Origin of the sequence: Mycoplana sp. MJR14, assembly GCF_029210525.1 — a bacterium.
Classification (GTDB): Bacteria; Pseudomonadota; Alphaproteobacteria; order Rhizobiales; family Rhizobiaceae; genus Mycoplana.
In genome coordinates, this window is record NZ_JARGEO010000009.1 from 1 (window position 1) to 115343 (window position 115343).

The 115343-nt window shown below is 66.3% G+C and carries 106 protein-coding genes (1 of these 106 running past the window's edge); 54 read left to right on the forward strand and 52 right to left on the reverse strand.

Annotation, left to right across the window (positions count from 1 at the left end):
* Positions 1-367 precede the first annotated feature (367 nt).
* Entirely contained in the window at positions 368-1123 is a 756-nt protein-coding gene (locus P0086_RS18855; protein WP_275788326.1) for an SDR family oxidoreductase, read from the forward strand.
* A 75-nt stretch (positions 1124-1198) separates the two neighbouring features.
* On the opposite strand, the gene P0086_RS18860 is transcribed toward P0086_RS18855, so the two are convergent.
* The 4 genes from P0086_RS18860 to P0086_RS18875 form a co-directional block, all read right to left on the reverse strand.
* Positions 1199-1423 carry a hypothetical protein gene (locus P0086_RS18860; RefSeq protein ID WP_275788329.1) on the reverse strand — a complete coding sequence of 75 codons (225 nt, stop codon included), beginning with the start codon at positions 1421-1423 and terminating at the stop codon, positions 1199-1201.
* A 58-nt stretch (positions 1424-1481) separates the two neighbouring features.
* Positions 1482-3650 carry an adenylate/guanylate cyclase domain-containing protein gene (locus P0086_RS18865; protein ID WP_275788332.1) on the reverse strand — a complete coding sequence of 723 codons (2169 nt, stop codon included), beginning with the start codon at positions 3648-3650 and terminating at the stop codon, positions 1482-1484.
* A gap of 237 nt (positions 3651-3887) precedes the next feature.
* Positions 3888-4463 (reverse strand): hypothetical protein, encoded by a 576-nt coding sequence (locus P0086_RS18870; RefSeq protein WP_112594298.1) that lies wholly within the window; start codon positions 4461-4463, stop codon positions 3888-3890.
* A gap of 110 nt (positions 4464-4573) precedes the next feature.
* Entirely contained in the window at positions 4574-6235 is a 1662-nt protein-coding gene (locus tag P0086_RS18875) for an alpha/beta-hydrolase family protein (RefSeq protein ID WP_275788337.1), read from the reverse strand.
* A gap of 466 nt (positions 6236-6701) precedes the next feature.
* Here P0086_RS18875 and P0086_RS18880 point away from each other — a divergent pair, with 466 nt between their 5' ends.
* Positions 6702-7808 (forward strand): branched-chain amino acid ABC transporter substrate-binding protein, encoded by a 1107-nt coding sequence (locus P0086_RS18880; RefSeq protein ID WP_275788340.1) that lies wholly within the window; start codon positions 6702-6704, stop codon positions 7806-7808.
* 254 nt (positions 7809-8062) lie between these two features.
* Entirely contained in the window at positions 8063-9889 is a 1827-nt protein-coding gene (locus P0086_RS18885; RefSeq protein WP_275788343.1) for a methyl-accepting chemotaxis protein, read from the forward strand.
* A gap of 79 nt (positions 9890-9968) precedes the next feature.
* Here P0086_RS18885 and P0086_RS18890 read toward each other — a convergent pair whose 3' ends face one another.
* From P0086_RS18890 to rpoD, 5 genes are all read right to left on the reverse strand, one after another.
* Positions 9969-10262: a GYD domain-containing protein gene (locus P0086_RS18890; protein ID WP_112594306.1), complete on the reverse strand. Its 294-nt coding sequence runs from the start codon at positions 10260-10262 to the stop codon at positions 9969-9971.
* 122 nt (positions 10263-10384) lie between these two features.
* The gene (locus P0086_RS18895) at positions 10385-11515 is read right to left on the reverse strand and encodes a DUF930 domain-containing protein (RefSeq protein WP_275788346.1); all 1131 of its coding nucleotides are present in this window, start codon (positions 11513-11515) and stop codon (positions 10385-10387) included.
* A gap of 116 nt (positions 11516-11631) precedes the next feature.
* On the reverse strand, positions 11632-13029 hold the full coding sequence (locus P0086_RS18900; RefSeq protein WP_275788349.1) for a family 16 glycosylhydrolase: 1398 nt from the start codon (positions 13027-13029) through the stop codon (positions 11632-11634).
* A gap of 216 nt (positions 13030-13245) precedes the next feature.
* Complete coding sequence (locus P0086_RS18905) at positions 13246-14679, reverse strand: DUF1254 domain-containing protein (protein WP_275788351.1); 1434 nt, start codon at positions 14677-14679, stop codon at positions 13246-13248.
* A 259-nt stretch (positions 14680-14938) separates the two neighbouring features.
* A complete protein-coding gene (gene rpoD / locus P0086_RS18910; protein WP_112594312.1) occupies positions 14939-16987 on the reverse strand; it encodes an RNA polymerase sigma factor RpoD in 2049 nt (682 codons plus the stop codon).
* Between the two features lie 483 nt (positions 16988-17470).
* On the opposite strand from rpoD, the gene P0086_RS18915 reads away from it, so the two are divergent.
* Positions 17471-17827: a hypothetical protein gene (locus tag P0086_RS18915; RefSeq protein WP_275788354.1), complete on the forward strand. Its 357-nt coding sequence runs from the start codon at positions 17471-17473 to the stop codon at positions 17825-17827.
* 40 nt (positions 17828-17867) lie between these two features.
* Here P0086_RS18915 and tdh read toward each other — a convergent pair whose 3' ends face one another.
* The 6 genes from tdh to dnaG all read right to left on the reverse strand — a co-directional run bounded on the left by tdh (position 17868) and on the right by dnaG (position 26440).
* Complete coding sequence (tdh, locus tag P0086_RS18920; protein WP_148152003.1) at positions 17868-18902, reverse strand: L-threonine 3-dehydrogenase; 1035 nt, start codon at positions 18900-18902, stop codon at positions 17868-17870.
* Positions 18903-19091: 189 nt separating this feature from the next.
* On the reverse strand, positions 19092-20279 hold the full coding sequence (locus tag P0086_RS18925; protein WP_275788357.1) for a glycine C-acetyltransferase: 1188 nt from the start codon (positions 20277-20279) through the stop codon (positions 19092-19094).
* Positions 20280-20360: 81 nt separating this feature from the next.
* Positions 20361-21644 (reverse strand): EAL domain-containing protein, encoded by a 1284-nt coding sequence (locus tag P0086_RS18930; RefSeq protein ID WP_275788360.1) that lies wholly within the window; start codon positions 21642-21644, stop codon positions 20361-20363.
* Between the two features lie 271 nt (positions 21645-21915).
* Positions 21916-22365 carry a GFA family protein gene (locus P0086_RS18935; protein WP_112611111.1) on the reverse strand — a complete coding sequence of 150 codons (450 nt, stop codon included), beginning with the start codon at positions 22363-22365 and terminating at the stop codon, positions 21916-21918.
* A gap of 58 nt (positions 22366-22423) precedes the next feature.
* The gene (recQ, locus tag P0086_RS18940; protein WP_275788363.1) at positions 22424-24298 is read right to left on the reverse strand and encodes a DNA helicase RecQ; all 1875 of its coding nucleotides are present in this window, start codon (positions 24296-24298) and stop codon (positions 22424-22426) included.
* 141 nt (positions 24299-24439) lie between these two features.
* Positions 24440-26440 (reverse strand): DNA primase, encoded by a 2001-nt coding sequence (gene dnaG, locus P0086_RS18945; protein WP_275788366.1) that lies wholly within the window; start codon positions 26438-26440, stop codon positions 24440-24442.
* A 201-nt stretch (positions 26441-26641) separates the two neighbouring features.
* Between dnaG and P0086_RS18950 the strand changes: the two genes are divergently transcribed.
* Positions 26642-27526, forward strand: a complete 885-nt coding sequence (locus P0086_RS18950; protein WP_275788369.1) for a hypothetical protein — start codon at positions 26642-26644, stop codon at positions 27524-27526.
* An 87-nt stretch (positions 27527-27613) separates the two neighbouring features.
* On the opposite strand, the gene P0086_RS18955 is transcribed toward P0086_RS18950, so the two are convergent.
* Positions 27614-28063 (reverse strand): GatB/YqeY domain-containing protein, encoded by a 450-nt coding sequence (locus tag P0086_RS18955; protein ID WP_112594328.1) that lies wholly within the window; start codon positions 28061-28063, stop codon positions 27614-27616.
* 338 nt (positions 28064-28401) lie between these two features.
* Between P0086_RS18955 and carA the strand changes: the two genes are divergently transcribed.
* Together carA and P0086_RS18965 are read left to right on the forward strand one after the other, a co-directional pair.
* Positions 28402-29619, forward strand: coding sequence for a glutamine-hydrolyzing carbamoyl-phosphate synthase small subunit (carA, locus tag P0086_RS18960; RefSeq protein ID WP_345799318.1), 1218 nt, complete (start codon positions 28402-28404; stop codon positions 29617-29619).
* A 7-nt stretch (positions 29620-29626) separates the two neighbouring features.
* Complete coding sequence (locus tag P0086_RS18965) at positions 29627-30175, forward strand: GNAT family N-acetyltransferase (RefSeq protein ID WP_148652630.1); 549 nt, start codon at positions 29627-29629, stop codon at positions 30173-30175.
* Here P0086_RS18965 and P0086_RS18970 read toward each other — a convergent pair.
* Both P0086_RS18970 and P0086_RS18975 read right to left on the reverse strand, forming a co-directional pair.
* A complete protein-coding gene (locus P0086_RS18970; protein WP_275788374.1) occupies positions 30172-31572 on the reverse strand; it encodes an MATE family efflux transporter in 1401 nt (466 codons plus the stop codon). The two genes, P0086_RS18965 and P0086_RS18970, sit on opposite strands and share 4 nt — an antisense overlap.
* A gap of 304 nt (positions 31573-31876) precedes the next feature.
* On the reverse strand, positions 31877-32782 hold the full coding sequence (locus tag P0086_RS18975) for a LysR family transcriptional regulator (RefSeq protein WP_275788377.1): 906 nt from the start codon (positions 32780-32782) through the stop codon (positions 31877-31879).
* A 124-nt stretch (positions 32783-32906) separates the two neighbouring features.
* On the opposite strand from P0086_RS18975, the gene P0086_RS18980 reads away from it, so the two are divergent.
* Positions 32907-33902 carry an aldo/keto reductase gene (locus P0086_RS18980; protein WP_275788379.1) on the forward strand — a complete coding sequence of 332 codons (996 nt, stop codon included), beginning with the start codon at positions 32907-32909 and terminating at the stop codon, positions 33900-33902.
* A 236-nt stretch (positions 33903-34138) separates the two neighbouring features.
* Positions 34139-34618 (forward strand): DUF2938 domain-containing protein, encoded by a 480-nt coding sequence (locus P0086_RS18985; protein ID WP_148189367.1) that lies wholly within the window; start codon positions 34139-34141, stop codon positions 34616-34618.
* Positions 34619-34636: 18 nt separating this feature from the next.
* Here the strand turns inward: P0086_RS18985 and P0086_RS18990 are convergent, their stop codons facing one another.
* The 3 genes from P0086_RS18990 to P0086_RS19000 all read right to left on the reverse strand — a co-directional run bounded on the left by P0086_RS18990 (position 34637) and on the right by P0086_RS19000 (position 36924).
* A complete protein-coding gene (locus P0086_RS18990; RefSeq protein WP_112616793.1) occupies positions 34637-35566 on the reverse strand; it encodes a neutral zinc metallopeptidase in 930 nt (309 codons plus the stop codon).
* A gap of 183 nt (positions 35567-35749) precedes the next feature.
* On the reverse strand, positions 35750-36388 hold the full coding sequence (locus P0086_RS18995; RefSeq protein WP_275788383.1) for an NrsF family protein: 639 nt from the start codon (positions 36386-36388) through the stop codon (positions 35750-35752).
* Positions 36389-36390: 2 nt separating this feature from the next.
* Complete coding sequence (locus P0086_RS19000; RefSeq protein WP_148189369.1) at positions 36391-36924, reverse strand: sigma-70 family RNA polymerase sigma factor; 534 nt, start codon at positions 36922-36924, stop codon at positions 36391-36393.
* A 188-nt stretch (positions 36925-37112) separates the two neighbouring features.
* On the opposite strand from P0086_RS19000, the gene P0086_RS19005 reads away from it, so the two are divergent.
* The 5 genes from P0086_RS19005 (at position 37113) to carB (ending at position 43422) form a co-directional block, all read left to right on the forward strand.
* Positions 37113-37436, forward strand: a complete 324-nt coding sequence (locus P0086_RS19005; protein ID WP_112594347.1) for a DUF2282 domain-containing protein — start codon at positions 37113-37115, stop codon at positions 37434-37436.
* A 33-nt stretch (positions 37437-37469) separates the two neighbouring features.
* Positions 37470-38387, forward strand: coding sequence for a DUF692 domain-containing protein (locus P0086_RS19010; RefSeq protein ID WP_275788700.1), 918 nt, complete (start codon positions 37470-37472; stop codon positions 38385-38387).
* Entirely contained in the window at positions 38374-39189 is an 816-nt protein-coding gene (locus P0086_RS19015) for a DNA-binding domain-containing protein (protein ID WP_275788388.1), read from the forward strand. The genes P0086_RS19010 and P0086_RS19015 overlap by 14 nt, the downstream gene beginning before the upstream one ends.
* 61 nt (positions 39190-39250) lie before the next feature.
* Complete coding sequence (locus P0086_RS19020) at positions 39251-39697, forward strand: DoxX family protein (protein WP_275788702.1); 447 nt, start codon at positions 39251-39253, stop codon at positions 39695-39697.
* A 239-nt stretch (positions 39698-39936) separates the two neighbouring features.
* Entirely contained in the window at positions 39937-43422 is a 3486-nt protein-coding gene (gene carB, locus P0086_RS19025) for a carbamoyl-phosphate synthase large subunit (RefSeq protein ID WP_275788391.1), read from the forward strand.
* A gap of 107 nt (positions 43423-43529) precedes the next feature.
* Here carB and P0086_RS19030 read toward each other — a convergent pair whose 3' ends face one another.
* Positions 43530-44717 carry a cellulase family glycosylhydrolase gene (locus P0086_RS19030; protein WP_275788393.1) on the reverse strand — a complete coding sequence of 396 codons (1188 nt, stop codon included), beginning with the start codon at positions 44715-44717 and terminating at the stop codon, positions 43530-43532.
* 274 nt (positions 44718-44991) lie between these two features.
* Here P0086_RS19030 and P0086_RS19035 point away from each other — a divergent pair, with 274 nt between their 5' ends.
* Positions 44992-46584, forward strand: coding sequence for an MFS transporter (locus P0086_RS19035; protein ID WP_275788396.1), 1593 nt, complete (start codon positions 44992-44994; stop codon positions 46582-46584).
* A gap of 81 nt (positions 46585-46665) precedes the next feature.
* On the opposite strand, the gene P0086_RS19040 is transcribed toward P0086_RS19035, so the two are convergent.
* From P0086_RS19040 to P0086_RS19050, 3 genes are all read right to left on the reverse strand, one after another.
* Entirely contained in the window at positions 46666-47691 is a 1026-nt protein-coding gene (locus tag P0086_RS19040) for a hypothetical protein (RefSeq protein WP_275788399.1), read from the reverse strand.
* A gap of 336 nt (positions 47692-48027) precedes the next feature.
* A complete protein-coding gene (locus P0086_RS19045; protein WP_345799319.1) occupies positions 48028-49377 on the reverse strand; it encodes a UdgX family uracil-DNA binding protein in 1350 nt (449 codons plus the stop codon).
* A 257-nt stretch (positions 49378-49634) separates the two neighbouring features.
* A complete protein-coding gene (locus P0086_RS19050) occupies positions 49635-50867 on the reverse strand; it encodes a putative DNA modification/repair radical SAM protein (protein ID WP_275788402.1) in 1233 nt (410 codons plus the stop codon).
* Between the two features lie 246 nt (positions 50868-51113).
* On the opposite strand from P0086_RS19050, the gene greA reads away from it, so the two are divergent.
* Together greA and P0086_RS19060 are read left to right on the forward strand one after the other, a co-directional pair.
* Positions 51114-51590, forward strand: coding sequence for a transcription elongation factor GreA (gene greA, locus P0086_RS19055; RefSeq protein ID WP_112594358.1), 477 nt, complete (start codon positions 51114-51116; stop codon positions 51588-51590).
* A gap of 10 nt (positions 51591-51600) precedes the next feature.
* Positions 51601-52686, forward strand: a complete 1086-nt coding sequence (locus tag P0086_RS19060) for a glycosyltransferase family 4 protein (RefSeq protein ID WP_275788404.1) — start codon at positions 51601-51603, stop codon at positions 52684-52686.
* 10 nt (positions 52687-52696) lie between these two features.
* On the opposite strand, the gene P0086_RS19065 is transcribed toward P0086_RS19060, so the two are convergent.
* Both P0086_RS19065 and P0086_RS19070 read right to left on the reverse strand, forming a co-directional pair.
* The gene (locus P0086_RS19065) at positions 52697-53590 is read right to left on the reverse strand and encodes a glycosyl transferase (protein WP_275788407.1); all 894 of its coding nucleotides are present in this window, start codon (positions 53588-53590) and stop codon (positions 52697-52699) included.
* Positions 53591-53594: 4 nt separating this feature from the next.
* The gene (locus P0086_RS19070; RefSeq protein ID WP_112594364.1) at positions 53595-54062 is read right to left on the reverse strand and encodes an Lrp/AsnC family transcriptional regulator; all 468 of its coding nucleotides are present in this window, start codon (positions 54060-54062) and stop codon (positions 53595-53597) included.
* A 235-nt stretch (positions 54063-54297) separates the two neighbouring features.
* On the opposite strand from P0086_RS19070, the gene trxB reads away from it, so the two are divergent.
* The 6 genes from trxB to P0086_RS19100 all read left to right on the forward strand — a co-directional run bounded on the left by trxB (position 54298) and on the right by P0086_RS19100 (position 61012).
* Complete coding sequence (gene trxB / locus P0086_RS19075) at positions 54298-55272, forward strand: thioredoxin-disulfide reductase (protein WP_112611071.1); 975 nt, start codon at positions 54298-54300, stop codon at positions 55270-55272.
* 115 nt (positions 55273-55387) lie between these two features.
* Positions 55388-56284 carry a LysR family transcriptional regulator VtlR gene (locus tag P0086_RS19080; RefSeq protein WP_112594368.1) on the forward strand — a complete coding sequence of 299 codons (897 nt, stop codon included), beginning with the start codon at positions 55388-55390 and terminating at the stop codon, positions 56282-56284.
* A gap of 611 nt (positions 56285-56895) precedes the next feature.
* Complete coding sequence (locus P0086_RS19085; protein ID WP_275788412.1) at positions 56896-57189, forward strand: metalloregulator ArsR/SmtB family transcription factor; 294 nt, start codon at positions 56896-56898, stop codon at positions 57187-57189.
* Positions 57190-57256: 67 nt separating this feature from the next.
* Positions 57257-58375, forward strand: coding sequence for an alkene reductase (locus P0086_RS19090; RefSeq protein WP_275788415.1), 1119 nt, complete (start codon positions 57257-57259; stop codon positions 58373-58375).
* A gap of 442 nt (positions 58376-58817) precedes the next feature.
* The gene (locus tag P0086_RS19095) at positions 58818-59777 is read left to right on the forward strand and encodes a lytic transglycosylase domain-containing protein (RefSeq protein ID WP_275788418.1); all 960 of its coding nucleotides are present in this window, start codon (positions 58818-58820) and stop codon (positions 59775-59777) included.
* Between the two features lie 137 nt (positions 59778-59914).
* Entirely contained in the window at positions 59915-61012 is a 1098-nt protein-coding gene (locus P0086_RS19100; protein ID WP_275788421.1) for a calcium:proton antiporter, read from the forward strand.
* 79 nt (positions 61013-61091) lie between these two features.
* Here P0086_RS19100 and P0086_RS19105 read toward each other — a convergent pair whose 3' ends face one another.
* From P0086_RS19105 to P0086_RS19115, 3 genes are all read right to left on the reverse strand, one after another.
* On the reverse strand, positions 61092-61484 hold the full coding sequence (locus tag P0086_RS19105; protein WP_275788424.1) for a type II toxin-antitoxin system VapC family toxin: 393 nt from the start codon (positions 61482-61484) through the stop codon (positions 61092-61094).
* On the reverse strand, positions 61481-61741 hold the full coding sequence (locus P0086_RS19110) for a type II toxin-antitoxin system prevent-host-death family antitoxin (protein ID WP_275788707.1): 261 nt from the start codon (positions 61739-61741) through the stop codon (positions 61481-61483). The genes P0086_RS19105 and P0086_RS19110 overlap by 4 nt, the downstream gene beginning before the upstream one ends.
* 96 nt (positions 61742-61837) lie before the next feature.
* Complete coding sequence (locus P0086_RS19115; protein WP_112593547.1) at positions 61838-63040, reverse strand: pyridoxal phosphate-dependent aminotransferase; 1203 nt, start codon at positions 63038-63040, stop codon at positions 61838-61840.
* A gap of 339 nt (positions 63041-63379) precedes the next feature.
* On the opposite strand from P0086_RS19115, the gene P0086_RS19120 reads away from it, so the two are divergent.
* From P0086_RS19120 to P0086_RS19140, 5 genes are all read left to right on the forward strand, one after another.
* Positions 63380-64261 carry an EAL domain-containing protein gene (locus P0086_RS19120; protein ID WP_275788427.1) on the forward strand — a complete coding sequence of 294 codons (882 nt, stop codon included), beginning with the start codon at positions 63380-63382 and terminating at the stop codon, positions 64259-64261.
* A gap of 231 nt (positions 64262-64492) precedes the next feature.
* Complete coding sequence (locus P0086_RS19125; RefSeq protein WP_275788430.1) at positions 64493-64933, forward strand: hypothetical protein; 441 nt, start codon at positions 64493-64495, stop codon at positions 64931-64933.
* Between the two features lie 198 nt (positions 64934-65131).
* Positions 65132-66031 carry a DMT family transporter gene (locus P0086_RS19130; RefSeq protein WP_275788433.1) on the forward strand — a complete coding sequence of 300 codons (900 nt, stop codon included), beginning with the start codon at positions 65132-65134 and terminating at the stop codon, positions 66029-66031.
* Positions 66032-66482: 451 nt separating this feature from the next.
* On the forward strand, positions 66483-66698 hold the full coding sequence (locus tag P0086_RS19135; protein ID WP_097142268.1) for a cold-shock protein: 216 nt from the start codon (positions 66483-66485) through the stop codon (positions 66696-66698).
* A gap of 148 nt (positions 66699-66846) precedes the next feature.
* Positions 66847-67269 (forward strand): BA14K family protein, encoded by a 423-nt coding sequence (locus P0086_RS19140; RefSeq protein ID WP_275788438.1) that lies wholly within the window; start codon positions 66847-66849, stop codon positions 67267-67269.
* Between the two features lie 72 nt (positions 67270-67341).
* Here the strand turns inward: P0086_RS19140 and P0086_RS19145 are convergent, their stop codons facing one another.
* The 3 genes from P0086_RS19145 to P0086_RS19155 form a co-directional block, all read right to left on the reverse strand.
* A complete protein-coding gene (locus tag P0086_RS19145) occupies positions 67342-67983 on the reverse strand; it encodes an MBL fold metallo-hydrolase (RefSeq protein ID WP_275788710.1) in 642 nt (213 codons plus the stop codon).
* Between the two features lie 79 nt (positions 67984-68062).
* A complete protein-coding gene (locus P0086_RS19150) occupies positions 68063-68239 on the reverse strand; it encodes a hypothetical protein (protein WP_162714998.1) in 177 nt (58 codons plus the stop codon).
* Positions 68240-68359: 120 nt separating this feature from the next.
* A complete protein-coding gene (locus P0086_RS19155) occupies positions 68360-68821 on the reverse strand; it encodes an Lrp/AsnC family transcriptional regulator (protein WP_275788713.1) in 462 nt (153 codons plus the stop codon).
* Between the two features lie 131 nt (positions 68822-68952).
* Between P0086_RS19155 and hppD the strand changes: the two genes are divergently transcribed.
* Positions 68953-70062: a 4-hydroxyphenylpyruvate dioxygenase gene (hppD, locus tag P0086_RS19160; RefSeq protein ID WP_112611876.1), complete on the forward strand. Its 1110-nt coding sequence runs from the start codon at positions 68953-68955 to the stop codon at positions 70060-70062.
* Between the two features lie 265 nt (positions 70063-70327).
* The gene (locus tag P0086_RS19165) at positions 70328-70597 is read left to right on the forward strand and encodes a hypothetical protein (protein WP_112593542.1); all 270 of its coding nucleotides are present in this window, start codon (positions 70328-70330) and stop codon (positions 70595-70597) included.
* Between the two features lie 70 nt (positions 70598-70667).
* Here the strand turns inward: P0086_RS19165 and P0086_RS19170 are convergent, their stop codons facing one another.
* Entirely contained in the window at positions 70668-71558 is an 891-nt protein-coding gene (locus tag P0086_RS19170; protein WP_275788716.1) for a branched-chain amino acid aminotransferase, read from the reverse strand.
* A gap of 313 nt (positions 71559-71871) precedes the next feature.
* Here P0086_RS19170 and P0086_RS19175 point away from each other — a divergent pair, with 313 nt between their 5' ends.
* From P0086_RS19175 to P0086_RS19185, 3 genes are read left to right on the forward strand one after another with little or no spacing between them, the layout of a single operon-like run.
* Positions 71872-72306, forward strand: a complete 435-nt coding sequence (locus P0086_RS19175; RefSeq protein ID WP_275788719.1) for a MarR family transcriptional regulator — start codon at positions 71872-71874, stop codon at positions 72304-72306.
* Positions 72307-72338: 32 nt separating this feature from the next.
* A complete protein-coding gene (locus P0086_RS19180; RefSeq protein ID WP_112593540.1) occupies positions 72339-73040 on the forward strand; it encodes a response regulator transcription factor in 702 nt (233 codons plus the stop codon).
* Between the two features lie 40 nt (positions 73041-73080).
* Positions 73081-74466 carry an ATP-binding protein gene (locus P0086_RS19185; protein ID WP_112593539.1) on the forward strand — a complete coding sequence of 462 codons (1386 nt, stop codon included), beginning with the start codon at positions 73081-73083 and terminating at the stop codon, positions 74464-74466.
* 15 nt (positions 74467-74481) lie between these two features.
* On the opposite strand, the gene P0086_RS19190 is transcribed toward P0086_RS19185, so the two are convergent.
* The 4 genes from P0086_RS19190 to P0086_RS19205 all read right to left on the reverse strand — a co-directional run bounded on the left by P0086_RS19190 (position 74482) and on the right by P0086_RS19205 (position 76926).
* Complete coding sequence (locus P0086_RS19190) at positions 74482-74823, reverse strand: tRNA-binding protein (RefSeq protein ID WP_112611874.1); 342 nt, start codon at positions 74821-74823, stop codon at positions 74482-74484.
* 131 nt (positions 74824-74954) lie between these two features.
* A complete protein-coding gene (proC, locus tag P0086_RS19195) occupies positions 74955-75773 on the reverse strand; it encodes a pyrroline-5-carboxylate reductase (protein WP_112593535.1) in 819 nt (272 codons plus the stop codon).
* 3 nt (positions 75774-75776) lie between these two features.
* Positions 75777-76277, reverse strand: coding sequence for a YbjN domain-containing protein (locus P0086_RS19200; protein WP_112593534.1), 501 nt, complete (start codon positions 76275-76277; stop codon positions 75777-75779).
* A gap of 388 nt (positions 76278-76665) precedes the next feature.
* The gene (locus P0086_RS19205; protein WP_112593533.1) at positions 76666-76926 is read right to left on the reverse strand and encodes an accessory factor UbiK family protein; all 261 of its coding nucleotides are present in this window, start codon (positions 76924-76926) and stop codon (positions 76666-76668) included.
* A gap of 206 nt (positions 76927-77132) precedes the next feature.
* Here P0086_RS19205 and lgt point away from each other — a divergent pair, with 206 nt between their 5' ends.
* The 5 genes from lgt to P0086_RS19230 all read left to right on the forward strand — a co-directional run bounded on the left by lgt (position 77133) and on the right by P0086_RS19230 (position 82094).
* Entirely contained in the window at positions 77133-77969 is an 837-nt protein-coding gene (gene lgt, locus P0086_RS19210) for a prolipoprotein diacylglyceryl transferase (protein WP_275788449.1), read from the forward strand.
* Positions 77970-77985: 16 nt separating this feature from the next.
* Positions 77986-79086, forward strand: a complete 1101-nt coding sequence (locus P0086_RS19215) for a class I SAM-dependent methyltransferase (RefSeq protein ID WP_275788452.1) — start codon at positions 77986-77988, stop codon at positions 79084-79086.
* Positions 79087-79191: 105 nt separating this feature from the next.
* The gene (pgeF, locus tag P0086_RS19220; RefSeq protein WP_275788455.1) at positions 79192-79983 is read left to right on the forward strand and encodes a peptidoglycan editing factor PgeF; all 792 of its coding nucleotides are present in this window, start codon (positions 79192-79194) and stop codon (positions 79981-79983) included.
* Positions 79984-80015: 32 nt separating this feature from the next.
* Positions 80016-81167: a Xaa-Pro peptidase family protein gene (locus P0086_RS19225; protein WP_275788458.1), complete on the forward strand. Its 1152-nt coding sequence runs from the start codon at positions 80016-80018 to the stop codon at positions 81165-81167.
* A 120-nt stretch (positions 81168-81287) separates the two neighbouring features.
* Positions 81288-82094: a hypothetical protein gene (locus tag P0086_RS19230; protein WP_275788722.1), complete on the forward strand. Its 807-nt coding sequence runs from the start codon at positions 81288-81290 to the stop codon at positions 82092-82094.
* A gap of 121 nt (positions 82095-82215) precedes the next feature.
* Here the strand turns inward: P0086_RS19230 and P0086_RS19235 are convergent, their stop codons facing one another.
* A complete protein-coding gene (locus P0086_RS19235) occupies positions 82216-83769 on the reverse strand; it encodes a calcium-binding protein (protein ID WP_275788460.1) in 1554 nt (517 codons plus the stop codon).
* A 528-nt stretch (positions 83770-84297) separates the two neighbouring features.
* Between P0086_RS19235 and P0086_RS19240 the strand changes: the two genes are divergently transcribed.
* Complete coding sequence (locus P0086_RS19240) at positions 84298-85230, forward strand: ribose-phosphate pyrophosphokinase (protein WP_112593526.1); 933 nt, start codon at positions 84298-84300, stop codon at positions 85228-85230.
* A gap of 305 nt (positions 85231-85535) precedes the next feature.
* The gene (locus tag P0086_RS19245; RefSeq protein ID WP_275788464.1) at positions 85536-88682 is read left to right on the forward strand and encodes an Ig-like domain-containing protein; all 3147 of its coding nucleotides are present in this window, start codon (positions 85536-85538) and stop codon (positions 88680-88682) included.
* A 66-nt stretch (positions 88683-88748) separates the two neighbouring features.
* On the opposite strand, the gene P0086_RS19250 is transcribed toward P0086_RS19245, so the two are convergent.
* On the reverse strand, positions 88749-89468 hold the full coding sequence (locus P0086_RS19250) for a sulfotransferase (protein ID WP_275788725.1): 720 nt from the start codon (positions 89466-89468) through the stop codon (positions 88749-88751).
* A gap of 77 nt (positions 89469-89545) precedes the next feature.
* On the opposite strand from P0086_RS19250, the gene P0086_RS19255 reads away from it, so the two are divergent.
* The 6 genes from P0086_RS19255 to pth all read left to right on the forward strand — a co-directional run bounded on the left by P0086_RS19255 (position 89546) and on the right by pth (position 96342).
* A complete protein-coding gene (locus P0086_RS19255; RefSeq protein WP_275788467.1) occupies positions 89546-90013 on the forward strand; it encodes a Kazal-type serine protease inhibitor domain-containing protein in 468 nt (155 codons plus the stop codon).
* A 132-nt stretch (positions 90014-90145) separates the two neighbouring features.
* Positions 90146-91339, forward strand: a complete 1194-nt coding sequence (locus P0086_RS19260; protein ID WP_148151116.1) for a benzoate/H(+) symporter BenE family transporter — start codon at positions 90146-90148, stop codon at positions 91337-91339.
* A gap of 183 nt (positions 91340-91522) precedes the next feature.
* Entirely contained in the window at positions 91523-92134 is a 612-nt protein-coding gene (locus P0086_RS19265; RefSeq protein WP_112593522.1) for a 50S ribosomal protein L25/general stress protein Ctc, read from the forward strand.
* Positions 92135-92316: 182 nt separating this feature from the next.
* A complete protein-coding gene (locus tag P0086_RS19270; RefSeq protein WP_275788471.1) occupies positions 92317-94707 on the forward strand; it encodes an EAL domain-containing protein in 2391 nt (796 codons plus the stop codon).
* 19 nt (positions 94708-94726) lie between these two features.
* Positions 94727-95473: a transporter substrate-binding domain-containing protein gene (locus P0086_RS19275; protein ID WP_275788474.1), complete on the forward strand. Its 747-nt coding sequence runs from the start codon at positions 94727-94729 to the stop codon at positions 95471-95473.
* Positions 95474-95625: 152 nt separating this feature from the next.
* The gene (pth, locus tag P0086_RS19280) at positions 95626-96342 is read left to right on the forward strand and encodes an aminoacyl-tRNA hydrolase (protein ID WP_275788477.1); all 717 of its coding nucleotides are present in this window, start codon (positions 95626-95628) and stop codon (positions 96340-96342) included.
* Between the two features lie 95 nt (positions 96343-96437).
* On the opposite strand, the gene clpS is transcribed toward pth, so the two are convergent.
* A complete protein-coding gene (gene clpS / locus P0086_RS19285) occupies positions 96438-96749 on the reverse strand; it encodes an ATP-dependent Clp protease adapter ClpS (protein ID WP_112611855.1) in 312 nt (103 codons plus the stop codon).
* Between the two features lie 164 nt (positions 96750-96913).
* Entirely contained in the window at positions 96914-97294 is a 381-nt protein-coding gene (locus P0086_RS19290) for a DUF983 domain-containing protein (protein ID WP_112593518.1), read from the reverse strand.
* A 385-nt stretch (positions 97295-97679) separates the two neighbouring features.
* On the opposite strand from P0086_RS19290, the gene ychF reads away from it, so the two are divergent.
* A complete protein-coding gene (gene ychF, locus P0086_RS19295; protein ID WP_112593517.1) occupies positions 97680-98783 on the forward strand; it encodes a redox-regulated ATPase YchF in 1104 nt (367 codons plus the stop codon).
* Positions 98784-98838: 55 nt separating this feature from the next.
* Here the strand turns inward: ychF and P0086_RS19300 are convergent, their stop codons facing one another.
* Positions 98839-99939, reverse strand: coding sequence for a hypothetical protein (locus tag P0086_RS19300; RefSeq protein WP_275788484.1), 1101 nt, complete (start codon positions 99937-99939; stop codon positions 98839-98841).
* A gap of 110 nt (positions 99940-100049) precedes the next feature.
* On the opposite strand from P0086_RS19300, the gene P0086_RS19305 reads away from it, so the two are divergent.
* Both P0086_RS19305 and P0086_RS19310 read left to right on the forward strand, forming a co-directional pair.
* The gene (locus P0086_RS19305; protein WP_112593515.1) at positions 100050-100517 is read left to right on the forward strand and encodes a MaoC family dehydratase; all 468 of its coding nucleotides are present in this window, start codon (positions 100050-100052) and stop codon (positions 100515-100517) included.
* The gene (locus P0086_RS19310) at positions 100504-100971 is read left to right on the forward strand and encodes a MaoC family dehydratase (RefSeq protein ID WP_275788488.1); all 468 of its coding nucleotides are present in this window, start codon (positions 100504-100506) and stop codon (positions 100969-100971) included. The genes P0086_RS19305 and P0086_RS19310 overlap by 14 nt, the downstream gene beginning before the upstream one ends.
* Before the next feature lie 52 nt (positions 100972-101023).
* Here the strand turns inward: P0086_RS19310 and P0086_RS19315 are convergent, their stop codons facing one another.
* The 4 genes from P0086_RS19315 to petA form a co-directional block, all read right to left on the reverse strand.
* Entirely contained in the window at positions 101024-101566 is a 543-nt protein-coding gene (locus tag P0086_RS19315; protein WP_275788490.1) for an adenine phosphoribosyltransferase, read from the reverse strand.
* A 127-nt stretch (positions 101567-101693) separates the two neighbouring features.
* Positions 101694-102569, reverse strand: coding sequence for a cytochrome c1 (locus P0086_RS19320; protein WP_112593512.1), 876 nt, complete (start codon positions 102567-102569; stop codon positions 101694-101696).
* A gap of 28 nt (positions 102570-102597) precedes the next feature.
* The gene (locus tag P0086_RS19325; RefSeq protein ID WP_112593511.1) at positions 102598-103872 is read right to left on the reverse strand and encodes a cytochrome b N-terminal domain-containing protein; all 1275 of its coding nucleotides are present in this window, start codon (positions 103870-103872) and stop codon (positions 102598-102600) included.
* Positions 103873-103886: 14 nt separating this feature from the next.
* On the reverse strand, positions 103887-104465 hold the full coding sequence (gene petA, locus P0086_RS19330) for a ubiquinol-cytochrome c reductase iron-sulfur subunit (RefSeq protein ID WP_112593510.1): 579 nt from the start codon (positions 104463-104465) through the stop codon (positions 103887-103889).
* A gap of 274 nt (positions 104466-104739) precedes the next feature.
* Here petA and P0086_RS19335 point away from each other — a divergent pair, with 274 nt between their 5' ends.
* A complete protein-coding gene (locus P0086_RS19335) occupies positions 104740-105036 on the forward strand; it encodes a nucleotidyltransferase domain-containing protein (RefSeq protein ID WP_275788495.1) in 297 nt (98 codons plus the stop codon).
* Positions 105036-105383, forward strand: a complete 348-nt coding sequence (locus P0086_RS19340) for a HepT-like ribonuclease domain-containing protein (RefSeq protein ID WP_148151108.1) — start codon at positions 105036-105038, stop codon at positions 105381-105383. Before P0086_RS19335 ends, P0086_RS19340 begins: the two co-directional genes overlap by 1 nt.
* A gap of 17 nt (positions 105384-105400) precedes the next feature.
* Here the strand turns inward: P0086_RS19340 and P0086_RS19345 are convergent, their stop codons facing one another.
* Positions 105401-107269 carry an ABC transporter ATP-binding protein gene (locus P0086_RS19345; RefSeq protein ID WP_275788498.1) on the reverse strand — a complete coding sequence of 623 codons (1869 nt, stop codon included), beginning with the start codon at positions 107267-107269 and terminating at the stop codon, positions 105401-105403.
* A gap of 387 nt (positions 107270-107656) precedes the next feature.
* Between P0086_RS19345 and P0086_RS19350 the strand changes: the two genes are divergently transcribed.
* Entirely contained in the window at positions 107657-108928 is a 1272-nt protein-coding gene (locus P0086_RS19350) for a sugar MFS transporter (protein WP_275788727.1), read from the forward strand.
* A 92-nt stretch (positions 108929-109020) separates the two neighbouring features.
* On the opposite strand, the gene P0086_RS19355 is transcribed toward P0086_RS19350, so the two are convergent.
* Positions 109021-110874 (reverse strand): ABC transporter ATP-binding protein, encoded by a 1854-nt coding sequence (locus P0086_RS19355; RefSeq protein WP_148151106.1) that lies wholly within the window; start codon positions 110872-110874, stop codon positions 109021-109023.
* Between the two features lie 407 nt (positions 110875-111281).
* On the opposite strand from P0086_RS19355, the gene P0086_RS19360 reads away from it, so the two are divergent.
* Entirely contained in the window at positions 111282-111743 is a 462-nt protein-coding gene (locus tag P0086_RS19360; RefSeq protein WP_275788501.1) for a tRNA (cytidine(34)-2'-O)-methyltransferase, read from the forward strand.
* Between the two features lie 16 nt (positions 111744-111759).
* On the opposite strand, the gene P0086_RS19365 is transcribed toward P0086_RS19360, so the two are convergent.
* Entirely contained in the window at positions 111760-112332 is a 573-nt protein-coding gene (locus tag P0086_RS19365) for an NAD(P)H-dependent oxidoreductase (protein WP_275788504.1), read from the reverse strand.
* Positions 112333-112406: 74 nt separating this feature from the next.
* Here P0086_RS19365 and soxR point away from each other — a divergent pair, with 74 nt between their 5' ends.
* The gene (gene soxR / locus P0086_RS19370; RefSeq protein ID WP_148151103.1) at positions 112407-112865 is read left to right on the forward strand and encodes a redox-sensitive transcriptional activator SoxR; all 459 of its coding nucleotides are present in this window, start codon (positions 112407-112409) and stop codon (positions 112863-112865) included.
* Positions 112866-112932: 67 nt separating this feature from the next.
* Here soxR and P0086_RS19375 read toward each other — a convergent pair whose 3' ends face one another.
* The gene (locus P0086_RS19375; RefSeq protein ID WP_275788509.1) at positions 112933-114213 is read right to left on the reverse strand and encodes a hemolysin family protein; all 1281 of its coding nucleotides are present in this window, start codon (positions 114211-114213) and stop codon (positions 112933-112935) included.
* Positions 114214-114276: 63 nt separating this feature from the next.
* Positions 114277-115343 carry the 3' portion of an MFS transporter gene (locus tag P0086_RS19380; protein WP_275788512.1) on the reverse strand. The gene runs 136 nt beyond the window's last position, so the window shows 1067 of its 1203 coding nt (coding positions 137-1203); its start codon lies beyond the right edge, outside the window; the stop codon is at positions 114277-114279.

Here is a 115343-nt window from a genome sequence, read left to right on the forward strand (position 1 = left end):
GGTAACTCCAGTCTCCTCGATCTGCTCCGAATGGACAACCTGCTGAAAGCTCACACCTAGAGCGTGCTGTTGTGATTTGGAACCATTCTGCCGGAGCAGCTTTTCGGGTTGGTTGAAGCGAACCGACTGATGTGCCGGCCGGCTTGGCCGTATGCATTGGCTACGACGCGCGCCGGCCGGCACATCAGACGGCGCCGCTTGAACCAACAGAATTGTTTCCAAATCACAACAGCACGCTCTAGATGAGATTGAGCAGGGCCGCGCATCCCATTTTTGGAGGATCAGGCAAGGAACGTCGAGGTTCCGGCACGACGCTGCCGCCCCGCGCCGGCTATGTCTTGGTCATCCGAAAACAAGGAGATCCAGCATGACCAAGATCGCAATCGTCACCGGTGCCAGCCGCGGCCTCGGCCGAAACGCCGCCCTCAGCATCGCCCGCCGCGGCGGGGATGTCGTTGTCACCTACCAGAGCCGGGCCGAAGAGGCGCAGGCCGTCGTCGACGAGATCAGGGCCATGGGCCGCAGGGCGGCGGCACTGCAGCTCGACACCGGCGCAGTCGCAGGCTTTGCCGCCTTCGCCGGCCGCCTGCGGACCCTGCTCGGCGAGACCTGGCAGCGCAGGACCTTCGACCATCTCGTCAACAATGCCGGTCACGGGGACTACGCGCTGATCGAGCAGACGAGCGAGGCCCAGTTCGACCGGCTGGTCGACGTCCACTTCAAGGGCGTCCTCTTCCTCACCCAGGCGCTGCTGCCGCTGATCGAGGACGGCGGCCGCATCGTCAATCTCTCTTCCGGCCTGACGCGTGTCTCCGCGCCGGGATGGGGCGCCTATGCCGCCGTGAAGGGGGCGGTCGAGGTGCTGAGCGTCTACATGGCCAAGGAACTCGGCGCCCGCGGCATCGCGGTCAACACCGTGGCTCCGGGCGCGATCGAGACCGATTTCTTCGGCGGCGCCGTCCGCGACACGCCGGAGTTCAACAAGCTGTTTGCGGACATGACGGCGCTCGGCCGCGTCGGCCAGCCGGACGACATCGGCCCGATGATCGCAAGCCTCCTGTCCGAGGACAACCGCTGGATCAACGCCCAGCGGATCGAGGTCTCCGGCGGCCAGGGCATCTGACCGGACGGCGCACGGCAGATCGGAGGCGGTCGGGGTCCTGGCCCCGGCCGCCTTGCAGTCTCGGGCAAGCAGTCGTCATTTCACCTGGGCGGCCTTGCCCTTGGCCTTGGGCGCCGGCTCGACATGCTGCAGCGCCATCTCCTGGTCGCGTGCCAGCCGCAGGTCGGCGAACGCGCCCTGGATGGCGGCCAGCGCTTCCAGCGCGGCGGCGTCGTTTCCGATCTGTCGAACGACGCTCCGCCGCGCTTCGACCAGTCGAAGCACCGCGGCGTCGATATCATCCACGAATTGCGAAGTCATGAGTCGCCTCCCTCTATGCGTGCATCATCACACAAGGTTCGCCTGCAGGCAACAGAGGCTATTTCGCGGCGACGTCCGGCGGGTTCTCCAGCTCGCGCTGGAAATGCTCTCCACGGCGGGCCAGCCGGCGGTAGAACTCCGGCAGCGCCGCGTCGATCGCCGCAGCCTTCTGCCGGGCGGTGCGGACGAGATCGCGGGCCGTACCGGACCGGTTGCGCAGCGCCTCGACGACGCGCGCGTGGATCGCGGCCAGCTCGGCAAAGGCGCCGGACGCCGCCATCGGCTCGTCGCCGACCACCGCAAAGATCCGCGTGCGCGACCGCCGGCCGCGCAGTGACAGGGCGCCGGCCTCCAGGAGCGCCATGCCGGGCACGGTCGCAGCCGTGCTGTCCGAGATCAGAACGTCGTAGCTCACGTCCTTGCAGGCGGCTTCGATCCGGGCGGCGATGTTGACCGTGTCGCCCACGGCCGAATAGTTGAAATGCACCTCCGCCCCCATGTTGCCGACGCAGGCAAGCCCGGTGTGGATGCCGATGCCGATCGCGACCTTCTGCCCGCCGAAGCCGAACGCATCCTCCGCATTGAGCCGCGCCAGCGTCCCGCGCATCGCGAGCGCCGCCCGCACCGCCTTTGCGCCGTGATCGGCGACATCGACGGGCGCGTTCCAGAAGGCCATGATGGAATCGCCGATGAACTTGTCGAGCATGCCCTCGTGCGCGATGACGTCGCGGCTCAGCGCGTCGAGCAGCATGTTCAGAAAGGCCACCACCTCCTTGGGCGCACGGTGCTCGCTGATGGCGGTGAAATCGCGCACGTCGACGAACATCACCGTCAGCTGGCGCTCGTCGCCGCCGAGCTGCAGCGCGTCGCGGGTGTGCTCGATCCGATAGAGGAGCTCCGGCGACAGATACTTGCCGAACGCGCGGCGCACCTCCCGCCGCTCCCGGTCGATGACCAGGATGCGGAAGGCGGTGGCGGCAAAATGGGTGATCGTGCCGCAGACGATCGGCGCCAGCGGGTCGAGCAGCAGCCCGCCGTAGAGAAAGGCAATCCACGAGGCCGCGAGCGCCACAGCCGTCACCAGCAGGCCGAAGGCCAACGCGATGGCCGGGCTGAAGGCCATCGTCAGCTCCACGACCAGGATCCCCGCCAGCGCGATCGAAAGGATCTCCAGCCCGTCGGCCCAGTCGGGCCGCGACAGAAACCGGCCCGACAGCACCTGCTCGGCCGCCTGGGCATGGATCGAGACGCCCGGGACGTGCTGCCCGAGCGCCGTCGTGCGGATGTCCTGCAGGCCCGCGGCCGAGGTGCCGACGAAGACGATCGCGCCCTGCAGCGCGGCGCGCACCTCCTCCGGAGGGCCCCCATCGGCGAGCACCTTCGCCGCCGACACGTAGCGCTCGGCCCGGTCGGGCGTGACGTACAGCCACATCTCGCCCGCGGCCGTGACCGGGATGATGAACTCGCCGGCCTTGATCATCATGATCGTATCGGCCTTTCGCGGTGCGTCCGCCAGAATGTAGGTCGAGGCGCCCTGCGCCACCCGCAGCGCCTCCAGCACCAGGTTCGGGTAGAGCTGCTGGCCGTCGCTGAGGAGCAGCGGCATCGTGCGCACCACCGAGGACGGGTTGCCGGGATCGAGGCTGATGTGGCCGATGCCGGCGGCGCGCTGCTCGAACTCCGGCAGTAGCGGCGTCGCCGCCCGGATCTGCGGCGGCGCCCCGAACGGCGGCTCGCCGGTGAAGGCGAAGCCGGCCTTGACCTGCGGCAGGAAGGCGCCGTCGCTGGAGATGCCGAAGCCGAGCACGACCGGCCGGTCCTCGAAGGAACGCGCGAAGGTCGCGTCGTTGTCCGGCAGCCGGCCGAGGAGCTCCGGCGACACTCCCTCGACGTCGCGCACCACCGCGTGCGGCGACAGCCGGTCGGGCTCGGAAAACAGGATGTCGAAGGCGATCGCGGCCACCCCGATCGCGGAAAGCCGGTCGACCAGCCTGGCCAGCCGGTCCCGCGGCCATGGCCATTGTCCCAGCGCCTTCAGCGATGCCTCGTCGATGTCGACCACCCGGACGGGCACATCCTCGAACGGCCGCGGGGCGAGCCGCTGGTACTCGTCGAACACCGCTTCCCGTGCCAGCCGGAAGAACAGCGGATCGCCGGCCCGCAGCAGCGTCAGCGCTGTGACGATGACAAGCCCGACGATGACGCCGACCTGCTGCACGCGTGTCATGATGGCCTGCTCGCCCTCCCCTTGCCGGCATGCGACCGAGGCGTCCGACCGGGTCTGTCGGCGGGGGCATGCCGGTGCGGCGGGACGTCGCCGGCGTGTCGGTCGCCGATGCCGGTCAGCCCCCGGACGATGTCCGGATGGCCGACGCCGGGTGGCGCAAGCATACAATGGATTGCGCCGGTGGCCAGCGGGTCGCGGACGGCCCCGGGCAAAATGCGCCTTCGCCGGCGGTCCGCCTTACCAGGCGCTGCAGTTGCGCAGTTGCTTGGAGTAACGCGCAGCCATCTTCGAGGCGCGGTTCGCGCCCGCCTTGGCCGGCCCGCTCCAGTTGCCGCGGGCATAGCCTCCATGGCCCTCGTGGTAGGCGATGTAGAGACGGTAGGCGTCGTTGAGCGCGATGCCGTTCTTCAGGTGGCTCTGGTGGTGGTACCAGCCGATGAAGCGGATGGCGTCGCCGAAATCGTTGCGCTTCGCCATCCAGCGCCCGGTCTGCTTCTTGTAGCTCGCCCAGGTGCCGTCGAGCGCCTGCGAATAGCCGTAGGCCGAGGAGACACGCTTCCAGGGAATGAAGCCGAACAGCTTGCGGCGCGGCGGCTTGGCATTGTGGCGATAGCCGGATTCGGCATAGACCGTGGCCATCAGCACCGCGACGGGCACGCCGTATTCGCGCTCGACGCGGCGGGCGTCGCGCTCCCAGTTCTCGAACAGCCCGTCGCGCTGCTCGAAAACGGCACAGGCATTGTCGGTCTGGCGCGGAACGGTTCCGCAGGCAACAAGCATCATCGTGAGGACGACGACAAAAACGCAACGCATCGCTCGATCTCTCAATTTCCGAGAGATTGATAAATCGTAAAGCTTAAAGTTTGGTTTTTACGCGATTGCGAACTGTCCTGTGCACCTGCGAGCGGCCGCTCGCGATCGCCTCATGGCTGCGGCCGGTCCGCCCGGAATTTCTCCTTCAGCTTTCCGATCGCATCCGGGCTCCACTGCCCCTCCAGGCCGAGCACGGCGATCCAGGGATCGACATGATGCTCGCCGGCATAGACATGGCCGTAGCCCATCGGCGTCGTCGTCGCCATCGCCATGTCGAGCCCGAGCTGCAGGAAGGTCACGAACGGATACCAGCGCAGATCCTCCGAGACGTCCGGGCCGCGCGGACCGACCATCCAGGCCGGCGGCCGGCGATAGGCGCCCTCGTCGAAGAAGGTCACCGGGTCGCTGGCATACTGCAGGTAGACGATCCGCATCGGCCCCCAGGGCGCGGTCGCCTCGCCGAGCGCATCCTTCTGGCTGGTGAAGCGGACGTAGGAGCCGTCGCCGAACCGGGGCAGCCAGGCGGGCGTTCCCTCGTTGCGGCCGGCGGTGAAGCGGCGCCAGATCCGGCTTTCGAAGGGCGGGCCGACCCAGAGCGCGCCCTGGTAGGGATCGCCGATCACCTCGAACAGCTCCGTCGATTGCTCCGAGCTCAGCGCTCCGAGGCTGAGACCGTAAAGATAGAGCTTCGGCCGGGCGTCCCGCGGCAGCTTCGTCCAGTGGCCGTAGACTTCGCGGAACAGCGCGCGCGCGGCATCGGAGCCGTAGCTCGGCTCCACCAGCAGCGACAGCCAGCTCGACAGGTAGGAATACTGGATCGCCACCGACGCGACGTCGCCGTCGGTCAGGTATTCGAGCGGCCCCATCGCCTCCGGGTCGATCCACCCCGTCCCCGTCGGAACGATGACGACGAGGTACTTGCGCGAGAACCCGTCCGTGCGGATCAGCTCCTGCAGGGCGAGCCGCGCCCGTTCGTCCGCATCCTCCCCCGAACTCAGGCCGGCATAGACCCGCACCGGCTCCTTCGCCGGCCGGCCGGTCAGGGCCGAAATCTCCTCCGGGCGCATGCCGGAGGCGACGAACTCGCGCCCGCGCCGGCCGAGATCGGCCCACGAGACCAGCGACGCGGCGCTGCCGGTCCTCTGCGGATCGCTCGGCTGCGGCGTGTCCGGCTCCATCAGTTCGTCCAGCGCGCGCAGCGACGAATCCGCCGCATGCAGCGCCGAGCGGAAGAGCACGCCCTCCACCGCGGTCCAGAAGACCACCAGCGCGATCAGCCCGCCGACGAGGCTCGCGACGCGCCTCGGGGCGACACGCAGCAGGGCCCGCGAGATCAGCCGCCAGGCGAGCATGAACAGCCGGGCGACGACGATTGCGACGATGAACGTGGCAAGCGCGATCAGCCCGACCTTGAAGGGATGGCCGGTCTCCACCGGCGGCAGCTCCATCAGCGTGCGGATGGAATTCTGCCATTCGGCGGCCCGCCACAGGAACATCAGGACGACGACGATACAGGCGGCCGCGGCGGCAAGCTTCACGCCGCGCCAGAAGCGGCCGGCCGGCATCGGCAGCTCGAGATAGGCCCAGACGAGGGCGAAGAGACTGCCGATCCCGTAGCCGAGCGCGAAGCAGACCCCCGACAGGACGCCCTGCGTCAGGAAGGTGCGCGGCAGCAGGCTCGGCGTCAGCGAGCCTGCGAAGAACAGCGCCCCCAGCAGCAGGCCGAGAACCGAGAGCGACGCCCAGAACCTGAAAAACATCCGATGCGACATGAACCATCCCCCATTGTCGCCAGGTCAGGGCAGATTGGCATGCCCGGTGTTACGAGGCAATGCACGGTTGCGCGTCTCTCCTTGCCGCCGGAGCAGGCTTCAAACTGCTTGAACTGGATGAATCACTTTCGCCGCCATTGCCGCTATCGTGATGAAATCAAAGACTGATCCGGAAAATCAGGTGCCACGCCTCGCAGGCCGTCGCCCGGTCAGGGGCGGAAAAGCGCTCGATCCGCGCAGCCGATGTAAGGGACGTCGCCGCCATCCGCGGCGATGGTGTATAATCGGCTTGCCGCTGCGTATTTTTGTTGCGCGAGGCAGGCGCATTTCCTACTTAACATGCTCAATTAATCGCCATTTCGATCAAAAATATCGCAAATGGAGTTGAGCCTTCCCTGCAGCCTTGCCGCACCGGCAGGCGACAGGGCCACCGGGATCCGTTTGATCCAGCCAAGGGAGATGAACCATGAAACTCAAGAAGTTCGCCGGCGCCACGCTTGCAGCGACGCTCCTCCTGTCCAGCGCGGCCTATGCCGACATCACCATCGGCCTGATGGCGCCGCTCACCGGCCCGGTCGCCGCCTATGGCGACCAGGTGAAGAAGGGCGCCGAAGCGGCCGTCGCCGAGATCAACAAGAACGGCGGCATCCTCGGCGAAAACGTCGTGCTGAAGCTCGCAGACGACGCCGGTGAGCCGAAGCAGGGCGTCTCCGCGGCCAACCAGCTGGTCGGCGAAGGCATCCGCTTCGTGGTCGGCCCGGTCACCTCGGGCGTCGCGATCCCGGCCTCCGACGTCTTTGCCGAGAACGGCGTGCTGATGGTGACGCCGACCGCGACCGCCCCCGACCTCACCGCGCGCGGCCTGCCGAACGTGCTGCGCACCTGCGGCCGCGACGACCAGCAGGCATCGGTCGCAGCCGAGTTCGTGCTCGCCAATCTCAAGGACAAGAAGATCGCCATCGTCCATGACAAGGCGGCCTACGGCAAGGGCCTGGCCGACGCCTTCAAGGCGGGCCTGAACGCCGGCGGCGTCAACGAGGTGCTCTACGAGAGCGTGACCCCGGGCGAGAAGGACTTCAGCGCCCTCGTCACCCGCCTCAAGGCGGAAGGCGCCGAGATCATCTACTTCGGCGGCTACCACCCGGAGGCCGGCCTGCTCGCGCGGCAGCTGCACGACATGTCGGTGAACGCCACGATCATCGGCGGCGACGGGCTTTCCAACAGCGAGCTCTGGGCCATCGGCAACGAGGCCGTCGCCGGCACGATCTTCACCAACGCGATCGACGCCCTGAAGAGCCCGGATTCGGCCAAGGCGGTCGAGGTGCTGAAGGCCGCCGGCATCCCGCCCGAGGCCTTCACGCTCAATGCCTATGCCGCCGTCGAAGTGCTGAAGGCCGGCATCGAGAAGGCCGGAAGCGCCGACGACGCCACGGCGGTTGCCACGGCACTGAAGTCCGGCGAGCCCGTGCAGACGGCGATCGGCAAGCTGACCTACGGCGAAACCGGCGACCTGACCTCGCCGAGCTTCTCGCTGTTCAAGTGGGAAGGCGGCAAGATCGTCCCGGCCATGTAAGCCGCCCATCGTGAAAATGCCGGTGCCGGCTCCCCGGCGCCGGCCCCTTCCCGGCCGTGAGGTGTGTCGATTTGCCCCGCCGGAACGCCCCTCCCCCGAAGACGGATACAACCAGCCTTAGCGCTTGGTTAAGCTCTGGCCGCTAGGTTTACCGGCGGACAACCTTCGGAGCATGAGGCGCCGATCTCCCCCACATTTTCTCGGTTCTGGCAGCGGTTCCATGACGGCCCGCTCCGCGATTTCGGCGTCCTCAGATGAAGAATCTTCGAATACCCACCCAGCTCTTCCTGCTGATCGGCGTGCTGATGCTCGCCTTCTCCGTCGCCACCTTCCTGCAGCTGCGCTCGACCACGCAGATGATCTACCAGCAGCGCTACGAGATGCTGCGCACCGAGGTCGAGACGGCGCTTTCCCTGTTCAAGACCTATCACGACAAGGAACTCGCAGGCGAACTGACCCGGGAGGAAGCGCAGAAGCAGGCCTTCGCCGCCGTCAGCGCGCTGGCCTTTGCGCCGGACGGCTACTTCTTCGCCTATGACGAAAACGTCACGATGGTGCTGCATCCGGATCCGAAGCGGGTCGGGCAGAACTTCAAGGGCAAGCCCGACAGCCATGGCCACGACTACCGCGACGACCTGCTGAAGCTCGCCCAGGCCGGCGGCGGCCGGACCGACTTCTACGGGCCGAAGCCCGGCGAGGAAGGCGACAGCTTCCGCAAGACGGCCTATGCGCAGGAATTCAAGCCCTGGAAGGTCGCCGTCGCCACCGGCCTGTACATGGACGACCTGGACGCCGAGGTCTACTACACCATCGCCAAGGCGCTCGCGATCGGCATGGTCGGCACGCTCATCGCCCTCATCCTCGCCTATGTCGTCGTCCGCGGCATCTCCCGTCCGCTGACCGCCATCCACGGCGCGCTCGAGGCCGTCGCCGACGAGGACGTCGCCATCGCAATCCCGCACACGGACCTGAACAACGAGATCGGCCTGATGGCCAAGGCCACCCGGTCGCTGCAGGAAAAGGTCCGCGAACGCCATGCGATGGCCCAGCGCCAGGAGCAGCAGCAGCGCGAACTGGAGAGCGAACGCCAGCACCATGCCTCCGAGCAGCAGGCCGAGGCGCGCCAGCAGGCCCATGTCGTCTCCACCATCGGTGCCGCGCTGGAGCGGCTGGCCGAAGGCGACCTCACCGTCCGCTGCGGCGATCTCGGCCCGCACTACGCCGGCCTGCGGGAAAACTTCAACGAGGCGCTGGCCCGTCTCGAGCAGGCGGTCGGCCGCGTCAGCCTCAAGGGCATCGACATCGGCGTCAGCAAGGACGAGATCCGGCGCGCCTCCAACGAACTGGCAAAGCGCACCGAGCGCCAGGCCGCCAACCTGGAGGAAACCTCCGCCGCCCTGGATGAGCTGACGGTCGCCGTGCGCCAGACCGCCGAGGGCGCCCGCGAGGCCGCAAGCCGGGTCGGCGCGGTCAGTGCCGAGGCGCAGGAGAGCGACGCCGTCGTCGCCCGCGCCATCGAGGCGATGAGCGGCATCGAGCAGTCCTCCGCCGAAATCTCCAAGATCATCGGCATGATCGACGACATCGCCTTCCAGACGAACCTCCTGGCGCTGAACGCCGGCGTCGAGGCCGCCCGTGCCGGCGAAAGCGGCAAGGGCTTTGCCGTCGTCGCCCAGGAAGTGCGCGAGCTCGCCCAGCGCTCGGCCGCGGCCGCCAAGGAGATCAAGGACCAGATCGCCCGCTCCTCGACCCAGGTCGATCAGGGTGTGCAGCTCGTCGGCCAGGCCGGCGAGGCGCTGAAGCGCATCTCGCAGCAGATCGGCGGCGCGAACGAGATCGTCTCGAAGATCTCCCACAGCGCCCAGGAGCAGGACACGACGCTGCGCTCGATCTCGTCCTCGCTCAACCAGCTCGACGCCGCCACCCAGCAGAACGCCGCCATGGCGGAGCAGACGACCGCCTCTGCCGAAGTGCTCGCCAACGACACCGGCGATCTTCTGCAACTGATTGGCGGCTTCAAGACCGCCGGATCGCAGCCACAGAGCCAAGCGCAGCCGGCCCCGCTGCGCAGAGCGAGCTGACCGCCGCGACCACGGTGACGCGACAGGGCCGCCGGCATCCTCCGGCGGCCTTTGCGTATTCAGGCCACGTTGTTCCTGGTCATCCGAGCGTGGCGATCAGTTCCCGGTACGCCTTTTCGGGGAAGGCCTTGAGCGTCTTGGTGCGGACATTGCCGGCCTGGCCGAGCGTCAGGCAGAAGCGGGCGATGACGGCGTCGTCCGGCGCCTCGCAGACGGCGACCATGTCGTGTTCGCCCATCGTCAGATAGAAATCCTTGAACGAGCCCCCCATGTCGCCAAGCACCTTCTTGGCGGTGTCGAGCCGCTTCGGCGATTCCCGCACGTTCTTCACGCCCTGCTCTGTCCAGTTGATAAGCATGATGTACATGGTCATGGCAGACCTCCCCTGCGCGCGTCGGCGACGCGGCAAACCTGCCCTCAGCCCATCCAGATTATACGCCTGCGCCGAAGCCCCAACAAGGAATACGGGCGTGCCCCGCCCCGTCCCGCGGCGCCTCAAAGCGACGGAAAGCCCCGGCTCCGCCACTCGCTCCGCGGGACCTCCGAACCGATGTCGAAGGCGAAGGAGACGACGCGCTTGGCCTCCGGGTCGACTTCGCAGCGGAAGCTCAGATTGTACCAGCGCGTGTTGGCGCGAAACGCCGCGCGGCGGATGTCGAGCACGGTACCCTGCTGCAGCCGGTAGGAGGGCAGGAGCTCGGGATTGTAGGACGGCGAGCCGTTCCTCAGTTGCGCCAGAAGCTCGGTGCTGCACAATTGCTCGATGCGCGCACTGCGCGGCAGGTCGCCCATCGCCGTCCGCGCGATCGTGTCGCCGGTATCGTTGTCGGAATAGATGCGGCTGGCCTCGGTCAGCGGCTTCGGCGCCGCCTCCTCCTGCGTCGCGGCCGTTTCACTGTCGGCGGTCGCCGCCTCGTCCTTGGGTGCGGCTGCCTCCTCGCCGTCCGACGCCTCGCCCTCCGCAAGCGCCGTCGGGGCGCCGGCCTCCGCGTCGGTCTCCGGCGGGGCCTCTTCCATCGGATCGGGTGTGGCGGACGCGTCGGCGGGCTCGCCCTGCTCGGCGGCCGCCGCGGTCTCGGGCTCCGCCGCCTCGCCTTCGGCCGGCTGTTGCGGATCGACCCCGCCACGCCTCAGTTCGTCCACGTCGACCTTGGGCCCGGTGGTCTCCTCGCCGAACTCCAGCACCGGGCGCAACACGGGCAGCGGTCCACGGTCGGGCAGCCCCGCGTCGGCCTGTTGCTGATCCTGCTGCGGCTCGCCCGGCGGCGGTTCCGGCTGCTCCTCAGCCTGCTGCTCTTCCTCTGCCGGTGGCGGTGGCGGCGGAGGTGGCGGCTCAGCGGCCTGCGCCTCGGCAGGCTGCTGCTCTTCCGGCGGCGGGGGCGGGGGTGGCGGCGGTTCTTCCTCCGGCGGTGGCGGCTCCGCCTCGGCCTGTTCCTCCGGCTGCGGCGTCTCTTCCGGCGGGGGGACGAGCTCGACGGTGACGCTGTCCTCCTCCTCGGGCGCCTGCGGCTCGGCTGCCGGCAGGTGGAGGAGGAGCGCGACCGCCACGGCCGCATGCAGCAGCACCGAGACGATGGCGCCCCAGCTCCGCTCCTTCACCCGCTTCTGTTCGTCCTGCCTTGCCACCTGGAACTTCAGCCTTCACTGCGGCCACCGGTCCGGAGATACCCGAACCGGCGGCGCACCCTAACCACACCCGGTCAGTTTGGCTGTCCCTGACGCGATTTCAAGGCAAGGCGATGTCACAGGCTCCAGTCTTCATCAAGCGAATAGGCCCGCACATAGTCGATTTTCATCTGCGCCCCGTCGTCCAAGTCGCTGGACGGCGTGCCCGCGGTGCCGCCCACGGCGAGGTTGAGCACCATGTACATCGGATCGTGCATGTCGTCCGGCGTCTCCGCGCGGGCGATCTCGACGCCGTCGAAGGTCCAGACGAGTTCGTCCTCCGTCCACAGGAGACCGTAGTTGTGGAAGCCGTCGGTGCTCGGCACCGAGGTCGCCGTGCTCTCGGTGGTGCGCGAGCCGGTCTCCATCGAATGGACGGTCGTGTGGATCGTGTTCGGATCCTGCCCGCGCATCTCGACCACGTCCAGTTCCGGCGGCCAGGCGCCGTCCTCCGGCAAGAGCCAGAAGGCCGGCCAGGCGCCGCGGTCGTCCGGCATGTCGGCGCGGACCTCGAAATAGCCGTAGGTCTGCGCGAACGAGGCGTGCGTCGTCAGGATGCCGGAAGTGTAGTCATAGCCGGAGACGGCGCCTTTCATGTCCTCCGGCGTCCGCTCGGCGGAGATCGTCAGGACGCCGTTCTGCACGGAAAAGGGATTGAGCGACTTGGTCGGCCCGTAGGCCGGGTTGACGTACCATTGCAGTTCGCCGTTGGTGTGCAGCGTCCCGCCGCTCTCCGGCGCCCAGGGGAACTTTCCCTCCCATATCCCGCTCGTGCCGTTGTGAAGCCAGAGCGAGTTGAAGTTGTCGAAGAAGCTCTGGGTCATGTTCGACTTGTCGATCGCAAGCTCGAACTGGTCGGCGCCCAGCTCGGCCGCGGTCGTGTTGGCGAGCACGAGTTTTTCGCCGCCGCCGAGGTCGAGATGCAGGTTATCGCCCTTCTGCGTCAGGCGCGACTGGACCTGCGCGAACGAGGTGATCCCGTAGCCTTTCAGCCGGATCGTGTCGTCGGCGCCGAAATCCGCGATCAGCTCGCTGCCGGTGCCCTTCTCCAGGAGAAAGATGTCCGCGCCGCCGCCGCCGATCAGCACGTCGTTGCCGCGCCCGCCATGGAGCGTCTGCGAGCCGGTGCCGCCGGTGATGATGTTGTCGGCCGAATTGCCGAAGCCATAGCGCCCGTCGCCGGTGACCTCCAGGTTCTCGAAATTCGTCGGGAGCGTGTAGCTCATCCAGGTGGAGATGGTGTCCGTCCCCTCGCCCGCCATCTCCGAGGCGACGTTCCGCGTAGAATAGAGATAGTAGACATCGTCGCCGGTGCCGCCGGCCATCGTCACCGTCGCGCCCGAGCTTCCCCAGAGGGAATCTTTGCCGGCCGTGCCGTTCAGGACCGGCCCCGAGCCGACCGCGGAAAACCAGGCGGTCGAGGCGCCGCTGTAGTAGAGCGGCTTGCCGAGGGCGTTGAGGATGCTTGAACTCATCGGGCTTCTCCGTTTGATGGCGGCCCCGCCCCCGGCGACGGCAAAGGGGCGTGGAGACGCGGGCCCGTCTGCTGCATCGCAACAAATGTACGTTAACGTACAGAAATGGAGAAGGCAACCGGCGGCGGTGACGAAGCCGACAGGGGCTCGTCACGGCTGCGGCCCGTCAGGGCCGCACGGTCGGTTGCGCGAGGCGGTCCGAAGAGGCCTGCGCGGTCAGGCCTCGCGCACCGCAGGGATGACCCAGGAGCCGTCGAGGATCGACGGCGGGCTGTCGTCCGGCCAGTAAAGCCGCATCATCAGGATGAACTTTCCAGCCGGCGCCGGCAGCCAGTTGGACTCCTTCTCGGCCCCCGGGGACTGGTGCTGGATGTAGATCTCGGTGGAGCCGTCCGGCATGGTCTTCAGGTCCTGCCGCGCACTGATCGAGTAGCGGTTGATCGGGTTTTCGACGAAGAAATACTTGTCGTTGTACATGGTGATCGACCAGAAGCCGCGGACCGGCGGCAGCTGGCCCTTGGGGAAGGTCAGCACATACTTGTTCGCCCCGTCATAGGCGCGGCCGAACAGGCCCTCCTTCCGCTTCGTCGAGGTCGGATAGATGGCATCCTGCGGCCGGTTGGCGCCGAGCCCGATCGCCGTGATCAGCGCCCGCTGCAGGTACTCCGTGCCGTAGACGCCCGTCTTCGTGGTGAAGCCCCAGCCGTTGATGTCCTTCACGTCGCCGTCCGAGAATTTGAAGTGCAGCATGATGCGGCCGAAGGCGATCTCGGGGATATGCCGCACGAAACGCGTATCGAGCTTGCTCTTGTCGAAATCCTTGCCCGGCACGATGCCGATCCGGGCCATCTTTTCCACCATCTCCGCATCCGCGGCCGTCGGCGGATTGGTCTTCATCAGCTCGCTCAGAAGCGTGAAGTACTCCACCGCATCCATGCGGTTGACCTGGTCGCGCACGGCGGTCTTCATGTCGATGCCGGGATCGACCTTGCCGGCCGGCGGCGTATAGGGCTTGCCGTAGGCGCTGAGGGGGCAGAGCGTGCATTCGTCCTGGATGGCATGCACGGCCTTGTAGTCCTCCGGCGTGCCCGTGCAGTAGATCCGCCCGAGGATCCAGACGAGGCTGGTCGCCGACTTGTATTCGACGACGCCGTCGGGAAGCTGGCCCTCCCATCCCGGACCGGTGATGGCGAAGGTGTGCCCCTCCTGCCCGGTCGTGCGCGATCCCGGCACCTGGAACACCGTCGTCCAGCCGTCCAGCATCGGAAACAGGAAGTAGCGATCCTTCATCGCCGGATAGGAGAACACCCACGGCTCCTTGCCGACGTCGACGAAGGCGGTCGTATAGAGCGTATCGGCATTCGGCGCGGTGACGTCGGTGAACGAGGCGTTCGGATATTCGCGCAGCTTGATGATATGCCCCATCGGCCCCTTGCTGCCCTCCGGGCTTGCGACGTTCGTCACCACCCGCCGCGTCATTTCCATGGTCACGAGCGGGTAGCCGTAGACATAGGCCTCGACGGCCGTCCAGAAGTCGCTCTCCCCCTCGAAGGGATCGACGATCGGCAGGTCGAAGGCGCGGGCTGGCAAGGCGCTTGCGGCAAGCAGGCCCATTCCGCTGAGCGAGACGGCACGGCGCGAAATCTTCATGAAAACCTCCCAAAGAAAGTCGTGACGCCGTGCGACTTCGGCCCGCCACGATCAGAGCGTGCATTCCCCAATGCCCGCGGCCATCCTACCATGGACGACGGCGTGGCGAAGACGGCGCAGCATGGCCATCCGGCGTAGAGGGTCTACATCCTCTGGTGTAGGCGGTGGCGTTCGGTTGCAGAGGTGCGGGGTGGGAACCCAAAAAGAAAGGCCGGACACCTGGTCCGGCCTTCTCTCATGTTTTCGGGCACCTGCCCGGTCAGCTGTCCAGGAAGCTCCTGAGCTTCCGCGACCGGCTCGGATGCTTCAGCTTCCTGAGCGCCTTCGCCTCGATCTGGCGGATACGTTCGCGGGTGACCGAGAACTGCTGGCCGACTTCTTCCAGCGTATGGTCCGTGTTCATGCCGATGCCGAAGCGCATGCGCAGGACGCGTTCCTCGCGCGGCGTCAGCGAGGCGAGCACCCGGGTCGTCGTCTCGCGCAGGTTCGCCTGGATGGCGGCGTCGATCGGCAGAAGCGCATTCTTGTCCTCGATGAAATCACCGAGATGCGAATCCTCCTCGTCACCCACCGGGGTTTCGAGCGAGATCGGCTCCTTGGCGATCTTCAGGACCTTGCGCACCTTTTCGAGCGGCATGGCGAGCTTTTCGGCCAGTTCTTCCGGCGTCGGCTCGCGGCCGATCTCGTGCAGCATCTGGCGCGAGGTGCGGACGATCTTGTTGATCGTCTCGATCATGTGCACCGGGATGCGGATCGTGCGGGCCTGGTCGGCGATCGAGCGGGTGATCGCCTGCCGGATCCACCAGGTCGCATAGGTCGAGAACTTGTAGCCGCGGCGATACTCGAACTTGTCGACCGCCTTCATCAGGCCGATGTTGCCTTCCTGGATCAGGTCGAGGAACTGCAGGCCGCGGTTGGTGTACTTCTTGGCGATCGAGATGACGAGGCGAAGGTTCGCTTCCACCATCTCCTTCTTGGCGATGCGCGCCTCGCGCTCGCCCTTCTGCACCATCGAGACGATCCGCCGGAACTCGGCGATCGAGATGCCGGTCTCCGTGGCGAGGTTCTGGATCTCCTGGCGGATGTCGCGGATCGTCGCGTTCTCGGCCTTGGCGAATTCCTTCCAGCCTTTGGCGGCAAGGTTGCCGATCGACTTCATCCAGTTCGGGTCGAGCTCGGCCCCGGAATACTGCTCCAGGAACGAATCGCGCTTGACGCCGTAGCTCTCGGCGAGCCGCAGCAGCCGCCCCTCGTTCTGCATCAGCCGCTTGGAGATGTCGTAGAGCTGCTCCACCAGGCTGTCGACGCGGTTCTGGTTGAGCGACAGCGACTTCACCGCGGTGATCAGCTCGTCCTTCAGCTCCTTGTAGCGGCGCTCCTGGGCGGGCGACAGCGTGCCGGTCGCCTGCAGGCGGGCTTCCACCTGCTGGTCCTGCAGCTTGCGCAGCTTCTTGTAGGTCTCGGCGATCGTGTCGAGCGTCTCCATGACCTGCGGACGCAGCTCCGCCTCCATGGCGGCGAGCGAGAGGTTGGACTCGTCGTCGTCCTCTTCCTCTTCCTCGGGCGGAGGCATGTCGCCGCCGACATTGGTGATGTCGTCGTCGTTGGCGGGCGTACGCGCCTTCTTCGCCTTTTCCTTCTCCTCGGCCGCCTTGCGGTCGGCCTCGATCTTTTCCGGGCTCTGGAACTGCGGGGCCGCCTTCGCCTCGGGACCCGAATAGGTCGTCTCGAGGTCGATGATCTCGCGCAGCAGCGTCTGGCCTTCGTTCAACTCGTCGCGCCAGATGATGATCGCCTGGAACGTCAGCGGGCTCTCACAGAGGCCCGCGATCATCGTCTCGCGGCCGGCCTCGATGCGCTTGGCGATCGCGATTTCGCCCTCGCGCGACAGAAGCTCCACCGAGCCCATCTCGCGCAGGTACATGCGGACCGGATCGTCGGTGCGATCGGTCGGCTCCTTCTTCTTGGCGGTCGCAAGCGCGGTGCCACCGGAAGAGGTCAGCTCGCCGCCCTCGCTCTCGCTGTCGTCGTCGCCGTCGTCGTCGCTCTGGGCTTCCTCGGCTTCCTCGTCCTCGATGACGTTGATGCCCATGTCGGAGAGCATGGACATGGTGTCCTCGATCTGCTCGGAGGTCACTTCCTCCGAGGGCAGCACCGAATTCAGCTCGTCCATCGTGACATAGCCGCGCTTCTTGGCGGCCTTGATCATCTTCTTGACGGCGTCGTCGGAAAGATCCAGAAGCGGGCCGTCCGGTGCACCTTCGCGTTCGGTTTCGGCTTCTTCGTTCTCTTTGACCTTTGTTGCCATTTAGTCTTCGCTTTCCTGGGGTATCCAGTTTCAGTGCCGCCGGGATCCATGCGAGCGCCCGCTTCACGCCCCGGCGCCGTGCCAACCCGTTTCACTGACCTAACGGAATGAAACTTAAATCCTGATTAACCACGCCTCGCCTCCGGAGGCCGTGGACATGCTGCCGCGGCAACATGATTGACATGACTTCCCGGTCCGCCGTACCCATCTCGCCTTTTGCCAGAAATGGTGATTCCCAGATTTTTCGGCTCCGTCAAGCTTTTCCGCCAAAAAACCCGGAAAACCCTTTGATTCGGGTCTTCAAGGCCTGGGGCGCCGGTTGCGGGTGTTGGCCAAGATGTAGGAGCAGTCGCGGAAAAGACAAGGGGGGCGTGTCTTGGGGAGACAATCGATTCGCGGCACCTACTTAAAATTGCACACGGTCGGTTTTCGAACAACCGTCAAGATGCGATAGTCGAAGGCGGCGGTTGAAGGAGAACCGGAATGGGGCAGCGATCAGTGGATTTCCTCATCTCTAGGCTGCGGTCAAATCCAGAGTACACCGAGCAACTCAAGGAGGATCCCATTCCCACATTGGAAAAGCTTGCGCGAGAAATCAAACAAGCGAACCCGCCCCTTCCCGCGAGCCATGACAAATTCACCTACAGACTCGCTGTCAGCGCGCTTGCAATCGTAGTGCTCGTGGTGGTCGGATGCGTATCGATGGTGTTCGTCTCTTCCATGTTGTACGACAAGCCTGTACTTGCCAGCTTAACGTTCCCTGACATTCTGGTCGCAATAGGTTCCACCGCTCTGGGCGCACTCGCGAGCCTTCTGACGCCCTTCGGACCGCATCAGTAAGGATGAATGCACACGGGCCGGGACCGCGGACCTTCCTTGCTCACCAGTCCATCACGACCTTGCCGGAATTGCCGGACCGCATCGCCTCGAAACCGTCCCGGAACTGGTCGATGCCGATGCGGTGGGTGATGATCGGCGAAAGGTCGAGCCCGCCCTGCACGAAGGCGATCATCTTGTACCAGGTCTCGAACATCTCGCGGCCGTAGATGCCCTTCAGGGTCAGCATCTTGAAGATGACCTTGTTCCAGTCGATGCCGAAGCCGTCGGGCGCAATCCCGAGGATCGCGATCTTGCCGCCATTGTTCATCGCGTCGATCATCGAGCGGAAGGCGGGCGGCGCACCGGACATCTCGAGCCCCACGTCGAAGCCCTCGGTCATGCCGATCTTGGCCATCACCGCGTTCAGGTCTTCGCTCGAGGCATCCACCACGTGGTCGATGCCGACCTTGCGGGCAAGCTCGAGCCGCACCGGATTGATGTCGGTGATCACCACCTTGCGGGCGCCGGAGCGCTTGGCCACCATCGCCCCCATGATGCCGATCGGGCCGGCACCGGTGACGAGCACGTCCTCGCCCACGAGGTCGAAGGACAGCGCGGTGTGCACCGCATTGCCGAATGGATCGAAGATCGCCGCGACCTCGTCCGGCACGTCGTCGGGGATCGGCACGACGTTGTGCTCGGGAATGCAGACGAACTCGCCGAACGAGCCCGGCCGGTTGACGCCGACGCCTTGCGTGTAGTGACAGAGATGGCCGCGCCCGGCCCGGCAGTTGCGGCACTTGCCGCAAACGATGTGCCCCTCGCCGGACACCCGTTCGCCGACCTTGTACTTGGTGACGGCCGATCCGATCTCGGCGATCTCGCCGACGAACTCATGGCCGACCACCATCGGCACCGGAATGGTCTTCTGCGCCCAGTGGTCCCAGTTCCAGATGTGCACGTCGGTGCCGCAGATCGCCGACTTCTTCACCCGGATCAGCACGTCGTTCGGCCCGACCTCGGGGACCGGGACGTTTTCCATCCACAGACCGACCTCGGGCTTCGATTTGACCAGCGCGCGCATCATGTTCGACATGGCTTGTTCCTCATTCTTCCTTCAAAGGGGCCCCTCATCCGCCTGCCGGCACCTTCTCCCCGCGGGCGCGGAAAAGGGACCAAGCTGCAGCCTCTTCTTCCACACCGACGGCCTTTCGAGGCACGTCCCCTCTCCCCGCCTGCGGGGAGAGGGTGAGGGTGAGGGGCAAAGCGGCAAGGCTAGCCCCTTTCAGATCACACCCAGTTCCCGCCCGACGTCCGCAAACACGGCGATCGTCTTTTCGACGTCCGCCCGCGAATGCGCCGCCGACATCTGCGTGCGGATGCGGGCCTGCCCCCTCGGCACGACGGGGAAGGAGAAGCCGATCACGTAGACGCCCTTCTCCAGCATTTTCGCCGCCATCGCCTGCGCCAGCGCCGCGTCGCCGAGCATGACCGGGATGATCGGATGCCCCTCGCCCGCGAGCGTGAAGCCGAGCTTCGTCATTTCGGTCCGGAACAGATCGGCGTTGTCGGAAAGGCGCTTGCGGAGTGCATCGCCGTTCTCGATCAGGTCGAACACCTTGAGCGAGGCGGCGGCGATGACCGGGGCGAGCGTGTTGGAGAAGAGATAGGGGCGCGAGCGCTGGCGCAGCCAGTCGACCACCTCGGCCTTCGCCGACGTATAGCCGCCCGATGCGCCGCCGAGCGCCTTGCCGAGCGTGCCGGTGATGATGTCCACCCGCCCCTCGACGCCACAATGCTCGGCCGAGCCGCGGCCGTGCCGGCCGACGAAGCCGACCGCATGGCTGTCGTCGACCATGACCATCGCGCCGTACTTCTCGGCGAGGTCGCACACACCGCCGAGATTGGCGATGATGCCGTCCATCGAAAAGACGCCATCGGTGGCGATCAGCTTGAAGCGGCTGCCCTCGGCCTTCTTCAGCTCCTCCTCCAGTGCCGCCATGTCGTTGTTGGCGTAGCGGAAACGCTTGGCCTTGGAGAGCCGCACGCCGTCGATGATCGAGGCATGGTTGAGTGCGTCCGAGATAATGGCGTCGTCTTCGGAAAGCAGCGTCTCGAACAGGCCGCCATTGGCATCGAAGCAGGAGGAATAGAGGATCGTGTCCTCCATGCCGAGGAAGGACGAGATCCGCGCCTCCAGTTGCTTGTGCTCTTCTTGCGTGCCGCAGATGAAGCGCACCGAGGCCATGCCGTAGCCGTAGCGGTCGAGCGCGGCCTTCGCCGCCGCCGCCAGTTCCTCGCTGTCGGCGAGCCCCAGATAGTTGTTGGCGCAGAAGTTCAGCACGCGCGAACCCGAGGCGACCTCGATCGTGCCCGCCTGCTTGGAGGTGATCACGCGCTCGGCCTTGTAGAGGCCGGCGGTCTTCAAAGCCTCCAGTTCGTTGCGCAGATGGGAAAGGAATTCGGTGCTCATTGGGGTGCTCCGGTCATCGGGATGGCGGGGTTCTAGCACGTCCGCTTCCGCCATGCAGCCACCATCATGGCGATCGCCCCCTTACCCCACAAGCGCCTGCGTCGGCGTGGCAATGCGCTCCTCCAGCGCCGCCAGCGGCACCGGCCGCCCGAAATAGTAGCCCTGGAATTTCCGGCAGCCGCAGGACAGCATGAACTGGAACTGCTCCTCGGTCTCGATGCCCTCGGCCAGTATCTCCAGGCTCAGGTCGTGGCCCATCTTGGCGATGTTGCGAGCCAGCGAGGCGCCGCGGCCGCTCTCGGTGACCGCACGGACGAAGCTGCGGTCGATCTTGAGCTGCTGCAGCGGAAGCTGGCGGAGGTGGCTGAGCGAGGAATAGCCGGTGCCGAAATCGTCGAGCGCGATGGCGATGCCGGCGCGCTCCAGCGCCTTCATCGTCTTCACCAGATCCTCGATGTCGGCGACGAAGATGCTTTCGGTGAGTTCCAGCTTCAGCATGGCCGGCTCGATGCCGTAGGCCTCCAGCGTCCCCGTCACCAGCGCCACGAAATCCGCCATCCTGAACTGGTCGGCGCTGACATTGATCGACAGGACGAGCGTGCTGGTCGCGGCGTTGGCCCTCCAGCCCGAGAGCGTCTGCGCCGCCTCCTTCAGCACCCAGCTCCCGAGCCGCGGCATCAGGCCGGCCCGCTCCGCCGCCGGCACGAACTCGTCGGGCGAGACATAGCCCCGCTTCGGATGCTTCCAGCGCAGGAGCGCTTCCGCACCGACGACCGCGCCCGCCTGGTCCACCTGCGGCTGATAGAAGAGCTCGAACTGCTCGTCGTCCAATGCCGCGCGCAGCTCCCGCACCATGTTGCCGTCCAGCGTGAACTCGCGCTGAAGCAGCACGATGCCGCCGCCGAGCAGGACGACGACGGAGACGACGTTGATCCAGGCGGTGACGCCGCGGACCGTGTCCGGCAAGGGCGTCGCGAAGGCAAAGGTCATGGGCGAACTGGAAAACACGACGAATCCGGCGACGCAGAGCACGATCATTGCGAGCTGCAGCCTGCCGCGGTCCCGCCCGTAATTGGCATAGCCGGCAAGGGCGATGACGAGGAAATAGAAGTGGCACACGCGCGGCACCGCATCGCTCGGCACGTCGAAGAGCAGCGAGAACAGCACGACGAACAGAGCGCAGACGAACTGGGCGGCGAGATAGCCGGTCGAGAAGTTCCCACGGCTTGCCGCCTCCCAGCAGGCGGTGATCACCAGCATCAGGAAGCCGTCGAGAAGAACGAGGTGCCAGTTGCCGACGATGGCGAAGATCGGAAGCCACAGGGCGGTGAAGACGATGCCGACCGGCAGTGCCGCCTGGCACACGAGCAGGAGATGCTGCGAATGACGCGCGGCCGGATCGGTCGAAAGGCGATTTCGGATATTTTTGAATATGTTAATGGTCATTGGAAAAGAAACTGATTTGAGGGCCGCTCGATATCACAGCCGCTCGCATCAGTGTCCGGCACATCCAACGATCGTTAACGGACGGTTGCGCCTCAGGGAATTCAGCCGGAGTCGCAGGCCGCCGGCGCGATCGCCGCCCGCTTGCAGCGACGATCTCCAGGCGCGGCCGGCTCCGGCGAATGGCGCGCGCTCAGCGCGCGGCGAATTCGCCGACCAAGCCCTCATAGGCCTCGAACGGCGGAAACCTCTCGAAGCTGTGGACCGCCGGCGTTGCCGCCCAGGACAGCTTCTCGCTCGTATAGGTTTCGATGAAGGGAACGAACCAGCTCGTATCCTCCAGCATCGTCGGCCGGACATTGACGAAGAAATCGATCCCCTTCGGCCGGGTGAACATCCAGGTCATGCAGTGCGGGCAGAAATGGTGCCCGGCCTCGGCATTCGCGCCGGCGACGACCGGCTCGCCCTCGACCACGGCAAACCCTTCCGTCGGAATGGCGGCGCTGAGCGAATAGGCGCTTCCCGACATGCGCTGGCAGCCGGTGCAGTGGCATGCCATCGTCAGGAGCGGCGGCGCGCTGATCTTCAGCTTGACGCGTCCGCAGCGGCAGGCCCCATGCCAGGGCAGTTTCCATTCGCTCATCGCTCTTCTCCCTTTCCTGGCGACCGCTGTCGCCCCTTTCCCGGTTCGTCCCCGGTCCTCATGCACCCTCGACGTAATCCTCGATCACCGCCAGGAACTGCTTGCCGAACCGCTCGCGCTTGCTCTGGCCGATGCCGGGAATGTCGAGCAGTTCGTCCCAGTCGCCCGGCCGCTCCTTGGCGAGCGCGATCAGCGTGGCGTCGGGAAAGACCACATAGGGCGGCACGTCCAGCTCCTTGGCGATCGACAGGCGTTCGGCGCGCAGCCTTTCGAACAGCTCGCGGTCGGAGCCGGCCAGCTCGGCGCGTTCGCGCCCCGATGCCGACTTCTGTCCCCTTCCCGCCCGCGCCGGCGCCGGCCGGTCCTTGCGGAAGCGCACCTCCCGCTCGCGGCGGAACACCGCCCGCGCCTCCGGCTCCAGCTTCATCGCCCCGAAGGCGGCGTGGTCGATGCGGATCAGCCCGGCGGCGAGAAGCTGGCGGAACACCGACTGCCAGGTGCGCCCCGGAATATCCTTGCCCGCCCCGAACACCGGCATGCCGGTGTGGCCGAAGCGCTCGGTCTTCTCGTTCACGACGCCCATCAGCACGTCGATGACATGGCCGGTGCCGAAGCGTTCGCCGGTGCGGTAGACGGCGGCGAGCGCCGTGATCGCAGCCTCCGTCCCGTCCCAGGTCTCGACCGGGTTGCGGCAGGTGTCGCAGTTGCCGCAGCCGCCGGGATGGGCCTCGCCGAAATGGGCGAGGATCGCCTGCCTCCGGCAGGAGACCGTCTCGCAGATGGCGAGCAGCGCGTTCAGCTTGGCGCGCTCCACCCGCTTGACGTCTTCCCCCGCGTCGCCTTCGTCGATCATCCGTCGCCGCTGCATCACGTCGGCCATGCCGTAGGCCATCCAGACCTCGGAAGGCAGCCCGTCGCGCCCCGCCCGGCCCGTCTCCTGGTAGTAGGCCTCGACGGAACCGGGCAGGTCGAGATGGGCGACGTAGCGCACGTCCGGCTTGTCGATGCCCATGCCGAAGGCGACGGTCGCGACGAGGCAGAGGTTCTCCTCCTTCAGGAACGCATCCTGGTTGGCGTCGCGCACCGCCCTGTCCAGTCCGGCATGGTAGGGCAGCGCCCGGATCCCCTGGGCGTCGAGCCAGGCGGCCGTATCCTCCACCTTGGCGCGCGACAGGCAGTAGACGATGCCGCTCGCGTCCTTGTGGCGCGACAGGAAACGCAGGAGCTGCTGGCGCGGCTGGTCGCGCTCGACGATGTCATAGGCGATGTTCGGCCGGTCGAAGGAGGTGGTGAACACCTTCGCCGCGCCGAGCGACAGCCGCTCGATGATGTCGTCGCGGGTATGCGGGTCGGCGGTCGCCGTCAGCGCGATCCGCGGCACGCCCGGATAGCGCTCGGCGAGCCGGTCCAGCGCCCGGTACTCCGGGCGGAAGTCGTGGCCCCACTGGGAGACGCAATGCGCCTCGTCGATCGCAAACAGCGCGATGCGGGCCTTGCCGATCAGCTCCGCAAAGCCGTCGGTGACGATCCGCTCGGGCGTGACGTAGAGCAGGTCGAGCTCGCCGGCCCGCACCGCCCGCATGACCGCGCCCGCCTCCTCGCGCGACAGCGCCGAATTCAGGGCCGCCGCGCGCACGCCGAGCTGCTTCAGCGCCTCCACCTGGTCGCGCATCAGGGCGATCAGCGGCGAGACGACGATGCCCACGCCGTCGCGGCAGAGCGCCGGGATCTGGAAGCAGAGCGATTTTCCGGCGCCGGTCGGAAACAGCACCACCGCATCGCCGCCCGCCGTCACATGCTCGACCACCGCCTGCTGCTTGCCGCGGAAGGCATCATAGCCGTAGACGCGCTTGAGCACGTCGAGCGGGCGCGCGCCGGCGGAGAACAGCCGGTCGGTCGAAAAGGGCGGGTCTTGTCTGTCGGTACGGTGCATCGGGCCTCTTTCGGGAATCGTCGGGGCATCATCACCAGGCGGCCGGTCGATGCAAGGGCGGCGGGATGCGAAACCGGATCGCATGGGGCTCGTCCGATCCGGCCTGCCCCCGAGCGAGAAAACGGAGACCGCCGACCGTCCCTACCCCTTGGCCGGCCCCTTCACCCGGCCGGACATGACGCCGAAGCCGTCGATGATCGCTTCCTGGTTTTCCATCCGCTTCGTCTCCATCTGCACTTCCTGCAGCGCCCGCAGGATCTGCGGAACGCGCTCGCCGTCGCCCTCCTCGGTCGCCTCCGCCAGCTCGCGCTCGAGCTCGCGCCGCTGCCAGAGGAGCGCGCGTGTGCGCTTGTGCAGCGCCATCGCCTGCAGGTAGCCCTCGCGGGCGTCGCTGGGCGCGGCCTCCTCCGTCGCCGTCCACAGGCGCGAGTTGCGGATCTGCTGGTCGAGCGCCTTCAGCATCGGCTCGAAGCCGGATGCCTCCAGGTCCTCCACCAGCCGCTCGCGCGTCAGCCGTTCGCCCATGCCGGCGGCGATGCCGAGCACGGCCGACCAGAAGCGCTGCAGGTCGCGATTTTCGAATTCGATCGCCGAGACCTCGTCATATTCCTCGAACAGAAGCTGCGGCTGGTTGACGATCGTCAGCGCCAGCACGCTCTCGCGCAGGGCCGGAAGTTCCTGGGCGCCGCGCACCAGCGTCGAGCGGGCGAGCCGGTCGGAGATCGTGGCCGGCGTGGACGAAGGCCCGCCGGCAGGCGCGCGCCCGCCGCCCTGGCGTCCCTGCCGCCCGCCGAAGCCGCGCCGTTCGCCGCCCTGGCGCGACGCCGGCTGGAAGAAGGCGTTCAGCCGGTCGCGCATGTCCTGCTGGTAGTGCCGGCGGACGTTCTCGTCGGCGATGACCGATACGAGCTGGCGCAGCCGCGCCTCCAGTTCCGCCCGGCTCTCCGGCGTCTCGTAGCTGCCGCCGCCGGCCTCCCGGGTCCAGATCATCTCGGCGAGCGGCCGGGCGCCGGCCAGCACCTTGTCGAACGGCGCGCGCCCCTCGTGGCGGACGAGGTCGTCCGGATCCTTGCCGTCGGGCAGAAGCGCGAAGCGGACGGTGCGGCCCGGCCGGATGTGCGGCAGCGCCAGTTCGGCGGCGCGATGGGCGGCACGGATGCCGGCGCCGTCGCCGTCGAAGCAGAGGATCGGCTGCGGCGTCATCTTCCAGAGCAGGTCCAGCTGGTTCTCCGTCAGCGCCGTGCCGAGCGGGGCGACGGCGTTCTCGATGCCCGCCTGGTGCAGGGCGATGACGTCCATGTAGCCCTCGACCGCGATGATCGTCCCGCCCGCGCCCTTCTCGTCGGACGCGCCTCCGCGGCCGGCACCCTGCGCCGCCTTGCGGGCGCGGGCGAAGTTGTAGAGCACGCTGCCCTTGTGGAAGAGTTCGGTCTCGTTCGAGTTCAGGTACTTCGCCGGCGCATCCGGCGACATGGCGCGGCCGCCGAAGGCGATCACCTTCTCGCGCGAGGACAGGATCGGGAACATGATGCGGTCGCGGAAGCGGTCATAGGAGACCGGCACGTTCTCGTGCACGACCAGCCCGCAGGCCTCGATCTGCTCCTTCAGCACGCCCCTGGCCGCCAGGTGCTCCTTCAGGCCGTTGCGGCTCTCCGGGGCATAGCCCAGCCGGAACGTCTCGATCGTCCGTCCCGTCAGGCCGCGGTCGCGCAGGTAGGCCCGTGCCCTGGCACCGGCTGCCGACTGCAACTGGTCCTGGAAATAGGCGGTCGCCATCTCCATGACGTCGAGCAGCGAGGTCCGTTCCTTCTCGCGCCGCTCGGCCTGCGCGTCGGGCTGGGGCATCGGGACGCCCGCCATGTCGGCGATCTGCTGGACCGCTTCGGGGAAATTCAGCCCGTCGAGCTCGGTGAGGAAGCGGAAATGGTCGCCCGACACGCCGCAGCCGAAGCAATGGTAGCGGCCCTTGCGATCCTCGCAGTGGAAGCTCGGCGACTTCTCGCCGTGGAAGGGGCAGCAGGCCCAGTAGTCGCCGCGCGAGACGTTGGTCTTCTTCTTGTCCCAGCTCACGCGGCGACCGACCACGGCCGAAATCGGCACGCGGTCGCGAATCTCGTCGAGAAACGAAGGGGAAAAGCGCATCTTTGAACGTGGTCTCCGTCGCCGCCGTCCGGGCGACCCAGCCCTTATAATGATTGGCGCGGACGCGCGCCACAAGAGTCGGGCTTTCAACAGGCAATCGGAACCGGGCGCATATGCGGACAAATTAGCTAAAGGTCGAAATTGACAGTTGCGCCGCTTGGTGGCGAAGAGGAAGGCAATGCCAATTTCGGAAGGAACGACATGCCGATCGCCGCCGCGGCCCTGGAAACACACCCCCGCTTCTTCTTCGCCTTCCGCCAGGGTGCGCGGCTGCTCCTGGAAATCTACGACGCCGATCCGCTGCTGGCCGGCCTGTTCTCGTCGCAACAGCGCTGGCTGATGAGCCATGCCGCCTTCGCGCTCGCCTGCTCGCGGGATCCCGAGGACCCGTCGAGCGGCCTCTATGCGGCGCGCTTCATCAGCCTGGTCGTCGAAAAGCAGGTGGCGAGCAAGAACACCGCCGCCGATTTCATCCAGGAGATACTGGCCAACGGCTTCGTGCGGGTCGTCGCCGGCCACGAGGACCGCCGCAGGAAGCCGCTGCAGGCGACCGAACTTCCAGACCGGGCGATGTCGCAATGGCTCGAACTGCACCTGGCCGGCCTCGACGGGATCGACGGGGGAACGCGCGTGGAGACCTACCGCTCCGACCCCGGGCTGCAATACCGCCTGCAGCCGAAGATCGCCGAGCGCATCCTGGTCGAACGATCGGTCCGCACCCAGGGCCCCGCCTTCGACCTCTTCACCTGGGCGAATTTCGGCGGGCTCATCCTCGACCTGCTGATCGCCGAGGTGAACCCCGGCATCGAGGGCGCGGGGTTTGCGAACGATAGGCTGCCCGCCGGCAGGCTGTCGCTGACCGAGACGGCCCGTCGCTTCACGATTTCGCGCACCCATGTCGTCCGCTTGTTCGGCAAGGCGGCGGAACTCGGCGACATCGGCTGGAGCGGCAGGCGCGGCGAGAGCGACATCTGGATCTCCCGCAGGCTCCTGCAGCAGTACTGGCGCTACCAGGCGGCCAAGCATGCGCTGGTGGACGAAGCCTTCGAGGCGGTGGTGAACGGCGGGTCCGCGCGCACGGCCTGAGGCCTGTCACACCCTGCAGACGGCAGAACGCCGCGGACCTGCCGCGGCGTCTCGCTTGCCGATGACCGGGAAGACCCCGCCGTCAGCCTATTTCAGGAGGTCCTTCACCACGCCCGAGGCCTTGGCGAAGTCCATCTGCCCGGGATAGCGCTCCTTCAGGGCATTCATGCACTTGCCCATGTCGCGCAGGCCATGGGCGCCCGTGTCCCGGATCACATCGGCACACAGGGCCTTCACCTTGTCCTCCGACAGCTGCTCGGGCAGGAATCCGTTGATGACGGCGATCTCCTCGCGCTCGTGCTGGGCGAGCTCGGGGCGGCCGTTCTCCGCATAGATGCGGGCCGATTCCTCGCGCTGCTTGATCATCTTGGCCAGAATCTGGCGGATGCCGTCGTCATCGACGGGATCCTTGCCCGCGCCGCGATTGGCGATGTCCCGATCCTTGATCGCAGCCTGGATCAACCGTACGGTCGAGGTCCGGCGCGTATCCTTGCTCTTCAGAGCGTCCTTGAGGCATTCTGCGAGTTGCTCGCGCATTGTTTTTCTCCGCTGGACCGCCTGCCGTTGTCGGGCGCGGCGGGTCCGCATTTTGTCGACTGTTGTCCGTCTGTTCGTGCGCTCTCATAGACCAGCAAGGCCGTCGCAATCAAATTGATTGCTTAAGCCATTGATTTTGAACAGCGAAAATTCGATGCAATCCACAGCCGGCAGGTTGACCCGGCTGCGTGCTTTGTCTATTTTCCGGCACCTGCACGAAATTTGCATGTGGTGGCCTTGCCGCGGATTTTCCGCGTGCCCACGTCTGCGACATTAAATGGCGCCGGAACCCCCGCCTTTCAAGGCGGGCCGCTCCGCGCGCCGGAAAAGGGATGACCATGACCTCGACTGCCCCTTCGACCGCCCCGTGGACCTCCGAAAAGCCGACCGCGCTGCTCGTTCTTGCCGACGGAACGGTGATCGAGGGCAAGGGCATCGGCGCGACCGGCAAGGTCCAGGCCGAAGTCTGCTTCAACACCGCGCTGACCGGCTACGAGGAAATCCTCACCGACCCCTCCTATCTCGGCCAGATCGTCACCTTCACCTTCCCCCACATCGGCAATGTCGGCACCAACGACGAGGACATCGAGGACCTGACGCCGGCCGCCCGCCACGGCGCCGTCGGGGTGATCTTCAAGGCCGACATCACCGACCCGTCGAACTACCGCGCCGCCAGGCACCTCGACCAGTGGCTGAAGGCCCGCGGCATCATCGGCCTGTGCGGCATCGACACGCGCGCGCTGACCGCCTGGATCCGCGAGCACGGCGCCCCGAACGCGGTGATCGCCCATGATCCGGCCGGCGTCTTCGACCTCGAGACGCTCAAGGCGGAAGCAAAGGCCTGGAGCGGGCTGGAGGGCCTCGACCTCGCCAAGGTCGCCTCCTCCGGCCAGTCCTCCCGCTGGAGCCAGGAGCCCTGGGTCTGGAACGAGGGCTTCGAGGATCTTTCCGAGGCGGATGCGAAGTACAACATCGTCGCCCTCGATTTCGGCGTGAAGCGCAACATCCTGCGTCTCTTCGCCGGTCTCGGCTGCAAGGTCACCGTCATGCCCGCGACCTCCAGCACCGAAGAGGTGCTGGCGCAGAAGCCGGATGGCATCTTCCTGTCCAACGGCCCGGGCGATCCGGCAGCGACCGGCGAATATGCCGTTCCGGTGATCCGCGACCTGATCCGGACGGACATCCCGATGTTCGGCATCTGCCTCGGCCACCAGATGCTGGGCCTCGCCGTCGGCGCCAGGACCGAGAAGATGCACCAGGGCCACCACGGCGCCAACCATCCGGTCAAGGACCACACCACCGGCAAGGTCGAGATCGTGTCGATGAACCACGGCTTCGCCGTCTCCTCCGAAAGCCTGCCGGCAGGCGTCGAGGAGACCCACGTGTCGCTGTTCGACGGCTCCAACTGCGGCCTGCGCCTCACCGGCAAGCCGGTCTTCTCGGTGCAGCACCACCCGGAAGCCTCGCCCGGCCCGCAGGACAGCCACTACCTCTTCCGTCGCTTCATCAACCTGGTGCGACAGAAGAAGGGCGAAGAGGCGCTCGCCGAGCGCTGAGCCCGGCATGCGTCCCGCCTTCGACCTTGCGCCCGAACTGACCGGCGAGACGCTGCATCTGCGTCCGCTCCGGCAGGACGATTTCGAGGCCCTGCATGCCGCCGCGAGCGACCCGGCCACCTGGGCCGGGCATCCCGCGAGGAACCGGCATGAACGGGACGTCTTCCGCGGCTATTTCGATTTCCTCCTTGCAAGCGGCGGCACCCTCGCCATCATCGACCGCAGCCGCGGCCGGATCATCGGCTGCTCGCGCTACTACGCGCCACCCGACCGGCCGGACGAGATCGCCATCGGCTTCACCTTCATCGACAACGCCTACTGGGGCGGAGCGACGAATTTCGAATTGAAGCGGCTGATGCTCGGCCACGCTTTTTCGAGCTTCGACACGGTCTGGTTCCACATCGATCCGACCAATCTGCGCTCGCAGAAAGCCACCGGAAAGCTCGGCGCGGTTCACGCCTATGATGCGACGCTCGACCTCTCGGGGACGCCGGTGGCATGGATGTGCTTCCGGCTCGACCGGGATGCGTGGGAAACCCGCGCCGGCGGTCGCTAGAACGCGCCGACGGCGGCGGCGTCCAGTTGCCGGCTGCGTGCCTCGAGCCGGTAGAACCGCCAGCACAGCATGACCGCCGCTGCCGTCAGCCCGCAGAGGAAGCCGAGCCAGACGCCGATGCCGCCCAGGCCGAGCGGGAAGGCGAAGGCCCAGGCGCACCCGAAGCCGATCGGCCAATAGGACAGGATGGCGAGCAGCATCGGCACCCGCGTGTCCTTCAGGCCGCGCAAGAGACCGGCGGCGATCGCCTGCAGGCCGTCGACGAGCTGGAAGATGCCGGCGATGACGATCAGCGGCCCGGCATAGGCCAGCACCGCCGCGGCCTCCGGGGACTGGCGGTCGAGGAAGATGCCGGCAAGCTGCCTCGGGATCGCCGCAAACAGCGTAGTGCCCGCGATCGCGATGCCCGTCGCCACGATCATGCAGGCGATCGCCGCCCGGATCACGCCCTGATGATCCCCGCGCCCATGGGCCACGCCGACCCGGACGGTGGCGGCCTGCGCCAGCCCGTAGGGGAACATGAAGGCGATCGAGGCGAACTGCAGCGCAATCCCGTGCGCGGCGAGCTCGATCGTGCCGATCGAGCCCATCAGCAGCGAAGCGGCCGTGAACAGGCTGACCTCGGCGATGATGGTGAAGCTGATCGGCAGGCCGAGATGGAGCACCTCCCGGAATGCCGGCCAGTCGGGCCGCCAGAAGCGGACGAAGAGCTCGTAGCGGTGCATCTCCGGGCGGCTCTGCACATAGGCGACCATCAGCACGAACGACAGCAGGTTGACGCCGAAGGAGACGTAGGCCGCCCCCTGGATCCCGAGCGCAGGCAGGCCGAAATGGCCGAGCACGAGCCCGTAGGCGAAGATGGCGTTGAGGACGAGGATCGTGATCGTGATCCTGAGGATGACGCCGGCCTTGCCGACCGCACTCGCAAGGCCGCGCAGCGTCATGAACAGCAGCGCCGGCGGCATGCCCCAATGGGCGATCGCCAGATAGTCCCGGGCGAGCGCGGCCACCTCGGGCTTCTGGCCGGCAAAGAGCAGGATCTGCTCGGCATAGGAGAAGATCGGCGCCGTCAGCAGCGAATAGAGCAGCACCACCCACATCCCCATGCGCACGGAACGGCGCACCGAGACGACGTCGCCCCGGCCATAGGCCTGCGCCACCATCGGGATCACGGCGGTGGCAAAGCCGGAGCCGAAGATGAAGATGGTGAAGTAGAACTGGCTCGCCAGCACGATCGCCGCCAGATGCGCCGCCCCGAGCCGGCCGAGGATGACGACGTCGGTCGTGTGGATGCCGAGCTGGGCGAGCTGCGCCCCGATCAGCGGAATGCCGAGCGTGAACGTCGCCCGGAAATGCGCCGCCCAGCTGTTGTCCTGCCGCTTCACGATCATGTCCATGATGTCTTCCGCCTTTCGACCGCTTCCGAACACATCGGCGCGCGGCGATCAATCCAATAGAATTGATCCATCCATCAAAAGTGCCTGATGGCTGCGAAAATCGCCCGGAATCTGCGTTTGCGATCGACAATTGGACGGAAAAACGGGCGCATTCTCCCGAATTTCGACCGAGATCGGGAAAAATGCGAACATCTCCGGCCGGGCGCCGCAGGACGCTGCACATCCCCCGGCAACCGCGAGGACAAGGGTGAAGGCGCCGAAAGGCGCCCCCGTCCAAAGGGGCCGGCGCCGGGGCGGGGCGGCATCAGCCGGCGCTCTTCCGCTCGTCCTTGATGAAGTCCACGAAGGCGCGCAGCGGACCCGGCATGTGGGTGCGGCTGGCATAGTAGAGGAACGGCCCCGGGAACTCCGTCACCCAGTCGCCGAGGACAGGCAGGAGCGTGCGCGCCGCGATCGCCGGCGCCAACAGTTCCTCGAAGGAGCAGATGATGCCGAGGCCGGCAATCGCGGCTGCGAGTTCCACCTCGATCGAGTTGGCCACCAGCGGGCCGGTCGGCGACAGCATCACCGTCTTGCCGTCGCGCTCGAACTCCCATGGCAGCGCGTGGCCGCTGGCGAAACGGTGGCGGATGCAGCGGTGTTCGAGCAGGTCCTCCGGCCGCACCGGGGTGCCGTGCCGTGCCAGATAGGCGGGGGCGGCGGCCGCGACGTAGCGCTGGCGCCGCGGCCCGATCGGGATCGCGATCATGTCGCGCTCCAGCCGCTCGCCATAACGCACGCCCGCATCGAAGCCGGCGGCGAGCACGTCGATGAAGCTGTCCTCGGCGACGATCTCCAGCGTGATCTTCGGATGGGCTTCGAGGAAGCGGGCGGCGATGTCGGGCAGCATCAGGCGGGCCGCGATGGTCGGCACGTTCAGCCGCAGCGTCCCCGCCGGGCTCGCGCGCGAGCTCTCGACCTGGTCCAGCGCCACGGCGATCTCGCCGAGCGCCGGCGCGAGCCGGTCGAGAAGACGCAGGCCCGCCTCGGTCGGCGTCACGCTGCGGGTGGTGCGGTTGAGCAGCCGCACCCCGAGCCGCTGCTCCAGCCGCCTCAGCGCCGCACTCAGCGACGAGGCCGAGACGCCGCGCCTTCGGGCCGCCCCGCGAAAACTGCGCGCCCGCGCCACCGCGGTGAACGCATCCAGTTCGCCAAGCGGCAGGTCATCCATGCGGCAACCTCTTCATTGTGCAATTTTCCGTACAGGCCGTTCGTCACCGGCCTGATTATCGCACAAGGCGGGATGGATTAGAAAGCCCCCGAACGCCTCGCGGCACACCTCAAGGAGACGCAAGATGAAGATGCACAGATTGGGCGACACTGGCCCCGAAGTTTCCGCCATCGGGCTCGGCTGCATGGGCATGTCCGGCATGTACGGTCCCTCCGACCGGGTCGAGAGCATCGCCACCATCCACGCCGCCCTCGACGCCGGCATCAACCTCCTCGACACCGGCGACTTCTACGGCATGGGCCACAACGAGATGCTGATCGGCGAGGCGCTGCGCGGTCGCCGGCGCGAGGACGCCGTCATCAGCGTCAAGTTCGGCGCCCTGCGCGGGCCCGACGGCGCGTGGGCCGGCTACGACAGCCGCCCCGCGGCCATCCGCAACTTCCTCGCCTACACGCTGACGCGCCTCGGCGTCGACTATATCGACATCTACCGCCCTGCCCGCCTCGACCCGAACGTGCCGATCGAGGAGACGATCGGCGCGATGGCCGACCTCGTCAAGGAAGGCTATATCCGCCACATCGGCCTTTCCGAGGTCGGCGCCGAGACGATCCGAAGAGCCGCCAAGGTCGCGCCGATCTGCGACCTGCAGATCGAGTATTCGCTGATCTCGCGCGGGATCGAGGAGAAGATCCTGCCTACCTGCCGCGAATTCGGCATCGCCATCACCGCCTATGGCGTGCTCTCGCGCGGGCTGATCAGCGGCCACTGGCAGAAGGGGCAGGGAAAGAGCACAGGCGACTTCCGCGCCTATAGTCCCAGGTTCCAGGAAGGCAATATCGAGCGCAATCTCGAACTGGTGGAGGCCCTGCGCGCCGTGTCGGAGGCGAAGGGCGTGACGGTCGCTCAGGTGGCGATCGCCTGGGTGGCCGCGCAGGGCGCCGACATCCTCCCCCTCGTCGGCGCCCGCAGGCGCGACCGGCTGACCGAGGCGCTCGGCGCCCTCGATGTCGCGCTCTCCGCCGAAGACCTCGCCGCGATCGAGGCCGCCGTGCCGAGGGACGCCGCCGCCGGCGGCCGCTATGCCGAAGCGATGCTCGCCCATATGGACAGCGAAAAATAGTCCGCCCTCGCCCGTCCCGCCCCGTCTCTCCGCCGACGCCCGGCGGGGAGAGCTCAGGCCAGCCCGGCGGTCCGGGCGGCCGGGCCGAATGCGCTTCGTGCCGGTTTCCGGCGCAGTCTGCCGCCCGCCTTCTCCGGCCCGTCCGGATGCTGTATCGCTTCCGGCAGCATCGCCGAGGACGATTCGGCGAATTCCGCGCGGAACATGCGGCTACGGGGATCGAGGGGGCGCAGGCAATGACCGAACTTTTCTGGCGCGGCACGCTGATCGGGATCGGCGCGACCGTCACGATGGACCTCTGGGCCATCCTGCTGCACCTCGCCTTCGGGCAGGCGAAGCCGAACTGGGCCCCTGCCGGGCGCTGGTTCCGCCACCTCGCCAACGGCCAGGTGTTCCATGAAGCGATCGCAGCGGCGGAGCCCTATGCCCACGAGAATGCGCTCGGCTGGGCCGGCCACTACGCCGTCGGCATTCTCTATGGCATCGTCTTCGCGCTGATCGTCGGGATCGGCTGGTTCTCAGCCCCGAGCTTCCTGCCCGCCTGGATCTTCAGCATCCTCACCATCGCCGCCGGCTGGTTTTTGATGCAGCCCGGCATGGGCCTCGGCTGGGCGGCATCGAAGACGCCGAACCCCAACAAGGTGCGCCTGCTCGGCCTGCTCGCCCACACCGCCTTCGCACTCGGCCTCTACGCCACCGCCCTCCTCATGCGCTGACGGGCGCACGCCGCCCGTTCACACGTCGTTCGAGAACGTGTCGCAGTCCTGCACCCGGCCGCTGTCGAAGCCGCGCTTGAACCAGCGCATGCGCTGCTCGGAGGTGCCGTGGTTGAAGCTCTCCGGCACGACATAGCCCTGCATCCGCTTCTGGATCGTGTCGTCGCCGATCTGCACCGCCGCGTTCAGCGCCTCCTGGAGGTCGCCGGTCTCCAGCAGACCCTTCTGCTCGGTGTACTTGCCCCAGATGCCGGCGTAGCAGTCCGCCTGCAGCTCGACGCGGATCGACATCTGGTTGGCCTCCGCCTCGCTCATCCGCTCGCGTGCCTGGTTGAACTTCGGCAGCACGCCGGTGAGGTTCTGGACGTGATGGCCGACCTCGTGGGCGACGACATAGGCCTGGGCGAAATCGCCGGCGGCATCGAACTTCTGCGCCAGTTCGTCGAAGAAGCCCATGTCGAGATAGACCTTGTGGTCACCCGGGCAATAGAATGGACCGGACGCGGCCGACGCGAAGCCGCAGGCCGACTGGATCGAATTGGAGAAGAGCACCAGCTTCGGCTCCTCGTACTGCACGCCGTTCGCCTGGAAGATGCCGTTCCAGACGTCCTCCGTCTCGGCGAGCACCGTCGCCATGAACTGCTTGGTCTCCTCCTGCTCCGGCGAATTGGCGCGCGTGGCGCTCTCGGTCTGCTCGAAGCCCGGCAGGTTCATCTGGCCGCCGCCGCCCTGGCCGAGCACCTGCAGCAGGTCGATGCCCATCATCTTCAGCAAGAAATAGATCACGACGAGGAAGATGATGGTGCCGAGGCTCAGGCCGCCGCCGGCCCGGCGCGGCCCGCCGCCCATCGGAATGCGGAAGCCGCCGCCGCGGCCGAAGCCGCCCGGCCCGCCCGCACCGCGCTGATCCTCGATATTGCTGGACTGCCGGCGGCCCTTCCATTCCATGATCGTACCCTCGGTTGCGCGGACAAAACCGCTGAGCGGCGGTTTCGTTCCTGACATTCAGTTATAGGGCGGAGAGCCGGCGTTGCAAACCGATCGCACGCCAAGTTTTGCGCGGCCCGGCCACGGTCGGCGGCCCGGCCGTCTGTTGCCCGCCCTGTCCGCGATGTCAGCCGCCGCGGCCGTTCACCACCGCAGGGAGAACCGTCCCGCCAGCGCGCCGAGGCCGGTCAGGATGGCGATCGCCAGCGGATACCAGACGGCGACGAACAGGGGCGAATCGTCCGGGCAATGGGCGGCATAGAAGGTGGCGGCGATGCCGCCCGCCAGAAGCCCCGACACCGCGCCGGCCGCCGTCGCGTGGGCCGGTGCGCCGTGCCGCATGGCCAGCAGCAGCGCGCCCAGCGGCAGGAGCCCGATCAGGGGGACGAAGGTCAGGCACACCATGCTGTTGGTCCCGACCAGCCGGACGAGCCAGCTCGCCTGCGGCACTGCGGCGAGCTCCAGAAGGACGGACAGGAGGAGGAGCACCGGCGCCACCAGCATTGAGGGAAGCGCTGCGCGCCAGTTGCCGCCCGGCCGCGAGAGGGCGATGGCGAGCCTCAAGGCGGCCACCGCCAGCGCGATCGTGAACAGGAACTTGAAGACGAAGCGCACGGTGGAAAGGGCCGCACCGGCGTCCGGACGCGGCCCGAGCAGCACGAAGAACACGCAGGCGGCCAAGAGCACCGCAGCAACGAGCGCCATCACCCAGGCCTGCCCCAGCGGCGCCCCCGAGCGTCGCGTATCCGCGGCAAGCGCCTTGATCAGTTCGTTCGTCTCCATGCTCATGTCCTTCCGAAGCGCCGGGCGATCGCCGAAAGCCCGCGGTGCAGCGCGACCCGCACGGCCGTCTCGTTCATCCCCAGGTCCCGCGCCGTCTCCTGGATCGAACTGCCCTCGATCGACACCGCCGTCACCACCGAGCGCTGCCCGGGCGTCAGCACCTGCAGCGCCCGGTCGATCTCCCAGCCCTGCAGCACTTCCGGCTCCGCCGCCTCGACCGCTTCCAGGGCCGGGCTGTCGGCGAGCGGCAGGCGGCCGTGGCGGCGGAAGGCGTCGATCAGCTTGTGGTTGGCGATGGCGAAGATCCAGGGCCTGACCGGCTCCGTGCTGCGCCAGGTATGCCGTTTCAGGTGGATGGCGAGCAGGGTTTCCTGCACGACGTCTTCCACGTCCAGGCTGCCATGCGTCACCTTCCGCCTGAGCCACGTCCGCACCAGCTTCGCCACCGCCTCGAGGAATGCGAAGTAGGCCCGCTCGTCGCCCTCGATCGCTGAAACGAGCAGTTGCTCGAGACTGCGCTCCTCCGCCTTGTCCAAGCTGCTTCTCCTGTCTGTTCGGCCGGCAGGTTCCATTCGTTACAGGGGGCGCACGGTATTTCGCTTTGCCGCCGCCGACAATCACGAAGTCGTGTTCGCCGCAAGTGTAACGCAAGGCCGCCTCCGACGAAAAAGCCGATGTGCGCCGGGTGGCGCATCGAGAGGCAAAACGTTCTGGAGAATGGAACATGACCACACGTTCAGCAGTAAGCACCGCGGTTCTGGCAGGCGCCGTCGCATCGGCCCTTTCGTCGCTGGCCTTCGCGAGCCCCCTGTCGGAAGCCGACGTCAAGGCTGCGATGGATGCCGGCAAGGAGAAGTGCTTCGGCGTCGCGCTGAAGGGGCAGAACGACTGCGCCGCCGGCCCGGGCACCACCTGCCAGGGCACCTCGACCGTCGACTACCAGGGTAACGCCTGGAAGTTCGTCGACGGCGGCACCTGCGCGACCATGCAGCTGCCCGATGGCCGCAAAGGTTCGATGGAGCCCCTCGACCGCGACATTCCGGCCTGATCGAAAGGCGCGTGGAAAGCGGAGGGAACGATGATGGAACCGAACGGCATTGCGACCGGGCATCGCGCCCTTCGCTTTCCCCGCCACCGGCTCGACGGCATGGCGGGAACGAGCTTCAAGCACGAGCATCTTTCGGCGATCCTTCAGCAGGATCACCGAAAGGGCTTCTTCGAGGTCCATGCGGAAAACTACATGGGCGACGGCGGCCCGCCGCATCGCGCCCTGTCGCGCATCCGCCAGGACTACCCCGTCTCCATCCATGGCGTCTGCATGTCGATCGGCGGTCCGCAACCGCTCGACGAGTTGCACCTTTCCCGCTTCAAGGCGCTGATCGAGCGCTACGAGCCCGCGCTCGTCTCCGAGCACCTGGCCTGGTCGACGCACGAGACCACCTATTTCAACGACCTTCTGCCCTTGCCCTATACCGCCGGCACGCTGCAGCACGTGGCCGACCATATCGACCAGGTGCAGGAGACGATCGGCCGGCAGATCCTTTTGGAAAACCCGTCCAGCTACCTGACCTTCACCGAATCGACGATGACCGAGACCGCGTTCATCCGTGAACTCGCGCGGCGCACCGGCTGCGGTCTCTTGCTCGACGTCAACAACGTCTTCGTCTCCGCCACCAATCTTTCGACCTCGGCCCTCGCCTATCTCGCCGACTACCCGCTCGATGTCGTCCAGGAGATCCACCTCGCCGGGCACGCGGTCCAGAGCGACGAGAACGGCGCGCCTCTCTTGATCGACAGCCACGACGGCCCGGTCTGCGATGCGGTCTGGGCGCTCTACGAGACGGTTCTGGGCAGGACCGGCCCGATCGCCACGCTCGTCGAGTGGGACAGCGCGATCCCGGACTGGCCGACGCTGACGCGAGAGGCCGAAGCCGCACAGGCGATCCTGGACCGCTGCACGGTCACGAACGACGGGAGGGTGCGCCGTGCGGCCGTCTGACCCGGCGATCGCCGTGGAATGCGAGGCGGCAGCCTACGCCGCCCATTTCGCCCGGCGGCTGCTCGACCCCGCGAGACCGGCCCCGCCGGGCGTCGCCGCCCCCGGCGGCGGGGCGGCGGAGCGGCGGTTCGGCATCTATCGCAACAACGTCACCGTCAGCCTGATCGAGGCGCTGGCCGCCGTCTTTCCGGCGACCCTGCGGATCACCGGGCCGGACTTCTTCCGGGCCATGGCCCGCTTCCATGTCCGCGCGACGCCGCCGACCTCGCCGCTGCTCTTCGAGTACGGCCGCGACTTCCCGGCCTTCATCGAGACGTATCGGCACGCCCGCCCCATGCCCTGGCTTGCCGATGTCGCCCGCATCGAGCGGGCCTGGCTCGACGCCTATCACGCGGCCGACGAAGCCGTTCTGGCGCGCGAAACGTTGGCCGCCGTGCCGCCGGACGCATTGGCTGCGACCCGGTTCATCGCCCATCCCGCGACCCGGCTGCTCGCTTCCGACTACCCGGCGTTCAGCATCTTTTCCGCCAACCGGCAGGAGACACCCGTCGGGCGGATCACGGCCACGGAGCCGGAATGGACGCTTCTGACCCGCCCACACCTCGAGGTGGAGGTCCGCAAGATCGCGCCTGACGCTGCGATGATGATCGCAGCCCTGATGCACGGCGTTCCGCTCGGGTCGGCCGCCGGCGACACGCTGGCAGCCTTTCCCGATTTCGACCTTTCGGCCGCGATCGCCGGCTTCATCGAGGCCGGCGCCTTCCGCGGCATTTCAAAGAACGGAGCAGACGATGAAACATGAACCGACGCCACGGCAATTCTCACCGACGGGTCTCTCGGCAACCATCGGGCAGGCTTATGCGATGATCGCCGCTCTCGCCCCACCATCACTCACGCAGTTCGCCCTCCGCTTCGCGCTGGCGGTGCCGTTCTGGCGGTCGGGCATCAACAAGTGGGATGGCTTCCTGCACTTGAACGACGTGGCGATCCTGCTCTTTACGTCGGAGTTCCGGCTGCACCTGCCGGGCGGCCCCTACCCCTATCCGTTTCCCTCCGCCGTCGCCTTCGCCTCCGGCACGGCGGAAATCGTCCTGCCGGTCCTGCTCGTGATCGGTCTTGCCTCCCGCGCCGCGGCCCTTTCGCTGCTGGCCATGACGCTTGTCATCCAGCTGACCGTGCCGGAAGGATGGCCCGTCCATGTGACCTGGGCCGCGATGGCGCTCGCGATCATGGCGTGGGGACCCGGGCGATGGTCGCTCGACCATCTCACCGGCCTCGACCGTCTCGCCTGTGGGCCGCATCCGCGCTGATGTCGTGCCCGGAAAGCGGCCGGCGCCAGGCTGCGGCGGCACGAGGGGTGCGGCGGCGCGATGCCGGCGCACCATTGGCCCCAGGATTTCTGTTTGATCAGCCATTTTCGGGGTTTCGCTTGGCCCGGCATTTGCCTATAAGCCGCTTCTAGCCTTTAAAGACGATGCCTCTAGCGCCCCGGCCGGTGAACTTCCCACCCTGGCCGGTTTTTCGCGCAGGCAAAAGAACGGATAGAGCCATGCCCAAGCGCCAAGACATCAAATCGATCCTCATCATCGGCGCGGGGCCGATCGTCATCGGGCAGGCCTGCGAATTCGACTATTCCGGCACCCAGGCCTGCAAGGCGCTGAAGGAGGAAGGCTACCGGGTGATCCTGGTCAACTCCAACCCGGCGACGATCATGACCGATCCGGGCCTGGCGGACGCCACCTACATCGAGCCGATCACGCCCGAGGTCGTCGCCAAGATCATCGCCAAGGAACGTCCGGACGCGCTTTTGCCGACCATGGGCGGCCAGACGGCGCTGAACACCGCGCTCTCCCTGAAGCGCATGGGCGTGCTGGAGCGCTACAACGTCGAGATGATCGGCGCCAAGCCGGAGGCGATCGACAAGGCCGAGGACCGCGCGCTGTTCCGCGAGGCGATGGCCAAGATCGGGCTGGAGACGCCGCGCTCGCTGCTCGCCAACGCCACCGAGATCAAGGACGCCGACCGCAAGAAGCACGAGGCCGAGCGCACCAAGCTCAAGTCCGAGCTTTCCGGCGACGCGCTCGACAAGGCGCTGGACGCGCTGGAAAACCAGTGGAACCTCGGCGAGACCGACCGCAAGCAGCGCTACATGAGCCATGCCATGGCGATCGCCGCCACGGCACTCGACGAGATCGGCCTGCCGGCCATCATCCGCCCCTCCTTCACCCTCGGCGGCACCGGCGGCGGCATCGCCTACAACCGCTCGGAATTCTTCGACATCGTCTCCGGCGGCCTCGACGCCTCGCCGACGACCGAAGTGCTGATCGAGGAATCGGTCCTCGGCTGGAAGGAATACGAGATGGAGGTCGTCCGCGACACGGCGGACAACTGCATCATCATCTGCTCGATCGAGAACATCGACCCGATGGGCGTCCACACCGGCGATTCGATCACTGTCGCCCCGGCGCTGACGCTGACGGACAAGGAATACCAGATCATGCGCAACGCCTCGATCGCGGTGCTGCGCGAGATCGGGGTCGAGACCGGCGGCTCCAACGTCCAGTTCGCCGTCAATCCGAAGAACGGCCGCCTCGTCGTCATCGAGATGAACCCGCGCGTCTCGCGCTCGTCCGCGCTCGCCTCCAAGGCCACCGGCTTCCCGATCGCCAAGATCGCCGCCAAGCTCGCGATCGGCTATACGCTGGACGAGCTGGAGAACGACATCACCGGCGGCGCGACGCCGGCCTCCTTCGAGCCGTCGATCGACTACGTCGTGACGAAGATCCCGCGGTTCGCCTTCGAGAAATTCCCCGGCGCCGAGCCGACGCTGACGACGGCGATGAAGTCGGTCGGCGAGGTCATGGCGATCGGCCGCACCTTCGCCGAATCGCTGCAGAAGGCGCTGCGCGGCCTGGAGACCGGGCTCACCGGTCTCGACGAGATCGAGATCCCCGGCTACGAGAACGGCGACGGCAGGAACGCGGTGCGTGCGGCGATCTCGACGCCGACGCCGGACCGGCTGCGCATGGTCGCCCAGGCGCTGCGCATGGGCTTCACGCCGGAAGAGGTGCACGAGGGCTCCAGGATCGATCCCTGGTTCATCGCCCAGTTCAAGGCGATCGTCGACATGGAGGCCCGCATCCGCGAGCACGGCCTGCCCGCGGACGCCCAGAACCTGCGCATGCTGAAGGCGATGGGCTTCTCCGACGCAAGGCTTGCCACGCTCTCCGGCAAGCGGCCGAAGGAAGTCGCCGAGCTGCGCAACAGCCTCGACGTCCGCCCCGTCTTCAAGCGGATCGACACCTGCGCTGCCGAATTCGCCTCGCCGACCGCCTACATGTACTCGACCTACGAGCAGCCGTTTGCCGGCCAGACCCGCTCGGAGGCCGGCATCTCCGACAGGAAGAAGGTCGTCATCCTCGGCGGCGGCCCGAACCGCATCGGCCAGGGCATCGAGTTCGACTACTGCTGCTGCCATGCCGCGTTCGCGCTGAAGGACGCCGGCTACGAGGCGATCATGGTCAACTGCAACCCGGAGACCGTCTCCACCGACTACGACACCTCCGACCGCCTCTACTTCGAGCCGCTGACGGCCGAGGACGTGATCGAGATCCTGAAGGCCGAGCAGACCAACGGCACCCTCGTCGGCGTCATCGTCCAGTTCGGCGGCCAAACGCCGCTGAAGCTCGCCGAAGCGCTCGAGAAGAACGGCATCCCGATCCTCGGCACCGCGCCCGACGCGATCGACCTGGCCGAGGACCGCGACCGCTTCCAGAAGCTCCTGCAGAAGCTCGATCTCACCCAGCCGAACAACGGCATCGCCTATTCCGTCGAGCAGGCCCGCCTCGTCGCGGCCGAGATCGGCTTCCCGCTGGTCGTGCGCCCGTCCTACGTGCTCGGCGGCCGCGCCATGCAGATCATCCATTCCGAATCGATGCTGCAGACCTACCTGCTCGACACCGTTCCGGGCCTCGTGCCGGAAGACATCAAGCAGCGCTACCCGAACGACAAGACCGGCCAGATCAACACCCTGCTCGGCAAGAATCCGCTGCTGTTCGACAGCTATCTGACCAATGCCGTCGAAGTCGACGTCGATGCGCTCTGCGACGGCGAAAGCGTCTTCGTCTCCGGCATCATGGAACACATCGAGGAAGCCGGCATCCATTCGGGCGACAGCGCCTGCTCGCTGCCGGTGCGCACGCTGTCGCCTGAGATCGTCGACGAGCTGGAGCGCCAGACCAGGGCGCTGGCGAAGGCGCTGAACGTCGGCGGCCTGATGAACGTCCAGTACGCCATCAAGGACGGCACGATCTACGTGCTGGAGGTCAACCCGCGCGCCTCGCGCACCGTCCCCTTCGTCGCCAAGACGATCGGCGCGCCGATCGCCAAGATCGCCGCCCGCGTCATGGCCGGCGAGAAGCTGGACGCAGCGATTTCGGCCTACGGCGCAAAGCCCGATCCGCGCAACCTGAAGCACATCGCCGTCAAGGAAGCCGTCTTCCCGTTTGCCCGCTTCCCCGGCGTCGACACGCTGCTCGGCCCGGAGATGCGCTCGACCGGCGAGGTCATGGGGCTCGACCGCAATTTCGCGGTCGCCTTCGCCAAGTCGCAGCTCGGCGCCAATGTCGACCTGCCGCGTGACGGCACCGTCTTCGTCTCGGTGCGCGACGAGGACAAGGACCGCGTGCTGCCGGCCGTCCGCACCCTGGTCGGGATCGGCTTCAAGGTCATGGCCACCTCCGGCACCGCCCGCTTCCTCGGCGAGAACGGCATCGAGGCGACCAAGATCAACAAGGTGCAGGAAGGCCGCCCGCACATCGAGGACGCCATCCGCAACCGTCAGGTCCAGCTCGTCATCAACACCACCGACGGCACCAAGGCGATCTCGGATTCAAAGTCGCTCCGCCGCGCCGCCCTGATGCAGAAGGTGCCCTACTACACGACGATGGCCGGTGCTGCGGCAGCCGCCGAGGCGATCAAGGCGCTGAAGGAAGGCCAGCTCGAGGTCTACCCGCTGCAGAGCTATTTCGCGTAAGGCTCGGGAGCGGGCGCTCCGGCGCCCAGCTCCTGACGCGAATGTGGATCAATTCTTGAGAGTGCCCCGCTCGCGACGCGACGGTTGCGGGCAGCACTTGTCTCGACCTACCGCCGCAGGTGCGCCCGCAGCAGATCCATGAGTTCGCCGTCGCGCGGCAGCTTGTCGGCCTTTCCCTGTTCGGTCAGCCAGTAGAACCGGCCGGGGGCGAGCTTGGCTGGCAGCTCGTAGTCCATGCCGTCCCATTTGTCCTCGCGGAAGGCGTAGAACGCCCAGTGGCCGCCGCGCGCCTCGACGGCATCCATCACGTCGGTCAGGTAGGTGCCGCAGTCGGCCCAGCGCCGCATGCAGCCGAATTCCGCGGCGACGACCCGGGTCGCTGGAAGGCCCTGCGCCTTGGCCCAGTCGAAGGCGGTGTCGACATGAGCCCGCACCGCCGCGCGGTCCCAGGCCTGGTCGTGTCCCGCATATTCGGTGGTCACGCCGGGATAGCGCAGCGGCTTCTCCCGCTTCATGTTCGGCGAACTGGTCGCGGCATAGGGCTCATACATGTGAAAGGCGTAGAGGACCTTGTCGTCGGCAAGCGGCCTCGGCCAGGCGGCCAGCGAGCGGGGATTGGCGAACCAGCCGCCATCGACCATCACGGGGGTCACGGGATCGACGGTCCTGATCTGCGCAATCACCCTTGAATAGAACGCCTCCAGGTCGCGCGGTCCGCCCGCATGCGCCGCCTGCCAGTCGCGGAGCTGCGCCTCGGTGCCGTTTTCGACGCCGCCGGCGTTCTTCTCGGGCGCGGGCTCGTTCAGGATGTTGTAGCCCGCAACCGCCGGATGATCCTTCAGTGCGGCGGCCAGGTCGGTCCAGAAGCGCACCGCCTGGTCCTGATAGGCGGCATCCGACCAGAGACGGTCGTCATATTTGTTGCCGTTCTGCTGCGACCAGCGCCCGCCCGGCAGGCTCAGCGGCGTGACCACCACCTTGAGACCGGCGGCGTCCGCGGCATCCAGCACCTTGCGCAGGGTGGCGAGATCCTCCGGCACGAGGCCGGTATAGCGATCGGCGTCGCCGATGAGAAAATCGCGGCCCTTGCCCTGCCATTTGCTGAAGGAGAGCCGCACCCATGTCGCGCCGGTCGAGGAGAGGGCCCGGAAGTAGGCCTCGTCCTGCGGGGCGGCGTTGAAACCGTTGGCGCCCTTTTCAGGCGTATCCCAGAAGGTCATCAGGTCGGCGGCGTTAGCCGGTTGCGACAGGGCGGCGACAAGTGCCGCCGTGCGAAGAAAGGAAATGAAGGACACGCTTGCGGCTCATGTTCGGGTTGCATGACGCTCCTACGCTGCGAAAGCGGCATCGGCAAGCCGGGACACAGGCGCGGCCGTGCCGTTCTCCTGCCGCCGCCGGCTTCTGCAACCTCAGGGAGGGAAACCTTGAATTCTGCGACCGGGTTCTGCTAAGGCGAAAGATCCGCAATTCGGTTGGGGACCGACGTTACGGATGCCGGTTTCGGCGCGCGGCCGGTTGCAGTTTCCCGGCAGTGCCTTACATCGCCTGTCGCAGACCGGGAGAACCATCATGAAAGCGCCATCGCAAGACACCGGCCTCGCCGGCCGCCGGGAATGGATCGGCCTCTGCGTGCTGTCGATCGCCTGCCTGATCTACTCGATGGACCTGTCCATCCTGTTTCTCGCCACCCCCGCCATCGTCGCCGATCTCGACCCGTCGGCATCGGAACTCTTGTGGATCAATGACATCTACGGCTTCATGGTCGCAGGCTTCCTCGTCACCATGGGCACGCTCGGCGACCGGATCGGCCGCCGGCGGGTGCTCCTGATCGGCGCCTTCGCCTTCGGCGTGGCCTCGGCGCTCGCCGCCTTCTCCGCCACGGCGGAGCAACTGATCGCAGCGCGCGCGCTGCTCGGCATCGCGGGCGCCACCATCGCGCCGTCGACGCTGTCCCTGATCGTCAACCTGTTCAAGAACGAGGCCGAGCGCAACCGCGCCATCGGCGTCTGGGGAACGGCCTTCTCGGTCGGCGGCCTCATCGGGCCGCTGCTCGGCGGCTTCCTGCTGCAGTATTTCCACTGGGGCGCGGTGTTCCTGATCAACATCCCCGCCATGCTCGTCCTGCTCGTGGTCGCGCCGATCCTGCTGCCGGAATACAAGAGCCCGGACGGCACCCGGCTCGACCTTGCGAGCGTGCTTTTGTCGCTCGCGACCGTCCTGCCGGTCATCTACGGCCTGAAGCACATGGCCGCGGACGGTTTCCAGTTGAAGCACCTGCTGCCGATCGCAGCCGGGCTTGCGGTCGGGTGGCTGTTCATCCGCCGCCAGGAGACCCTGTCCCATCCGCTGATCGACCTGAAGCTGTTCAGGATACCGGCCTTCACCGCCTCGCTGCTGGTCAATCTCGCCGGCATGTTCTTCGTCTTCGGCGTCTTCCTCTACCAGAACCTGTTTCTCCAGTTCGTGCTCGGGCTTTCGCCGCTCGCCGCCGCCCTCTGGTCGGTGCCGTCGTCGCTGGTCTTCACGGTCATGTCGCTCCAGGCCTACCGCTTCACCAACCGCTTCGGCCCGGTCCGGACGGTCCTTCTGGGGCTGGTGGTCAATGCGGTGGGAACGCTGGCCATGGCGATCGCCGCCTACTACGAGAACATCTACGGCGTGCTCGGCGCCAACATGATCATCGCGCTCGGCTTCGTGCCGGTGGTGCTGACGACGACCGGCCTGATCGTCGGCACCGCGCCGCCGGAACGCTCCGGCTCGGCCTCGGCGATCTCCGAGACCAGCGCCGAATTCGGCGGCGCGCTCGGCGTCGCCCTGCTCGGCAGCCTCGGCACGCTGATCTACCGCTGGCTGATGGCCGGCGCCAATGTCGCAGGCCTCGACCCCGCCCAGGCCGCCGCGGTCAGGACGACGATCGGCGGCGCCATCGAGACCGCCACGGCCCTCGGTGCGACGACGCTGGCGGACAAGGCCATGGCCGAGACTGCGCTGGGCGCAGCCGCGGCCCCCGCCTGGCTGGAGGCCGCCCGCCAGTCCTTCTCCACCGGCTTCGCCGTCTGCTGCCTTCTCGCCGCCGTCACCCTCCTCGCGCTCGCCGCGGTCGCCCGCGAAATCTACGCCCGCGCCCATCTCGACGAGAAGGCGCTCGCCCCCGGGCATTGAGGGGGATCAGCGAGCAGATGCGCCGTGACTCCGTTTCGGCCCCCCAGGCGGGCAGCACGACCAGGGAGCCCGCGAAACGCCTCATTCAAGGAGCGGGGTGAAGCCCAAGTTGGAAGGGGCCATCAGCTCGGCGGGCGGGAACAGCTCCTCGAGCTCGACCGCACGGCGGACAAGGCTGACGACGGTGAGATCTGCTCTGCCGACCCATGACGTACGGTATTCCCGCAAGGGGATGCCATCGGCCGTCAGGCACTGCTCTTTCCCCGCGTCGGCCATGTTGGGCGTCATGTCGAACCACCTGCACGGTTCCCCCAGATATTCGTCGCCCCGCTCCAGGTCGACCTGGCCGGTTGCAATGTCGAAAGAGTTCCAGAAACGGCCGGGCTTTCGCGGCGAACGGGAGGCACGAAACCAATGGGAATCTCCCGAAAAGACGACGAAGATGCCCTGGTCGTCGAGTTCGTTCCAGACCCTGAACCGGACGGTTCCGTCTTCATCCCGCTGCTCCTCAGCCCGCCAGGGGTAGTGCCTCAACATTCTGAATGCCGCGTTCCCGCTCACCATTCTGACTTCGAAATCGGCAGCCGTTGCAGGTTTCTCGGGATACGCCCGCAGCGGCGTCAACCAGAAGTCGGGCCGAAAGAGCCTCGCAGGAGGCCGCACTTCTGCCTCCGCGACCGGTCCGCGCGTCAGCTTCACCAGTTGCGTCTCCGACATCGGTCGATTGTCGGCGGACAACAACGTCTTTGTCGCGATCTCTATCCCGTCAGCCGATTGGCAGCTGAACCAGAACGGCCCATATTGCCCGTTTCCGGGCCCGCGACGAAAGAGCTGCCACCACTTGCAGTGCTCTCCAGCATAGTTTCCGTCGTCAGCGCCTTCCCTTGCCGAACCGATGCCCTCGTAGTCGCGCGAAGGTACCGCCCTTTTCACCATCACGCTGGAGAAGTCGTCCCCATCCGCTTTCGTTGCGCTCAGCCACGCATTGGCGTGAAAATTCCCGTAGCCGATATGAATGATGCCGTCTCGAACCTCCTCGACGCGCGCCCATCCCGTGTGATGCGCAACGGTGCGGGAATACGTCCTTGACCCGTCCTGTCCTGTCATGGTGGCAGAGTAGTCCGGAGCGCTTCTCGTGGAGGAAAATGGCACCTCGGATGCCGATGCTGCGTTCACAACGACAAGGAGCCCAAGTAGCGCAAGACTGTATTTCAACAATGCCTCCAGCCGCTCGCAAACTGGCCATCAGGGCTGCCGCGATATCAGGGCCATCTTGACGTTCAACGCACAACCTGAAAGGGCATCGGCAAAAAATGGTTGACGCAAGGTTATCATCTGGCGACAGGGGCCGGCCTGATTTCGCCCGGACGCGGACTTGACCATCCCGTCCAGCTCCCGGACGACGGCAGCCCAATCCGCACACCGCCCCCGATCCGGCCGTCCTCACATCGCCGCAGCCAGCCGTCCCGCCACGCTGATGTCTTCGTGAAACCGCGCCACCGCCTCCGCCCTCTTTCCCGCGTCCGGAATGCGCAGCAGATAGGAGGGGTGGACGGTGACGAAGAGGGCTCGCCCGTCCGCCATCGCCATCGGCGTGCCGCGCATCGCCTCCAGCTTCGAGCGCATGCCGGTCAGCGCGAACAGCGCCGTCGCGCCCATTGCCACCACCAGTTTCGGCCGCACCAGCTCGACCTCGCGGGCCAGCCAGAAGCGGCAGTGCTGCACCTCGTCGGCGTTCGGCCGCTGGTGGATGCGGCGCTTGCCGCGCGGCTCGTACTTGAAGTGCTTGACCGCATTGGTGAGGTAGAGCCCCGCCCGGTCGATGCCGGCGGCGGCGAGCGCTTCGTCGAAGACCTGCCCGGCCGGGCCGACGAAGGGGCGGCCGGCAAGGTCCTCGCGGTCGCCGGGCTGCTCGCCGACCACCATGAGGTCCGCGCGATCCGGCCCCTCGCCGCAGACCGTCTGCGTCGCCCGCTGGTGCAGCGGGCAGCGGGTGCAGGCGCTTGCCTCCTGCCGCAGCGCCGCAAGCGTGCCGGCCGGCGGCGGCTCCGGTCGGGGCAGCCGTGCGGCCCTCTCCTGGATGCGGCGGTGATAGGGCAAGGGCTCGCTCGCACCTCTCACCGCCATCGCCTGCAGGCTGGGCTCGGCCCGGGCGATCAGGCCGGGGATCAGCGTCGCCTCCGGCAGGTTGCGCCAGTATTTCTTCGGCATTTCCGCCTGCATCGCCTTCACCTTCAGCCGCGCCGGGTTGAAGATGCTGGCATAGTAGGTCCGCCACAGCTCGTCGGCGTCGTCGGCCAGATCGGGCTTGCGGCACGGCGTGCCGTCGAGGGTCAGCGTCCGCCCGTCCCAGGCGGCCGATCCCTTCGGCGTCGCGATCAGCCAGTCCATGTCGGTGAAGCGGCGCTGGAAGAACGGCGCCACGCGGGCGACGATGTGATGATCCGGCTCGAACCAGGCGACGAAGCGCCGCCGGCCGCCCGCCGGCCCGCCCTTCAACTCCTTGAAGCGCACGAAGGCCGTCATCTTGTGCGCATCGCGGCGCACGCTCTTCGCCATCAGGTTCGCCCGCACCACGTCGGCGTCGGAGGCGACCTCGAGCAGCCGCCGGTCCGCCTGCAGCCGCCACAGGAGCCGGTAGAGCAGCAGGAACCGGGCGGGATCGGAATGGCAGACGACGGCCGCAGCCAGCGCCGGGAAGGCGGCCGGCACCCGCGGCGGCCCCGAGGCCCCGCTTCCGGCGGCGGAGCCGTTCCCGACGGTCGCATCGTCGAGCGCCAGTTCTTCAGCCACCGCTCTTTCAGGCGCCAGTCTTTCGGGTGCCAATCTCTCGGGTGCCAGTCCTTCGGGTGCCAGTTCTCCGGGCCCCGATCTCCCGGCGCCGCCAACTGCCGATTCCCCGAACGCCAGTTCCTCGAACGCAAGCCCCGGCGAAGCGTCGCGCTCGCACCACTCGACCTCCCCCGGCGCCACGCCGGCGATGAGGAGGTCGCGCGCGGCGTCGCGCCATTCCGGAAAGTCCCCCCGGCCTTCCAGCGTCACCCGGCGCATCACAGCAGCGACAACTGCCGCGGCGCGGGCGCAAACATCGTGCGCAGGTCCGGCCGGTCGATCAGCCGCCGCGGCGTCCAGCCCTCGGCGACGATGAAGGCCTGCACCTTGCGGATCGAGACGCCGAGCCGTTTGAGGTCGTCGAGCCGCAGCCGTCGCAGCCGGCGCGCCGACAGGATCGCAGCCACCGTCTTCGTGCCGAGCCCCGGCACGCGCAGCAGCATCTCGCGCACGGCCCGGTTGACGTCGACGGGGAAGGCCGCCCGGTTCGCCAAAGCCCAGGCGAGCTTCGGGTCGAGGTCGAGGTCGAGCATGCCGCCCGGCTGGCTGGCGGTGATCTCCCCGATGTCGAAGCCGTAGAACCGGTAGAGCCAGTCCGCCTGGTAGAGCCGGTGCTCGCGCATCAAGGGCGGCTTGATCAGCGGCAGCGCCTTCGAACTGTCGGGGATCGGGCTGAAGGCGGAATAGTAGACGCGCTTCAGCCCGTAGCTCGAATAGAGCCGGCCGCTGGTCGAAAGGATCGTCGCGTCGTTGGCACCGTCGGCGCCGACGATCATCTGCGTGCTCTGCCCCGCCGGCACGAACCGTTTCGTCCGCCTGGTCTGCAGCGTCGGCTCCGCCGCCTCCTCGATCTTCAGCCGCAGTTCGCCCATGGCGCGGCGGATGCAGGCCGGCTTCTTCTCCGGCGCCAGCCGTGCGATGCCGCCGTCTGTCGGCAGCTCGATGTTGAGCGACAGCCGGTCGGCATGCAGCCCCGCCTCCTCGATCAGGTGCGGCGAGGCCTCCGGAATGGTCTTCAGGTGGATGTAGCCGCGGAAATTATGCGTCAGCCGCAGCTCGCGCGCGATCCGCACCATCTGCTCCATCGTGTGGTCGGAGGAGCGGATGATGCCGGAGGAGAGGAACAGCCCCTCGATATAGTTGCGCCGGTAGAATTCCAGCGTCAGCCACACCACTTCCTCCGGCGTGAACCGGGCGCGCTCGACATTGCTGGAGGAGCGGTTGACGCAATAGGCGCAGTCGTAGATGCAGAAATTGGTGAGCAGGATCTTCAGGAGCGAGATGCACCGCCCGTCAGGCGCATAGGCGTGGCAAATCCCCGCACCTTCCGTCGAGCCGAGGCCGCCGGTCGCAGCGGAATCCCGCTTCACCGTCCCGCTCGAGGCGCAGGAGGCGTCGTATTTCGCGGCGTCCGAAAGGATGGCCAGGCGTTCCCGAAGCGTTTTCCTCATCCGTATGTTCACTATATGTTCCGTTGCCATTCGTCAAGAATGATCTGCAACGCCGCGAAATCTCCACGCGGACGATCCCAACAACGGCCGGCTTTGTGACAGTGATGCGAATTTATCTGGAAATCGATCTGGACGATCTGCTATAAGCGCCCCAATTGAATCTGAACATGGTTCCGAAGTTTCCCTTCGGGACCTGTTTTGTTTTGTGTCTGCAACAAGCGGATACAGCGGGAAGGACAGAGGAAAATGGTCGATAAGGTGCCGATGACTCAGGGCGGTTTCGTCAAGCTGCAGGAAGAACTGCGCTGGCGCCAGCAGGAAGAGCGCCCGCGAATCATCGAGGCGATTTCCGAGGCACGTGCCCATGGCGACCTTTCCGAAAACGCCGAGTACCATGCGGCCAAGGAAGCCCAGAGCCACAACGAGGGCCGGATCACCGAGCTCGAGGACCTGGTTGCCCGCGCAGAAGTGATCGATCTCGCCAAGATGTCGGGCGACACCGTCAAGTTCGGCGCCCGCGTCAAGCTCGTCGACGAGGACACCGAGGAAGAGAAGGTCTACCAGATCGTCGGCGACCAGGAAGCCGACGTGAAGGAAGGCCGCATCTCCATTTCCTCCCCGATCGCGCGTGCGCTGATCGGCAAGGAGGTCGGTGAATCGATCGAGGTCAATGCGCCCGGCGGCTCCAAGGCCTACGAGATCCTGTCCATCTCCTGGGGCTGATGCGCCGGGCATGACCGGCTCCCCGGCAAAGGACGCAACCCGCGTCGACATCGCCGATGTCGACGTCGTCGCGCCGAACTTCAAGCGCCGGCTCTCCGGCGTCACCTCGACCATCATCCAGCTCGTGCCGATGCAGCGCCGGCTCGGCCAGCGGGTGGCGACGCTCGGACCGGGGCTGACGGCCGATATCCCGCATGTCCGCTTCTTCGATCTCCTGTCGCTCTGGCGCCCGCCGGCCGGCGGCAGGCACCGGGTCTGGCATGCCCGCCGCAACACCGAGATGCTGCCCGGCATCCTTCTACGCGACGTGCTGCGCATGCCGCTGAAGCTGCTCTTCACCTCCGCCGCCCAGCGCCGCCACAGCCGCTACACCCGCTTCCTGATCCGCCGCATGGATGCGGTGATCGCCACCAGCGGCCGCTCCGGCTCCTTCCTCGAGGTTCCGCACACCGTCATCCGCCACGGCGTCGACCTCGAGCGGTTCCACCCGCCGGCAGGCCCGGACGACACGATCGCGGCGACGGGCCTGCCGGGGCGATACCTCGTCGGCTGCTTCGGCCGCGTGCGCCACCAGAAGGGCACCGATCTCTTCGTCCGCGCCATGATCGCGCTGCTCCCCCGCAATCCGGACTGGACCGCCGTCATTTCCGGCCGCGTCACCCCCGAGCACAAAGGCTTCGCCGACGCCCTGAAGGCGGAGATCGCCACGGCCGGACTGTCGGATCGCATCGTCTTCCTTGGCGAGGTCGACGACATCAAGCCCTGGTACCGGCGGCTGTCCCTCTACGTCGCCCCCTCGCGCAACGAGGGCTTCGGCCTGACGCCGCTGGAAGCGATGGCCTCGCAGACGGCGGTGGTCACCTCGGACGCCGGCGCCTATGCGGAGATGACGATCGAGGGCGTGACAGGATCGGTGGTGCCCGCCGGTGACGGCACGGCGCTGACGGCAGCGATCGGCCGCGCCATGTCCGATCCGCAAGCGACGCTCGAGGCGGGCCGCAGGGCGCTCGACCACGTCCGTGCGACCTTCGCCCTCGAAACGGAGGCGACCGCGATCGGCGAGGTCTACCGCCGCCTGCTGGCGCAGTCGCCCTGACCCTTCCGGCTCAGCGCACCAGCCGGTCGTCGAAGGCGATCCCGATGTCGGAAAGGGCGGAGACGGGCGAGAAATTGACGAGCGCGATCCCCCGCTCCTCCGCAACGGTCCTTGCCAACGCGACATGCCCGAGGATGCGCGCCTCCGCCCCGGCGATCCCGGAAAAGGCGGCCTGCCCCCGCTCCTCGTAGAAGCGCGGCTCGGCGGCGTTGCTGATGTCGATGCCGATGAAACCGATTTTCGCCGGCCGCAGCGCGAGGGCGAACTGCAGCGCCGAAACCGCCACCGATCCGCCCTGGAACACGCCGCGCTCGGGGCTGAGCGAGACGCCGTATTCGCCCGTCGGATCCAGCCGCACGAAATCGAGCGCCCGGATCTGTGCGGCCGTGCGGCGCGGCAGGCCATAGGGCTTGCGGATATCGTTGATGAGGATCACCCGCCGGTCGGCGAGCCAGCCGCGATCGCGCTCGCAGATCGCCCGCAAGGCGGCGACGGAGAACAGGCACGCCTGCCCTGCCGCGATCTTCTCGCGCATCAGCTCGAAATGCCGGTAGACGAAGCGCTCGTCCTCGACGGCGACGGCGAGCGGCGCGGCGACCGGGCCGCCGGCGAGGTGGATCGCGCCGTTGAGCAGGATCGCGCTTGCAGGCTCCAGCCGGGAGAGATCGGCCCCGGCCACCGACGGTCCCGAGCCGACGATGTGGACCCATGCCCGGGTGGCGTCGATGAGGATGCCCGCATCCCGCAGCGTCGCCACCGGCTGGCGGCGATAGTGCAGCACCCGGCCCTCGTCGATCGAAAGCCCCGGATACCAGTCCTGCATGTGGGCGAGGTCTCGCCCGAGCAGCAGGCGCGCGCCGAGCTTGATCAGCGACCGGGACAGCGGGCGGTCGGAGCGTCCCAACGCCTCAGATCTCCACCAGCCCGAGCTTCTTGACCTGGCGGATCGTCAGCATGGTGCGGACCGTGTCGACATGCTCGTTGGCCGTCAGCACCTCGATGACGAAATCCTGGAACCGGGTGAGGTTGGCGGCGACGCAGTGCAGCAGGAAGTCGCTGTCACCGGAAACCATCCAGGCCTGCCGCACCAGCGGCCATTCGGCGGTGACGGCGGCAAACGCCTTGAGATTGGCCTCCGACTGGTGCTTCAGCCCGACCATGCAGAAGGCGACGAGGTCGAAGCCGAGCGCCGGCGCGTTCAGCATCGCATGATAGCCCTCGATGATGCCGGCCTCCTCCAGCTTGCGCACGCGCCTGAGACACGGCGGCGCGGATATGCCGGCCTTGGCGGCGAGTTCCACATTGGTCATGCGGCCGTCGGCCTGGAGTTCCTTCAGGATCTTGATGTCGATGGCATCGAGTTCTGCGCGAAACACGGATGAGATTCCCCTGTCTGTTTTGCACGCGCATTACCAGAAACCGCAAGCAGACGTAAGATAATTGCAGAGGCAGGCACAAAAATGTCACGCGCCCCCGCCAACCCTGTTGGCAAATGCGGGCTTGCCCTTGAATAATGGGGTCCCACACTCATAAATGAGCGACGATTTCCCTTTGAGCCCGCAAGGCGCATCTGTGCGCGACGTCGGGCGAGCATCGCCAAGGAGTGCAGCCATGTCTGCCCGTCACGTCAAGGTCCTGATCATCGGCTCCGGCCCGGCCGGCTACACGGCCGCCATCTACACGGCGCGCGCCATGCTGGAACCCGTCCTGATCGCCGGCCTGGAACAGGGCGGCCAGCTGATGATCACCACCGACGTGGAGAACTACCCGGGCTATGCCGATCCGGTCCAGGGCCCGTGGATGATGGAGCAGATGCTGAAACAGGCCCAGCACGTCGGCGCCGAGATCGTCAACGACCTCGTCACCAATGTCGACCTCGACGTGCGCCCCTTCCGCATTTCGACCGACAGCGGCACCGAATGGACGGCCGATGCCCTGATCATCGCCACCGGCGCCAAGGCGAAGTGGCTCGGCATCGAGACGGAGCACAAGTTCCAGGGCTTCGGCGTGTCGGCCTGCGCCACCTGCGACGGCTTCTTCTACCGCAACAAGGACGTGATCGTCGTCGGCGGCGGCAACTCGGCCGTCGAGGAGGCGCTCTATCTTTCCAATCTCGCAAAGACGGTGACGGTGGTCCACCGCCGCGATTCGTTCCGCGCCGAGAAGATCCTGCAGGAGCGCCTGTTCGCCAAGGACAACGTCAAGGTGATCTGGGATCACGAGGTGACGGAATACCTGGGCGCCGAGGCAAAGCCGCCGATGCCGGCATCGGTCAACGGCGTGCGGCTCAGGAACACCAAGACGGGTGCGGTGAGCGACATGGCGATCGACGGCGTGTTCGTCGCCATCGGCCATGCGCCGGCGGTCGAGCTCTTCCAGGGCAAGCTGAAGCAGAAGCCGAACGGCTACCTGTGGACGGCGCCCGATTCGACGGCCACCGACGTGCCGGGCGTTTTCGCCGCCGGCGACGTCACCGACGACATCTATCGCCAGGCGGTCACGGCCGCCGGAATGGGCTGCATGGCCGCGCTGGAGACGGAAAAGTATCTCGCGGGTCATATGCCTGTCGCAATTGCGGCCGAGTAGAAGCCGCCAATAACGCGAGGCGGGCCCGCCCGCACTCGCGGGAGTGGGAACAGATCATCAGCAACGGGCGGGAAACGGACGGCGTTCCCCGCCCTGAAGACATATGGGGGAAAGAATGGCGCTCGACTGGGACAAGCTGCGGATATTCCACGCCGCGGCGGAGGCCGGTTCGTTCACGCACGCGGCCGACAAGTTGCACCTGTCGCAGTCCGCCATCAGCCGCCAGGTCAGCGCGCTCGAGCAGGACGTCGGCATCAAGCTGTTCCACCGCCATGCCCGCGGCCTGATCCTGACCGAACAGGGCGAGATCCTCTACCGCACCGCCCACGACGTCTTGATGAAGCTCGAGAGCGTCCGGGTCCAGCTCACCGAGACGACCGAGAAGCCGAGCGGCAAGCTCAGGATCACCACCACCGTCGGCCTCGGCCAGGGCTGGCTGACCGACAAGGTGCAGGAGTTCCTGGCACTCTATCCCGACATGCAGGTGCAGTTGATCCTCGACAACGAGGAACTCGACGTCAACATGCGCCATGCCGACTGCGCCATCCGCCTGCGCGAGCCGCAGCAGTCCGACCTGATCCAGCGCAAGCTGTTCACCGTGCACATGCACGTCTACGCCGCCCCCTCCTACATCAACCGCTACGGCGAGCCGCAATCGATCGACGATCTCGACCATCACAAGATCATCACCTTCGGCGAGCCGGCGCCGAACTACCTGCTCGACGTCAACTGGCTGCAGATCGCCGGCCGGGATTCGGACAATCCGCGCCCGTCTGTGCTGCAGATCAATAGCCTCACCTCGATCAAGCGGGCGTGCCTGCTCGGCATCGGCATCGCCATGTTACCGGACTACATCGTCGGCCGCGACCCGGGGCTGCTGCAGCTCGTGACCAGCGCCGACGTGCCCTCCTTCGACACCTATTTCTGCTATCCGCACGAGATGAAGAACGCCGCCAAGCTGAAGGTCTTCCGCGATTTCATCGTCTCCAAGGCGCGCAACTGGAACTTCTGACCGGCCGCCGTTTGCCGGCCGCGTTTCCGCACGCCGCCGGCAACGGAGAACGGTCGAAATCCGGCGCATTTTCGCCGGATGCGCAAGTCGAAGCAAAGGCCTGCGCTCATCGCATGGCTGACATGCACACAAATTGATTGCTGCCTGCCCAAAAAACCATCATACAGCACCCAGCTGATGCACATCTGGTGGTTTTCCTCCCAGTGCCACCCGCAGCAGCTGTTCCCCTCTGGAGGTTTTTACCTTCATAACTATAAAGGGCCCAAGTTCATCTTGCGGCCCTCTTTTTTTGCCTGGTCGCCTGCGGTTTTTTGCTGCTTCGCAAATATTTTCTCCCTTGGCCTCGCGGCGCGACATTCCCTTCCCTTGAAAGCGCGCGCCCGTTGCCCCATATCCATTGAAGCCGATGCGACTGGCGGTCTTTCTCCTCCCAGTACCGCCGCATTGGCTGTTCCCCTCTGGAGGTTCAGACCTTCACACCTACAGGGCCCAGGCTTCGCTTGCGGCCCTTTTTTTTGCGCCCGCGAACATTTCCGATCCGACCGCCCTTGAATATCGAAGTTCCACGATCCATGTATCGATAAATCGCGATATGGCGAAATGAGACGGAGATGGATACGGTCGAAATCCTCAAGGCGCTGGCGCATCCGGCACGCCTCCAGATCATGAACTGGCTGCGGGAGCCCGAAAAGCACTTCGCCGGCCAGGAGCATCCGCTGGAGATGGGCGTGTGCGCCGGCCAGTTCGAGCGCTGCAGCCTGTCGCAGTCGACGGTCTCCGCCCATCTCGCCACGCTGCAGCGGGCCGGTCTCGTCACCACGAAGCGCGTCGGTCAATGGGTCTTCTACAAGCGCGACGAGGAAACGATCGCCGCTTTTCTGAAGCACCTCGACAGTTCTCTCTGATCCTCCCAACGCCGCGGACGTCTACGCGCCGCGGCCGATCCTCCCCCACCTGAAAAAGGAAATACCGATGACCAGCCTGTTCGACCCGCTTGAAGCCGGCGATCTCAAGCTTGCCAACCGCATCGTCATGGCGCCGCTGACGCGCAACCGTTCGCCGGGCGCCGTTCCCAACACGTTGAACGCCACCTACTACGAGCAGCGCGCCACCGCCGGCCTGCTGATCACCGAGGGCACCGCCATCACCCAGCAGGGCCAGGGCTACGCCGACGTGCCCGGCCTCTACAAGCCCGAGGCGCTGGAGGGCTGGAAGAACGTCACCGAGGCCGTGCACCGTGCCGGCGGCAAGATCGTCACGCAGATCTGGCATGTCGGTCGCGTTTCGCACACGAGCCTGCAGCCGAACGGCGGCCAGCCGGTCGCGCCCTCCGCCATCACCGCCAAGTCCAAGACCTACATCATGAACGAGGACGGCACCGGCGCCTTTGCGCCCACCTCCGAGCCGCGCGCGCTCGAGACCGCCGAGATCGCCGGCATCGTCGAGGACTACCGCAAGGCGGCCCGCGCGGCGATCGACGCCGGTTTCGACGGCATCGAGATCCACGCGGCCAACGGCTATCTGCTCGACCAGTTCCTGCGCTCGGGCACCAACCAGCGCACCGACGCCTATGGCGGTTCGATCGAAAACCGCGCGCGCTTCCTGTTCGAGGTCGTGGCTGCCGTCGTGGCCGAGATCGGCGCCGGTCGCACCGCGATCCGCATCTCGCCGGTCACGCCGGCGAACGACATCTCCGATCCGAACCCGCAGCCGCTGTTCGAGCACGTCGTGGCCGGCCTGCCGGACGACATCGCCTATATCCACGTCATCGAGGGCGCGACCGGCGGCGACCGCAACTACCTGCAGGGCGACGTGCCGTTCGACTATGCCGCGCTGAAGGCGGCCTACCGCAACAAGGGCGGCAAAGCCGCGTGGATGGTCAACAACGGCTACGATCGCGATCTCGCGCTCAAGGCTGTCGAGAGCGGCTATGCCGACCTCGTCGCCTTCGGCAAGCTGTTCATCGCCAATCCCGACCTGGTGGAACGGCTGCGCGAGAACACCCCGCTCAACGCCCCCGACCAGGCCACCTTCTACGGCGGCGGCGCCAAGGGCTACACCGACTACCCGGCAAAGGAGAAGGCCGCCTGAGGCGGCCCGCAAACGGCTCCCCTGGCCCGGTGAGCGGCCGGGGATGCCCGGCCCCTTGCCGTAGCGATCGACATGGCGGCGGAGCGCCCCTCATCCACCTGCCGGCACCTTCTCCCCGCAAGCGGGGAGAAGGACGAACGCCGCGGCGTCTCCGTTCCTCTCCCTGCGGACCCAGACGCGCCGGCAGTGCCTACGCCTCGGGCAGGCACATCATAGGTCCCCTCTCCCCGCCTGCGGGGAGAGGGCCAGGGTGAGGGGCTTCTTCATCCCCAGGACTGCGAGATCCGTGCTGCGCGCACTACCCTCCACCCGGCCTTGCCAGGCCCGACGGTCCCCCACCCCGTTTCCCTCCGGCGATCACCGTGCAACGCCTGCGCGTTGCCTCACTTCCTCCACGGATCCGGACAATGCTGTCAGGCGAACGGTCGGCGCGGGGGATGAGATGGCGTTTGCTGAGGCATGGCGGCGGGGGTGGGCCCGGCGGCTGAAAGCCGTCCTGCCTGCCGTCGCACTCGCCCTGCCGCCGATCCTCGCAGCGCCGCCCGGTGCATCCGCCCAGTCCGAGTTCCGCGCCCCGCCCCCGTGCCTCTTCGCCGATTGGCTTTCCGACGGCACCAGACTGTGCGTCAGGCAGGACACCTACAACCGCGACATCTGCAACGCCATGGAGCGCTATGCGCTCTTGAACGGCCTGCCGCCGGATTACTTTGCCAGGCTGATCTGGCGGGAAAGCCTCTTCCGCCCCGACGCCGTCAGCCCCAAGGGGGCGGAGGGGATCGCCCAGTTCATGCCCGGCACGGCCAGGCTGCGGGGGCTGGAGAACAGCTTCCATGCGCTGCAGGCGCTCGACGCCTCGGCCGAATACCTCGCGGAACTGCGCGATCGCTACGGCAATCTCGGCCTGGCCGCCGCCGCCTACAATGCCGGCGAGACGGGACTGGAGAATTTCCTGTCGAACGGCCGGCTGCCCTTCGAGACGCGCGCCTATGTCATGGCGATCACCGCCAACACGGCCGAGCAATGGAAGGACGCGCCGCCGGAGACGCTCGATCTGGCGCTCGAAAAGGACAAGCCCTTCCAGGAGGCCTGCGTGGCGCTGGCCGAAAGCCGGCGGATGCGCGAGATCATCTTTCCCGACGAGGGCGTCTGGGCCCCCTGGGGCGTGCAACTCGCCGCCCATTTCAGCAAGCCCGCCGCCCATCGCCTGTTCATGATGGCGCTGGAACGGCTGCCGGCGCCGATCAACGCGGAAAAGCCGCTGATCCAGCGCGAGCGCCACGCGCGCTTCGGCGCGCGGCCGCGCTACACCGCCCGCATCGGGCGCCAGTCGCGCGCCGAGGCCGACGATCTCTGCAACGACATCCGCCGGGCCGGCGGCGCCTGCATCGTCTTCAAGAACTGAGACGGCCGCTTCCGCGCCCGATGCGCGGTTGCCAGATCACGATTGCCGCCTATCTTGCATGGAAACGGTCTTCGCCAATCATTCCCGATGGTTAGGCGACGATCCGGAATCATCTTCTGACGTCGCGGACAATCCTCTTGACCAAGCCAGGCCTCATCCGACGCGAACGCTTCCTCATTATCGCCCTTCTGGTGGCGGTCGCGGCCTATGCGGGCGAACACGAGATCCTCGCGGCCGGACGCGCGCCGACGCTGATCGCCGCCTTCGGCATCGTCGCCACCATCATCCTGGCGTCCACCCGCGTCGCCCATCATGCCGAGCTCCTGGCCATCAAGGTCGGCGACCCCTACGGCACAATGATCCTCACGCTTTCCGCCGTCCTGGTGGAAGTCGTCGTCCTTGCGATCATGATGCAGGGGGAGGCTTCGCCGACGCTGGTGCGCGACACGATCTATGCTGCCGTCATGCTCGACATCAACGGCATCATCGGGCTTGCGGCCCTGCTGGGCGGCCTTCGCCATGGCGAGCAGCCCTACAACGACGATTCCAGCCGCACCTACAGCGTGATGATCCTGACGGCCATGGGCATCTCCATGATCGTGCCGGAATTCGTGCCGCGCGAAAGCTGGCAGCTCTATTCGGCCTTCACGATCTGCGCGATGATCGCGCTCTATACGCTGTTCCTGCGCCTGCAGGTCGGCCAGCACAGCTATTTCTTCAGCTACGCCTATCCCCGCGCCGGGCGCGGCGATCCGCAGGCACACGCCGAAGGCGACGACGGCCCTGCCCTGCCCTCGATCCTCGTCATCCTCGCAGGCGTGGTCCTCATCGGCGCGCTGGCCGAGGTGATGTCCGCCACGCTCACGACGGGACTTCAGGGCACGGGCGCGCCGCCGGCGCTGATGGCGGTGATCGTCGCTGCGATCTCCGCGGCGCCCGAGATCCTGACCGCGATGCGCGCAGCCCTCGCCAACCGCATGCAGCCGGTCGTCAACATCGCCATGGGCGCCTCGCTTTCGACCGTCATCCTGACCGTGCCGGTGATGGAGACGATCGCGCTCTACACCGGTCAGCCGTTCATCATGGCGATGACGCCGGTGCAGACCGTGATGGTCGCCATCACCCTCATCGTCGCCGCCATCAATCTCAACGACGGCATGACCAACGCCATCGAGGGCATGACCCACTTCATCCTCTTCGCGACCTTCCTCATGCTGACGTTGATCGGGATATAGTGCAGCATTTTCAATACGTTGATCCCTTCTCCGGAATCAGATCGCGAGACACCTCACATGCCGCAGCAACAAGCTTACGCTACGGCTTCCAGGACAAGGGATGGTCGACCAGCATTCGGTCCGCCGTCACGAGCTGCAATCCCTCCACGTGGCATTGAGCGAGCAAGAGCCTGTCGAATGGGTCGTTCGTCGCGGGTGCCGGCTCAGCGACCTCCACGACATGCAGCACGTCTACAGGAAGAATACGAAAGCCCGACGCGACGAGAAATCCGGCGATATCCTTGAGCTCCATTCCCGGGTCAAGCTTGCCGAGCCTCGTCTTGATGGCAATTTCCCAAAGGCTTGCAACACTGGAAAACGCAGTGATCCCTTCTGCGAGCAGCAAGCGGGCGACGGGCGGAAAACGCTGCTCGAGATCGCTACGCAGCACTGAGAGCAATATGTGTGTGTCGAGCAAACACTGGACGCTCATTGCGCCGGCCTGACCAAGAAGTCCTCAGGCAACGGATCGTCGAAATCATCGGCAATGTAGGGAACGGGATCGGAGATCCCTCGCGCCCGCAGATACGCCCGGCCGGCCTCCAGGTCGATGCCCGCCGGCTGCCCATGCGGCACGATATCCAGAACGGGCTTGCCGTCCCTTGTCACGACGACGGTCTCGCCCTGCTCGACCCGCAGGGCAAGTTCGCCGAAATGGTCCCGCGCCTCTTTCATGGACACCGTCTTCATGGAGAGGAATGTATGGTGCAGATCGAAAGGCGTCAACGAAAACGAAAAAACCCGCCATCGCTGGCGGGTTTCGTCGGGATCGGTCGACGGCTGCTGTTACTTGCAGGCGGCGCAGAAGCGCTGGATGCGCTTGCAGGCCTCTTCCAGCTGTGCCTCGGAGGTCGCATAGGAGATGCGGAAGTTCGGGCCGAGGCCGAAGGCCGAGCCGTGCACGACGGCGACGCCTTCCGCTTCGAGGAGCTCGGAGACGAAGTCCTCGTCGGTCTCGATGACCTTGCCCGACGGCGCGGTCTTGCCGATCAGGCCCTTGCAGGAGGGGTAGACGTAGAACGCACCCTCCGGCGACGGGCACTCGATGCCCTTGGCCTGGTTGAGCATGGAGACGACGAGGTCGCGGCGGCCCTCGAAGATCTTCTTGTTCTCGGGGATGAAGTCCTGCGTGCCGTTCAGCGCCTCGACGGCGGCCCACTGTGCGATCGAGCAGGCGCCCGAGGTCTGCTGCCCCTGGATCATGTCCATCGCCTTGATGAGCGCGAGCGGGCCTGCGGCATAGCCGATGCGCCAGCCGGTCATGGCATAGGCCTTTGAGACGCCGTTCATCGTCAGCGTGCGGTCGTAGAGTTTCGGCTCGACCTCGACCGGGGTGGCAAACTTGAAGTCGCCATAGGTCAGGTGCTCGTACATGTCGTCCGTCAGGATCCAGACATGCGGATGCTTCAGGAGCACGTCGGTCAGCGCCTTCAGCTCGTCGTGCGAATAGGCCGCCCCCGAGGGGTTGGACGGCGAGTTGAAGATGAACCACTTCGTCTTCGGCGTGATCGCGCGGTCGAGGTCCTCCGGCGTCAGCTTGAACTTGTTTTCCTGCGTCGTCGCCACGAACACCGGCGTGCCGCCGCAAAGCGCCACCATCTCCGGGTAGGAGACCCAGTAAGGTGTCGGGATAACGACTTCATCGCCTTGATTCAGCGTCGCCATGAAGGCGTTGAAAAGAATCTGCTTTCCGCCGGTGCCGACGATCGTCTGGGCAGCGGTGTAGTCCAGGTTGTTCTCGCGCTTGAACTTCTTGACGATCGCCTCGCGCAGTTCGGGAATGCCGGAGACGGGCGTGTACTTCGTCTCGCCGCGGTTGATCGCCTCGATCGCCGCCTTCTTGATGTTGTCGGGCGTGTCGAAGTCCGGCTCGCCGGCCCCGAGCCCGATCACGTCGCGGCCCTTGGCTTTCAGATCGCGCGCTTTCTGCGACACGGCGATGGTGGCGGAAGGCTTCACACGGGAAAGAGCGTCGGCAAGAAAGGCCATGGTCGATTGTCCGTTTTCGGGTTCAAAGACAGCGTGAGGCCACGGGCCGCGCAAGCGCGGCCACTTGGCGGATAGGTCTATGGCCAAACTGCACCCGTCTGGCAAGACGCGCAGCACGAAAAACACGCCCGGCCGGCCTTTCCGCCCCGCCGGATGAAAAAGTTTCATGGACGCCATCAGGCGGATCGATGGGTCGGCCGCAACGGCGGCCCCTGTCACATTCTGCAACGAATGATTGCATAGCCCGGCATTTTATCTGAAACCTTAAATGCGGGTTAAGGCATGCGACGGTAGGTTGGGGACGGCCACCCGCCATTTTCGGTGCGCCGGAAGATACCGATGATCGAACGCAGCATATTCGCAAACATCAGCAGAGACGCCGACGGAACGACGACGGCACGCTACGGCCACTACATTCTTCAGTCGGCACTGCAGCCCATCCTGCGCGAGACCTCCGAGGGTCGCCTCGAACTCGAGGCCGTCGAGGGGCTGGTGCGCGCCAGTTGCGAGGGCGCGCTGGTGCCCCCGGCCGACTTCTTCGCCCTGGTCCCGGAGGAGGACCGGCCGATGGTCGACAGCCTCTGCCGCAGCCTGCACATCCTCAACGCCGGCCAGATCGCCCGCAAGGACCTGACCCTGCTCGTCAACTCCCAGCCGGGGCTCTACCGGTCGCCGCATGCGATCCGCCAGGAAGTCGACCGCATGCGCCTTGCCGCCCACGAGGCGGGCATGACGCCGGCCCGGATCGCCTGCGAGATCCGCGAATGGCCGGACGACGATTCGGACGCGCTGACCCAGTTCGCAAGACAGCTGCACGACGCGAACTTCCTCGTGGCGATCGACGAATATGCCGCAACCGACGAGGACATCGCACGCCTCGCCCGCCTTTCGCCGGACCTGTTGAAGTTCGACCCGATCTGGGTGAAGCGCTTTGCCGAGGGCTCGGCAGGGTCCGGCCTCATGCGCGTGATGGTCGCGCGTCTCGAGCGCGAGGGCATCCGCCCGATCGTCACCAACATCGAGGAGCCCTGGCAGGCCGAATTCTGCCGGGAGATCGGCATGCCGCTGATGCAGGGCTACCTGCTCGCACGGCCGCAGGTCGCGCCCACGTCCTTCGAGCTGGATTTTCCCGAGGAACAGGCGGCACCCGGGCCGGGTCATGCGGTCCACGAGGCCCGCGCCTACAGGGCCTCGCCGCGCTTCGGCCGCCGCACCGTCTGACCGGCGGCGGGCCGTCCCCTCTCCCCTGTCGGCGGCCGTCTAAGACGTTCCGTCCGCGCGGTTTATTCGTCCCGTACAACGGGCGTGCGGACCTTTCTGCAACCGCCACGTTTTCACCACAACAACTGTCTGGAGACGCCGCATTTCAGTCCCCCTGACGCCGACTTCGGCGCGCCTTCTTGCAGCCAACAGGGCGACAAGCCCGGCAGCAGAGCACGAAGGGGTAGGGAGATGTTTCTGGACGATGAGAAGGACTTCCGCGGCAGGCGCAAGCGCGAGGGCCGCACGGTCCTCTACATCACGCTGACGGCGCTGGCCGCCTGCGTGCTGATGTTCGTCGGCCTGATGAACGTCGCCAATGCCAGGGAGCTCGTCGACGAGCGCACGGTCATCTCCGGCATGATTGGCGACACACGCCTCTCGCTCGACCTCGGTCCCCGGGACGCCGCAGGCCATGCCGGAAACGTTGTTCCGGTCCTGTCGGACGGGCTGGACGCCATGACGACGGCCGCAACGGCTGCCGATGAAGACGACGCGACGTCGATCGACCGGCGCCTCGCCACCGCACTCGGCCTTGGCGCCCTGATCGTCGTGGCCGGGGTCGGCCAGCTGGCCGGCCGCGCCACCGAGACCCTTCCGTCGGAGCCCCAGCGCCGCAGCAGCGAAGCCTGACGATCACGACCGCCTCCAGTCGCCGGCGCGGGACCCGGGGCACCCCTGCAGCCCCCACATCCCGCGCCGGTCGTCCACCACGCCACAGGACACTGCGAGATTTCGCCACGGCGCGAAGACCGACGGCCGGCGACTTGCCCAATTTACAGGCAGATGCTAACGGCTTGGCCAGATCATCCCGCACATCGAGGGCCAGACGTGTCGCGCCTGCAGGCGAATCTCCTTCTGTTGCTGTCCGGCGCCATCTGGGGTGCCGGCTTCATCGCCCAGTCGACCGCGATGGAGACGCTCGGCCCGATCTGGTTCATCGGCCTGCGCTTCACAGTCGCCACGACCGTCGCCCTCCCCTTTGCGCTCATCGAGAAGAAGCGCGCCCCGGCCCCGACATCGACGGGAAACCGCATCGGCTTCGTGCTGACCGGGCTCGCATTGTTCGCCGCCGCTGCGACCCAGCAGGTCGGGCTGCTGACCACCTCGGTGACCAATTCCGGCTTTCTGACAGGCCTCTATGTCGTCTTCACGCCGATCCTGACGACGTTCGTGCTGCGCCGGCGGCCGCACTGGGTCGTCTGGCCCTCGGCGCTGGCGGCGACCGCCGGCATCTTCCTTCTGAGCGGCGGCGCCTTTTCGGCGCTGTCGACCGGCGATCTCCTGACGATCCTGTGCGCCTTCCTCTGGTCGGTGCAGATGATCTGCGTCGGCCTGTTCGCCGGACGCTCGCAGCGCCCGCTGGCGCTCTCCCTCGTCCAGTTCGCCGTCTGCGCGATCCTCGGCTGCGCCCTGGCCGCGGCGATCGAGCCCATCAGCCTGGCGGCGATCCGCGGCGCGCTGGTCGAGATCCTCTATGCCGGCTTCTTCTCCAGCGGCCTCGCCTTCATCTGCCAGAACGTCGCCCAGCGCCACACGACGGCGCCGCAGGCGGCGATCTTCCTATCCAGCGAGGCCCTGTTTGCCGCCCTGTTCGGTGTAGTTCTGATGGGCGACAGCATCGCCGCCGCCGGTTATGCCGGCTGCGCCATCATTTTCGTCGCGATGCTTGCCACCGAGCTTGTGCCGGAGCTGGAGAAGGCCAAGGAAAAGCGGCTGGCGGCTGCATAGTTCGCCCCTTTCTTGAACATGTGAACCAGCCCCTTTTGTGCTTTGCTGTCCCCCGGCCGGGTTATTGGGCGGCATGCCCAATATAGTTGCTGCGATGCCTACGAAACTGTTCCGGAATGCTGCAAGTCTATTGACCCACCCGCTGAAAAACCACCAAACCGGGGCGGGTCATGAAATGTTCGAAACTTTTGCTTGCCAATTCATCATAAACACAGCAATCTTCCCGAGTTCGGGCAATTTGCGGACATGGGAAGACCTTTAATAATAGCGCGCCGGAGACGCGATAAAAAATCCGGGCAGCCGTGCTGATAAGTTCCATGAGGAACAGCGCTTGGCTGGCTGCGGTAAAACAGGACCCTTTCCTCACATCGGAACTGCCTGCCTCACGCCCCCTTGGGGGCAAACGGAAATGCTGCCCGCCGCCTCGGGCAGAGAGAAAAGGACCTGACGCATGGCCGAAACTGGCACTGTAAAATTCTTCAACACCGAAAAGGGCTTCGGTTTCATCAAGCCCGATAATGGTGGTGCGGATATCTTCGTACACATCTCCGCTGTGCAGGCCTCTGGCCTGAACGGCCTCTCCGAGAACCAGAAGGTAAGCTTCGAAACGGAACCTGATCGCCGCGGCAAAGGCCCCAAGGCGGTCAACCTGCAGATCGCCGGCTGAGGCGGTCTTCAAAACCAGCTCTTTGCGACCCGGCATTCTGCCGGGTTTTTTTTGTCCCGCCTCGTTCAGCGCCCGTTCATTCACATGCCCCTACGCTTCGCACCATCGGGTGGTCGCCCATGGGTGACCAGAACCAGGGACGAATGAGATGAACAGATACCTGAAGTCGGCCGTTCTGGCCTTTGCAGTGGCAGCGACAACGCTCTCCTCCTTCGGAGCCGCCGAGGCAGGCGACCGCGACCGCTGGCGCCACGGCCACCATCACGACAACGATGCCGCCTGGGCGGCCGGTGCCGCCGGTCTCGTCACCGGCGTGATCGTCGGCGGCGCGATCGCCAATTCGCCGCGCTATGACGACGGCTACTACGCCGCCCCGCCGCGCCGCGTCTATGTCGAGCCGGAATATCGCCCGGTCCGCCGCGTCTATCGCGAGCGCGTCGTCGTCGGCGCCTTCGAGCCCTGGAGCCCGGAATGGTACGACTACTGCGAAAGCACCTACCGCTCGTTCAATCCCCGCTCCGGCACCTTCGTCGGCTTTGACGGGCGCGAGCATTTCTGCGTCGCCGGCTGAGGCAGGCACGGCAGCACGCAGCAAAAAGGCGGATGGGAAACCATCCGCCTTTTTTTGTTTTGATCGGCAGCCTCAGATGCCGCGCAGGAAGGGATTGGTCAGCCGCTCCTCGCCGATCCTGCCGCCCGGCCCATGGCCGCAGATGAAGCCGACATCGTCGCCGAGCGGCAGCACCTTGTCGCGGATCGAGGCGAGCAGCACCTGTTCGTCGCCGCCCGGCAGGTCGGTCCGCCCGACCGAGCCGCGAAACAGCACGTCGCCGAGATGGGCGAAGTTCTGCTGGCGGTTGAAGAAGATCACGTGCCCCGGCGCGTGGCCGGGCGTGTGGTACACCTCGAATTCGTGCTCGCCGAAGGCGACGCGGTCGCCGTCCTCCAGCCAGCGGTCGGGGACGACGTTCTGGACCTTCATCGCCACGCCGAACTTCTCCGCCTGCGTCTCCATCCGCTGCAGCAGCGGCAGGTCGTCCTTGTGCGGGCCGATGATGTCGAGGCCGAGCGCCTCCTTGAGCTCCTTCGCCCCGCCGGCGTGATCGAGGTGGCCGTGCGTCAGCCAGATGGCCTTCAGCGTGATGCCGTTCTTCTGCACCACGTCGACGATCGCCTCGACGTCCCCGCCCGGATCGACGATCACGCCTTCCTTGGTGTCCATGTCGAACAGGATCGTGCAGTTCTGCTGGAAGGGAGTGACGGGAATGATGCCCGCCTGAAGCATGCCCATGGGGTCCTCGCTGGGAATTGGCGCCGGCCCCGCATATAGCGGCTCCCGGCGCCGGACGCCACGGCCGAAAGCGTTAGCGCGCGCTGGCAACCTGCTGCAGCGCCGCCGCCTGGTCGATCGCGATCGGTGCCGGCGTGACCGTCGACAGGAGCAGGGCCACCACGGCGATGTTGGCGAGAGCGTAGGCATAGACCACGGCGCGCAGCCGGGTCGCGACGGTGCCGCCTTCTGCAAGCATCTGATTTTCCATTGACCTTGTCCCTTCGACCCGCCGGCGGTGCGCCATTGACTGAATGCAACCTACAACGACGATACGGGCCGTTCTGTTCCGCAAGAAACACGAACGGGCACGGCAATCTATTCGCTGCGCTCAGACAGGCAGCGCCGTCGTCTCCTTCAGCGTGTCGAGCACGATCGCGGTCTTCACATGCGAAACCGACTCGTGCGGCAGGAGCACGTCGTTGACGAAGGCGGACAGCGCCTTCAGGTTCGGCACCACTACCTTGATGATGTAGTCCATCTCCCCCGTCAGCGAGAACGCCTCCAGCACCTCGGGCAGGCTCGAGATCAGCCGGGCGAAGCGCTGGGCGTTGTCGCGGTTGTGGGTGGCCAGCGTCACCGTGACGATGATGACGATGCCGAGGTCGAGCTTTTCCCGGTCGAGTTCCGCCCTGTAGGCCCGGATGATGCCCTCCTCTTCCAGCCGCGCCCGCCGCCGCGAGCACTGGGACGGCGACAGGTTGATCCGCTCTGAGATCTCGTTGTTGGTCAGGCGCGCATCCTGCTGCAGAAGCGCCAGCAATTTTCGGTCGAATGCGTCCAAATGCACGATTTCCCCTCCCGAAGCCGCAATGATGCAAGAATACGTCACCAAGCGTCGATTGGCCACGCACTTTGCAAACATCATGCAGCGGCTCTGGCGCATACTTGCGCTTGATCAAGGAATTCGAGGAGGAGAATGCCATGGGACCTTTCCCGCACGACGCGCCCCCGGCGGAAATCAGCACCGAGAACCCGGCCGGCACCGACGGCTTCGAATTCGTCGAATTCGCCCATCCCGAACCCGAGAAGCTGCGGGAACTCTTCGCCCGCATGGGGTACTCGGAGGTGGCGCGGCACCGCACGAAGGACATCTCCGTCTGGCGGCAGGGCGACATCAACTACATCCTGAACGCCGAGAAGGGCTCGTTCGCCGAGCGTTTCGTCGACAAGCACGGCCCCTGCGCGCCATCGATGGCCTGGCGCGTCGTCGATGCCGAGCACGCGCTGCGGCATGCGGTGTCGATGGGCGCGGAGGAATATCGCGGCACCGACAAGTGCATCGACGCCCCCGCGATCGTCGGCATCGGTGGATCGCTGCTGTACTTCATCGATCGCTACGGCGAGAAGGGTTCGGCCTATGACGCCGAGTTCGCGTGGACCGGCGAACGCGACCCGAAGCCTGAAGGCGTCGGCTTCTACTATCTCGACCACCTGACCCACAACGTCTTCCGCGGCAACATGGACAAGTGGTGGGCGTTCTACCGCGAGCTCTTCAATTTCCGGCAGATCCATTTCTTCGACATCGCCGGCAAGATGAGCGGCCTGGTCTCGCGGGCGATCACCTCGCCCTGCGGCAAGATCCGCATTCCGCTGAATGAATCGACCGACGACCGCAGCCAGATCGAGGAATATCTGCGCAAGTACAACGGCGAAGGCATCCAGCACATCGCCGTCGGCACCGAGGAGATCTACGACGCGACCGACCGGCTGGCCGAGAACGGCCTGAAGTTCATGCCCGGCCCGCCGGAGACCTACTACGAGAAGTCGCAGGAGCGCGTCCACGACCACGACGAGCCGCTGCACCGGCTGAGGAAGCACGGCATCCTGATCGACGGCGAAGGCGTGGTGGACGGCGGCACGACGAAGATCCTCCTGCAGATCTTCTCCAAGACCGTGATCGGCCCGATCTTCTTCGAGTTCATCCAGCGCAAGGGTGACGAGGGCTTCGGCGAGGGCAACTTCAAGGCGCTGTTCGAATCCATCGAGGAAGACCAGATCCGCCGCGGCGTCTTCAACGACGCGGCCGAGTAAGGTCGCCGGCCTGCAGACACGGACGACGCCCGGGTTCGCATCGCGCGAGCCCGGGCGTCGTCCGTTCGAAGGGCCCCGCGGCGGCACGCCGGCCCCGGCAACACCGGAAAATTGACAGTTCGCGAAATCGCAACCACTCTGCTTGCTGCCGAGGGTATCGGCACTGGCGATTCGGTGGCCCGGGAGGGGCGCCGGCCAGCTTCACGTGTTCGTTGCCGGAAGGCCTCGACGCGCTTCCGGCACGACCCATACGGGGGGAATGCACATGGAAGCATTGATGCCACTCATCACACAGCTCATCAGCGGCGCGGTCGGCGGCAACGCCGTGGGCGCCATGCTGAAGCAGCAGGCGACCAGCGTGATCGTGCGGACGATCGTGGGCGCGATCGGCGGTGTCGGCGGCGGCCTGCTGCTGCAGGCCGTGGGTGGCGAGGCCGGCCTGTCCGTGCTCGTCGCCAATGCGATCGGCGGCCTCATCGGCGGCGGCGTCCTGCAGGCGATCGCCGGCAGCCTGCTCGGTCATCGGCAGGCCTGAGCCTGCGCTGGCGGCAAAGCCCGGATCCGTGAAGAGGCGACATCGACCATGCCGCCTCTTCCCTTACGGGCTATTCCGCCGCAGCGGCAAACGGATGGACCTCGCGCATGTAGTCGTTCATCAGCGTCTCGCAGATCTTGCCCGGCGTGAAGCGGTAGGGGCCGATCTCCGACACCGGCGTCACTTCCGCGGCCGAGCCGGTGAGGAAGCACTCGCTGAACCCGGAGAGCTCCTCCGGCATGATCGCCCGTTCGACCACCTGGTAGCCGCGGCGCTTCGCGAGCTCGATCACCGTCTGGCGGGTGATGCCGTTCAGGAAGCAGTCCGGCGTCGGCGTGTGGATGACGCCGTCCTTGACGAAGAAGATGTTGGCGCCGGTCGCTTCGGCCACCTGGCCGCGGTAGTCGAGCATCATCGCGTCCGCATAGCCCTTGGCTTCCGCGGCATGCTTGGAGATCGTGCAGATCATGTAGAGGCCGGCGGCCTTGGATTCGCACGGCGCCGTCCTCGGATCGGGGCGGCGGTACTCGGCGATGTCGAGGCGGATGCCCTTCAGCTTCTCGGCCGGATTGAAGTAGCTGCCCCACTGCCAGATGGCGATGGCGACGTTGATGCGGTTCTGCTGCGCCGACACGCCCATCGATTCCGATCCCCGCCAGGCGATCGGCCGCACATAGGCCTCGGAGAAGCCCTGCCGCTTTAGAAGCTCGACGCTCGCCGCATCCAGTTCCTCCACCGAATAGGGGATCTCGAAGCCGAGGATCTCGGCAGAGCGGTGCAGGCGCCGGCTGTGCTCGGTGAGCTTGAAGATGCGCCCGCCATAGGCGCGCTCGCCCTCGAACACCGCACTCGCATAGTGAAGGCCATGCGTCAGCACGTGGATCTTCGCGTCCGCCCAGGCGACAAATTCGCCGTTGAACCAGATCTGGCCTTCCATTTGATCGAAGGGAACCGCCATGATGCTTCCTCCCGGCCGCAGAGGCCGTCTTGATGTTGATTTTGCTGCCCGATACGGTCTAACCAGAAACAGGCATGATACTGCCTTGCCAACAGTGCCGGAAGCGCCGGTGAGAACGGGGAACCGCTCCGGCGCATCGGACGAAGGCGCCGTCGGCAAGTTGTGGACAACGCGTAGCAAGAGTGTAAAAATATGTCAACAACACTGACATATTTTTGCGATTGTTGCGCGCATCACTGCTGCCATGAAAGGAAATGACCGCGTGGGACGACTGACTTCGGAACGCAAGGCGACGAACGAGTTCTACGACCAGCCGTTGACCGACGAAGGCGGCATCGACTTCGAGATCATCGAGGGCTTCTTCTTCGCCTATCGCGACTTCATCTCCGACCCCGACGCCATCCTGGAGAGGAGCGGCTTCGGACGCGCGCACCACCGCGTCGTGCACTTCGTCAACCGCGAACCGGGACTGACGGTGGCCGACCTGCTCGATACGCTGAAGATTACCAAGCAAAGTCTCGCGCGGGTTTTGAAACAACTGATCGATTCGGGCTATATTCGCCAGGTGGCCGGCCCGGAGGACCGCAGGCAGCGCAAGCTGTATCCGACGCGTTCGGGCCGCGAACTGGCGCTGGCGCTGGCGCAGCCCCAGCAGGAGCGCATAGAGCGCGCCTTCGAGGGGATGAGCGTGGAGGATCGCGCCGCCGTGACGCGCTTCCTCGCCGGCATGCAGAATGCGCGCCAGGAGTAGCGGCGCGCAAGAGTGAGATCGGACAGACAGTGATGACGACGCAAGACAGGCCTTCCGACGACGCCGCCCATCTCCTGATCGTCGACGACGACAAGCGCATCCGCGAGCTTCTCAGCCGCTACCTGGCGGGCGAAGGCTTTCGTGTGACCGTCGCGGGCGACGCCGACGAGGCGCGCCGCCGGCTGGAGGGCCTCGACTTCGACCTGATCGTGATGGACGTGATGATGCCGGGCGAGACCGGCCTGCAATTGACGGAGAGCCTGCGCGCGATCCGCAACATCCCGATCATCATGCTGACGGCGCTGACGGAGACCACCGCCCGCATCGAAGGGCTGGAGGCCGGCGCCGACGACTACCTCGCCAAGCCCTTCGAGCCGCGCGAACTGGTGCTGCGCATCAACAACATCCTCAAGCGCAACACCCAGCCCACGGCCCCCAAGATCGAGCAAGTCATGTTCGGGCCATACACCTTCTCTATCGTGCGCAAGGAACTGAAGCGCGGCGGCGATCCGATCCGGCTGACCGACCGCGAGCAGGAGATCATGCTGCTCTTTTCGCTGCGCGCCGGCGAGACCATCCCGCGCCACGAGCTGATCGGCGAGGAGACGGATGTCGGCGAGCGCACGATCGACGTCCAGATCAACCGCCTGCGGCGCAAGATCGAGGATGATCCGACCAATCCCGTCTGGCTGCAGACCGTGCGCGGCATCGGCTACAGGCTGAGCATCGAATAGCAACAGGGGCCGGCAGAAGAGCGAAACGGCAAACGGCGACATGACAGCCTTCGAAACCTTCAAGCGCGAAATCGAGAGGACGCCGCTTTCCGGCTGGCGCAACGTCGTCAAGTGGCTGCGCCGGCGGCTGCCGACCGGGCTCTACACGCGATCGCTGCTCATCATCATCATTCCGATGGTGCTCCTGCAGTCGGTCGTCGCCTTCGTCTTCATGGAGCGCCACTGGCAGCTGGTGACGGAGCGGCTGTCGATGGCGGTCACCCGTGACATCGCCGCGATCATCGACCTGATCGACACCTTCCCCGACGACGGCGCCAATGCCGAGATCATCCGCATCGCCCGCGACCGGATGAACCTCAACATCGCCATCGAGAAGGGCAACGAACTGCCGCCGCCGCAGCCGAAGCCCTTCTTCAACATCCTCGACCACATCCTCTCCGAGCAGATCACCAAGCAGATCAAGCTGCCCTTCTGGATCGACACGCTTGGCGACAGCGACCTGGTCGAGATCCGCATCCTCGTCGACCAGGACAAGACGCTGCGCGTCTATGCCCGCCGCAACCACACCTACGCCTCCAACACCCATATCTTCCTCGTCTGGATGGTGGGCGCCTCGCTCGTGCTGCTGACGATCTCGATCCTGTTCCTGCGCGGGCAGATCCGCCCGATCCTGTCGCTGGCGCACGCGGCCGAGAGCTTCGGCAAGGGGCAGAAGATGCCCGATGACTTCGCCCCGCGCGGCGCCGACGAGGTGCGGCGCGCCGGCCTCGCCTTCATGCTGATGCGCGAGCGCATCGAGCGGCAGATGGAACAGCGCACGGCCATGCTGACCGGCGTCAGCCACGACCTGCGCACCATCCTCACCCGCTTCAAGCTGCAGCTCGCGCTCGCCGGCAAGAACCCCGACCTCGAAGGCCTGAACAAGGACGTCGAGGACATGCAGAGCATGCTGGAGGGCTATCTCTCCTTCGCCCGCGGCGAGGCCGAGGAGGACGTCGGCCATCTCCGCCTCAGCGATCTCATCGACAAGTTCGAGATGGAGGCCGAGCTCCACAACAAGCAACTGACCAGCACGATCGAGGGCGAGGACGAGGTCATGGTGCGGCCGAACGCGTTCTCGCGGCTCGTCGGCAACATCGTCTCCAACGCGCTCCGCTATGCCAACAAGGTGCAGATCCAGGCCCGCCACAGCGCCAAGTGGCTGACGATCGTCGTCGACGACGACGGCCCCGGCATCCCAGAGCGTTCGCGCGATGACGTGTTCAAGCCGTTCTTCCGCCTCGACGAGGCCCGCAACCTCGATTCCTCCGGCACCGGCCTGGGACTCGCGATCGCCCGCGACATCGCCCGCAGCCACGGCGGCAACGTCACCCTGTCCGACAGCCCCCTCGGCGGCCTGAGGGCCACGATCCGGATCCCGGCGTAGAATTCGTTTCGGACGTCAGCAGAGCCTCGCGCCGTTCGGCACCGGCCGCTCGGCCGCGGCGAGGACGATCGCGCCGGCTTCGTCGGCAAAGCCCAGCGTCAGAACTTCCGAGCGAACCGGACCGATCTGGCGCGGCGGGAAATTGACGACGCCCAGCACCTGCCGGCCGACCAGCCGATCCGGTCCGTAGTGCACGGTGATCTGGGCCGAGGACTTCTTCAAGCCGATCTCCGGGCCGAAGTCGATCACGAGCTTGTAGGCCGGCTTGCGCGCCTCGGGAAATTCGGCGGCTTCGACGATGGTGCCGACGCGAATGTCGACCCGCTCGAAATCGGCAAAGGAAATCGTCTCGGACATGAAATGCTCCATCAAATGCGAAATACCAATCGCCCGCTGTCCGGCCGGACACGGTGGGATCGCCTTACTGGTTATCGCATGAAGACCAGGCGGTCGAGCCCGCACCCAGTCCGTGCGCGCGCACGGCCATGTCAGCCGGCGAGTTCCTCGGCGCGCTTGCGGGCTGCCTCGATGGCGCGGTCGAACAGCGGCTGCATACCGTCCTTGTCCATGAGGATCGCGAGTGCAGCGGCCGTGGTGCCGCCGGGCGAGGTGACGTTCTGGCGAAGCCTGGCGGCGTCATCGGGGGACTGGTGAAGAAGTTCACCAGCCCCCGAGACGGTTTCCCGCGCAAGACGCATGGCGAGGTCCGCCTGCAGGCCGGCTTTGCGGCCTGCCTCAGCCATGCACTCCACGAGATAGAAGACATAGGCCGGACCGCTTCCGGAAAGGGCGGTGACGGCGTCGATATCGGCTTCCTTGTCGACCCATTCGACCGGGCCGCTGACCTTGAGAAGGCCATGCACCTGCTCGCGCTGGTCCTTGGTCACCCGGTCGTTGGCAAAGGCGCCGGTAACGCCCCGGCCGACCATCGCCGGTGTGTTCGGCATCGCCCGAACCATGGCCGCCGGCCCCAGATGCGCCTCGAGGTTACGGAGCGTCTTGCCGGCCGCGACCGAGACCACGACCGTATCCGGCCCCACAAGTCCCTTCAGCGGCGGCAGCACGATGTCCATCACCTGCGGCTTGACGGCCACGAACAGGACGCCTGCGGTCGTCCCGGCGGGCGGAGAGACTTCGTGGCGCGCGCCGTTGTCGGCGATCAGCTTCTGCATGGCCGCAGACGGGCCGGGATCGATGACGAGGATGGAGCCGCCCGGCACGCCGCTCTTCAGCCAGCCGGCGAGCATCGCCCCGCCCATGTTGCCGGCACCGACGAGAACGACTGGACCTGCCTTCCCAACACTCATGCCTTACGCTTCTCCGACCGTCTCGAACATCACCGCATCGACTGCGGCCTGCGCATCCATGCCCGACCAGACGACGAACTGGAATGCCTGGAAATAGGCCTCGCAGGTCTCGAGCGCGCTGGACAGCAGCACCTCGACCTGGCGGTTCGTCGGCTCGGCGCCGCCGGCAAGCAGCAGCGACTGGCGAAAGATCACCACATCCTCGTGCCGCCACAGGTCGAAGTGCCCCATGAGCACCTGGCCGTTGACGTGCGACAAGAGCCTGATGACTTCATTGACACGGCTTTCGGGCACCTTGATGTCGAAGGCGCAGGCAAGGTGCAGCGCCTCGAATTCTTCCATCCAGGAAAAGGAAACGTGGTAGTCCGTCCACTTGCCCTCGACCGTCATCGCGATCTCGTCTTCGCCGGAGCGCTCGAACGACCAGTCGTTGTTTGCAGCGACGAATTCGATCATGTCGACCGGATTCGACTGCCTTGCGATTTCCAATTCCATCAGGCTCATGCATCACCCTTTTGGCCGGATAGGCGCACGCCGTCGCAACCACGCACGACGAGAACGCAGACACCCACTCCGGAAGAACACTGAATGATTTCGCAGCACTGCCAGAGTCTGACCAACTAACCCTGCCCCAAGCTGGCGTTGCCGTCTCGAATCATCATTTAAAATCAGTGTATAACGGCAGAGTCCCGACACCAGCCCCCGCAGCCCATTTTGTCGCCGCCGTTGTGGACAGAGGTTGCCAAACAGATTCAGCGCCGCACCTCAAGTGACTCTGCGATAAGGCTTTTTTAACGATGTCCACAGGGGCAAAAAATTCTTCAAAAAAGCAAAGGCCGGCACGCGGGTCCCGCGGCCGGCCTTCCCTAACGTCAGCCGATGCTGCGTCGGGCTACTTTTTCGCCGCAGCCGGCTTCGCCTCGAGCGCCTCGATGCGCTTCAGGAGCGCGTCGTTCTCCTCGCGCGCCTTGACCGCCATCTCCCGCACGGCCTCGAATTCCTCGCGCTTGACGAGGTCCAGGCCGTTCAGGAAGCGCTCGGCCTGCGCCCGGAAGACGGTTTCCATCTCCTTGCGCACGCCCTGCGCCGCGCCCGCGGCATCGGTCATCAGCTTGGCGAAGTCATCGAGAATTCGACTGCTTCCGGTGGTCATTGTCGGCCTCCTCGGCTTTGAAAGCATTTCGCGGCCCAGCGCCGCATCCTTTTCCTGAGGTAGGATGTGGCACCGGGCGATGCAAGCGGAATCGCTTGGGGACGACCCGGCACAGCCGAACATGCCGCCGATCGATCCGGCGAAATCGGCTTGACCATCCCATGGCCGGACGCCATGTTCCGGCCGAACCAACCGGACCAGAGCCCTTGATCGCAGCAGCAGAACTTTTCGCCGTCATGGCGTTCCCCAACATCGACCCGGTCGCCTTCTCGATCGGCCCCGTCGCCGTCCACTGGTACGGGCTGGCCTATGTCGCAGGCATCCTGCTGGGATGGTTCTATGCCCGCCGGCTGGTCTCGCGCGCCGATCTGTGGCCGAAGGACAATCCGCCCATGACCCTCGCCCAGCTCGACGACTTCCTCGTCTGGGCGGCCCTCGGCGTCATCCTCGGCGGACGGATCGGCTACATCCTGTTCTACGATTTCGCCGCGGTCGTCGACGATCCGCTGCGCGCCGTCCAGATCTGGAACGGCGGCATGTCATTCCACGGCGGCTTCACCGGCACCACCATCGCCATGATCCTGTTTGCCCGCCGGAACGGCATCCGCATCTGGAGCCTGTTCGACATCGTCGCCGCCGTCGTGCCGATCGGCCTGTTCTTCGGCCGCATCGCCAATTTCATAAACGGCGAGCTGTGGGGCAAGCTCTCCGGCCTGCCCTGGGCCTTCGTCTTTCCCAATGCCGGCCCCTTCGCCCGCCATCCGAGCCAGCTCTACGAGGCAGCACTCGAGGGCCTCGTGCTGCTCGCGCTGCTGGCCGTTGCGATCTATGCCTTCGGGGCGCTGAAGCGACCCGGCTTCGTGACCGGCCTGTTTGTCGCCGGCTATGCGGTCTGCCGCATCTTCGTGGAATTCTTCCGCGAGCCGGACGCGCAGCTCGGCTATCTCCTCGGCGGCTGGCTGACCATGGGCATGCTGCTGTCGCTGCCGATGCTGGCGCTCGGCCTCTGGGCGATGCTGCGCGCCCGGCGTGCCGCCGTCTGAGGCGAGGAGGCCGGCCATGTCGACGCCCCTCGCCCGCAAGATCAAGGCCCTGATCCGCACCAACGGCCCGATCAGCGTCACCGATTACTTCTCGCTCTGCCTCGCCGATCCCGAGCATGGCTACTACAAGACCCGCGAGCCGTTCGGCACGGAGGGCGATTTCGTCACCGCGCCCGAGATCAGCCAGCTGTTCGGCGAGATGCTCGGCGTCTTCATGGTCAACGCCTGGCATCAGCACGGCGCACCGGCCGCAGTCCGCTTCGTCGAGATCGGCCCCGGCCGCGGCACGATGATGGCCGACATGATGCGCGTCGTCGCAAAGCTCGCGCCGAAGCTCCTTGACGCCGCCACCTTTCACCTCGTGGAGACGAGCCCGCGCCTGCGCGAGATCCAGCGGCAGACGCTGCAGGACCGCGCCGCCCGCGTCGCCTGGCACGACAGCTTCGACGAGGTGCCGGAAGGCTTCACGCTTCTGGCCGCCAACGAACTGTTCGACGCGATCCCGATCCGCCAGTTCGTCCGCACCCCGACCGGCTTCCGCGAGCGCATGGTCGGGCTCGATGCGGACGGTGAGCTGACATTTGCCGCAGGCGTCGCCGGCATCGACCCGGCGCTCCTGCCGGAAAGCCACAGGTCCCAGCCGGTCGGGGCGATCTTCGAGGTCGCCACGGCACGCGAGGCGGTGATGGCGGCGATCTGCGAGCGCCTGCGATTGAAGGGTGGAACGGCGCTCGTCATCGACTACGGCCATGTCGCGACCGGCTTCGGCGACACGCTGCAGGCGGTCCTGCGCCATGCCTTCGACCCGCCGCTCGCCCATCCCGGCGAAGCCGACCTCACGAGCCACGTCGACTTCGAGCGGCTCGCATCCGTCGCCCGCGACAGTGGACTGCGCGTGCATGGCCCGCTGCACCAGGGCGATTTCCTGATGGGCCTGGGGCTCGCCGACCGGGCCGCAGCCCTCGGCCGCGGCCGCAGCGAGGACCTGCAGCGCCAGATCGTCGCCGATGTCGAGCGGCTGGCCGGTTCCGGCGCCGGCAACATGGGCGACCTGTTCAAGGTGCTGGCCGTCTCCGGCGCGCCCGTGGCGCTTGCGCCGTTCCGGCCGGCGGATTGACAGCCCACCCACCGGCGATCAACATCGCCCCCGCTCTTGAATCGGACACCGCATTGTCCGCAGCCCGCCAGGGTTCCCGCTCCCCCCGGGAGCCGCAACGAAGCGATGAAGGATGACGCCGTGCTTTCCCCCGTCCAGTCCCCGCTGATCTCGCGCGCCGCCGGCGACGCGGTCCGGCATGGCTATTTCACCCGCAAGGGCGGCGTATCCGACGGCATCTATGCCGGCCTCAACGTCGGCCTCGGCTCCAATGACGAGCGCGAGCGGGTCGTCGAGAACCGCAGGCGCGTCGGCGACTGGTTCGGCACCGTCCCCGCGCGCCTCGCCACCGTCCACCAGGTCCACTCGCCGGACGTCGTCACCGTCGACGACGGCTATGACGGCGAGAGGCCGACGGCGGATGCGCTCGTGACGGCGACGCCCGGCCTCGTCGTCGCCGTCCTCAGCGCCGATTGCGGACCGGTGCTGTTCGCCGATCCGAAGGCCGGTGTCGTCGGCGCCGCCCATGCCGGCTGGAAGGGCGCCCTGACCGGCGTGCTGGAAAACACCATCGCCGCCATGGAGAGACTGGGCGCCGCCCGGCAAAACATCGTCGCCTGCCTCGGCCCCTCGATCAGCAAGCGCCACTATGAGGTCGGTCCGGAATTCGTCGAGCGCTTTGTCGGAACAAACGAGTCCTACGGCGCATTCTTTTCGCCGTCCGAGCGCCGCGGCCATGCGATGTTCGACCTGCCGGCGCTGACGCTTCGGCGGCTGACGGAGGCCGGCATCGAGGCCGAGAACCTCGACATCTGCACCTACCCGGAGGATGCCGACTATTTCTCCTATCGCCGGACCGTCCACCGCAAGGAGCCCGACTACGGCCGCCAGATTTCGGCGATCATGATCCGCGGCTGAAGACTGACAAGAAACGGACAAGGGAGCGAAGCATGGCCCTGCATTTCGAGACCGAGGAATATGCCAACCGGCTTCAGCGCCTGACGGCGCGGATGCGCGAGGAAAAGCTCGACGCCATGCTGCTCTTCGCCCAGGAGAGCATGTACTGGCTCACCGGCTATGACACGTTCGGCTACTGCTTCTTCCAGACCCTCGTCGTCCGGGCCGACGGCGAAATGGTGCTGCTGACGCGCTCGGCCGACCTGCGCCAGGCGCGGCAGACCTCGACGATCGGCAAGATCGAGATCTGGGTCGACCGGGCGAACGCCGATCCGGCGATGGACCTGAAGAACCTCCTGTCGGAGATGGACCTGCTCGGCTGCCGCATCGGCGTCGAATACGACACCCACGGCCTGACGGGCCGGAACGCCAAGCTCCTCGACAACCAGCTCCAGAGCTTCGGCGAACTGGTCGACGCCTCGCTGCTGGTGGGCCGGCTGCGGCTGATCAAGAGCGCCGCCGAGATCGCCTATGTGGAGCGGGCGGCAGCCCTTGCCGACGACGCGCTGGACGCGGCCCTGCCGCTGATTGCCCCGGGCGGCGACGAGGCGGCGATCCTCGCGGCCATGCAGGGCGCCGTCCTTGCCGGCGGCGGCGACTATCCGGCCAACGAGTTCATCATCGGCTCGGGCGAGGATGCGCTGCTCTGCCGCTACAAATCCGGCCGGCGTCGCCTCGATGCCAGCGACCAGCTGACGCTCGAATGGGCCGGCGTCAGCGCCCACTACCATGCGGCGATGATGCGCACGGTCGTCATCGGCGAGCCGACCAACCGCCACAGCGAGCTCTACAGCGCCTGCCGCGAGACCATCCAGGCGATCGAGATGGTGCTCCGGCCGGGCAACACCTTCGGCACCGTCTTCGACACCCATGCACGGATCATGGACGAGCGCGGCCTCGCCCGGCATCGGCTGAACGCCTGCGGCTATTCGCTCGGCGCGCGCTTTTCGCCCTCCTGGATGGAGCAACAGATGTTCCACGTCGGCAATCCACAGGAAATCCTGCCCGACATGTCGCTGTTCGTGCACATGATCATCATGGATTCCGACACCGGAACGGCGATGACGCTGGGCCAGACCTACCTGACGACCACCGACGAGCCGAAGGCTTTGTCGCGCTACGGCCTCGATTTCATCGAGGTCTGACCGATCCCCGTAGCCCTTGCGGGAAAATCCGGGAATTGACACGCAACGACGGCGCACCGCATAAATCCCTGCGTGGAATGGAGGGACGATGCGACTTTCCGGACGGCGGACGTGAAACGGATGCGCGAGCTGAGGCAACGGCTGGCCCTGATCGGTCTTCTCATCCTGGGAGGCTGCAACAGCACGGATGCGCTGACGCCGCCCATGGACGTCGGCGGCGCTGCGGCGCAGTCGCCGCCGGTCACGCAGCGCGACCTCGACCAGATGAGCGCCGACAGCCGGCCGGTCGGCAACGCCCAGGTCTCGGCGATGGGCGCCCCGCGGCAGGCCGGCCCCACCGACAGCCTCGAATCGCAGGCCGCGGCCCTTTCGAGCGGCAATTCCAATCCCGTTTCCAGCGGCGAAGGCGGGATCGTCGTCGACGACCCCTCGCCCGCCAATGCCGCACCGGCGGCCGGAAATACGCCCCGCCAGCCGGCAGCCCAGCCGCAGCAAGCCGCGCCGGCCCAGCCACAGCCTGCAGCACCGCAGACCAACTCGGCGGCCGTGGCCCCCGCCGCCGGCGAGAGCATCCGCTTCCTGCCGATCATCGGCGCGCCGGTCGAGGCGGTCACGCCGCTGTCGCGCCAGCTCGGCGCGCAGGCGCGGGCGCGCGGCCTGACGATCAAGAGCTCCTCCGACAACTCCAGCCGGCATATCCTCAAGGGCTATTTCTCGGCCATGGCCGACGGCGGCAAGACCACCGTCACCTATGTGTGGGACGTGCTCGACAGCTCAGGCGCCCGCCTGCATCGCATCCAGGGCCAGGACAGCGTCGAGGCGACCGCCAACGATCCCTGGGCCGCCGTGCCCGCCGGCACGATGGAAGCGATCGCGAGCCGCACCATCCAGGAATACATGGCCTGGAAACAGCAGACCGGCGGCTGAAAGGCGCAGGCAGCCACGCCCGGCCGGTTGCCGGGCGCGATTTCGCCAGTGAATGCGCGTGTCCGCGCCCGACGTCGCCCGGACCTGAGCAGGCGCTCGCCCCCACCCCGCCGGCTGCGGATCAGGCAAACAGGAAGTCGTCGGCCGCCAGGTTGACGACGCCGGCGACGGTGATGTCGTTGTTGGCATCGAAGCGGATGACGCTGTCGTCGCCGACGAAGTCGATGTCCAGGTCGGCAAATTCATGGATCCCGCTGGCCGCGTAGGCCTTCAGGTCGATCCTGTCGACGCCCTTTTCGAACTCCATCGTGTCGTGGCCGTTCAGCGGGGCGAACACGAAGCGGTCGGCATCCTCGCCGCCGTCCATGTGATCGCTGCCGACACCGCTCACCAGCGTATCCCGGCCGGTGCCGCCGCTGAGCTCGTTGTCCGCACCGCCGATCACCGTGAGCCGGTCGTTGCCCGAGCCGCCCATCAGGATGCTCGCCCCGACCGACCCGGCAGCGACGGTGGCAATCAGCGTGTCGTCACGGGCCCCGCCATCGAGGCGGTTCTGCGCCAGCGAGTCCGCGTTCTCCGGCGGATTGTAGAGATCGACGTCGAGATACGCCTCGAGGCGATCATTGCCGTCGCCGCCCTTCAGCACGTTGGCAATGTCGAACAGGCCCGTGCCGCCCCGCGCATGCAAGGTCAGCCGGGCCTCGAGAACATCCCAGCCGTCACCGCCATCGAGATGCTGCAGCGCCGACGCCATAGTCCCCGCCGAGGTCGCAACCATCTCCGCCTTCAGGTCGTCGCCGCCGCTCCCGCCGTAGAGGCGGCTCGTGATGTCGATGAACCAGTTGCCGCTGTCCTCGTGCTTGACCTCCAGCACGTCGTTGCCGCTGTCGCCCCAGAGTTCGTTGAGGCCGACCGGTGACGACGAGTTCGAATTCGTGAAGTTGTAGGCGTGCAGGACGTCGTTTCCTTCCTCGCCGCGCAGGCTGTTCTTCACGAGCTCCGTGCCGTTCGCGCGGCCTCTCGCGGATGCGTCCAGGAAGTCGTCGCCGGAGCCGCCCTTCAGCACGTTGATGGCGGTTGCAGACATCGCGTCGTGCTCGGTCTCCGCCTGCGCCACGATCCGGTCCCTGCCGCTGCCGCCGTCGACACAGTTCCTGACGTAATTGTCCCTGATCGCGCCGCGCGCATCGGCCAGGACATCGATCGTGTCGTTGCCGGTTCCGCCGAGAACCTTGTTCTTCAGCGTGACGTTTCCGAAAATGACAGCAGCGACATTGGCCACCGCCTTGATGGTGTCGTTGTCATCGCCGCCGGAGAGAAGGTTCTCGGCGCTGAACTGCTGGCTGGAATTCGGCGGGGCCTCGCTCTGCAGGGTGATCTTCGAATCCAGCTTGTCCCAGCCCTTGCCGCCATACTGGATGGCGAGCCCCTCGACCGGATCGCCGGATGTGGCCAGCGCGAGCACGTCCGTGCTCAGCCAGTCGCCGCCCTTGCCGCCGATGAGGGCGGTGCGGTTGTAGGTACTGCTGAGTTCATCCTTGCCGCACAGGCCGAAGACGGCATCCCTCTCGGCTTCCGCCGAAAGGACGTCGGCATATTGCGTGCCGATGATCGTGCTGTTGATGGGATCGATGCGTGCAAGCCACTCGTATGCAGCCAGTTTCACTTTAGCCATCTTCGCCTCCCGCCATAAGGCAAGTAAATCAAAGAACTTTTCATAGCCATGCACTGACGTTGCTTGAACCAGCAAAACAACTCAGGAATTTTCTAGGATAGGCTATGGTGTTCTTTGATGTGCAATTTGTCCACGTAGACAAATTCATGCAGGCGGCTTCCGAAGCATTCCCCCGAAAGACTTAACCCTGGGCCTTGTGGATCATCACCGTGCAGGCGCGGCACCCCAAGCCACAATCATGGGTTACTTCGATTGATTTGATACACCAAATCGTATGGGCGATGGGGCTGCCCTCGACGATCGGCGAGCCGGGCCGCCGCCGCGGGCGATAGGCCGTGCGGCTCCCGCCGGACGCAGTCCTTTGCATGCACGCCTGACGTGGCGCGGCCCCCGATGGAACCACCCTCGCGCGCACCGGGCGAGGGAAAGAGCGGAAAACCCTCCGGCACGGGACTTGCATTCACGCGAAGGAACGCTAAAAGGCAGCCCATCGGCATTCTCCTAGGCCATCAGACAGGCGGACCATAGATGAAGGTTTTCGCGGGCAACTCGAACCGGCTGTTGGCCGAAGCGATCTGCAACTATCTCAATGTCCCCCTAGGCCGCGCGAGCGTGCGCCGCTTCGCAGACCAGGAGATTTTCGTCGAAATCCAGGAGAACGTGCGCGGCGAGGACGTCTTTCTCGTCCAGTCGACCTCGTTCCCGACGAACGACCACCTGATGGAACTGCTGATCATGATCGATGCGATGCGGCGGTCTTCCGCCCGCCGCATCACCGCCGTGATCCCCTATTTCGGCTATGCCCGCCAGGACCGCAAACCCGGCCCGCGCACGCCGATCTCCGCCAAGCTCGTCGCCAACCTGATCACCGAAGCCGGCGCCGACCGCGTTCTGACGCTCGACCTGCACGCCGGCCAGATCCAGGGCTTCTTCGACATCCCGACCGACAACCTCTACGCCATTCCGATCCTGGCGCGCGACGTGAAGGAAAACTACGACCTGAAGAACGTGATGGTCGTGTCTCCCGACGTCGGCGGCGTGGTGCGCGCCCGCGCGCTCGCCAAGCGGCTCGACTGTCTGCTGGCGATCGTCGACAAGCGCCGCGACCGGCCGGGTGAGTCCGAGGTCATGAACGTCATCGGCGACGTGTCCGGCAAGGACTGCCTGCTGATCGACGACATCGTCGATTCCGGCGGAACGCTCTGCAACGCCGCCGAGGCCCTGCTGAAGAACGGCGCCACCAGCGTCACCGCCTACATCACCCATGGCGTCCTGTCCGGCGGCGCCGTCGCGCGCGTCACCTCCTCCAAGCTGAAGGAACTGGTGATCACGGACTCGATCCAGCCGACGACGGCCGTCCAGTCGGCCCACAACATCCGCGTGATCACCACCGCCGGCCTGCTCGGCGAAGCGATCAACCGGACGGCTGCAGAGGAATCGGTGTCGAGCCTGTTCGACTGAGGCGCCGCGGCGCCAGTCTCCCCGCCTCCGCAAATTTGGCTGTGCAGCCGACACGTTCCCGCCATCCGCGCGGACGGCGCATGACGTCCGTCGTCCGCCGTCGCGAACCGGCCAATCCATCAGTTTTGCAACTTGCAAGTCAAAAAATGCGCGCAACGATTGCGCAACGTTGAATTGTAGCTTAGTTTGCTGCCCCGGGGACGAGTGCCGGAATACCATTGAAGCGACAGGGCGACGCGCACGCCGACAGGCGGGCGCGAGGGCTTTGCCGTGGCCGCACATGCCCCTGAACGGGGGATTGCGTCATGAGCCATGCAACCGGAACGATGGTACTCCTCGATCAATCGGCGCCGCTGCGGCTTGCAGCGACGGCCGGTGACGCCGACGGCCGCTACATCCTTGTCCATGCGGACGACGGCACGGCCATCGCCATTCACGGGTTTGCGGCCGACGGGCAGACACAGTCGTTCACGCTCGAAGGTTATGACGATGTCACCCGGCTCTGGTTGGTGCCGCGCTCCGGCGAGCCGGATGCGGGCTTCATCCTCATCTGGCATAGCAGGGCCAGCCCCATGCTGTTCCGGCAGTTTCTGGGCGCGAATGGAGAGCCGATCGGCGAGCCCGAGATCCTCGCCTCGGAAGAGTGGGCCAATGTCGACAGCGGGATCGTCGCAACGCTCTCTGACGGCAGAAGCGTCGTGGCATGGCTGGACTGGCGGGGCTTCAACGTCCAGGCCTACGATGCGCAGGGTGGGCTCGCCGGCGAGCGGACGATCTACCCGGACTCTTTCTACGAACCCCGTATCGTGGCGGATACGGAAGGCGGCTTCAGCCTCATCGGCATACAGTACGGCGGCAAGGGGCACACGATCGTCGGCCTGCGTTTCGATGCCGCGCTTCAGTACCAGGAACTGAAGTCGATCGCGGTCGCCCCCGTTCCTCCGGCCATGACGGTCCTGCCCGACGGCGGACTGGTGGCCGGCTGGATCTCGGATGGCATCTTCGGCATCGTCTTCGTCGATGCCCTGGCGCTCGAGGAGACCCGGTCGCTTTCGTTCGAGCTGTCGTCGCCATCGGCATACGGCACCCTCGCGCTCGCCCGGATGACGGATGGCGACATCGTCGCGACATGGACGCAGCCTGGCACGGGCGGCGACCCGCCGACACTGATGGGGTTGCGCCTCAATGCCGACGGCACCCTCGACGGTGACGTGTTCGCGATCGACAGCAGAGCGGGCATGATCCCGAACCAGCTGGCGACCATCACGGCCGCCGCAGACGGCGACTTCTTCGTCACCTTCCAGGTAATGGAAAATGGCGCGATCGCAGTCCGCCACCTGCAGGTCGACTATACCGCCGATGCGCCGGAGGGCGAGGATCGGACCGTCGCGCTGGCCGAGGATGGCGCCTACCACTTTGGCCCCGGCGATTTTGCGCTTCGCGACGAAAACAACGACCACCTGGTCGCCGTCGAAATCACCGCGCTGCCGGACCGCGGCGCGCTCAGCCTGGGAGAGGCGGTCGTCACGGCCGGCATGCGCATCGCAGTCGACGACCTCTCCCGGCTCGTCTACCGGCCCGACCCCGACGGCTTCGGCGCGTCCTACGCTACGATCGGCTTCCGCGTGATCGACAGCGGAGCCCCCGGCCCGGACGGAGCGCGGAACGTGGCGGTACAGCCGAACACGATCACCTTCGACGTGAGACCGACAGCGGACGCGCCATCGGGCAGCGACCGGACGATCTCGCTCGTCGAGGACGGGTCGCACATCTTCCAGGCCGGCGATTTCGGCTTTCACGATCCAGATGGCGACGCGTTTGCAACGGTCCAGGTCACGAGCCTTCCGGCCGGCACGCTTCTGCTCGCCGGAAAGAAGGTCGTCCTCGGCCAAGAGATCGATGCCGACGCGTTGCCCGACCTCGTCTACCACCCCGCGGCCAATAGCTTCAGTTCGACCGGTTTCGCGTTTCGGGTGATCGACAGCAGCGGCGGCATGGATGCGGCGCCGAAGACGCTGCGCATCGATATCCTCGCCGTGAACGACGCCCCGTCCGGCACCGACCGCACCGTTTCCCTAATCGAGGACGGCCGCCACACCTTCAAGGCGGCCGATTTCGGCTACGCGGACAAGGCGGACGGCGATGACCTGCAGGCGATCCGGATCGCCGGCCTGCCCTCGTCCGGCACGCTGACGCTGGCCGGCAAGGCGGTGAAGGCCGGACAGGCGATCGCCGCGGCGGACATCGCAAAGCTCGTCTACACGCCGCCTGCAAACGGCACCGGCTCGACGTCCTTCACCTTCCAGGTCGTCGACGACGGCGGCACCGCGAACGGCGGTCGCGACACCGACCCGACCCCGAACCGCATCAGCTTCCGGATCACGGCGGTGAACGACGCCCCCGCCGGCGCCGACCGGACCATCGCGTTGCTGGAGGACGGCCGCCACGCCTTCAAGGCAGCCGATTTCGGCTTTTCCGACAAGGCGGACGGTGATGCCCTGTCCGCGATCCGGATCGCCGGCCTGCCCTCATCCGGCACGCTGACGCTTTCCGGCAAGACGGTGAAGGCCGGCCAGACGATCGCCGCGGCGGACATCGCAAAGCTCGCCTATACGCCGCCTGCAAATGCCAGCGGCTCGGCCTCCCTCACCTTCCAGGTCGTCGACGACGGCGGCACCGCGAACGGCGGCCGCAACATCGATGCCACGCCGAACAGGCTTCGCTTCGACATCACCGAGGTCAACGACGCCCCTTCCGGCGCCGGCAAGACGATCAGGATCGTCGAAGACAGGTCCTACGGCTTCAAGGCCGGCGATTTCGGCTTTTCCGACAGGATCGACGGCGACGCGTTTCTCGCCGTCAAGATCGCCTCCCTGCCTGCGACGGGCGCGCTCACGCTCGCCGGGAAGACCGTCAGGGCCGGCCAGGTGATCGACGTGGAAGACATCGGCAAGCTGGTGTTCACCCCCGGCGCGCATGAGTTCGGAAAAGGATTCGCGTCCCTGAAATTCCAGGTGATCGACGACGGCCGGACGGCAAACGGCGGCAGGAACATCGACCCCGGCGCCGACAGCATCACCTTCGATGCCGGCGATGTCACCGACGTGTTTCGGGGAACGTCGCGGGCCGACAGGATCATCGGTACCAAGGGCCACGACCTTCTCGACGGCCGCGCCGGCACGGATACTCTGGCGGGGGCTGCCGGTTCGGACACCTTCATCTTCAAGAGCGGCTACGACCGGGACACGATCAGGGATTTCGATCCCTCCGGCAGCGACCAGGACCGGCTCGATCTCTCCGGTCTGAAATCGGTTTCCGGCTTTGCCGATCTCAAGGCGAACCACATGCGCGCCCACGGCCCGGACGTCTGGATCGACGGCGGCCAGGGCGACGTGCTCGTCCTCAAGGGCGTGAAGATCGCCGACCTGACGAAGTCGGACTTCCTGTTCTGAGAGGGGCGGCGATTGCCGCCGCTCCAAACCGCCGGGATCGGGCCGGCGGCAGGCCGCAGAAGCCGATCAGCCGAACTCGGCCGACCAGGTATCGAGCCACTTCTGCGCGGCCGGAAAGCGCCCGCTTGCCAATAGAGCCTCGACATCCGGGCGAACGCGTTCCCAATAGATCCGCTCATCCTCCTTGGTCAGCACCCGCCCGGCCTGCCGGCGGGCGTTGTGGACACGGACATCTGCAGGGTCCTCGAGGTTCAGGCCGACGAATTCCTGCACCTTGCGCGCCGAGCCCACCGGATCGCGGCAGAGATCGTCGAAATCGAGCAGCAGCAGCGAATCCGAAAACCCCGCGGCATCAAAGCGTTGGATATGGTTCCAGTAGCAGGAGGCGTCGCAGTACATCTTGTGCGCTCCAGGTCCCTGCAACACCCGACCCCTGCTCTCATTGTGCGATATATGGGAATCGATGCGATCGATCGGATCGCGCATGATATAGACGAGCTTGGTCGGCTTCTTCAGGGCGGCGATGCGCCCCGCGCAGTTGCCCGAGAGATAGCCTTTCGAATAGCTCGGCGAAGCCTCGAGCGTCCAAGTCCCCTCGGGCGGTCCCTCTCTGAAGAATAGATCGTAACAGCGGCTGCGTTTGCGCAGGAAATAGTCGAGCTCCTTCTTGCTCTTGAAACCTTTCAGGTGCGACATCGTCACCTGCGAGTGCTGTGAAAGAAGATTATGAAGCGTCGTGGTCCCGGCCTTCATGGCACCGATGATGATGATATGGCCCACGTGCATCGCAACCACCTCTGATTCCTCTTGCCGCTGCCGAGAGCATATATTAGCGACATCTTTGAGACTTTGGGAGGTCACGCATGCCGGATAGATCAGGCTTCACGGCCAGCAACGCCCGCCGTCTCTGCATCCTCCTGGGCCTTGTGCCGATCCTCGCCGCCTGCACGGTCGAAACTGTGCCCGGCCCGGGCGGCGGACCGCCGCCGCGGCCGCCGGCTGTGTGCACGATGGAGTATGCTCCCGTCTGCGGCGAACGGGGCGCGCGCCGGCAGACCTTCCCCAATGCCTGCGAGGCACGGAGCAACGGCTTCTTCATCGTCGCCCGCGGCGAATGCCGCCGCGCACCGCCGCCCCGGCCCGACCGCCCCGACAGGCCGGACCGCCCAGACAGGCCCGATCGGCCAGACCGCGAGCCGGAGCGGATGTGCACGATGGAATATGCGCCCGTCTGCGCGATCAGGGACGGCAGGCTGCGCACGTTCCCGAACGCCTGCTCGGCCAGCAACGACGGCTATCGCGTCGTGCGCCCGGGCGAGTGCCGCCGCTGACCGCACCCTGCGGCTGAAGCGCGGTCCCTGCCAATCGCCCCGAAAGCTGGCCTGTCGTCTCGGCGGGCCATTCGCATTCGTCGCAAGCTGTGCTAACGAACGTCCATTCGCCAACACTCGTCAAAGTTTCACATGCTCCGCGACTTCTCCCTCCAGGCGCTTTTCATGGGCCTGCTCACCGCCTTTGTCGGTTTCGCCAGTTCCTTCGCCGTGGTCCTGCACGGCCTGACCGGCGTCGGCGCCAGCGAGGCGCAGGCCGCCTCGGGGCTAATGGCCCTGTCTCTGTCGATGGGCTTCTGCGCCATCGTGCTGAGCGCCTGGACGCGGCTTCCGGTCTCCATCGCCTGGTCGACGCCGGGGGCGGCGCTGCTCGCAAGCTCCGGTGCCGTGGAGGGCGGCTTCGCCGCGGCCGTGGGCGGCTTCGTTGTCTGCGCGGTGCTGATCGTACTCGCCGGTCTCTGGAAGCCGCTCGGCCGCATGGTCGCCGCCATCCCTGCCACGCTCGCCAATGCCATGCTGGCCGGCGTGCTGCTCGGCCTCTGCTTCGCCCCGGTCAAGGCAATCGCCTTCGACCCGCTGCTGGGCCTCGCGATCGTAGGCGCCTGGGGGATCGTCGGCGCGATCAACCGGCTCTATGCGGTTCCCGCCGCCCTTCTGGCCTTCGTCCTGGTCCTCGCCTTTGGCGTCGACATCCCCGAGGGCGCCCTTTCGGCCGTCACCGGCGAGCTCCTGCCGAGACCCGAACTCGTCGCCCCCGTCTTCAACCTCTCCGGCCTCGTCAGCATCGCGCTGCCGCTGTTCATCGTCACGATGGCCTCGCAGAACATTCCCGGCATCGCGGTCCTCAAGGTGCACCACTACGAGCCGAACCCGGGGCCGCTGTTTGCCACCACCGGCCTGTTCTCGCTGTTCAGCGCGCCGTTCGGCGGGCACGCGGTCAATCTCGCCGCCATCACCGCGGCGATGTGCGCCGGCGAGGATGCCCATCCGGATCCGCGCCGGCGATACTGGGCGGCGATCGTCTCGGGCGCGGCCTACGTCGTCTTCGGCCTCCTGGCCGGCGCCGTCACCGCCTTCGTCACCCTGGCCCCGCCCGTCCTCATCCAGGCGGTCGCCGGCCTCGCCCTGATCAGCGCCTTCGCCGCATCTGCCATGAACGCCTTCAAGGAGGCGGAAACGCGCGAGGCGGCGGCGCTCACCTTCCTGACCACGGCTTCGGGGGTCAGCTTCGGCGGCATCTCCGGGGCCTTCTGGGGGCTGGTCGCCGGCGGCCTGATGATGGGCCTCGGCCGCCTCGCCGCCAAGCGCAAGTCCCGGAAGGCGTGAGCGTCCGGAAATTCCGGCCCGCCCTTGCATTTCCGGGCGTTCTCGGCTATGCGACCGGCGTCCGCGCAGACACCCTTGGAGGCAACGCGGATGAGGCTTTCACGAAATCCTCAAGTTTCGGACGGTCGCGGCCCAGCGCCTCGCCCGGCGGAACTCTCCAGTAACACATGAAAGGTCCATGCTATGAGCCACGCATCCTACGAGCTCAAGGCCGAGACGCGCGAACGGGTAGGTAAGGGGTCCTCCCGCGAACTTCGCCGCAACGGTCTTATCCCGGCTGTCATCTATGGTGACAAGAAGGCCCCCCTTTCGATCGCCCTGTCGACCAAGGAAGTCACCCAGCGCATTCACGCCGGCGGCTTCATGACGACGGTCGCCACGATCGACGTCAACGGCGAGAAGATCTCGGTCCTGCCCAAGGACTACCAGCTCGACCCGGTCCGCGACTTCACCATGCACGTCGACTTCCTGCGCGTCTCCGCGTCCAGCCGCGTCACCGTCCAGGTTCCGGTTCACTTCGTCAACGAAGAGAAGTCCCCGGGCATCAAGATGGGCGGCATGCTGAACATCGTTCGTCACGACGTCGAGCTGCACTGCCCGGCCAATGACATTCCGGAATTCCTGACCGTCGACCTCGACGGCCTGAAGATCGGCGACAGCATCCACATCTCGCACATCAAGCTGCCGAAGAACACGACCCCGGTCATCGCCGACCGCGACTTCACCGTCGCAACGATCGTCGGCACCGCGGCTGCCAAGGAAGAAGAAGCCGAAGGCGAAGCAAGCGCCGAATAAGCCTCCCGGCAGTTCTGTTCGGATCGAACCCGCCTCCGGCAACGGAGGCGGGTTTTCTTGTGCCGGAAAGTCGTTGACTTCAATAACATTTAAGAAATTCAAGAAATACTGACGCTCGGGTTTGAGACCAGAACGAGAAAAAGACGTGCAAGCTGAGGGGCCAGCATCGCAAGGGGGATGGCATGAGAATCCATTCTGTCGAAAGCCGCTTCATCGCGATCGTTTTTGGCGCGTTGCTGCTTTTCGTCGCCCCGCTCTTCGCCCTCTTCCTCGTCCTGTCCTCCGAGCGCGTCACCCGCGAACGGCTGCACAACGCGGAGATCCTCCTCCAGGCGAACGTCCAGGCCCTGGGCAAACCGCTCTGGGATCTCGATGCCGACAGCACCGAGACGATCGTGGCGACCCTGAAGGCCGGCGCCAACGTCATCTACGTCCGCGTCCGCGACACCTCCGGCACGATCGACATCCAGATGCCCGCCTCCCCGCCCGATCGCGGCGCCGTTCAGTCGACGGTCGCAGCCGACATCCTCTACGAGGCGCGCGAGGGGGCGCGGAAGGTTGGAAGTGCCGAGATCTGGGTCGCCGAGGCCGACCCGTTCTCGCGGCTGACCAGGGATGAGTTCACCGTCTTCCTCATCTTTCTCTTCGCCGTCGGCACGCTCTTCATCGCGGCGATCATCGGCAACCGCGTCACGATCATGCGGCCGCTGATGCGGCTGACGGCGGCCATCGAGGCGACCCGGCGCCTGGGCTCGCGCCACCAGGTCGACTGGACGTCGAGCGACGAGATGGGCAACCTCGCCCGGAACTTCAACGAGATGCAGAGCCGGCTGGAGCGCGAGGAAAACGAACTGAAGCTCGCCCACGCCCGGACCACCGAAATCTACAACCGGACGCCGGCCATGCTGTTCACGATCGATGCGGACAACTGCATCGCCGCGGTCAGCGACTACTGGCTGGTCGCCACCGGCTACAGCCGCGAGGCCGTGCTCGGCCGGGGCTTCACCGAATTCGTCGACGCAGCCGACCACCTGATCTATCGCGACCGCCACGAGAAGGGCACCAACGGCGAGGGAGCCTGCGAGGTCACGGTACGCTTCCACCGGGCCGATGGATCGGTGATGGACGTGCTCGTGCTGGAGGCCGGCATGGACGCCGGCAGCGGCGAGCGCGGATCCACGCTCTCGGTCATGACCGACGTCTCGGGGCTGAAGGAGGCGGAGAACCGCAACCACCGCCAGGCCATCACCGACCACCTGACCGGGCTTCTCAACCGCCAGGGCTTCGAGTCCGTGCTGGGCGAGCTCATCGAGAAGGCGGAGGCCGAACACCAGCAGCTCGCCTGCCTGTTTCTGGACCTCGACCGGTTCAAGTGGATCAACGACAATCTCGGCCACGCCGTGGGCGACCAGGTCCTGTGCGAGGTCGCCGTCCGCCTGCGCAACCAGCTGCGCTTCAACGACATGATCGCCCGGCTGGGCGGAGACGAGTTCGCCATCCTGCTGATCGCGCCGGACGCGGTGCAGGTGGCGATGGATATTGGCGGGCGGCTGTGCTCGGCCCTCAAGGAGCCGGTGGTCGTCAGCGGCAGCCGGCTCAATGTCAGCGCCAGCATCGGCGTCGCCGTCTATCCGGACCATGCGGCAAGCGCCGGCGATCTGTTGCAGAAGGCCGACATGGCCATGTACGCCCGCAAGCGCAACGGCAAGAACGGCACGCGGCTGTTTGACGACGAGATCGTCGACATCGCCCGCAAGCGCCTCGAGATCGAGCAGTGCATCGAGCAGGCGCTGCGCGAGGACTGGTTCGAGGCCTTCCTGCAGCCGATCGTCGAGCTCGGCACCGGCCGCATCGCCGGCTTCGAGGCGCTGATGCGCCTGCGCCATCCGGAAAAGGGCGTGCTCGTCCCCGACGACATCGTCGGCGTGGCGGAGGAGAACGGCACGATCGGCAGGGTCGGCGACGTGATCTTCGAGAAGGCGATCCGCAGCCTCTCGGCGGTCTCCCAGCTCGGCGGCATGGGCGACTGCTACCTCGCCGTGAACTTCTCCCCGCTGCAGTTCGACGCCGCCCTGCCGAGCCGGCTCGCCGCCGTCCTGCTCGAGCACGGCGTCACCGCCTCGCGGATCGTCGTCGAGATCACCGAGGCCGTGCTGATGCTGGACAGTCCGGCGGTGCGCCACGTGCTGGACGCACTCGGCGCCCTCGGCTGCCGGATCGCGCTGGACGACTTCGGCACCGGCTATTCCTCGCTCAGCTACCTCAACCGTTTCCCCGTCGACATCGTCAAGGTGGACCAGTCCTTCGTCCGCGCGATCGGCACAGACGAGACGGATATCAGCCGCAAGAGCCGCACGCTGATCGAAGGCATCAAGATGATCTCGCACCAGATGGGATGCATCGTCGTCGCCGAGGGGATAGAGACGGAGCACCAGTTGCAGGTCTTGACCGAGATCGGCCTCGATTTCGGCCAGGGTTATCTCTTCAGCGCGCCGCTCCCCCTTTCCAGCCTGATGGCGAGGCTCCCGCGGCTTACCGATCGGCATCACGCCGCCGTCACCGAAATCGTCTGAAAGCGAAGGGTTTACGAGCATGATGTCGACGAAGACCGCCCTGGCCGCCCTGGCCCTCGTCGCAAGTCTCGTCGGCCCTGCCCTCGCCGCGGACATCACCTTCGTGACGGAGGAATACGCGCCCTTCAACTACTCCGAGGGCGGCGAGATCAAGGGCATCGCCGTCGAGCAGGTCCGCCAGATCGCCGAAGCGAGCGGCATTTCCTACCAGATGGAGATCATGCCCTGGGCACGGGCGCTGATGCTGGCCGAGCGGCAGGCCGGCCATTGCGTCTTCACCACCGGCCACACCCCCGAGCGGCATGCGAAGTTCCGCTGGGTCGAGCCGCTGCTGCGTGACCAGATGGTCATGATCAAGCGCAAGGGCAGCCCGATCGTCGCCACCACGCTCGAGCAGGCCCGCGCGTTCCGGATCGGCTCGCAGCGCGGCGACATCGGCTTCGATGTCCTGAAGCAGCTGGGCTTCACCGACATCGACCTCGCCAGCGATATCGAGATCACGCTCGGCAAGCTCAGGAGCGGCCGGATCGACCTGATGCCGACCTCGGTGAAGACCTACGACAAGCTGATCGCCGACGGCCAGCCGATCGAGCGGGCGATGCTCATGGACGGGCAGGTCTACGGCATCGCCTGCAACAGAAGCGTGCCCGAAGAGACGATCCGCGCCCTGCAGCAGGCGCTCGACGCCCTCGTCACCTCCGGCAGGCAGGACGCCATCTTCGCCCGCTACGGGCTGCCGCCGAACACGCGCACAGCGCAACGATAGACCGACCGGGACCACCCGCTGCCCGGCGTCTCCGGGCCATGGCCGATCACGGCAGGGCGCCCTGTTTCGAGAAATCGGTTGACATCGGCTGCAATTGACGGTGGGACACAGCGACAGACAATCCCTTTCCGGACTTCACGCGAGCGCGTCCCATGCTGATCATCGCAGGCCTCGGCAATCCCGGCCCCAAATATGCCGGCAACCGGCACAACATCGGCTTCATGGCCGTGGACGCCATCCACCGCAAGAACCCGTTCTCGCCGTGGTCGAAGAAGTTCAAGGGCGAGATCTCCGAGGGCGAGCTTGCCGGCGAGAAGGTGTTGCTGATCAAGCCGCAGACCTTCATGAACCTTTCCGGCGAGGCGGTCGGCGAGGCGATGCGCTTCTACAAGCTCGCCCCCGGCAATATCGTCGCGATCTATGACGAGCTCGACCTTGCGCCCGGCAAGGCGCGCATCAAGACCGGCGGCGGGCACGGCGGCCACAACGGCGTGAAGTCGCTCGATGCCCATTGCGGCCGCGACTATCGCCGCCTGCGCCTCGGCATCGGCCATCCGGGTGTCAAGGAGCTCGTGCACAACCATGTGCTCGGCGACTTCGCCAAGGCCGACCACGCCTGGCTCGATCCCCTGCTCGACGAACTGGCGATCAATGCCGACATGCTGGTGCGGGGCGAGGACTCGCAACTGATGAACAAGCTCTCGCTTGCCACGGGCGGCAAGCCGGACGAGAAGGACGCCGCGCCGAAGAAGCCGGCCGGCCAGTCCCACATCCGCCCGGCGCGCAACCACAACCAGCCCAAGGCGCTGCCGACATCGGGCCCGATGGCGGAAATGCTGAAGAAGCTGCTCGGCAACAAGGGCGAGTGAGGCGGCTGGCGGCGCCACCCTTCGCCCGGCCGAACGCTCTCTTAGGCCTGCTTGCGCTCCACGCCGAACTCAACCCGGCGACCAGATCCGCCGGGCTATTCCTCCGGCTCGGTCCTGAACATCAGCGGAAAGCCGGCCTCCTTGGCGAGATCCGTCGCCTCGGTCGCCTTGGTCTCGGCGATGTCGCGGGCGCAGACGACGACCACGCAGGTCCCGAGCTTGTGCGCCGTCATCATCACCCGGTAGCCCGTCTCCTCGCTCATGCGGAAGACGGCGCGCAGCACGAGGATGACGAACTCGCGCGGCGTGTAGTCGTCGTTGACGAGGATCACCTTGTAGAGCTTCGGGCGCTCCAGCTTCTGCTTGGTGACGGTCTTCGGCTTGAGCGCCGTGTCCTTGTTGCTCATCGGAAGGGTCTTCTCCTGAGGATCGGGACAGCCATTCCCGGCTTGGCCTGCCATTGTGCAACGCCATCAACGGTGTCGCAAGGGCACGGACGATTCCCGATCCGAAGGAGGCAGCTTCCACGGCGCCGCGCCGCCTCGCTCGACGCCGTGGAAGCGCGGCGAGGCTATTGCGGAGAGCGCACGACCTTTCCTTCCTCGGCCTTGTAGAAATACTGGCTCGCCACCAGCCAGCCCTTCAGCGGCCTCAGCGGCGGGATGCAGGTGGCCAGCAGGAACGGTCCCGTCACGAACAGCTGCGTCCAGAACGAGGCGCTGAAGGCGACCTCCAGCCAGACCGCGAGCAGGACGCTGGGCACGCAGGCGAAACAGATCACGAAGAAGGCCGGACCGTCCGCCGGATCGGCGAAGGAGTAGTCGAGCCCACAGGCCTCGCATTTCGGCTTCAGCGTCAGGAAGCCGTCGAACAGGTGTCCCTGGCCGCAGCGCGGACAGCGCCCCCTGATCCCGGTCTCCATCGGCGGCAGTGGTGGATAGTCCTCGACCATCGTACGGATCCTTCGGCTGAACCATTCAATTCCATATTGAATGCAGTCATATAGATACAATTCTAACCCATTGCCGTCGAGATGGCAGAGTGACGCAGCCGAAATACGCGAGGAAATGGCTGCAATCAACCAAATGGAACGTCATATTGTATGTATAATTGTATGGATATACCGATCCTTGCCACATGGCATTGCCAGAGCATGGCGCATCGGTCCCCGCGCCCCGCAGCCACGATGACCGCCGCAGCGTCAGCCGGTGGCAATTCCCCGGCCCTCCGCGTGCCACCGCTTGCCGCTGCATTCGCGGGCGTGCGGACTTGACCTCCCCCGGCCCTTCCCCCATAGCGGGGGCAAAGATCGTCAAGACACGGAACGGACCATCCCCATGGGTTTCAAATGCGGTATCGTCGGGCTGCCGAACGTCGGCAAGTCCACCCTCTTCAACGCGCTGACCAAGACGGCCGCCGCGCAGGCCGCCAACTATCCCTTCTGCACCATCGAGCCGAACACCGGCGAGGTGGCCGTCCCCGATCCGCGCATGCAGCAACTCGCAGCCGTTGCCGGCTCCAAGGAGATCATCCCGACCCGCATCTCCTTCGTCGACATCGCCGGCCTCGTGCGCGGCGCATCCAAGGGCGAGGGCCTGGGCAACAAGTTTCTCGCCAACATCCGTGAAGTCGATGCCGTCGTGCACGTGCTGCGCTGCTTCGAAGACGACGACATCACCCATGTCGAGGGCCGCATCAATCCGGTCGGCGACGCCGACACGATCGAGACCGAGCTGATGCTCGCAGACCTCGAGAGCCTGGAGCGCCGCGTCGAGCAGACCCGCAAGCGCGCCACCGGCAAGGACAAGGACGCGACGGCGCAGCTGCCGGTCATGGAAGCCGTGATCAAGCTGCTGCATGACGGCAAGCCGGCCCGCCTGCTGCTCAAGACGCTGGCGCCGGAGGAAATCGAGATCCTGAAGGGCCTCAACCTGCTCACCTCGCACCCGGTTCTCTACGTCTGCAACGTCGCCGAGGCCGATGCCGCGACCGGCAACGAGCACACCGCCGCCGTCGCCGCCATGGCCGAGAAGCAGGGCGCGGAATGCGTGATCATCTCGGCTGCGATCGAGGCCGAGGTCGCCCAGCTTCCCGAAGACGAGGCCGCCGAGTTCCTCTCCGCGCTCGGCCTTCACGAGGCCGGCCTCGACCGGCTCATCCGCGCCGGCTACCACCTGCTCGACCTGATCACCTATTTCACCGTCGGCCCGAAGGAGACCCGCGCCTGGACGATCGTGCGCGGCACCAAGGCGCCGCAGGCCGCCGGCGTCATCCACACGGACTTCGAGCGCGGCTTCATCCGCGCCTTCACCATCGGCTTCGACGACTACATCACCTACAAGGGCGAAGTCGGCGCCAAGGAAGCGGGCAAGGGCCGGGACGAAGGCAAGGAATACGTCGTCCAGGACGGCGACGTCATCCACTTCCGCTTCAACACCTAACGCAGGCGAGACCTCGCACGCCGGCGCAGCGAATGCGCCGGCGGCGCGTGCGACCTCAATGGACCGCGTGCAGCCGTGATGCGACGCTTTCGGGCATGAACCCCATCACGAAGCGCCGCAGCGCCGGCCAGAAGACGCCCACCCCGAGCACGACGACGCCCACCGACAGGATCGTCACATAGACGTAGCTCGACGCCTCGAAGGCGTTCTGGCGAAGCAGCGTCCAGATCGCAAGGCCGAGCGACACCAGCCCCGACGTCACGAAGGCCCGGCGGTCGATCACGAGCCCGACCAGCATGAAGCACGAGACGATGGCGATGACGACCGTCGCCTGCAGGTAGGTCGCATCCCCGCCCGGCCATTGCGGCGAAAAGCGCTCGAGGAAGACGAAGGCGATCAGCGCATAGAGCAGGAAGGGGGCGGCGCCGAGATGCAGCCAGAAGGCGATGTCGGAGCGCCGCGTCTGCCGCTGCGGGTCCGACAGGTCGTAGCGCATGGCGACCGCGAACAGGCCGAGTGCCGCGAGCAGGAAGACCAGCGCCGAGGCGAGGCTGTGCTCGGCGACGAACTGATCGGTACCGGCGATGCGGCCGAGCAGGACCAGCACCAATAGAACCGCGAGCCCGAAGGTCGAGATCAGCGTCAGCGCCAGCGACAGCGGCACCCGGTAGCGCCAGTAGTAGAGGCCGAGCAGGACGGGATAGCTCGCCAGGAAGGCGCATGCGTAGGTGATCCCGTCCCACCCCTCGGCAATAGGCCCGATCGCCGTCAGGATCAGGTAGCCGGCCCCTTGCACGAAGGCGATGGTCAGCGCGACCGCCGGCAGCGCCAGCCTTTGCCGGCGGACCAGCACCTCGCTCAGCAGGATGACGGCCGGCAGCAGCGCCAGCACGCTCGCAAGGCCCGACAGGCCGACGAGCGCCACGACGATGCCGATCGTGATCAGCACGTCGTGGAAACCGCGGACGAAGCGCGGCGATTCGGTATCGGCGATGTCGCGCGGCGGGTCGGCGAGCCCGCCGGTGACGTTTGCGGCGGCTGCGGGGACGTAGCGTCCGCGCGCGTTGAGGAAGGCTGCGAGCCCCGCCACCTGCCCGTCGCCCACGAGCCCCTGCCTGGCCGCCTGCCTGAGCGTCACTTCGAGTTCCGTCGTCACGTTTCTTCCGTCCCGTTTCCAGCGCGATGCGCCCTTGGATTGCAGGACTGGTGGTATAGATTTCTGCTAGTCATGACCAGCCGCATCTGCCCGGCAATGGAGGAACGCCCGTGCTCTATTTCGAAGATTTCCCGATCGGCCGGCGGTTCGATTTTCCCGACCGGACGATGACGGCCGAAGAGATCATCGCCTTTGCGACCGAATTCGACCCGCAGCCGATGCATCTCGACGAGGCGGCCGGCAGGGCCGGCGTGCTCGGCGGGCTCGCCGCCTCTGGCTGGCACACCAGCGCCGTCATGATGCGGATGCTCTGCGACAGCTACATCAGGATGACCGCGGGCGAAGGCTCCCCCGGGGTGAACAGCATGGAGTGGCGGCGGCCGGTCCTGGCCGGCGACACGCTCTCCGGCCACTGCCGCGTGGCCGAGGCGCGCATCTCCCGCTCCCGTCCCGACATCGGCATCGTGCGCTTCATCGCCGAGGTGACCAACCAGCGCGGCGAGACGGTCGCCGTCTGCGACTATGCCAACATGATCCGCGTCAAGGCAACGGAGGCCCCCGCCGATGCGCATGGCTGAGCTCTATCCGGCCGAACGGACGATCGTCCTCGGCACGCACCACTTCACGGCGGACGACATCATCCGTTACGCCCGCCAGTTCGATCCGCAACCCTTTCACGTCGATGCGGAGGCGGCCAGAAATTCGTTGTTCGGCGGCCTCTGTGCTTCCGGCTGGCACACCTGTGCGGCCTGGATGAAGACGTTCCTCGCCTTCTGGGCCGCCGAGTGCCTGAGGCTGGAGCGCGAGGGCAAGGTTCCGCCCCGGCTCGGTCCCGCGCACGGCTTCCGCGACCTGCGCTGGCTGAAGCCGGTCTTTGCCGGCGACACGATCACCTATTCCGCAACCCTGCTCGAAACCCGCGAGCAGGGATCCCGCCCCGACCGGCTGATCGACACGACCCTGTGCGAGGGCAGCAACCAGCACGGCGAGCCGGTGATCCGCTTCGAAAGCAGCGTCATGGAATTCGTCTGAGCGGGCAGGCGCGCCGATCACCATCGGGCGCCCCTGCCCCGCCAAGGCGGCTTCAGTGGCCCTCGTAGGCCACCAGCGTGCGCACCTCCACGCCGAGCTCCTCCAGCTTCTTTCCGCCGCCGAGTTCCGGCAGGTCGATGACGAAGCAGGCGGCGGCGATGTCGGCTCCGATCTGGCGCAGCAGCTTGACGGCTGCGACCGCCGTGCCGCCGGTGGCGATCAGGTCGTCGACCAGGATCACCTTGTCGCCGGGTTTCAGCGCATCCTTGTGCACCTCCATCTCGTCGACGCCGTATTCCAGGCTGTAGGCGATGCGCACGGTCTCGCGCGGCAGCTTGCCCTTCTTGCGGATCGGGATGAAGCCGCTGGAAAGCTGGTGCGCCATGGCCCCGCCGAGGATGAACCCCCGCGCCTCGATCCCGACGACATGGGCGATCCCCGTGCCGGCATAGGGATGCACCAGTTCATCGACCGCCCGCCGAAACGCCCGCGGACTGCCGAGCAGTGTGGTGATGTCGCGGAACATGATCCCCGGCTTCGGATAGTCCGGAATGTTGCGGATGGAAGCGATCAGTTCGTCCTGGAGCGTGGTCATGGCTTTTGTCCGTATGGCAGGTCGGCAAAGAGGTGATGGATAACGGCCTGCAAATGCAAGTGTCGAATTCCCGCACCAACAAAAAAGGCGGCCGGTGGCCGCCTTCTTGTCGTGGCAATGGAACCGCTCAGTGTTCCTTGTTGGCGTAGACCGACTTCTTGGTCAGGTAGATCAGGCCGGTGAAGATCACCAGGAACACCATGACCATGAAGCCCGTGCGCTTGCGCGCCTCCAGGTGCGGCTCGGCGGCCCACATCAGGAAGGCAGCCACGTCGTGCGCATACTGGTCGACCGTCTGCGGCGAGCCGTCGTCATAGGTGACCTGGTCGTCCGACAGCGGCGCGGCCATGGCGAGCGCCGCGGCATTGGCGAAGTAGGGGTTGTAGTGCGTGCCCTCGGCCACTTCGACGCCGGCCGGCGGTTCCTGGTAGCCGGTCAGCAGCGAGTAGATATAGTCCGGCCCGCCTTCCTGGTACTGCGTGAAGATATCGATGACGAACTGCGGGAAGCCGCGGGTGATGCCGCGGGCCTTCGCGATCAGCGAGAAGTCCGGCGGGGCAGCCCCGTTGTTGGCGGCCGCGGCCGCTTCCTTGTTCGGGAACGGCGACGGGAAGTGGTCGGACGGGATCGCCGGGCGGGTGAACATCTCGCCGTCGGCGTTCGGCCCGTCCTGCACCTCGTAGTTGGCGGCGAAGGTCTTCACCTGCGCCTCGGAATAGCCGAGGTCTCCGAGCGTGCGGAAGGCCACGAGGTTCATCGAGTGACAGGCGGCGCAGACCTCGGTGTAGACCTTCAGCCCGCGCTGGAGCTGGCCGCGATCGTACTTGCCGAACGGGCCGGCGAACGACCATTCCTGCTCGCGCGGGTGGTTGATCGGGAAGTGCTGGGTCGCGTGTTCGGCTTCCGCACCGCCGGCGGCATGTTCGTCCTGGGCGGTCGCAATCGAGACGCCAAGGCCGGCGACGACTGCGAGCGACAGAAGGCTTGCAACAAGCTTTTTCATTTTTTCGGTTCCTTTCGTCGCGTCGCGATCAGGCCTTGGCCAGCGTGGCGGTGGCGTTCTTCTTTTCCAGAACCGCTTCCGTGATGGAGTTCGGAATGCGCTTCGGGGTCTCGATCAGGCCGAGGACCGGCATGATGACGAGGAAGAAACCGAAGTAGTAGAGCGTGCCGAGCTGCGAAAGGATGACGTAGATGCCTTCTGCCGGCATGGCGCCGAGCCAGCCGAGCATGATCGCGTTGGCGACGAACAGCCAGAAGAACAGCTTGTACCAGGGGCGGTACACGGCCGAGCGGACCTTCGACGTGTCGAGCCAGGGCAGGAAGAACAGCACGATGATCGAGCCGAACATCACGAGCACGCCGCCGAGCTTGGAGTCGATCGGGCCGATGTTGAAGGTGATGGCGCGCAGCATCGCGTAGAACGGCAGGTAGTACCATTCCGGAACGATGTGGGCGGGCGTCTTCAGCGGGTCGGCCGGGATGTAGTTGTCCGGGTGGCCGAGGTAGTTCGGCATGTAGAAGATGAACCAGGCGAAGACGATCAGGAAGATCGAGACGCCGAGCGCGTCCTTCAGCGTCGCATAGGGCGTGAATGCAACCGTGTCGGTCTTCGACTTCACCTCGACGCCGGTCGGGTTCGTCTGGCCGACCACATGCAGCGCCCAGATGTGCAGGACGACGACGCCGGCGATCATGAACGGCAGCAGGTAGTGCAGCGAGAAGAAGCGGTTCAGCGTCGGCTGGTCGACGGCGAAGCCGCCCAGCAGGAACTGCTGGATCCACTCGCCGACCAACGGGAAGGCCGAGAAGAAGCCGGTGATCACGGTGGCGCCCCAGAAGGACATCTGCCCCCAGGGCAGCACGTAGCCCATGAAGCCGGTCGCCATCATCAGGAGATAGATGACGACGCCGAGGATCCACAGGATCTCGCGCGGCGCCTTGTAGGAGCCGTAGTAGAGGCCGCGGGCGATGTGCAGGTAGACGGCGATGAAGAAGAACGAGGCGCCGTTGGCATGCATGTAGCGCAACAGCCAGCCGTGGTTGACGTCGCGCATGATCTTTTCGACCGAGGTGAAGGCGACCGTCGTGTCGGCGGCGTAGTGCATGGCCAGGACGACGCCCGTCAGGATCTGCGCGATCAGCATCACCGAGAGCATGGCGCCGAACGTGTAGGCATAGTTCAGGTTGCGCGGAACGGGGTAGGAGACGAAGCTGTCATGGATCATGCGCGGCAAAGGCAGGCGCGAATCGACCCACTTCTCGATGCCGGTGCTCGGCTGGTACGTGGAATGCTCAGCACTCATATTCGGTGTTCCCCTCAACCGATCCGGATAACGGTGTCAGATACGAAAGAATAGGTCGGCACGTGGAGGTTCTCCGGCGCCGGACCCTTTCGTATGCGGCCCGCGGTGTCGTAGTGCGAGCCATGGCAGGGACAGAACCACCCGCCGAAATCGCCGGCCTGGCCGAGCGGCACGCAGCCGAGATGGGTGCACGAGCCGATCATGACGATCCAGTTTTCCTTGCCCTCGCCGGCCGAGCGGTCGAGGTCGGTCGCCTCGGCATCGGCGGGAACGTTCGCGTTGCGCGCGACCGGATCCTTCAGGTCGGCCATCGGAACGGACTTCGCTTCCTCGACTTCCTTGTCGGTGCGGTTGCGGATGAAGATCGGCTTGCCGCGCCACTTCGCCGTCAGCGACATGCCGGGCGTCAGGCTCGAGACGTCGACCTCGATCGAGGCGAGCGCGAGCGTCGAAGCGTCCGGGCGCATCTGGTCGATGAACGGCCAGGCAACCGCCGCAGCGCCGACGACGCCGGCCATGCCGGTGGTAAGGTAAAGAAAATCGCGACGCGTGGGCTCGCCCGCTGTACCGCCTGTAGTTTCGTGTTCGCTCACGACGTGACCATCCTCTCCAGCAACTCCGGCGGCGAACCGCAACTGCCTCCCTGCGCCCGCGAATCCGGACACAATGCGGCCATAGATTCCCCGCCAATCGGGCGGGTTCTATGCTTGATCGGCAAATATGTCCAGCCTTGGCAGGGGGTGGTGGGCACAATGTCGCGGGAAAAGCCAGACATGTGTTTTCATTGACGCATTGGACGCGGCCCGATCCGGCCTTCCGCAATTCGCGCGGCTGGAAACGCTGCCGCCGATCCGCTAGGCTGTCGGCATGGACAAGTACGAGATCATCCGTCGGATCGAACGCATGCGCCACGACCTCGAGGCCGAGGGCGTTGCCCATCTGGCTTTATTCGGGTCCCGTGCGCGCGGAGACGGCCACAGCGACAGCGACCTCGACATCCTGGTTGACGTCGCCGCCGAAAGCCGCTTTTCCCTTCTCAATCTCCTCGGCGTCGAGCACATCATCGCCGACGCGACCGGCCTGCCGTCGAACGCCGTCCTGCGGCGAAGCCTCGACGACCGCTTCCGCAAGGCGATCGCTGCCGATATCGTCGAGATATTCTGATGGCGGCCGACCGGACCGAGCGCCGGCTGAGGGACATTCTCGACGCGATCAATGAGATCGACCGGATGCTGGCGGGAAAGACGTGGGAAGATTTCCGCCTCGATCGGCCCCTCCGCGCCGCCTTTGAACGCTTTCTGGAGATCCTCAGCGAGGCATCGCGTCATGTCCCGCCGCACATGAAGGCCGAATTCCCCGACATCCCGTGGCGAAGGATAGCCGACATCGGCAACCACCTCAGGCATGCCTATCAGCAGGTCGATCCGGAAATTCTCTGGAACATCCACGCGGGAGAAGATCTGTCGCGGTTGAAAGCGGCGGCGGAGCATCTGCTCCGACCCAACCGCTAGCCGGCCCCCGCCGGCCCCTACTCCGCAGCCTCGTCCTGGGCGAGGAAGCCGCCGGACTGGCGGGCCCAGAGTTCGGCATAGATGCCGCCTCGGGCGACGAGCTGCGCGTGCGTGCCCTCCTCGACGATCCGCCCCCTGTCCATCACCACCAGACGGTCGAGCGCGGCGATGGTGGACAGCCGGTGGGCGATCGCGAGCACGGTCTTGCCGTGCATCAGCCGGGTGAGGTTGGACTGGATCGCGGCCTCCACCTCCGAATCGAGCGCCGACGTCGCCTCGTCCAGCACGAGGATCGGCGCATCCTTCAGCATGACGCGCGCGATCGCGATCCGCTGGCGCTGGCCGCCCGAAAGCTTGACGCCGCGTTCGCCGACATGGGCGTCGTAGCCGCGGCGGCCGCGCTGGTCCTCGAGCCTGAGGATGAATTCGTTGGCCTCCGCCTTGGCGGCGGCCTCGATCATCTCCGCCTCGCTGGCATCGGCCTTGCCGAACAGGATGTTGTCGCGGATCGAGCGGTGCAGCAGCGCGGTATCCTGGCTGACCATGCCGATGCTGGCCCGCAGGCTCTCCTGCGTCACCGCCGCGATGTCCTGGCCGGCGACGAGGATGCGGCCGCCCTCGAGTTCGTAGAAGCGCAGGAGCAGGTTGACGAGCGTCGACTTGCCGGCGCCCGAACGGCCGACGATGCCGACCTTCTCGCCCGGCCGGATGGTCAGCGACAGGTCCTCGATCACGCCCGACGGGCGGCCATAGTGGAAGCGGATGTTCTCGAAGCGGATTTCCGGCCTGGCGACGACCAGCGCCTGCGCATCCGGCCGGTCGACGAGGCCGATCGGCTGGGAGATCAGCTCGGCCGAATTCTGGATCGTGCCGATGTTGCGCATGATGTTGTTCAGCTGCGTCATCAGCCGGTTGAGCAGGAAGTTCAGCCGCAGCACCAGCGCCATGGTGAAGGCGACCGCCCCGGAGGTGATCGACGAGGCGAGCCAGAGATGGATGCAGAGCACGCCCATCGAGACGATCATGACGCCGGACAGAAGAGCCATCGACGCGCGCACGCCGGTCAGAAACCTGGCGAAGCGGCGGATCGTCTCCTGGTAGGTCTCAAATCCCTGCAGCATGTAGCGGTCGTTGACGTCGTCGCGGCCGAACAGCTTGAGCGTCTGGATGTTGGAGTAGGCATCGACCATGCGGCCGTTCAGCATCGAGGCGGCCTCGGCCGATTCCTTCGAGTGATAGCGGATGCGCGGCACGAAGAAGCGCGCCAGCAGCGAGAAGATGCCGATCCAGACGCAGATGATCGCAGCCAGCCTCAGGTCCAGCCCGCCGATCAGAACGAGGGTCGAGGCCGCATAGATCGTCACGAACCACACGCTCTCCATGAACGAGGTGATCACGTCTCCCGTCGCCTGCCCCGCCGACCAGACCTTGGTGACGATCCGGCCGGAAAAGTCGTTCTGGAAAAAGGACAGCGACTGGCGGGCGACATGCGCATAGGACTGCCAGCGCACCATGTTGTAGAAGCCCTGGGTGATCACCTGCTGGTCGAACAGCGCCGTCAGGAAGGTGACGCCGAAGCGGACGAGGCCGATCAGCGCCAGCATCGCGAGCAGCTCGTAGCCGTGGCCGGCGATCAGGCCGCTCCAGCCGTCCGCAGGCGTCACGCTGGCGAGGATGTCGACGATCCGGCCGACGAACCAGAAGGTCGCAGCCTCGATCGCCGCCGTCAGCCCGCCGAGGATCAGCATGGCGACGAACGGCCCCGGCGCCTGGCGCACGTAGAACGCGGTGAACCCGAACAGCCCGGACGGCGGACGCAGATCCTCGGTCCGCGCGAACGGCTTGATCCAGTTTTCGAAATAGGAAAAGAGCGCGCGCAGGACCATGGCCGAAGATATAGGCCGATTCCGCGACGCGGCAAATTAAAGTTCGGCAATCAAGGGCGACCGCCCGGCACGCAATCTACATTCTAGGGTGCACTGCACAATAAATCTTCGCATTTGCAAAAAGAATAACCCTTTAGAATCAGTGCCGCGCCCATTGGTAACATCGATGTTACCGTGCAAATGCGCTTGCGCCGGCGGCCGCTTTTGACAATAGAACCGGCTGTTCCTGGACAGAATTGCGAAGGATTTCCTCCCCTCCCGCCTGCATTTCATCCGGTTCGAACTTTGGGCAGCCCCCAGTACATGCCGGCACCGCCTCCCGGCGCCTCCCTCCGGCATGACGATCTGCCCGACAACACGAGTATCGAGGTCCAAATCTTGGTAGCACTGCCGAACAATTCTACGAATGCGAGCGCCGCGCGTCCCGAAGGCGCCGCATCGTCCCACCGGTTTGCGCTGGTCGCGCTCACCTCGCTCTTCTTCATGTGGGGTTTCATCACCTGCCTCAACGACATTCTGGTTCCACACCTGCGCAACGTCTTCTCGCTGAACTACACGCAGTCGATGCTGATCCAGTTCTGCTTCTTCGGCGCCTATTTCCTGGTGTCGCTGCCGGCCGGCGCCATCGTCCGCCGCATCAGCTACAAGGGCGGCATCGTGCTCGGCCTCGTGGTCGCGGCGATCGGCTGCGCGCTGTTCGTGCCCGCCGCCTCCTACCGCGCCTATCCGCTCTTCCTCGGCGCGCTGTTCGTGCTGGCGAGCGGCATCACCCTCTTGCAGGTGGCCGCCAATCCCTACGTTACCGTGCTCGGCCCGCCGGACACCGCCGCAAGCCGCCTGACCATGACGCAGGCGTTCAATTCGCTCGGCACCACGCTCGCGCCGATGTTCGGCGCGCTCCTGATCCTCGGCAGCGCGGCGGCCGCCACCGCCGGCATGACGCCCGAGCAGGCCGACGCGCTGAAGACGGCCGAGGCTGCCGCTGTCAAGATGCCCTATCTCGGCCTCGCCGCCGCCTTCCTGCTGCTGGCCGCGGTGTTTGCCGCATTGAAGCTGCCGCAGGTCGACGCCTACGACGAGGTGGCGCCGATCACCGATACCGGCTCGGCCTGGAGCCACCGCCATCTCGTCCTTGGCGCGATCGGCATCTTCGTCTATGTCGGCGCGGAGGTCAGCATCGGCAGCTTCCTCGTCAACTTCCTCGGCGAACAGGCGATCGCCGGCATGCCGGAGGCCGAGGCCGCCCACTATGTCGCCTATTTCTGGGGCGGTGCGATGGTCGGCCGCTTCATCGGTTCCCTCGCCATGCGCTACGTCGACGACGGCAGGGCGCTGGCCTTCAACGCCGCCGCCGTGATCGCGCTGCTGCTCGCCACCGTGTTCACCTCCGGCAGCCTTGCCATGTGGGCGGTGCTCGCGATCGGCCTGTTCAACTCGATCATGTTCCCGACGATCTTCTCGCTCGGGCTCTACGGCCTCGGCCGCCACACCAGCCAGGGCTCGGGCATCCTCTGCCTCGCGATCGTCGGCGGCGCCCTCATCCCCGTCGCCATGGGCGCGCTTGCCGATGCGATCGGCATCCAGCACGCCTTCCTGCTGCCGGTCGCCTGCTATCTCTACATCGCCTATTACGGCCTGAAGGGCCACAAGCCGACCTGAGGCGTTCCCGCTCGTTGCAGCGTGGAAAAAGGAAACGGCGCGCTCCGCAAGGGGCGCGCCGTCCGCATTCGGCCCGACGGATGGCGGCGACGCTATTCCGCCGCCGCCTCGCTCTTTTCGTCGTCGGCGATGAAGCCGCCGGACTGGCGGGTCCACAGGTCGGCATAGATGCCGCCCTTCGCCACGAGCTCGGCGTGGGTGCCCATCTCGTGGATGTGCCCCTTGTCGAGGACCACCAGCCGGTCCATCTCCGTCAGCGTCGACAGGCGGTGGGCGATCGCGATCACCGTCTTGCCCTCCATCAGCGCGAACAGGTTCTCCTGGATCGCCGCCTCGACCTCGGAATCGAGCGCCGAGGTCGCCTCGTCGAGGATCAGGATCGGCGCGTCCTTGAGGAACACGCGGGCGATCGCGATGCGCTGGCGCTGGCCGCCGGAGAGCTTGACGCCACGCTCGCCGACCTGCGCGTCCAGCCCCTTGCGGCCGTGCATGTCGACCAGGTCCTCGATGAAGCCCCAGGCATTGGCGCGTTTCGCCGCCTCGATGATCTCCGCATCGCTCGCCTCCGGACGGCCGTAGGCGATGTTGTCGCGGATCGAGCGGTGCAGCAGCGAGGTATCCTGCGTGACGACGCCGATCTTGCCGCGCAGGCTGTCCTGCGTGACTTTCGAGATGTCCTGCCCGTCGACGGTGATCTTGCCCTTCTCCAGGTCGTAGAAGCGAAGCAGAAGGTTCATCATCGTCGTCTTGCCGGCGCCCGAGCGACCGACCAGGCCGATCTTCTCGCCCGCCCGGATCGACAGCGACAGGTCGTTGATGACGCCCTTGGTCTTGCCGTAGTGGAAGCCGACGCCCTCGAATTCGATCGCGCCCCTCTTCGCTTCCAGCGCCGCGGCCTGCGGGTGGTCGGTGATGTCGTGCGCCGTCGTCATCATGCCCATGCCGTCATAGACGGTGCCGATGTTCTCGAACAGCGCCGAGACTTCCCACATGATCCACTGCGACATGCCGTTGATGCGCATGGCAAGGCCGATCGCGATCGCGATCGCGCCGACCGAGATCGCCCCGTTCAGCCAGAAGCCGATCGACAGCGTCGCGATCGCAAACAGCGCCACGCAGTTGTTGAGGTAGACGAGCACATGGAACATCGTCACCTTGCGCATCTGCCGGTGCACCGTCTGCAGGAATTCGTCCATGCCGTTGCGGGCATAGTCCTCCTCGCGGCCGGCATGCGAGAACAGCTTGACGGTGGCGATGTTGGTGTAGCTGTCGACGATCCGGCCCGTCATCATCGAGCGGGCGTCGGCCTGTTCGGAGGAGATCTTGCGCAGCTTCGGCACGAAGTACCAGACGATCGCCACGTAGATCGCCACCCAGATGATCAGTGGCGCCACCAGCCGGATGTCGGCACTCGCCACCACCGCGATCATCGTGACGAAATAGGTGACGACGTAGACGAACACGTCGAGGATCTTCATCACCGTCTCGCGCACGGCGAGCGCGGTCTGCATCACCTTGGTGGAGACGCGGCCGGCGAACTCGTTGGCGAAGAAGGTCATGCTCTGGCGCAGGAGGTAGCGGTGCATCTGCCAGCGCGCGATCATCGGATAGTTGCCGAGCAGCACCTGGTGCATGATCAGGGAATCGAGCGTCACCACCAGCGGCAGGCCCACCAGCACGATCGCCCCCATCCAGAAGAGCCGCGTGCCCTCCGCCTGAAGGAAGTTGGCGCGGTCGGCATTCGACAGCCAGTCGACGATGTTGCCGAGGAACTGGAACAGCATGACTTCGCCGACGGCGATCAGCGCGGTCAGGACCGCCATCGTGACGAGCCAGGGGGCGGCCGGCTTCGTGTAATGCCAGCAGAAGGCGAAGAGGCCCTTGGGCGGCAGCTTCGGCTCCTCGGAAGGATAGGGATTCAGTCTGCTTTCAAACCAGCCGAACATGGTGGTTCTTTCTCCGAAAGGGGTCCGGTAACTCCCGGTTGTGGTCCACCGGATCGGCAGGCGGACGCGTCGGGATCACCGGGGGACTGCAGGGCGGCGAAGGGCGCCGGATGCGGTCGATTGAAAATTGCAGGTCGGGAAGAGCGCCGGGCGCCTAGGCGAGACGGGGACGAATGCCGCCAAGGAGGCGTGGTCGATAAGCTTCATCCATCCGGCTGCCTCCCTGTTCTCGCGCTGAAGATGACGCTTGTTACCCTGAATTGCGTAAATTTGCCAGCGCTTTCCGCCCGCGAACGCATCAGAGGCCCCGTTTCTGTTGCCCGATCGGCACAGGCGTCCGCCGCCCGCCACGGCCACCTGTGGCCGCCCCCCTTTGGCGCGGCGGCCGATTGCGCTATGGCAGGGGCATGTCCGACCTGCGCATCGCCCTCTACCAGCCCGACATCGCCGGCAACACCGGCACCATCTTGCGGCTCGCCGCCTGCCTCGGCCTCGGCGTCGACGTCATCGAGCCGGCTGGCTTTGACATTTCCGACCGCAGCCTGAAACGCGCCGGCATGGACTACCTCGCCGCAGTGACGCTGACCCGCCACGTCACCTGGGAGCGCTTCGAGGAATGGCGGGCTGCCGCCGGCCGGAGGCTCGTGCTCGCCTCGACGAAGGCGGCCACGCCCTATGTCGACGTCGCCTACCGCACCGACGACATCCTGCTCTTCGGCCGCGAGAGCGCCGGCGTGCCGGACCCGGTGCACGATCGCGCCGACCTGCGCGTGCTCATCCCGATGGTCGAAGGCCAGCGCTCGATCAACGTCGCCATGTCGGCGGCGATGATCGCCGGCGAGGCGCTGCGGCAGACGGGCTTCGCCTGAGCGCCGCGGTCGCGCGTCAGGCAGCCGCACTGTCGTAGACCGTTTCCGCGCGCGCGTTCCTGAGCGCCCTCGCCCACCAGAACAGCCGCCGCATCATGACGATCAGCGGCCCCTTCATCTGCGCCGGCCGGAAGGGATGGCCCTGCGAATCGAACTGCGACCAGACATGGGCGAGGCTCACCGTGTCGCGGATGGCGACCGCATGCAGCTCGGCGAACACCTGCCGCAGCTGCTCGACCGCGCGCAGGCCGCCCGAGATTCCGCCATAGGACACGAAGGCCACGGGCTTGGCGTGCCAGGGCCGGTAGGCGCTGTCGATCATCGCCTTCAGCACGGCCGGATAGCCGTGATTGTATTCCGGCACGAGGATCAGGAACGCGTCCGCCATTTCCAGCTTCGCCTCGATCGCCGCCGCCGACAGTTCGTCCGGCCCCTTGCCGGAAAAGGTCAGCTCGGCCGGATCGAGGATCGAAACCTCGCAGCCGCCCAGCTCGCGCAGCTCCGACAGCACCCAGTCTGCGACCGTGTCGCAGAAACGCCCCTCGCGGGCGCTGCCATAGATCAACGTGACGCGGATAGTCTCTTTCATGCCGTGGCTCCCTTGTTCCATTGTGCGGAGCCGATGCTATAAAACCTCAACCATAGTTGAGGTCAACAGCCGCCATGCGGAAAACCGAAGCCAGCAATGTCCCGTTCGAACTCAGCGTCGGCGAGGTCGCCGCCCGCAGCGGCGTCGCCGTCTCGACCCTGCATTTCTACGAGGCGAAGGGGCTGATCCGCAGCAACCGCAACCGCGGCAACCAGCGCCGCTACCCGCGCTCGATCCTGCGCCGGGTGGCCGTCATCAAGATCGCCCAGAAGACGGGGATACCGCTGTCGGAGATCGCCGACGCGCTGTCGGCGCTGCCGCACGACCGGCCGGTGACGGCGGAGGACTGGCACGCGCTGTCCGCCGGCTGGCGCCGGCTGCTGGACGCGCGCATTGCCCGGCTGACCGCGCTCCGCGACCAGCTGGAAGGCTGCATCGGCTGCGGCTGCCTGTCGATGCAGGACTGCCCGCTGCGCAATCCGCATGACACGCTCGGCAGGGACGGGACAGGCGCGCGGCTGATCGATCCGTGATCGCCGCACGGCGATGCCCGCGCCAGGGGCGCGGGGATTTCGCCAGATCCGGGATGCCAGGGGCGAACTAAAGCCTGCTGGCGAGCAGCTTGTCGATCCGCCGGCCGTCCATGTCGACGATTTCGAACTGCCAGCCCTGGGTCTGGGCGACCTCGCCGGTGACCGGCAGGTGCTGCAGCACGTCGATGATCAGGCCGGCCACCGTCTGGTAGCTGCGGTTTTCCGGCAGCGACAGGCCGAAGCGGTCCGCCAGTTCGTCGATCGGCATGGAACCGGAGATCAGCCACGAACCGTCGGCACGCTCGACGGCATAGTCGTCCTCCTCGCCCTCGCCGATATCGGAGCGGAACACGCCGGCGATTGCTTCCAGCACGTCGGCCGGCGTCAGCACGCCCTCGAAGTGGCCGTACTCGTCGTGGACGAGCAGCATCGGCACGTCCGACGAGCGCAGCGCCTCCAGGACGCGCATCGCATCCATGCCGTCGGGAATGACCGGCGCCTGGCGGATATGGCTGCGGATGTCGAACGCCGCGCCCGAGGCGATCGCCGGCAGCAGTTCGCGCGTCTGCAGGACGCCGATGATCGATTCGATGCCATTCTCGCTGACCGGCAGGCGCGAGTGCTGGCTGCTGAAGATCTGCTGGCGGATCTCCTGGGGGTCGTCGGAGAGATCGATCCAGTCCACGTCCTTGCGCGGCGTCATCAACCCGCGCGCCTCGCGGTCGGAAAAGCGCATCACGCCGGCGATCATGCTCTGCTCGCCGCTCTCGATGACGCCCGCGGCCTCGGCTTCCGCCATCACCGCCTTGATCTCCTCGTCGGTGACGACGCTTTCCGGCGCCTCGTGCAGGCCGAACATGCGGAAGATGACCTTGGTCGAGCCGTCCAGCAGCCAGACGAACGGGCCGCCGACCTTCGACAGCAGCGCCATGCCGGGCGCCACCATGCAGGCGAAGCGCTCGGGATTGCGCAACGCGATCTGCTTGGGAACGAGTTCGCCGACGACGACCGAGAGGTAGGTGATGAGCGTGATGACGATGCCGTAGCCGAGCGGGCCGGCGAGCCAGGGCGGAACGCCGGAATCAAGCAGGATCGTGCCCAGCCGCCCGCCGAGCGCGGCACCGGAGACGGCACCGGCGAGGATGCCGACGAGCGTGATGCCGATCTGCACGGTGGACAGGAATTTTCCGGGATTGTCGGCCAGCCGGATGGCGGCTTCGGCTCCCCGCCGCCCCTGGACGGCCATCGTTTTCAGCCGGACCCTGCGCGACGAGACGATGGAGAGTTCGGAAAGGGCAAAGAGACCGTTGATGACGATAAGAAGAAATGCGATCGCAAGCTCGAACAAGCGGTGTTCGCCGGACGCATTGATCGAACCGGCACCTTTCTGCTGTTTCAGATGCGGCGCAATCTAAGGGGCGCGTGGTTCGCGGTCAATGCAATCCTTGTCGGCCTGCGGGCGAAACCCGTTGAGGGCGGCGAGGCAGGCGAGCGTGCCGATCGAGAGCGCGAGCGCGACCAGCAGCGCCGCCCGGCTGCCCCAGCCGTCGATCGCGAAGCCGAAGAAGGGCGGCGCCGCCGCAAACGCCAGGTTCAGCGGCAGGCCGGCCCGGGCGATCAGCCTGGCATAGTCCGCGCCCTGGAAGAAGACGAGCGGCAGCGTCGCCCGGCTGACCGCCAGCGCACCGCTGGAAAGGCCGTAGAGCAAAAGGAACGCGACGATCGACCAGGGAGCGCCGGCGCCCATGAGCAGGACGAGAAGCGACAGCGGCATCAGGCAGCCTGCGACGAGCCCGGTGGTCAGCCCGTCCCAGCGATTGCCGCCGAGGAAATCGATCAGCCGCGCCGACATCTGCACCACGCCGATCATCGACGCGAAACCGACGGCGAGCCCCGCCGGGACCGACAGATCGCGAAACAGCGCGATGACGACGAGCTGGAAGCCCCAGGTGATGAAACCGTTCAGCGCGACCGCCCCGACGATCAGGCCCATGACCAGCCGGGATCGACGGCCTTCCGGGCCGCGGCGGGCATGTTCGCCCCCCGTCCCGGCAGCAGGCGGCCGCACGGCCGGCAGCCCGAAACAGGTCAGCGGCACCACGACGAGCAACATGACGGCGCCGAAGGCTGCGTACGTCGCCCGCCAGCCCAGCGCATCCTGCAGGAACGCCGTCATCGGCCAGGAGACGGTGGGCGCCAGCGCCATGGCGAGCATCTGCGCCCCGATCGCCCGCCGGGCCGCGGCCGCGAAGGCTTGCGACAGGTAGACGTGCGCCGCGTTCGTCAGCGCCCCTGCCCCGGCAAGGCCGAGCACCGCCCAGCCGGCATAGTGGACCGCAGGGGCCTGCGCGATGGCGAGCAGGCCGAACCCCGGGACCGCCGCGAGGCTTCCGGCGATCAGGACGATCCGCGGGTCGTGTCGCCGATAGAGCGAAGCCGTCGCCGGCGACGCCACCGCCATCGCGACCAGCATCACCG

Coding starts and splice junctions, on each gene's coding strand:
- P0086_RS19145 (WP_275788710.1), bottom strand. CDS start 67,983: ATGCTTCAGGCGGGCATCATTCCCGTCACTCCCTTCCAGCAGAACTGC.
- ychF (WP_112593517.1), top strand. CDS start 97,680: ATGGGTTTCAAATGCGGTATCGTCGGGCTGCCGAACGTCGGCAAGTCC.
- P0086_RS19050 (WP_275788402.1), bottom strand. CDS start 50,867: ATGAGGAAAACGCTTCGGGAACGCCTGGCCATCCTTTCGGACGCCGCG.
- P0086_RS19345 (WP_275788498.1), bottom strand. CDS start 107,269: ATGGTCCTGCGCGCGCTCTTTTCCTATTTCGAAAACTGGATCAAGCCG.
- soxR (WP_148151103.1), top strand. CDS start 112,407: ATGCGGAAAACCGAAGCCAGCAATGTCCCGTTCGAACTCAGCGTCGGC.
- P0086_RS19315 (WP_275788490.1), bottom strand. CDS start 101,566: ATGACCACGCTCCAGGACGAACTGATCGCTTCCATCCGCAACATTCCG.
- pgeF (WP_275788455.1), top strand. CDS start 79,192: ATGAAGGATGACGCCGTGCTTTCCCCCGTCCAGTCCCCGCTGATCTCG.
- clpS (WP_112611855.1), bottom strand. CDS start 96,749: ATGAGCAACAAGGACACGGCGCTCAAGCCGAAGACCGTCACCAAGCAG.
- P0086_RS19340 (WP_148151108.1), top strand. CDS start 105,036: ATGGCGGCCGACCGGACCGAGCGCCGGCTGAGGGACATTCTCGACGCG.
- P0086_RS18875 (WP_275788337.1), bottom strand. CDS start 6,235: ATGTCGCATCGGATGTTTTTCAGGTTCTGGGCGTCGCTCTCGGTTCTC.
- P0086_RS19165 (WP_112593542.1), top strand. CDS start 70,328: ATGGAAGCATTGATGCCACTCATCACACAGCTCATCAGCGGCGCGGTC.
- P0086_RS19060 (WP_275788404.1), top strand. CDS start 51,601: ATGACCGGCTCCCCGGCAAAGGACGCAACCCGCGTCGACATCGCCGAT.
- P0086_RS18890 (WP_112594306.1), bottom strand. CDS start 10,262: ATGACCATGTACATCATGCTTATCAACTGGACAGAGCAGGGCGTGAAG.
- P0086_RS19150 (WP_162714998.1), bottom strand. CDS start 68,239: ATGGAAAATCAGATGCTTGCAGAAGGCGGCACCGTCGCGACCCGGCTG.
- P0086_RS19335 (WP_275788495.1), top strand. CDS start 104,740: ATGGACAAGTACGAGATCATCCGTCGGATCGAACGCATGCGCCACGAC.
- P0086_RS18950 (WP_275788369.1), top strand. CDS start 26,642: ATGCCGATCGCCGCCGCGGCCCTGGAAACACACCCCCGCTTCTTCTTC.
- pth (WP_275788477.1), top strand. CDS start 95,626: ATGCTGATCATCGCAGGCCTCGGCAATCCCGGCCCCAAATATGCCGGC.
- P0086_RS19190 (WP_112611874.1), bottom strand. CDS start 74,823: ATGTCCGAGACGATTTCCTTTGCCGATTTCGAGCGGGTCGACATTCGC.
- rpoD (WP_112594312.1), bottom strand. CDS start 16,987: ATGGCAACAAAGGTCAAAGAGAACGAAGAAGCCGAAACCGAACGCGAA.
- P0086_RS19200 (WP_112593534.1), bottom strand. CDS start 76,277: ATGAGCCTGATGGAATTGGAAATCGCAAGGCAGTCGAATCCGGTCGAC.
- tdh (WP_148152003.1), bottom strand. CDS start 18,902: ATGTCGAACATGATGCGCGCGCTGGTCAAATCGAAGCCCGAGGTCGGT.
- P0086_RS19275 (WP_275788474.1), top strand. CDS start 94,727: ATGATGTCGACGAAGACCGCCCTGGCCGCCCTGGCCCTCGTCGCAAGT.
- P0086_RS19255 (WP_275788467.1), top strand. CDS start 89,546: ATGCCGGATAGATCAGGCTTCACGGCCAGCAACGCCCGCCGTCTCTGC.
- P0086_RS19355 (WP_148151106.1), bottom strand. CDS start 110,874: ATGTTCGGCTGGTTTGAAAGCAGACTGAATCCCTATCCTTCCGAGGAG.
- P0086_RS19290 (WP_112593518.1), bottom strand. CDS start 97,294: ATGGTCGAGGACTATCCACCACTGCCGCCGATGGAGACCGGGATCAGG.
- P0086_RS18980 (WP_275788379.1), top strand. CDS start 32,907: ATGAAGATGCACAGATTGGGCGACACTGGCCCCGAAGTTTCCGCCATC.
- P0086_RS18905 (WP_275788351.1), bottom strand. CDS start 14,679: ATGAAGATTTCGCGCCGTGCCGTCTCGCTCAGCGGAATGGGCCTGCTT.
- P0086_RS18865 (WP_275788332.1), bottom strand. CDS start 3,650: ATGACACGCGTGCAGCAGGTCGGCGTCATCGTCGGGCTTGTCATCGTC.
- P0086_RS19260 (WP_148151116.1), top strand. CDS start 90,146: ATGCTCCGCGACTTCTCCCTCCAGGCGCTTTTCATGGGCCTGCTCACC.
- P0086_RS18880 (WP_275788340.1), top strand. CDS start 6,702: ATGAAACTCAAGAAGTTCGCCGGCGCCACGCTTGCAGCGACGCTCCTC.
- P0086_RS19185 (WP_112593539.1), top strand. CDS start 73,081: ATGACAGCCTTCGAAACCTTCAAGCGCGAAATCGAGAGGACGCCGCTT.
- P0086_RS18955 (WP_112594328.1), bottom strand. CDS start 28,063: ATGCGCGAGCAACTCGCAGAATGCCTCAAGGACGCTCTGAAGAGCAAG.
- P0086_RS19040 (WP_275788399.1), bottom strand. CDS start 47,691: ATGACAGGACAGGACGGGTCAAGGACGTATTCCCGCACCGTTGCGCAT.
- greA (WP_112594358.1), top strand. CDS start 51,114: ATGGTCGATAAGGTGCCGATGACTCAGGGCGGTTTCGTCAAGCTGCAG.
- P0086_RS19095 (WP_275788418.1), top strand. CDS start 58,818: ATGGCGTTTGCTGAGGCATGGCGGCGGGGGTGGGCCCGGCGGCTGAAA.
- P0086_RS18885 (WP_275788343.1), top strand. CDS start 8,063: ATGAAGAATCTTCGAATACCCACCCAGCTCTTCCTGCTGATCGGCGTG.
- P0086_RS19110 (WP_275788707.1), bottom strand. CDS start 61,741: ATGAAGACGGTGTCCATGAAAGAGGCGCGGGACCATTTCGGCGAACTT.
- P0086_RS19035 (WP_275788396.1), top strand. CDS start 44,992: ATGAAAGCGCCATCGCAAGACACCGGCCTCGCCGGCCGCCGGGAATGG.
- P0086_RS19245 (WP_275788464.1), top strand. CDS start 85,536: ATGAGCCATGCAACCGGAACGATGGTACTCCTCGATCAATCGGCGCCG.
- P0086_RS19140 (WP_275788438.1), top strand. CDS start 66,847: ATGAACAGATACCTGAAGTCGGCCGTTCTGGCCTTTGCAGTGGCAGCG.
- P0086_RS19135 (WP_097142268.1), top strand. CDS start 66,483: ATGGCCGAAACTGGCACTGTAAAATTCTTCAACACCGAAAAGGGCTTC.
- P0086_RS19310 (WP_275788488.1), top strand. CDS start 100,504: ATGCGCATGGCTGAGCTCTATCCGGCCGAACGGACGATCGTCCTCGGC.
- P0086_RS18935 (WP_112611111.1), bottom strand. CDS start 22,365: ATGAGCGAATGGAAACTGCCCTGGCATGGGGCCTGCCGCTGCGGACGC.
- P0086_RS19205 (WP_112593533.1), bottom strand. CDS start 76,926: ATGACCACCGGAAGCAGTCGAATTCTCGATGACTTCGCCAAGCTGATG.
- P0086_RS19265 (WP_112593522.1), top strand. CDS start 91,523: ATGAGCCACGCATCCTACGAGCTCAAGGCCGAGACGCGCGAACGGGTA.
- P0086_RS18870 (WP_112594298.1), bottom strand. CDS start 4,463: ATGCGTTGCGTTTTTGTCGTCGTCCTCACGATGATGCTTGTTGCCTGC.
- P0086_RS19270 (WP_275788471.1), top strand. CDS start 92,317: ATGAGAATCCATTCTGTCGAAAGCCGCTTCATCGCGATCGTTTTTGGC.
- dnaG (WP_275788366.1), bottom strand. CDS start 26,440: ATGCGCTTTTCCCCTTCGTTTCTCGACGAGATTCGCGACCGCGTGCCG.
- P0086_RS18915 (WP_275788354.1), top strand. CDS start 17,471: ATGGGGCAGCGATCAGTGGATTTCCTCATCTCTAGGCTGCGGTCAAAT.
- P0086_RS18965 (WP_148652630.1), top strand. CDS start 29,627: ATGCGTCCCGCCTTCGACCTTGCGCCCGAACTGACCGGCGAGACGCTG.
- P0086_RS18975 (WP_275788377.1), bottom strand. CDS start 32,782: ATGGATGACCTGCCGCTTGGCGAACTGGATGCGTTCACCGCGGTGGCG.
- recQ (WP_275788363.1), bottom strand. CDS start 24,298: ATGCACCGTACCGACAGACAAGACCCGCCCTTTTCGACCGACCGGCTG.
- P0086_RS19085 (WP_275788412.1), top strand. CDS start 56,896: ATGGATACGGTCGAAATCCTCAAGGCGCTGGCGCATCCGGCACGCCTC.
- P0086_RS19230 (WP_275788722.1), top strand. CDS start 81,288: ATGCGCGAGCTGAGGCAACGGCTGGCCCTGATCGGTCTTCTCATCCTG.
- P0086_RS19080 (WP_112594368.1), top strand. CDS start 55,388: ATGGCGCTCGACTGGGACAAGCTGCGGATATTCCACGCCGCGGCGGAG.
- P0086_RS18855 (WP_275788326.1), top strand. CDS start 368: ATGACCAAGATCGCAATCGTCACCGGTGCCAGCCGCGGCCTCGGCCGA.
- P0086_RS19235 (WP_275788460.1), bottom strand. CDS start 83,769: ATGGCTAAAGTGAAACTGGCTGCATACGAGTGGCTTGCACGCATCGAT.
- P0086_RS18860 (WP_275788329.1), bottom strand. CDS start 1,423: ATGACTTCGCAATTCGTGGATGATATCGACGCCGCGGTGCTTCGACTG.
- P0086_RS19125 (WP_275788430.1), top strand. CDS start 64,493: ATGTTTCTGGACGATGAGAAGGACTTCCGCGGCAGGCGCAAGCGCGAG.
- P0086_RS19240 (WP_112593526.1), top strand. CDS start 84,298: ATGAAGGTTTTCGCGGGCAACTCGAACCGGCTGTTGGCCGAAGCGATC.
- P0086_RS18925 (WP_275788357.1), bottom strand. CDS start 20,279: ATGAGCACCGAATTCCTTTCCCATCTGCGCAACGAACTGGAGGCTTTG.
- P0086_RS19360 (WP_275788501.1), top strand. CDS start 111,282: ATGTCCGACCTGCGCATCGCCCTCTACCAGCCCGACATCGCCGGCAAC.
- proC (WP_112593535.1), bottom strand. CDS start 75,773: ATGAGTGTTGGGAAGGCAGGTCCAGTCGTTCTCGTCGGTGCCGGCAAC.
- P0086_RS19120 (WP_275788427.1), top strand. CDS start 63,380: ATGATCGAACGCAGCATATTCGCAAACATCAGCAGAGACGCCGACGGA.
- P0086_RS19115 (WP_112593547.1), bottom strand. CDS start 63,040: ATGGCCTTTCTTGCCGACGCTCTTTCCCGTGTGAAGCCTTCCGCCACC.
- P0086_RS18990 (WP_112616793.1), bottom strand. CDS start 35,566: ATGGAATGGAAGGGCCGCCGGCAGTCCAGCAATATCGAGGATCAGCGC.
- hppD (WP_112611876.1), top strand. CDS start 68,953: ATGGGACCTTTCCCGCACGACGCGCCCCCGGCGGAAATCAGCACCGAG.
- P0086_RS19225 (WP_275788458.1), top strand. CDS start 80,016: ATGGCCCTGCATTTCGAGACCGAGGAATATGCCAACCGGCTTCAGCGC.
- P0086_RS19180 (WP_112593540.1), top strand. CDS start 72,339: ATGACGACGCAAGACAGGCCTTCCGACGACGCCGCCCATCTCCTGATC.
- carB (WP_275788391.1), top strand. CDS start 39,937: ATGCCCAAGCGCCAAGACATCAAATCGATCCTCATCATCGGCGCGGGG.
- P0086_RS19215 (WP_275788452.1), top strand. CDS start 77,986: ATGTCGACGCCCCTCGCCCGCAAGATCAAGGCCCTGATCCGCACCAAC.
- P0086_RS18900 (WP_275788349.1), bottom strand. CDS start 13,029: ATGAGTTCAAGCATCCTCAACGCCCTCGGCAAGCCGCTCTACTACAGC.
- P0086_RS19320 (WP_112593512.1), bottom strand. CDS start 102,569: ATGAAAAAGCTTGTTGCAAGCCTTCTGTCGCTCGCAGTCGTCGCCGGC.
- P0086_RS19020 (WP_275788702.1), top strand. CDS start 39,251: ATGATCGCCGCTCTCGCCCCACCATCACTCACGCAGTTCGCCCTCCGC.
- P0086_RS19250 (WP_275788725.1), bottom strand. CDS start 89,468: ATGCACGTGGGCCATATCATCATCATCGGTGCCATGAAGGCCGGGACC.
- P0086_RS18995 (WP_275788383.1), bottom strand. CDS start 36,388: ATGGAGACGAACGAACTGATCAAGGCGCTTGCCGCGGATACGCGACGC.
- trxB (WP_112611071.1), top strand. CDS start 54,298: ATGTCTGCCCGTCACGTCAAGGTCCTGATCATCGGCTCCGGCCCGGCC.
- P0086_RS19365 (WP_275788504.1), bottom strand. CDS start 112,332: ATGAAAGAGACTATCCGCGTCACGTTGATCTATGGCAGCGCCCGCGAG.
- P0086_RS19010 (WP_275788700.1), top strand. CDS start 37,470: ATGGAACCGAACGGCATTGCGACCGGGCATCGCGCCCTTCGCTTTCCC.
- carA (WP_345799318.1), top strand. CDS start 28,402: ATGACCTCGACTGCCCCTTCGACCGCCCCGTGGACCTCCGAAAAGCCG.
- P0086_RS19325 (WP_112593511.1), bottom strand. CDS start 103,872: ATGAGTGCTGAGCATTCCACGTACCAGCCGAGCACCGGCATCGAGAAG.
- P0086_RS18970 (WP_275788374.1), bottom strand. CDS start 31,572: ATGGACATGATCGTGAAGCGGCAGGACAACAGCTGGGCGGCGCATTTC.
- P0086_RS19005 (WP_112594347.1), top strand. CDS start 37,113: ATGACCACACGTTCAGCAGTAAGCACCGCGGTTCTGGCAGGCGCCGTC.
- P0086_RS18985 (WP_148189367.1), top strand. CDS start 34,139: ATGACCGAACTTTTCTGGCGCGGCACGCTGATCGGGATCGGCGCGACC.
- P0086_RS19105 (WP_275788424.1), bottom strand. CDS start 61,484: ATGAGCGTCCAGTGTTTGCTCGACACACACATATTGCTCTCAGTGCTG.
- P0086_RS19090 (WP_275788415.1), top strand. CDS start 57,257: ATGACCAGCCTGTTCGACCCGCTTGAAGCCGGCGATCTCAAGCTTGCC.